Origin of the sequence: Pseudomonas sp. ABFPK, from assembly GCF_001586765.1 — a bacterium.
Taxonomy (GTDB): Bacteria; Pseudomonadota; Gammaproteobacteria; order Pseudomonadales; family Pseudomonadaceae; genus Aquipseudomonas; species Aquipseudomonas asiatica.
The window spans coordinates 115,027-210,808 of sequence record NZ_LQXW01000089.1; the positions used below are offsets into that span (position 1 = coordinate 115,027).

Sequence of the window (95,782 nt, forward strand, 5' to 3'; positions counted from 1 at the left end):
TCCTGACCCACTCTCGAATGGATATGCCCATGAAACACGTTCACGTCATCGACTCGCACACCGGCGGGGAACCAACCCGCCTGGTGATGAAAGGCTTCCCGCAACTGCATGGCCGCAGCATGGCCGAGCAGCGCGATGAACTGCGCGAGCTGCACGACCAGTGGCGCCGCGCCTGCCTGCTGGAGCCTCGCGGCAACGATGTGCTGGTCGGTGCACTTTACTGCCCACCGGTATCGGCCGACGCCACGTGCGGGGTGATCTTCTTCAACAACGCTGGCTACCTGAACATGTGCGGGCACGGCACCATCGGCCTGGTCGCCTCGCTGCAGCACCTGGGCCTGATCGCACCGGGCGTGCACAAGATCGATACCCCGGTCGGCCAGGTCAGCGCCACCTTGCATGAAGACGGCGCCATAACCGTCGGCAACGTGCCGTCCTACCGCTACCGCCAGCAGGTGCTGGTGGACGTGCCCGGCCATGGTCCGGTGCGCGGCGACATCGCCTGGGGTGGCAACTGGTTTTTCCTCGTCTCCGAACACGGCCAGCGCATCGAGCTGGGCAACCGCGAGGCGCTGACCGAATACACCTGGGCGATGCTCAAGGCCCTCGAAGCCCAGGGCATCACCGGTGAAAACGGTGCCCCCATCGACCACGTCGAACTGTTCGCCGACGACGCCAACGCCGACAGCCGCAACTTCGTGATGTGCCCCGGCAAGGCCTACGACCGCTCGCCCTGCGGCACGGGCACCAGCGCCAAGCTGGCCTGCCTGGCCGCCGACGGCAAGCTCGACGAAGGCCTGACCTGGGTACAGGCCAGTATCACCGGCAGCCAGTTCCAGGGCCGCTACGAGCGCGACGGCGAACGCATTCGCCCGTTCATCACCGGCCGCGCCTACATGACCGCCGACAGCACCCTGCTGATCGACGAACAGGACCCGTTCGCCTGGGGCATCTGACCCCGGCTTTTTCCAAAAAAACAAATATCGCGAGGAGTGACAACAATGACCAACAACATCTTCACCGGCACCATGCCCGCCCTGATGACCCCCTGCACCGCCGAGCGCAAGCCGGACTTCGACGCCCTGGTGCGCAAGGGCCGCGAGCTGATCGAGGCCGGCATGAGCGCCGTGGTGTACTGCGGCTCGATGGGCGACTGGCCGCTGCTGACCGAAGCAGAGCGCCAGGAAGGCGTGGCGCGCCTGGTGGCCGCCGGCATCCCGACCATCGTCGGCACCGGCGCGGTGAACACCCGTGAAGCAGTATCTCACGCCGCCCACGCGGCCAAGGTTGGTGCCGCCGGCCTCATGGTCATCCCCCGCGTGCTCAGCCGCGGCGCCTCGCTGATTGCCCAGAAGCACCACTTCTCGGCCATCCTGGCAGCCGCGCCGAAGCTGCCGGCGGTGATCTACAACAGCCCGTACTACGGCTTTGCCACCCGCGCCGACCTGTTCTTCGAACTGCGCAGCGAGTTCCCCAACCTGATCGGCTTCAAGGAGTTCGGCGGTGGCGCCGACCTGCGCTACGCCGCCGAGCACATCACCTCCAAGGATGACGACGTGACCCTGATGGTCGGCGTCGACACCCAGGTGGTACATGGTTTCGTCAACTGCAACGCAACCGGTGCCATCACCGGCATCGGCAACGCCCTGCCGCGTGAGGTGCTGCACCTTGTGAGCCTGAGCAAACAGGCGGCCAAAGGTGATGCCAAGGCCCGCCGACTGGCGCGTGAACTGGAGGCGGCGCTGGCGGTGCTGTCGTCGTTCGATGAAGGCTGCGACCTGGTGCTCTACTACAAGCACCTGATGGTGCTGAACGGTGACAGCGAATACAGCCTGCACTTCAACGAGACCGACGTGCTGACCGACGCCCAGCGCAACTATGCCGAGCAGCAGTACGCGCTGTTCCGCAGCTGGTACGCCAGCTGGTCGGCTGAGCAGAACCTGGCCTAATCACCTGATTCCAGGCCGAGCCGCAGCCCCTGTGGGAGCGGGTTCACCCGCGAACACCGGCGAAGCCGGTGCCAGGCACCGAGTCGCCTGCTTCGCGGGTAAACCCGCTCCTACAAAGGCCGCGCTCTCTCTTGATATTGATTCCAAAGGAGGCTCCATGACCCTCACAGGCAACCTGCTGATCGGCCAGACGCCGGTAACCGGCAGCCGCGAAGCCATCCGTGCCATCGACCCGGCCACCGGCCAGGCGCTGGAACCGGCCTACCTCGGCGGTACCGGCAAACACGTGGCCCAGGCCTGCGCCCTGGCCTGGGCGGCGTTAGATGCCTACCGCGAAACCTCGCTCGAGCAACGGGCACAATTCCTCGAAACCATCGCCACGCAGATCGAAGCGCTGGGTGATGCCCTGATCGATCGCGCCGTGGCCGAAAGCGGCCTGCCAAAGGCGCGCATCCAGGGCGAACGTGGCCGCACCTGCACCCAGTTGCGCACCTTCGCCCGTGTGGTGCGGGCTGGCGAATGGCTGGACGTGCGGGTCGACAATGCCCTGCCTGAGCGCCAGCCCCTGCCGCGTGCCGACCTGCGCCAGCGCCAGGTGGCCCTGGGGCCAGTTGCGGTATTCGGCGCCAGCAATTTCCCATTGGCCTTCTCGGTGGCCGGTGGCGACACCGCCTCGGCCCTGGCCGCCGGTTGCCCGGTGGTGGTCAAGGCCCACGGCGCCCACCCGGGCACCAGCGAGCTGGTCGGCCAGGCAGTGGCAAAGGCCGTGAAGCAGTGCGGCTTGCCGGCCGGTGTGTTTTCGCTGTTGTACGGCTCCGGTCGTGAAGTGGGCATTGCGCTGGTCAGCGACCCGCGCATCAAGGCCGTTGGCTTTACCGGCTCGCGCAGCGGTGGCATTGCGCTGTGCCGGGCGGCCCAGGCCCGCCCCGAGCCGATCCCGGTGTACGCCGAAATGAGCTCGATCAACCCGGTGTTCCTGTTCGACACCGCCCTGCAGACCCGCGCCGAGGCACTGGCACAAGGCTTCGTCGCCTCGCTGACCCAGGGTGCCGGCCAGTTCTGCACCAACCCCGGCCTGGTGATTGCCCGCCAGGGGCCGGCGTTGCAGCATTTCATCGACGCCGCCAGCGAACACGTGCGCCAGGCTGCGGCGCAGACCATGCTCACCCCGGGCATCTTCAGTGCCTACCAGGCCGGTGTCGGCGCCCTGGCCGCAAACGCCAATGCCCAGGCCGCCGCCAGTGGCCAGGCCGGGCAAGGCCCCAACCAGTGCCAGGCGCAGCTGTTCGTGACCCAGGCCGAAGCGTTCCTCGCCGACCCGGCGTTGCAGGCCGAAGTCTTCGGCGCGGCGTCGCTGGTGGTGGCCTGCGCCAACGATGAGCAAATGCGCCAGGTGGCCGAGCATCTGGAAGGCCAACTGACCGCCACCCTGCAACTGGACGATGCCGACATCGACAGCGCCCGCGCCCTGCTGCCGACCCTTGAGCGCAAGGCTGGTCGCATCCTGGTCAATGGCTGGCCGACCGGTGTAGAGGTATGCGACGCGATGGTCCACGGCGGGCCGTTCCCGGCCACCTCCGATGCCCGCACCACTTCGGTGGGCACGGCGGCGATCCTGCGCTTCCTGCGCCCGGTGTGCTACCAGGACTTCCCCGATGCCCTGCTGCCGCAGGCACTGAAACACGGCAACCCGCTGCAGCTTCGGCGCCTGCTCGACGGTAAACGGGAAGGCTGAGCATGGTCGACACCGCTGAAACCGATATCGCCGTGGTCGGCGCCGGCATTGTCGGCGTCGCCTGTGCCCTGCAACTGGCCCGCCAAGGCCGCCGGGTAACCCTGGTCGACCGCCAGGCACCCGGTCGAGGCGCGTCCTACGGCAACGCCGGGCACCTGGCCACCGAGCAGGTATTCCCGATTGCCGACCTGTCGATTCTCAAACGCCTGCCGCGCATGTTGCTGGACCCGATGGGCCCGTTGCGCCTGGACTGGAAGTACCTGCCCAAGGCCATGCCGTGGTTCACCCGCCTGCTGCTCAACCTGCGCCCTGGCCCGTTCCAGCGCAGCGTGGCCGGCATCCGCTCGTTGAACGAAGGCAGCCTGGGTGCCTGGCAGCGGCTGCTGGGCTCGATCGGGCGCGGCGAACTGTTTCAGGAAGATGGCTCGCTGCTGGTGTTCGAGCGGCCGGAGTCGCGCCAGGCCCTGGAGGCCTTGCGCGCGCGCATGCAACAGCAGGCGGTGGCGGTGGACTTCTGGTCGGCCGACACTGTGCGCGAGGCAGCGCCGCAACTGAGCCCGTCGTTGCTGGGTGGGCTGTTCTTCCCACGTACCGGGCACTTCATCGACCCCTACCGGGTGGTGTGCGAACTGTTCGAAGCGGCCAAGGCCAGTGGCGTGCGTTTTGTCCAGGCGCAGGTCGATGGCGGGCGGCTGCACAGCGGCGGGGTCAGGCTGGCCAGCGATCAGGGCACGCTCGATGCCCGCCAGGTGCTGATCAGTTGTGGTGCGCATTCCGCGCGGTTGACCGCCACACTGACAGGCAAGCAGGTGCCGCTGGACACCGAGCGCGGCTACCACCTGATGTTGCCTGGCGAGCATCAGCGTTTGCCGTTTGCAGTCACATCGCTGGAGCGCAAGTTCATCATGACGCCCATGGCCGAAGGCCTGCGCCTGGCCGGCACGGTGGAGTTCGCCGGGCTGGACGCGCCGCCGAGCATGCAGCGGGCTTGGCAGTTGCACCGGTTGAGCAAAGGGTTGTTCAGGAGGGACCTGAGTGTTGAGGGAGCGACGCCTTGGATGGGCTTCCGGCCTTCATTGCCAGATTCGTTACCGGTGATCGACCGTGTGTGTGATGGGCGGGTTTTGTTGGCGTTCGGGCATCAGCACCTGGGTTTGACCCAGGCGGCGGTGACAGCGGAATGGGTGGGGCGGTTGGCTGACAGGGAGAGTGGGGCTGATATGGCGGCTTACCGGTTGGACCGGTTTTAGCCTGTGCTGGCCTCTTCGCGGGTGAACCCGCTCCCACAGGGATCGCGCAGGCCTTGAGGGCAGTGGCGATCCTGTGGGAGCGGGTTTACCCGCGAATAGGCTGCAAAGCAGCCCCCTTCATGCCTCAGCGATAACGCTCGAGCCAGTGCGCATACGGTGCAGGCAAGGTCCAGGAGGCTTTCTCCACCCCCAACTCCTTGGCCGCAAAGTAAGCCCAGTGCGGGTCTGCCAGGTGCGCACGCCCTACCGATACCAGGTCCAGCTGATTGGCTTGCAGCGCTGCTTCCGCCAGTTTCGGCGTACCAAAACCCCACGCCGAGGTTACCGGCAGCTTCGCCTCACGACGCACGCGCTCGGCAATCGGGCCCATGAACGCCGGGCCCCACGGGATATTGGTGTCGGGAATGGTGAAGCCGACACTCACGCTCAGCAGGTCGAGGCCGCCAGCCTTGAAACGGCGCGCCAGTTCGATCGACTCTTCCAGCGTCTGCTCATCGCGGCCGTCGTACTCCAGCACACCAAAACGCGCGGTCAGGGGCAGGTTCTCTGGCCATACCTCACGCACCGCTGCCAAAGTTTCCAGCAGGAAGCGGCTGCGGTTGTCGAAGCTGCCACCGTAGGCGTCGGTACGCTTGTTGGAGTGCTCGGAGAAGAAACTCTGGCCCAGGTAACCATGGGCAAAGTGCAGCTCGATCCACTCGAAACCGGCATCGCGCGCACGGCGGGCGGCATCGACGAAGTCCTGCTTGACCCGGGCAATGTCGTCCAGGGTCATCTCGCGCGGCACTCGTGGCAGGTGCGCGCCGAAGGCGATGGCGGACGGGGCAATGGTTTCCCAGCCGCGAGCGTCGTCGGCGGCAATGTGGTCGTCACCCTCCCACGGGCGGTTGGCGCTGGCCTTGCGCCCGGCGTGGGCAATCTGGATACCCGGCACGGAACCGGCGGCCTTGATTGCCTGCACCACCGGCACGAAAGCCTGGGCGTGGGCATCGCTCCAGATGCCGGCGCAACCGGGGGTGATGCGCCCTTCCGGTGCCACGGCAGTGGCCTCGACCACCAGCAAGCCGGCACCGCCACGGGCCAGGCCGGCCAGGTGCACGTGGTGCCAGTCGTTGATCATGCCGTCCTCGGCCATGTATTGGCACATCGGTGGAATGGCAATGCGGTTGCGCAGGGTGACGTCCTTGAGGGTATACGGTTCGAACAAAGCGGACATGGGCAAGCTCCCGGGCTATCTGATTACGATTGTTCGATCATAATCGAACTATGGCAATTAATGATAGCCCCGTTATCATGACGACCATGCGAGCCTATCAACATCCCAATTCTGAAGACCTCACCCTGGAACGCCTGCTCTATGCCCTGAGCGACCCGGTGCGCCTGGGTATCGTGCGCCACCTGGCGGGCGTGGCCGAAGCCAGCTGTGGCGAGCTGGATGGCGGCCGGCCGAAGTCGAGCATGTCCCACCATTTTCGCGTGCTGCGTGATGCGGGGTTGGTGCATACCCGCAATGTGGGGACTACCCACATGAATTCGTTGCGTAGCGAGATGCTGGGGGAGCGGTTTCCCGGGCTGCTGGACTGCATTCTGCGGCAGCAGTGATTTTCCTGTGCCGGCCTCTTCGCGGGTAAACCCGCTCCTACAGGGTAATCACTGTCTTCAAGACCTGTGCGATCTCTGTGGGAGCGGGTTTACCCGCGAAAGGGCCAGAACAGGCAAAATCAATCTTCTTTCTTGCCCAGGGCAAACCGGCATACCTGCCCTCCCCTGAGCATGCACTCCTCATGGCTCACCTCGGCCCCACCCAAGGCCCCGATCAGCGCCAGGTCCAGCTCGCACACCACCGGGTGAGCCTTGGCCAGGTGATGGAACACGCAATTGTGCGCAACGATCTGCGGCTCGCCCCCAGAGCGGAAGAACACCTGTGCCTCGTACCCGGCATTGTTCATGTGCTCGACGATGCGTGCCTCATCCACCACCTGGTGCTCCAGGTCCGCCGCCAGCTTGCGCCCCAGCTGGCGCATCAGCGCCAGCAACGCCTCCTGCCCCAGCAAGCCGGCCACTTCCGCAATCAGCAGGTTGGCCAGCAACGGGTACTGCCGCGGGAACAGTTCGCGGGCCTGTTCGGTCAGCTCGTGCAGCTGCTCCGGGCGTCGCCCGGTGGGCCGGGTAGCGCCACGCTTGACCAGGCCGTCGCGCTCCAGCGCTGCCAGGTGCTGGCGCACCGCCGTGCGGGTGATTGCCAGGGCCTGCGCCAGGTCGTCGATGCTCATGCCGGCCGGCTGGAGCAGCAACGCATGGAGCAGGTCCTGTTGGGTACGGCCCAGGCCTTCGAGCATCAGAATTTGTCCGGGAACTGTTTGACCAACGCCGCAGCCAGAGCATCGGACAGGGTCAGGATATGCTCGCGCATCATCGCCCAGGTGCGCGCCTCGCCTACGTAGTCAGCGGCCGCCAACTGGTCGATCTGGGCCACGTGGTGCCCGCCGTGGGCGCTGAGCAGCGTCAGCAGGGTCGGCTCGGGCAGGTTCGGGTTGGCCTTGGCCAGAAACGCGGCGATGGCCTTGGCATTGCTGGTCAGCTCGTTGACCGCGGCTTGCTGGCCTTTTTTGTCCTTGGCCACGGTGGCGTCGCTGTAGTGCTTTATGGCGCCCCAGTGGCCGGCCAGCAGCTTCAGCAACTGATCGGCGGCAGGCTGGCCGTACAGCGGGGCAATACTGTTGGCGATCCTGGTGGCGTCGGTGACCACTTCCTTGGCAGCGACTTCAGCCTCCTTGGCGTTGCCGGCTTGATTGGCCACGGCATAGTTGCGCACCCAGAAGATGTGCTCGACCCAAAGGTCGCGCAGGGCCATGCGCGTGGTCATTGCAGCAGATTCGGCAGGTTTGGCGGCAGGGGTTTCGCTGGAGTAGGAGTAGCTTTGGCTCCATGCCGGCTGGGCGCACAGGGCGAGCAGCAGTAAGGCGGCAATCTTGATGTTCATGACGGCACCCTCCTGGAGGGGGATCGACTGACAAGATTAATTTAAGCATCAAAATATGTTTTTATTGGGGCTGAGCTGGGTTTCCGATCAGTGGTTTCCTGAGCTGGCCCCTTCGCAGCACAAGGCTGCTCCTACAGATACGGCGCCGTACCTGTAGGAGCAGCCTTGTGCTGCGAAGGGGCCGGACACAGGCAACAAAAAAGCCACGAGGTCTCCCCCGTGGCTTCTGTCACAACAATGGCCGCTTACAGCGCCATGTCGTTCTCAGGCTTGCTCTCGGCCGGCTGGCTCGGTGCAACAGTGGTGCCGACGCTTTCGTCGATCACCGGTGGTTTCTCGAGCTGCAGCACTTCAGCGGTGTAGTTCCACTCTTTCTGGGTGGCTGCCGCCGAGTCGTTCAGCTTGGTGCCGTAGCTTGGCACGATCTGCTTGATCTTGGCCTGCCACTCTGGGGTAGCGACCTTCTCCTTGAACACGGTTTCCAGCACGTTCAGCATGATCGGTGCCGCAGTCGAAGCACCTGGCGATGCACCCAGCAGGCCGGCGATGGTGCGGTCTTCGGAAGCGACCACTTCGGTGCCCAGCTTCAGCACGCCGCCCTTCTCGGCATCACGCTTGATGATCTGCACGCGCTGGCCGGCCTGCCACAGGCGCCAGTCTTCCTTCTTGGCGTTCGGGAAGTAGGTACGCAGGGCTTCGAAGCGGTCGTCGTCAGACAGCATCAACTGGCCAGCGAGGTATTCCACCAGCGGGTACTGATCGATGCCGACCTTGGTCATCGGCCACACGTTGTGGGTGGTGGTGCTGCTCAGCAGGTCCAGGTACGAGCCGTTCTTCAGGAACTTGGTCGAGAAGGTGGCGAATGGGCCGAACAGGATCACGCGCTTGCCATCCAGCACGCGGGTGTCCAGGTGCGGAACCGACATGGGTGGCGCACCGGTCGAGGCGATGCCGTAGGCCTTGGCCATGTGCTGCATGGCCACGGTCGGGTTCTCGGTCACCAGGAACGAGCCACCCACCGGGAAACCTGCGTATTCCTTGGCTTCAGGAATGCCCGACTTCTGCAGCAGCTTCAGCGCGCCGCCACCGGCACCGATGAACAGGAACTTGGCGTCGGTAGCCGATTCGCTACCGTCCTTCAGGTTCTTGTACTCAACGTGCCACGAGCCGTCCTTGTTGCGGGTGATGTCCTGCACTTCGCTGGACAGCTTCAGGTCGAAGTTTTCCTGGGTTTTCAGGTGGCCGACGAACTGGCGGGTGATCTCGCCGAAGTTGACGTCGGTGCCGATTGGCGTCCAGGTCACGGCCAGCTTCTGGTTCGGGTCGCGGCCTTCCATCATCAGCGGGACCCACTTGGCGATCTGCGCGTGGTCCTCGGAGTACTGCATCGGGCGGAACAGCGGGCTGGCCTGCAGCGCGTCGTAACGCTTCTTCAGGAACTTGATATTGTCATCGCCCCACACGAAGCTCATGTGCGGCGTGGTGTTGATGAACGAGTGCGGGTTCTTCAGCACGCCCTGGCGGACCTGCCACGACCAGAACTGGCGGGAGATCTGGAAGGCCTCGTTGATTTCGATGGCCTTGGCGATGTTGACGTTGCCGTCCTTGTCTTCCGGGGTGTAGTTCAGCTCGGCCAGTGCGGAGTGGCCGGTACCGGCGTTGTTCCAGCCGTTGGAGCTTTCTTCGGCCACGCCATCCAGGCGTTCGACCATTTCCATCGACCAGCTTGGCTCCAGCTCGTGCAGCCACACGGCCAGGGTCGAGCTCATGATGCCGCCGCCGACCAGCAGCACATCTACTTTCTTGGTTTCTGCGGCGTGCGCTTGCATGACGCTTGCAGCGACAGCCAGACCCAGCAAGGTCTTGCCAGCTTTCTTGAACATTGATCGATTCCAGTCAGGAGAACAGAGGGCGGGCCTGTGGCTGGCCCAGGTAAAGCGTGTTCTGCAGCGCAGGCTTGTTGTTGATCATTGTTCAGCAGCCAGAGAACCAGAAAACGACTCGGCCTTTTGTCGAATTGACCGACAAGGCTGAATCGTTTTTCCGATTGTAACTTAAATGCCAGCACAAACAAATTGCCGGCCCGGGAGTCAAGGTGGCGGGTTGTCTCAGGCCTGTGCGCCCGTGTGGGAGCGGGCTTGCCCGCGAAAGGGGCGGCACAGGCCTGCGCAAATGCCATTCAAAAAACCGGTCACCCGATCGGAATTATTCGACTTACAGGCCCGCCCTACCGCTTTATCCTGCGCCCCAGACCCCGCCTCAATCCGACCTGAACAGGGCCGCCCATATGTCATTCAAACGCACCATCCACGCCGTCGACACCCACGCCGGCATCCCCATGCGCGTCATCACAGGCGGCGTACCGCACATACCCGGTGACAGCGTACACGCCAAGATGAAATGGCTCGAAACCAACGACGACCAGTTGCGCAAGCTGATGCTGCGTGAACCGCGCGGCTATCCGGCGCACTGCTGCAACATCATCGTCCCGCCAAGCCACCCCGAGGCCGACGCCGGCTACATCATCATGGAGCAGATCGAGTACCCGGTGATGTCCGGCAGCAATACCATCTCGGTGGCCACCGTGCTTTTGGAGATGGGCATGCTGCCGATGCAGGAGCCGCTCACCGAGCTGGTGCTGGAGGCCCCGGCCGGGCTGATCCGCATCAAGGCCCGATGCGAGGGCGGCAAGGTCAAGGCCGTCACCTTCCAGAACGTACCAGCGTTCGCCGCACACTTGGATGCCGAAATCGACGTACCGCACCTGGGCAAAGTGCGCGTGGACGTGGGCTGGGGCGGCATGTTCTATGTGATCGCCGACGTGCGCCAGTTCAAAGGCCTGCAACTGATCCCGCAGCACGGCGCCGAAATCGCCCGGGTATCGTCGATGATCCGCCAGGCGGCTATCGAGCAACTGCCGGTGGCACACCCCGACTACCCGGGCATCGGCATTACCATCTCGCAGCTATCCGGCCCCAGCGAAGACCCCAACGCCGACTGGAAGAACGCGGTGACCATGACCTGCGGCGAGTTCTCGTGGGACGACCCGGCCACCTGGACCGGGGCGCTGGACCGCTCCCCGTGCGGTACCGGCACCTCGGCGAAGATGGCCACCCTGCACGCCAAGGGCGAGCTGCCATTGCACCAGGACTTCCGCCATCAGGGCCTGCTCGGCAACATCTACACCGGCCGCCTGATCGATAAAACCAGCATCGGCGGCAACGAGGCCGTGGTACCAACCATCACCGGCAAAAGCTGGATCTACGGCCTGAACACCTTCGTGCTCGACCACGACGACCCGTTCCCCGAAGGCTTTACCATCGGTGATATCTGGGCCTGAGCCCAGGCAGCGTTCAATGCACTGGTATCCGCGAGCCGGGCCTTCTGGCAAGACCTGCATCTGAAGTGCCCACAAACAAAAACCCCCGGCCATGTAGATGACCGGGGGCCTTGGATCACGCCGCAAGCGTCGCGATCAGGGTACCGCCAAGATTACTGCTGCTGAGGCAGTTTATCGATCGGGCCGCAGCCACCGATGATCTTGGAGATGGAAACCGAAGGGTGGAACAGGTAGTCGTAGGTGCAGTTTTTTGGCTGGTTGTAAACCTGACCAGTGCAACCCGACAGCAGGGCAACACCCGAAACGACAGCAACGGCTACAGTAGCCTTGAACAGCTTTTTCATACTAAGTCCTTTAAATGAATCATCTTCGGCCATCGTCTGATGGCGCCGGGATGATACAGAACCCTGGCATTGGATCCAAGCCGCAAGGTGCACTGGCTAGTTGCACCTGTGCAACAATCGAGTGGCTCTGTATGAACTGTCCTAAGACATTACGGCTTTTTTACTCGACATTGCTGTGCGGCAGGCAATACTGCCGGCATTGTCCGCACGAGCTCAACTAATGCCGCTTCCAGCGTTGCGCTTCATAGCCTTCATTATTGGTGTATTCCTGATCACCTTGGCCGTCAGCATGGTAATCCCGATGCTGACACTGCTGCTGTACGACCGCAGCGATGATCTCGGCGCTTTCGTCTGGTCAAGCCTTATCGTGCTCTGCGCAGGCCTGGTCATGGTCGCCCGAGGCGCTCCCGGCGCACCGCAACTGCGCGCCAGGGATATGTACCTGCTCACAACGGCAAGCTGGGTCATCGTTTGCGCATTTGCGGCCTTGCCGATGGTGTTCATCCGGCACATCAGTTACACGGACGCGTTCTTCGAAACCATGTCAGGGATCACCACCACCGGCTCGACGGTACTGACCGGGCTGGACAATGCATCGCCCGGGTTGCTTATCTGGCGGTCTTTGCTGCACTGGCTGGGCGGCATCGGCTTTATCGGCATGGCTGTCGCGATCCTGCCCCTGCTGCGCGTAGGTGGCATGCGCCTGTTCCAGACCGAATCTTCGGATTGGTCAGACAAAGTGACACCCCGCTCGCATGTTGCGGCCAAGATGATCCTGATCATCTATGTGGGCCTGACAGTCTTGGGAACATGGGCGTTGTGGGCTGCCGGCATGACCCCGTTCGAAGCCATCAATCATTCGATGGCACTGATTTCAACCGGTGGTTTCTCTACCTCCGATGCCTCGCTGGGCCACTGGGGGCAGCCTGCGGTGCATTGGGTAGCCGTTGTCATCATGATCCTCGGCAGCCTCCCCTTCACCCTGTATGTGGCCACGCTGCGTGGCCATCGGCGCATCCTGTTCGATGACCATCAAGTCCGCGGTTTCATTGGCTTTCTCGTCTTCATCTGGCTCACGGTCGGAACCTGGCTCTGCTTGCACAGCGATCTGTCATGGTGGGATGCGTTCCGTATCGTGGCGGTCAACGTCACCTCCGTGGTGACCACCACGGGCATTGCCGTGGGCGACTACACGCTCTGGGGCAGCTTCGCCATCATGCTGTTCTTTTACCTGACGTTCGTCGGTGGCTGCTCGGGGTCTACCGCTGGAGGCCTGAAGATATTCCGTTTCCAGGTGGCCGCGGCCTTGCTTGTCAGCAGCCTGAAACAGTTGATCCATCCAAGGGCAACGATCTCGAAAAAATACAATGGGCACCCGATCGATGAAGAGATCGTGCGCTCACTGCTGACGTTTTCGTTCTTCTTCTCAGTCACCATCGCGGTCATCGCCCTTGGCCTCTCGCTGCTAGGGCTCGACTGGACAACGGCATTGAGCGGGGCCGCTACCGCCGTGTGCAACGTCGGCCCGGGGCTGGGAACGCTTATCGGTCCTGCAGGTAATTTCGCCTCGTTATCGGACGCTGCCAAATGGCTGCTGACTGTCGGCATGCTGCTTGGACGGCTCGAAATCCTGACCGTACTGGTACTCGTCTCTCCAGCTTTCTGGCGATTCTAGGCCAGAGGTTACCCGCCCATCTTCGCGCTCATTCACGGTCACGTCATAGCCTTGAGTAGCGGTTGTTCGGTAGACTACCGCACGGGTGCCAGCTGCACGGTGCAGTGGGGCAGGTTAAAGAACAGCGCAGGTCGGGCCGCCATGCGGGAGTACTTGCGCCTATGCAAAAAAAGGAATTGTCTCGCGCCCAGGAATTGGCCGAGCGTGCCTTCGCCAACCTTGAACGCTTTCTGCACATTGAAGCGGTCAGCGGCATCGTTCTACTGGTTGCAGCTATTGCTGCGCTGATCTGGGCCAATTCCCCGGCTGCCGAAAGCTACGACGCCCTTTGGCATACACCGTTGACGATCGGCGTGGGTTCGCTGATCTATTCACAGTCGCTGCATTTCTGGATCAATGATGGCTTGATGACCATCTTCTTCCTTGTCGTGGGCATGGAGATCCGTCGCGAGATCCACGAGGGCGCACTGTCCAGCCTTCGGCAGGCCATGCTGCCCATGGCAGCCGCCATTGGCGGTGTAGCCGTACCCGCGCTCTTCTACCTGGGTTTTGGTCACGCTGCGGCGGAACAACAAGGCTGGGCCGTACCGACGGCTACGGATATCGCCTTTGCGGTAGGTGTCCTGGCGCTGCTCGGCAAGTCGATCCCGTCCAACGTCCGCGTGTTTCTGCTGGCCCTGGCCATCATCGATGACATCATCGCAGTGCTGATCATCGCGTTCTTCTATTCGGGCGGCCTCGATTACAGCGGTTTCGGGGTTGCGCTGATCGGCCTGCTGATGGTGATCGGGCTGCAGAAGATCGGAGTGGGTTCGGCCTACGCGTATATCATTCCCGGCTTTGTCACCTGGCTGGGCATCTTGTTGACCGGAGCCCACCCCACCCTCGCAGGCGTTGTGCTGGGCCTGATGACGCCAGTGGCCGCAATGCCGATGCGCGAGCGACCACTGGATGCAATCAGCCGATTCACCGGAGAGCTGCTGGGGCGCGCCAGGGCGCCCGAGCGCGATGCCAGCGACCTCATGGACCCGTTGAAGCGCCTGCGCCTGGCCCAGCGCGAACTGGTGCCACCAGTGGTGCGCATGCAAGGCACCCTGCACCCTTGGGTAGCCTTCGGCATCATGCCGGTGTTTGCCTTGGCCAATGCCGGGGTAAATCTTTCGGGTGTCGATTTGTCAGCCGAGGCCCCGCAGTGGGTGATGATCGCCGTCGCTGTCGCTCTGGTAGTTGGCAAACCCTTGGGCATCGTCAGCGTCAGTTGGCTGATGGTCCGCTTGGGCTGGTGCGCGCTTCCCGCCGAGGTGAGCTGGCGCAGCATCACCTTGGTCGGGCTGCTGGCCGGCATCGGTTTCACCATGTCGATCTTCATTGCCAATCTCGCCTTCGTCGATCCTGGCGCGCTGGGGGCGGCGAAACTTGGCGTGCTTTCGGCATCGGTGATTGCAGCATTGCTTGGCCTGGCCTGGGGTGCATACAGCATCCGTAAAGCATCTGCCATGACCAAAGCAAGTTCGATGACCTAGAAAACCTGACTGGCGACCCACTTCTATCACGCAAGTGGGGTTCGATACTTGCCGGGGGCGCAGTGGGCATTGCGGCGGCCTTAAACGCGCCTCTGGCCGGTATGGTGTTTGCCATTGAGTAACCGAGCCGCACGTTGGAGCAACGCCGGTGCTCTTAGCCGAAAGCTATGCCCGACACGGCCTCGCATGTTCAATTTCTGCCCTGAATTTGCCCTAACCCAATGGCCAGAAACGACGAAGCCCCCGAAAACTTTAACGTTTTCGGGGGCTTCGGCTACTTCGCGTATGGCGGAGAGATAGGGATTTGAACCCTAGGTACTGTTGCCAATACAACGGATTTCGAATCCGTCCCGTTCGACCACTCCGGCATCTCTCCAATGCCGCGCATCATACCAGCGTTCTTTTAAAACGCAAACCTTTTTTTAAAAAAAATCGCGTGGTATCAGGCGCTTGCGTGAACGCACCGCTTACAGCGGCACGCCCAGGCGCTTGGCAACTTCTTCGTAGGCTTCGATAACGTCGCCCAGACCCTGACGGAAGCGGTCCTTGTCCATCTTCTTGCGGGTCTCTTTGTCCCACAGGCGGCAGCCGTCCGGGCTGAACTCGTCGCCCAGCACGATCTGGCCATGGAATACGCCGAATTCCAGCTTGAAGTCGACCAGCAGCAGGCCGGCATCATCGAACAGCTTGCTCAGCACTTCGTTGACTTTCAGCGACAGCTTTTTCATTTCGGCCAGCTGCTCGGCAGTGCCCCAGCCGAACGCGACAACGTGGGATTCGTTGATGAAGGGGTCGCCCTTCTCGTCGTTCTTCAGGAACAGCTCGAAGGTGGACGGCTCCAGCTTGATGCCCTCCTCCACGCCCAGGCGCTTGACCAGGCTGCCGGCGGCGTAGTTGCGCACCACGCACTCGACCGGGATCATGTCCAGCTTCTTCACCAGGCACTCGTTGTCGCCCAGCAGTTTGTCGAACTGGGTCGGCACACCGGCTTCTTCCAGTTTCTGCATGATGAAGGCGTTGAACTTGTTGTTCACCATGCCTTTGCGGTCGAGCTGTTCGATGCGCTTGCCGTCGAACGCCGAAGTGTCGTTACGGAACAGCAGGATCAAGCGGTCGGCGTCGTCGGTCTTGTAAACCGATTTGGCCTTGCCGCGGTAGAGTTCGTCGCGTTTTTCCATGATTGGGCTCCGCTTGCTTGAGGTGTTGGGCTAGGCGATTTCGCGCCAGTCGAGCCCGTGTTCCTGATTCGCCACCTGGAGCCAGTCCGGGTCGCACCCAAGGGTGTCGACGAAGCACTGGCGAGCCAAGTGTGGCAGGTTGTTCTTGCTGCTGAGGTGGGCCAGCACCAGGTGTTGCAGGTTGCTCCAGCCCAACTCGTGCACCAGGCGCGCGGCCTGGTGATTGTTCAAATGTCCTTGCATGCCACCCACCCGCTGTTTCAGGAAGGCCGGGTAGTGACCGCGTGCCAGCAGGTCGCGGCAGTGGTTGGCCTCGATCAGCAGCGCATCGAGGCGCTGGTAACGCTCCAGCAGCAGCGCGTCGTATGAGCCCAGGTCGGTCAGCATGCCGAAGCGCCGCTGGCCGTCACTGACCACATACTGCAGCGGCTCGTAGGCGTCGTGCTCGACCCGCGCCGCGGTCACTTCCAGGCTGCCTATACGCAGGCTTTGGCCACAAGCGAGAAAACCGGCCACCTCCACCGGCTTGCGCATGCCGCGCAAGGTCCCCTGGCTGAGGTAGACCGGTACATTGTAGCGCCGTGACAGCAAGCCGACCCCATGCACGTGGTCGGCATGTTCGTGGGTGACCAGTACCGCACTGAGCTGGGCCGCCGACACGCCGAGCAGCGCCAGGCGCCGCTCGGTCTCACGCAGGGAGAACCCGCAATCGACCAGGATGAACGTGTCACCACTGGCGATCAGCGTGCCGTTTCCCTGGCTGCCGCTTCCGAGTACCGCGAAGCGCACTTAGCCCAGGTGGTCCTGAATGGCGCTCAGCACGCGGCGGGCGACATCGGCCGGGGCCACGGTGTTGATGTTCTTCTCGACCGTGACCTGCACGCTCTCACCCACCTTGCTCAGGCGAACCTGGTAGCGCTCGGCACGGGCTTCACGCTCTTCCTTGGTCGGTTCGCTGCCGAACATGCGGCCGAAGAAGCCAGGCTGGTTCTGCTTGTCTTCAGGCTTTTCAGACAGGTTGATGTAGTACAGGCCAAGGCTGCGGTTGATGTCCTCGACACGCCACTCGCCACCCTGCTCCAGGGCACGACCCACGCTGGACCAGGCGCGGTCCAGGTCGGCGCCCAGGTACAGCACCGGGTTGCCGCTGCCGTCTTCGCTCAGGCTGACGCGGCTTGGCGCGTCGAAATCGCGCGCGGCCAGCAGCGATACCGAACCGCCCTTCTCGGCGCTGCGGTTCATGCTGGCAAGCATTTCGTCGACCAGCAGGGCATCGGCACCGGTGTTGCTGGAGGTGGACGGGAAATCGTGCTCGGCAGTGCTGCCAGCCGGGCGCTCGACGCTGACCACATACACCTCGGAGGTGTTGCGCTGCACGCCAGGCTCCATGCGCACACGCACGCGCACTTCACTGTCAGCACTGCTGGCAGTGCTGGCCAGGCGCTGGCCGAGCGATGCCGACAGTTCGTCGAAACGCTGCCAGGCGGTGTTGAATTCGCCGGTCTGCGGACGCTCTTCGGCGATGCGGAAGCCGTTGTCCTCGAAGAACTGGCGAGCCACCGGCCATACCTCGGCCGGCGAATGCTGGGCCAGCACCCAACGGCTGCTGCCGCTGCGCTGCAGGCTGTAGTCGGTAACCTGGGCGGCGCCACCGGTCATCGGTTGCGGGCGAGGCACCTCGAATTCGCCGGTGGCGCTGTCGTCGGCGACGTTGCGCGGGATCGGCAGCAGCGGGTCAAGGCGCTTGACGTTGCTGGCGTCCGGCGGCAGCTGCATCGGCGCAGTCGGGCGCGCCTGCAGGTAATCGCTGCCGCGGTCGCGGAAATAGCCATCCTCGCCCCACAGCCAGCCACACCCACTGGTGCTGGAAATGATCAGGGCAAGGGCGGAAAGACCAGCCAGTCGCTTCATGCGGTGTACTTCCTCTTAAACCAGTACGCCGGACTGGCGCAAGGCAGTACGGACTTTTTCGTGGCAACCTTCGCTCAACCAGGTCAGCGGCAGGCGAATGCCTTTGTGCATCAGGCCCATTTCGACGAGCGCCCATTTCACCGGGATCGGGTTGGCTTCGCAGAACAGGTCCTTGTGCAGCGGCATGAGTTTTTCGTTGATTGCGCGGGCCTTCTCGGCATTGCCCGCAAGGGCGGCCTCGCACAGGTCGGCCATTTCGCGCGGGGCGACGTTGGCGGTGACGGAGATGTTGCCTTTGCCGCCCATCAGGATCAGCTCGACGGCGGTCGGGTCATCGCCGGACAGGACGATGAAGTCTTTGTCGACGCCATCAAGGATGGCCTTGGCGCGTACCAGGTCGCCGGTGGCTTCCTTGATGCCGATGATGTTCTTGACCTTCGACAGGCGGATCACGGTATCGGCCTGCATGTCGCAGGAGGTGCGGCCGGGTACGTTGTAGAGAATCTGCGGGATGTCGACGGCTTCGGCGATGTGCTTGAAGTGCTGGTACAGGCCTTCTTGCGTCGGCTTGTTGTAGTACGGTACCACCAGCAGGCAGGCGTCGGCACCGGCATTCTTGGCGTTCTGGGTCAGGTGCACGGCTTCGGCAGTGGAGTTGGCACCGGTGCCGGCGATGACCGGGATGCGGCGGCTGCTGCGCTTGACGCGCTCAACCACGTGCTTGATGACCAGGATGTGTTCTTCGACATCCAGCGTGGCGGACTCACCGGTGGTGCCGACAGCGACGATCGCATGGGTGCCGTTTTCCAGGTGGAAGTCTACAAGTTTGTCGAGGCTGTCCCAGTCAAGACGCCCTTGTGCATCCATGGGAGTGACCAATGCCACCATACTGCCCGCAATCATGTAACTGCTCCTGCCGGAAAAAGAGAGCGGTAATGGTACTGGGGGCATCGGCCTTGCACAAGCGAAGCAGGCGGGCGGAGCATTCCCCTCGGCGCCTTATTTCGCTACCCTTGATGCTTTGATCGGTGCAGCGCGGCCCGCCGGGCCGTCGACCTTGCTCCCCGCCAGCGTCCACGACCTCGCATGCGAGCCCCGGGCCCTGCCGACAGGAGGCTTTCGCCCGTCCTGTGCCGACCGCTCATCGCTTTAGGAATGCTGCATGTCCACCCCCACCGTCCGCGAACAATTCCTTGTCATCAGTGCCCTGGGCCCGAACCCCATGGAACTGGCCAACGTCCTCAGCCGCGCTGCGTTCGAGAACCGCTGCGCGGTGGTCACCTCTCGCCTGAGCCGCCACGGCGAGACCAGCGCCCTGGTACTGCAGGTTGGTGGCAGCTGGGACGCCCTGGCACGCCTCGAAGCCATGCTGCCGGGCCTGGGCAAGAAGCACGGCCTGACCCTGGACGTGGTGCGCAGCGCCGACCAGGAAGTGCGCCCGCAGGCCCTGCCCTACGTGGCCTACGTCAGCGCCGCCTACCGGCCGGACATCATCAACGAGCTGTGCCAGTTCTTCCTCGACCACCGCGTCGAGCTGGAAGCCATGACCTGCGATACCTACCTGGCACCGCAGACCGGCAGCAGCATGCTCAACGCCCAGTTCACCGTGATTCTGCCGGCCGGCACCCAGATCAGCTGGCTGCGTGACCAGTTCCTGGACTTTGCCGATGCCCTGAACCTCGATGCGCTGATCGAGCCATGGCGTCCACAGAACCCAATGTAAGGAAACCGACCATGGCTGTAGCACTCGACCAACCCGTTGCCGACTTCCAGGCCCAGGCCACCAGCGGGCAAACCGTCAGCCTGGCCGAGCTCAAGGGCCGGCAGGTGGTGGTGTACTTCTACCCGAAGGACAGCACCCCGGGCTGCACCACCGAGGGCCAGGGTTTCCGTGACCAGCACGATGCCTTTGCCGCAGCCAACACCGTGGTGTTCGGCGTGTCGCGCGATGGCATCAAGTCGCACGAGAACTTCAAGGCCAAGCAAGGCTTCCCGTTCGAGCTGATCAGCGACAAGGACGAAGCCCTGTGCCAGCTGTTCGACGTAATCAAGCTGAAGAAGCTGTATGGCAAGGAATACATGGGCGTTGACCGCAGCACCTTCCTGATCGACAAGGACGGTGTGCTGCGCCACGAATGGCGCGGAGTGAAGGTGCCCGGGCATGTGGATGCAGTACTGGCTGCTGCCCAGGCCCTGAACAAGGCTTGAGATCGTTGGGGGCGCTTTGCGCCCCTTTCGCGACACAAGGCCGCTCCTACAGGAAATCGCGTATCCCTGTAGGAGCGGCCTTGTGTCGCGATGGGCTGCAAAGCAGCCCCAAAATTACAGCATCGGTGACACACTAGGCTCCTGCCGCGGCCAGGCATCCAGCACGGCCTTGATCAAGGTCGCCAGCGGGATGGCAAAGAAGATCCCCCAGAACCCCCACAACCCGCCAAACAGCAACACCGCGCAAATGATCGCCACCGGGTGCAGGCTCACCGCCTCGGAGAACAGCAGCGGCACCAGCACGTTGCCGTCCAGCGCCTGGATGATCGCGTACACCGTCATCAGGTAGATGAACTGGTCACCCCAGCCCCACTGGAACAGTGCGATCAACGTCACCGGCACGGTCACCACAACCGCGCCCACGTAAGGCACCACAACCGACAGCCCCACCAGCAGCGCCAGCAACGCGGCGTAGTTGAGCCCCAGGCTGATGAAGGCGATGTAGGTGGCAATGCCGCAGATCAGGATCTCGATGCCCTTGCCGCGGATGTAGTTGGCGATCTGCCGGTTCATCTCGCTGCCCACCCGGTTCAGCAGGCTGCGCTGACGTGGCAGGTAGCCGCTGACCCAACGGCCGATCAGTTCGCGGTCCTTGAGAAAGAAAAACACCAGGATCGGCACCAGCACCAGATAGATCATGGCGTTGACCAGCAGCGGCAGGCTCGATAACGAGAAGGTCAGTGCCCACTGGCCGAATTTGCCGATTTCTCCCCGCACCGACTCGATGGCATGCAGCACCTGCTCGTCCGACACCAGGTGCGGATAGCGCTCGGGCAACAGCAACAGCAGCGACTGCCACTTGCCGAGCATGCCCGGCAGCTCGTTGAACAGGGTGATCAACTGGTGCCAAAGCAGTGGCACCAGCACCAGCATGAACACCGCCAGCGCGCCCATGAACAGGGCGAACACCAGCATCACCGCCAACCGGGTGGGTACCCGCAAGCGCTCCAGGGCATTGACCAGCCCCTGCATCAGAAACGCCAGCACCATGCCCGCCAGCACCGGCGCAAGCATGCCACCCAGGGTGAGTACCGCAGTAAAAGCCAGGAACAACAGGACCGCCAGCACCACCGCTTCCTCATCGGAGAAGTAGCGCTGCATCCAGTCGCGAAGCACTTTGAACATTGACGATCCTTGGAAAGACTCAGGCCTTGCGTAGCCAGTAAGTGTAGGTACCGGCCTCGGCCGTTTCCCGCAGCAGGGTATGACCGGCCAACTGGGCGAAAGTGCGGAAGTCGCGCTGGGAGCCGGCGTCGGTGGCGATTACCTTGAGCACCGCGCCGCTGGCCAGGCGGTTGAGCTCCATCTTGGCCTTCAGCAGCGGCAAAGGGCAATTCAGCCCGCTGGCGTCCAGTTCGGCGTCACAGGTCAGGGTTTCACTCATTGCGGAACTCTCCAAAGGCATTACCAGGCTGTATCTGGATTTGGCCGGCTAGGATAGCGCCACTGGTCGCCAACGTGTGAGCCCGCTACAGTAGGTATCTTTGACCGACGCGAGCTTCATGCATGAATCTACTGCGCCCTACCCTGCTGACGCTGGCCTGCCTGTTGGCCCTTCCCGGCCATGCTGACGACCTGCCATCACTGGGTGATGCCAGTTCCGCGATCGTCTCGCCGCAACAGGAGCACCAGCTCGGCCGTGCCTGGCTGAGCCTGCTGCGCGGCCAGGTCAACCAGCTCAACGACCCGCAGCTGAAGGACTACGTCGAGACCAGCGTGTACCGCCTGGCCGAAACCAGCCAGTTGCAGGACCGCCGCCTGGAATTCATCCTCATCGATAGCCGTGAGCTCAACGCCTTTGCCGCCCCCGGCGGCATCGTCGGGGTCAACGGCGGGCTCTTCCTCAACGCCCAGACCGAAGGCGAGTACGCCTCGGTACTGGCCCACGAACTGGCGCACTTGTCGCAGCGCCACTTCGCCCGCGGCGTCGAGGCCCAGCAGCGCATGCAACTGCCGATGATGGCGGCGCTGCTGGCCGGTATCGTGCTGGCGGCCGGTGGCGGCGGTGATGCCGGTATCGGTGTGATCGCCGGCACCCAGGCGGCGGCGATCCAGGAACAGCGGCGCTTCTCGCGGCAGAACGAACAGGAAGCCGACCGCATCGGCATCCAGAACCTGGAAAAGGCCGGCTACGACCCGCGCAACATGCCGACCATGTTCGAGCGCCTGGCCCGGCAGTACCGCTACGACGCCAAGCCGCCGGAATTCCTGCTGACCCACCCGGTAACCGAGTCGCGTATCGCCGACACCCGCAACCGTGCCGAGCAGGCACCTAAGGGCGGCATCGAGGACAGCATGCGCTACCAGCTGATCCGTGCCCGGGTGGCGCTTACCTACGAAGGCACCCCGGGGCTGGCGGCCAAACGCTTCCGCGCCCAACTGGACGAAGACCCCAAGCTGGACGCCGCGCGTTACGGCCTAGCCCTGGCGCAGATCAAAGGTGGCCAGCTGAACGAGGCGCGCGAGCTGCTCAAGCCGCTGCTGGCCAAGGCCCCCAACGACATTACCTACAACCTGGCGCAGATCGACCTGGACATCACCAACAACCGCCTGGCGGATGCGCAGCAGCGTGCTGAACGCATGCAGGGGCTGTACCCGGGCAACTACCCGCTGAAGCAGGTGCGTGCCGATCTGCTGGTGAAGCTGAACAAGCCCGCCGAGGCGGAAAAGGTGCTGAACGAACTGGTGAAGAGCCGGCCGGATGACCCGGACGTGTGGTACGACATGGCCGAAGTGCGGGGCCTTTCGGGCAATACCATTGGCTTGCACCGGGCGCGGGCCGAGTACTTCACCCTGGTGGGCGATTTCGACCAGGCCATCCAGCAGCTGGATTACGCCAAGCGCCGGTCGGGCGGGAACTTCCCGCTGGCAGCACAGATTGACCAGCGCCAGCGCGAGATCATGGAGCAGAAGCGCATGGTTCAGGAAATGATGGGGCGCTGAATATTGAGGGAGCGCTTCGCGCTCCATTCGCAGCACAAGGCTGCTCCTACAAGGGAATGTGATCTCTTGTAGGAGCAGCCTTGTGCTGCGAATGGGCCGCAGAGCGGCCCCAGTAATCTCAGGCGTTACCGGACAACTTCAGGCGCGCTGCCTGGGTAAAGTCCAGCATCCGGTTCAACGGCTTGATCGCCTTCGGCACCAGCGCCGGGTCGACAAAGATCTCGTTCGTGCCATTACGCAGGCAATCCAGCACACGCTCCAGGGTGTTCATCGCCATCCACGGGCAGTGCGCGCAGCTGCGGCACGCCGCGCCGTTACCGGCGGTGGGGGCTTCGACGAACTCCTTGTCCGGGCACAGCTGCTGCATCTTGTAGAAGATGCCGCGGTCGGTGGCAACGATGAAGGTCTTGTTCGGCAGGGTCTGGGCAGCCTTGATCAGCTGGCTGGTGGAGCCCACCGCATCGGCCAGCTCGATCACCGCTTCAGGCGACTCGGGGTGCACCAGAATCGCCGCATCCGGGTACAGCGCCTTCATGTCGGCCAACTGGCGTGACTTGAACTCTTCGTGAACGATGCAGGCACCGTCCCACAGCAGCATGTCGGCACCGGTTTGCTTCTGGATGTAGCGCCCCAGGTGCTGGTCCGGGCCCCAGATGATGGTTTCGCCGTTGTCCATCAGGCTTTCGACGATTTCCAGCGCGCAGCTCGAGGTCACCACCCAGTCGGCACGGGCCTTCACGGCTGCAGAAGTGTTGGCGTAGACCACCACGGTGCGCTCGGGGTGCTGGTCGCAGAAGGCTGAGAACTCTTCTACCGGGCAGCCCAGGTCGAGCGAGCAGGTGGCCTCCAGGGTAGGCATCAGCACGCGTTTTTCAGGAGTGAGGATTTTCGCCGTCTCGCCCATGAAGCGCACGCCGGCAACGATCACGGTTTCGGCCGGGTGGTTCTTGCCGAAGCGGGCCATTTCCAGCGAGTCGGACACGCAGCCGCCGGTTTCTTCGGCCAGCGCCTGGATGACCGGGTCGCAGTAATAGTGGGCGACCAGCACGGCGTTCTGGGCCTTGAGCTCGGCAGCGATGGCCGCACGGTATTCGGCCTCCTGCTCGGCTGTCAGCGGGTTTGGCTGCTTGGCGTCGAGGTGGGCCTGAACCAACAGGCGTTCGGAAATCTGGGTCATGATCGCTGGACCTGCAGGCGCGTGCGCGCGTCAAATCGAGTGTATCACCCGGCCCTGACAGATCGGCTAAGGGTGCCGGACGGCACAAAGGCCGCCACGGCCCTCTGCGGGCGCGGATTATTATCGGAGGCCGAAGGCTACAGACAATCCAGCGAATTCTAAAGTGGTTTTTGTGTTGCCTGCACTGGCCCTTTCGCGGGTGAACCCGCTCCCACAGCGTCTGCCAAACTCCTGTGGGAGCGGGTTTACCCGCGAAGAGGCCGGTACAGGCTTTCGATCAGCCCTGCGGCGACAGGGCCGCCAGGTGCGAGGCCATGAGCATCGCGAACTCTTCCACGGTCATCTTCTTGCCGTTGAAGTCGACCATGCCGTCGGCATAGTGCAGGCTGCTCACCACATCATTGCCCTGCACCGTGGCCATGCCGCTCTGCAGCGCCATCATGCCGACCATTTCCCCGGCCTGGCTCGATTGCATGGCAATGGCCTGGGCGTCGGTCTGGCCATCCAGCAGTGCCTGCAAGGTTGCCAGGTCACCGATCATCGGCTTGGACAACGACAGCTTGCTCTTCACCTCGGTGATCAGTTGCTTGCTCAACTGGTCAGGCGGCAGGTCGAAGCTGGCCGGGGCGGCGAAGCCCATCGACAGGTCGAAGCGGCTTTCACCATTGGCAGTCCTGAACGACAGGTTTTCCACCGCCACCCGGGGCTTGGCAGCCAGCAGTTTCTGCAGCTCGCCCTGGAACCTGGCCTTCTCCTCATCGTCCATCTGGATTTCCGGCACCGGCTGGCCAGCGGCAGCTGCGGCCTCGAATTCCGGCAGGTGCGCCTGGTACCACGTCGACAACGCCTGTAGCGCCGGCGCGTTGACCGACGTGATGCTCACCGCCATCTGCGCCTTGCCCACCGCACGGCCATCCCAGGTGATATCCCCGACCTTGTACTCCACCCGGCCACCCACGGTATCCGGGCCCTCAAGGGTTTGCAGGGCGTTCTGCTCCAGCCCCTTGACCACCAGCACCTGCTGTTTCGGCCCCAGGGTGACCTTGGTTTCGGCCAGCGCCAGGTCGACGTTGCCCACGTAGATGGCCTCGTGCGCGGTGGCCGCCAGCTGGCCGCCGACCTTCAGCCCATTGAGCTCGAAGGTGGCAGGCGGCTGGTCATCGCGTACCAGTTTCATCACGAACCGATCGGCCTGGCCGTGGAAGCTCGAGGCCTTGCCTTCCTGGTCACCACTGACTTGCAGTTGCATGCCCGAGAAGTCGAGGCTGTTGCCATCCGCTTCGTCGAGCTTGACCGGGGCCAGGTGCACCTGGCTGACCACATTGCCGTCGTAGCCCAGGCTGGTCTGTGCGCTGACCGGGGCCTGCTCGCCCGCTGCGGCGAACCATGCCGCGGTGGCGTCGTCCTTCTGCAGCGTGCTGTTGCTGACTGCCAGCACCGGCATCAGCTTCAGTGCCTTTACCCGCGACCAGGGGAACGGGCCGTGCTCGATCTGGTCGGTCACGCCAACGTCGAAACTCACCACTTCGCCTTCGCCCAGGTTGATATCGCGGGCCTTGAGCCGGTACTGGGCGGTACTGCTGAAGAAATGCTGCTCCAGCGATACCCGTTCGATGCTCATGCTGCCACCGGTACTCACCAGGGCCTTCTTGAGTTCCGCGTTGCTGCGGACCAGGGCGTTGTCCAGCTCCGCAGGCAGCTGCTTGCCGGTGTACCAGGCGCCAGCGGTGGTTGCGACGGCGATGGCGATAGCCAGGCCGGAAAGGATGCCAACTGATTTCTTCATGAATAGAACCGATTGCTGTCCATATGGGCTTCGTAGGCGGCCAAGGGCCACACAGGACGCCAAGAGTACCACTGCCGCCCAGCCCTGGCGCTGGCCAGGCTCGATAAATCCGGTTTTTGGGAAACGCCTGACAGACCTGCCAAGGGAGACCGGCATTCGTTAATTTTTGCGAACATCAAAATTGATCATAACCGCAAAAAAACGCGCAAAAACCGAACAAAACCCCACTTTAATCGATAAATATTTCAATCCAGCAACATCTTGTCATGTTTAACTTGACACCAAGCTACCCATCGTTTTTTATTTTCACCACTTTGCGCGCTCCCCCGCGCCCCCCCGCTGCTCCAACAATAAAGGTGAACAACATGGAGCCCACCCGCTCGCCCTTGCCGCATGCGCAGTACACCGTGCCCGCCGTTTACGCCCAGCCGCAGGAGCCATGCCAGCATGCAGCCTGACCACAGCGCTTCCGGCAACGGCCAACTCCGTAAAACCCTGCGTCTCTGGCACGTGATCATCATCGGTCTGGCCTACCTGACCCCGATGACCGTGTTCGACACCTTCGGCATCGTTTCCGGGATTACTGCCGGCCACGTACCCAGCGCCTACATCCTGGCACTGGCCGGTATCCTGTTCACCGCCGTGAGCTACGGCACCCTGGTAAGGCGCTTCCCGCAGTCGGGCTCGGCCTACACCTACACACAGCGCGCGATCAACCCGCACGTCGGCTTCCTGGTCGGCTGGTCGTCGTTGCTGGACTACCTGCTGCTGCCAATGGTCAACGCCTTGCTGGCCAAGCTGTACCTTTCGGCCATGTTCCCGGAAGTACCGGAGTGGATGTGGGTGGCTGGCTTCGTCACCCTGATCAGCCTGATCAACATGCGCAGCGTGAACCTGGTGGCGCACTTCAACCTGCTGTTCGTGGCCGTGCAGGTGGCGATCATCGCCGTGTTCATCTACCTGTGCGTGCGCGGCCTGGACCAGGGTGAAGGGCTAGGTACCGCCTGGAGCCTGCTGCCGTTCGCCGACAATCAGACCCAGCTCAGCGCCCTGGCCGCCGGTGCGACCATCCTGTGCTTCTCGTTCCTCGGCTTCGACGCGGTGACCTGCCTGTCCGAAGAAACCCGCGACCCGGGCAAGACCATCCCTCGCGCGATCTTCCTCACCGCCCTGATTGGCGGCCTGGTGTTCATCACCGTGTCGTACTTCATCCAGGCCTACTTCCCGACCATGTCCCGTTTCCACGACCAGGAAGCGGCACTGCCGGAAATCGCCCTGTACGTCGGCGGCAAGCTGTTCCAGTCGATCTTCATCGCCTGCACCGTGATCAACACCATCGCCTCGGGCCTGGCCTCGCAGACCAGCGTGTCGCGCCTGCTGTACGTGATGGGCCGCGACAACGTGATCCCGGCCAGCCTGTTCGCCCGCCTGCACTCACGCTACAAGACGCCAGTGCTGAATATTGCGGTGGTGGGGCTGATTTCGCTGTCGGCGATCTTCTTCGACCTGGTCACCGCCACCTCGATCATCAACTTCGGTGCACTGGTCGCGTTCAGCTTCGTCAACCTGTCGGTAATCAACCACTGCTACCTGCGTGAAGGCAGGCGCCAGGGCCTGGCCAACCAGCTGACATACCTGGTGGCACCCACCATCGGCTTCTGCATCATCGTCTCGCTGTGGCTGGACCTGAACGCACATTCGCTGCTGTTCGGTGGCGTCTGGGCACTGCTCGGCCTGCTGTACCTGGCCTGGCTGACCAAAGCCTTCAGGGACTCCCCACCCAACTACATCGCTGAATGACCCATGCTGCCGACAACGCCCGCGCCTGATCGCGGGCGTTGCATTTGCTCGAAAAGGAAAGCCCTCATGCCGCTGCGTCGCCTCTCCATCCAGTGGAAGATCACCCTGCTCACCGGCCTCTGCCTGCTGGCCATCGTCGCCCTGCTGGTAACCACATCGCTGGCCCAGGCGCGGCGCAGCGCGGCATTGGTCAACCAGGCCAATACCGAAATGCTCGACAGCAGCGCACGCCTGCGCCTGCAGGCCCATGCCGAAACCCAGGCCCTGCGCATCCAGCGCTATTTCATGGACGCCTACCAGTACGGCAATGGCTTTGCCCGCCTGGTGCAGGTGCTCAAGGCCCGTGGCGGCAACGACCTGCGCGCCGAACTGACGCGCCAGGCCCGCGCCAGCCTGGCGGGCAACCCGGATGTGATCGGCCTGTACCTGGTGTTCCAGCCCAACGCACTGGACCCGGACAGCCAGTACCTCGGCCAGGATGCAATGGGCAGCAATGAGAGCGGGCGCTTCTCGCTGTACTGGTCACAACCCAGCCCCGGCACCCTGGAGCTTGAAGCCATGCCGGAATCGATGCTCGGAGACGCCAGCATCGGCAGCAACGGGGTAGCGAAGAACCGCTGGCTGACCTGCCCGCAGGACACCGCCAGAACCTGCATGCTCGAGCCATATCTCGACGAGGTGAATGGCCGCCAGGTACTGATGACCAGCATCGCCCTGCCGCTGCTGGAGCACGGCAAGGTGGTCGGCGTGGTCGGTCTGGACATCGGCCTGGCCAACCTGCAGCAGTTGAGCGTGGACGGCCGCCGGGAGCTGTTCGACGGCCAGGGCCAGGTCAGTATCGCCAGCGCGGCCGGTTTGCTGGCCGGCAACAGCCGCGACGACAGCAAGCTCGGCGAGCCGATGGACAAGGCGGTAGCCGACGGCCTGCTGCGTGTTGCCCACCCGTTCACGCCAATCCCTGATGCAGCCCCTTGGCAGGTATTGCTGGAACTGCCGGAAAGTGTGCTGCAGGCGCCTGCCGTCGCCCTCAATCAGCGCCTGGATGCGCACAACCACAGCGCCAACCTAACCAGCCTGCTGGTTGGCCTGGGCGCTGCGGTAGTCGGTTTGCTGCTGGTGTGGCTGACTGCACGCGGGGTGACCCGGCCAATCCTGGCCGTGGCCGCGCGCCTGGAAGACATCGCCAGCGGCGAAGGCGACCTTACCCGCCGCCTGGAGTATGCCCGCCAGGACGAACTGGGCCAGCTTACCGGCTGGTTCAACCGCTTTCTCGACAAGCTGCAGCCAGTCATAGCCCAGGTCAAAGGCTCACTGCAGGAAGCCCGCGGAACCGCTGACCAGTCGGCAGCCATCGCCAGCCAGACCAGCAGCGGCATGCAGCAACAGCACCGCGAAATCGAACAGGTGGCCACCGCCGCCAATGAAATGAGCGCCACCGCCCTGGATGTCGCCCATAACGCCTCGCAGGCGGCCCAGGCCGCACGCGCTGCCGACCAAGCCAGCCGCGAGGGCCTGCAGCTGATCGACAGCACCCGGCAGGGCATCGACCGCCTGGCCGCTGGCATGAACACCGCCATGGACGAGGCGCGCGCGCTGGAAGGCCGCAGCGGGCAGATCGGATCGGTGCTGGAAGTGATCCGCACAATTGCCGAGCAAACCAACCTGCTGGCGCTCAACGCCGCCATCGAAGCCGCCCGTGCAGGCGAAGCCGGGCGTGGTTTTGCCGTGGTGGCAGATGAAGTGCGTGGTCTGGCCCAGCGTACCCAGTTGTCGGTGGAGGAAATTCGCCAGGTCATCGAAGGCTTGCAGCAAGGCACCCAGGATGTGGTGGGCGCGATGCAGCAAGGCCAGCGCCAGGCCCAGGACAGCGCCGCGCGGATGGAACAGGCGCTGCCGTCGCTACAACGTATTGGCGAGGCAGTGGCAGTGATCAGCGACATGAACCTGCAGATTGCCTCGGCGGCTGAAGAGCAGAGCGCCGTAGCCGAAGAGGTGAACCGCAATGTGGCCGGCATTCGCGATGTGACCGAATCGCTGGCAGGCCAGGCTGATGAGTCGGCGCGGATCAGCCAGGCCCTGAACCGGCTGGCCAACCAGCAGCAGGCGCTGATGGAGCAGTTCCGCGTCTAACCTGTCAGGGCCAGTGCGCCTTCTTCGCGGGCATGCCCGCTCCCACAGGAATTGCCCAGCCCTTCGGGGTGGCGCCATACCCTGTGGGAGCGGGCGAGCCCGCGAAGAGGCCCCAACAGGCAATACAGCATTATTGATTTTATCGAGCACAACCTATGCAAAACCCGACTCGCCCCACCTTCTTCGACATCAGCAGCGAACAGGGCCTGTTACGCACCTCGATCGCCGTCACCCTGTTCATCGCCGTCATCGGCATCGCCTTCGGCCTGGCCTCCGGCTCGTTCTCCATCGTGTTCGACGGCGTCTATTCGCTGGTCGATGCCAGCATGAGCGGGCTGTCGCTGGTGGTGGTCAGGCTGATTACCGCGCACACCACCAGCGTGCAGATGTCACGCAAGTTGCGTGAGCGCTTCACCATGGGCTTCTGGCACCTGGAGCCGATGGTGCTGGCGCTCAACGGCATCCTGCTCAGCGGCGTGGCCATCTATGCGCTGATCAACGCCGTCAGCAGCCTGCTGCAAGGCGGGCGCCACCTGGAGTTCGGCATCGCCATGGTCTACGCGGTGCTGACCGTGATCGCCTGCGTGACCATCGCTGCTGTCGAGGCCCGCGCCAACCGCAAGCTGGGCTCGGACTTCGTGCGCATGGACGTCAAGGGCTGGGTGATGTCGGCCAGCATCACCGCCGCGCTGCTGATCGCCTTCTGCTTTGGCTATGCGGTGCAAGGCACATCGCTGGAGTGGGTGTCGCCGTATATCGACCCGGCGGTGCTGGCGTTGGTCTGCCTGGTGATCGTGCCGTTGCCGATGTCGGTGGTGCGCCAGGCCCTGTCGGAAATTTTCCTGGTGACCCCTGGCGACCTCAAGCTGCACGTGGATGAAGTCGCCAAGGCCTTCGTCGCACGCCATGGGTTGCAGTCGTACCGCGCCTATGTGGCCAAGGTCGGGCGCTCGCGGGAGATCGAACTGTATTTCATCGTGCCGAAGGCCATGGCCGCGAAAACCATTGATGAATGGGATGCGTGGCGCAACGAGATCGGTGATGCCGTGGGTGGTGAAGGGCCGGACCGCTGGCTGACGGTGGTGTTTACCGGGGATCCGGAGTGGGCTGAGTAAGACATCTGGAGTCTGCACAGCCCCCTGTAGGAGCGGCCTTGCGTCGCGATCGGGCTGCGCAGCAGCCCCAGGGTTTCAGCAAAAACGCACAAATTGCTGGGGCTGCTACGCAGCCCGATCGCGACGCAAGGCCGCTCCTACAAGCGATCGCGCAAACCGAGCAATAAAACTCGGCCAACGGAAAACGAAAAAGCCCGCCACCGTTGCCGGTAGCGGGCTTTGACGTACTGCATATGGTGGGTCGTGTAGGATTCGAACCTACGACCAATTGGTTAAAAGACAATTGGAGATGGATAGCTAGGAAGGGAATCTAACCCTGTCCGGGCGCGCTCTAGGACCGCTGCTTCTAATGAAACCCACATTAGAGGCAAGGTAATGTCACACCCGAAGAAAGCAAAACGAGCAGGCGCGGTTTCCACCAAAGGCGGCACCGGCAAATCCACAACGTCGACAAACCTAGGAGCATTTACTGCTGACGCAGGTCTGCGCACACTCCTCATCGATCTGGACCCTGTCCAGCCCTCCACGTCCTCATACTACCCACTGGAATACACAGCACCGGGCGGCATTCTCGAGCTGCTCGCGTTCAACGAAAACAGCCGGGACAAGGTCGTCTCCCGGACGTCGATCAAAAACCTCGACGTCATCATTTCGAACGACGCCAACAATCAACTGAACAACCTCATACTGCAGGCCCCTGACGGCAGATTAAGGCTGGCAAACCTGATGGCGGCATTCGATGCCGACTACGACTTGATCATCGTAGATACCCAAGGCGCCCGCAGCGCCATGTTAGAAATGGTTGTACTCGCCTCCGATACCATCCTTTCCCCCCTCCCCCCCGAAATGCTGGCTGCACGGGAATTCAACCGCGGCACCATCCACATGATGGACGGACTGCGGAGTTACGCTCGTCTCGGCCTCAAAATCCCGCACATCAACATCGTCATCAACGGACTGAATGAAACCGTCGACGCCCGTGAGATTCACCACACGGTCCGCGAAATCTTCGACGGCAGCCCTGACGTCACCGTTTTACAAACCGTCATTCCAGACGCTAACAGCTTGAGAAAAGCTGCAAGCAAGGGCACTCCAGCGCACAGACTCGAATACCGCCAACCCTCCAACCGTAAGGCACCAGCGGCGCTAAGCATCATCCGTAGTTTGGCGATCGAGGTCTTCCCTGAGTGGACAGACCGCTTCGAAGCAATGACCGAAGAGCGTGTCGCCGAGATTGTGAAGGAGGCCCGCCGTGACTAAGCCCACCTCGGCCCATGCCATGGGCGTCACAGTGGACGAGGTAATTAGACTGGCTCGCCTGCACAGTTCGAAAGATCTGCGGGGCATTCAGACCAAACTCACCTCCACTGTCACGGAGCTGCGGAACCTTGCCAACGGCAGCCAGCGAGGAGGCGGCCTGGTCGCAAACCTCGGTGCGCTGCTGGCTCCTGAGGAATGCTATCAGCTCCTCAACGCAGCGAAGATCGTCGAATCGGTCGGTCACGCTGTAACCCATGCGAAAGAACGGCGCGTTCGATCCGAAAAAGAAACGAAACGCCGCCAGGATGCGCGGGACGCACTGTCGAAGCAGCTGGTTGCCCGCACATTCCCATTACCCACCGAAACCCCTGCAGAACTGCTGGAGACGCTCAAAGCTGCACTCATCCTGAATCGGGCGCGGCAGTTCCATATGTCATACAACCCTTCCGAGTTCAACCTCTACATCAGAGATGATCTGAAGATACCTGATCGACTGTATGGGATTTCTGCAGAGCAACACCGGGTCGGGAATGTCAGATCACTCCGGTACTTCATGATCAGCGACCTGACCAGCCACCTTGCTTATGACGATGGTTCATCGGTTGAGGAACGCCTGCGACTCCTGCAGGAGAAGGTGGCAGAAGCAGTTGCCCTGGCTGTCTTGACAGCAGACGAACGCGAGACACTGCGCCTCTGGGAAGAGGCCCTGGTGCCTGCAGCGAATAGGCAGGAGGGCCAGGCATGAGCACGATGGACAAGCAGAAGGTCCTCGACAAAGTCACCAAGCTGATGGCCCTGGCGAACAACCCCGGGGCGAATATCAATGAAGCTGCAATCGCGCTGCGCCAGGCCCGCGTCCTGATGGCGGAGTACAACATCGAGTCCGATGAGCTCCGAGCCAGCCAGGTCGAAGAAGCCAGCATGGCAACGCAAACTCGGCGCTCGCCCACAGATTGGCAGCACTCGCTCGCAGCCGTTTGCGCTGCTGCATTCGACTGCAGTCATCTTTCCTACTACCACCCTTCCAAAGGCTACTGCTTCAAGTTTTTGGGCAAGGGCATCGGTCCTGAGATGGCTGCTTATGCCTACAGCAGTCTCATCCTGCAGCTGCAGAAGGCACGTCGCGAACATGTAGCGCAGCAAAAGCGCTGCCAGCTGAAAACCAAACGTCGTCGTGGTCAGCTCTTTGCCGAAGGCTGGATCGGTGCAGTGGCATACAAAGTTCGGGAGTTTGCCGGTGACCTGGATCCTGAGACACAGGCTGACATCAATGCTTACTTGAGCTTACATCACCCACAGTTGAAGCGCTTCAACATCGCGCCAAGCGAAGCCAAAGGCCACGACCGTAGCTCGCTGCAAGCGGGCATTCAGCAAGGCCAGCGCGCTCAGCTTCACCGTGGGGTTGGCCGCAGTGCACAGCCAGCGATTTCCCATGGAGGTGCCAGATGACCGATCTGAACCTTTCCCCACCTCACTCAATCGAGGCCGAACAAGGAGTCCTGGGCGGACTGATGCTGGACAATGAAGCCTGGGATCTTGTCGGTGAACTACTGCAGGCTGACGACTTTTTCCGGTCGGAACACAGGCTGATCTTTACTGCCATCCAGGAACTGTCCGAGAGAAACAGCCCGTTCGACGTAGTGACGATTTTCGAGGCGATGGCCGTACCCGAGGAGGTTGGCGGGCTTTCCTACCTAGCAGAACTGGCCAAGAACACCCCGTCTGTAGCGAATATCCAGTCGTATGCCGAGATCGTGCGCAACCGGGCCCACCTACGCCGCATCATGTCCCTGTGCTTCCAGGGGACCAGGGATGCGGCTGAAATCGCCGCTGATGCGACAGAGGTCCAGGACACGCTCGAGCAAAAGCTTTTTAAGCTTGGCGAAGGTCGTGTGGTAAGTGAATTCGCCAACATGAACGAGGCACTGCTCTCTGTCGTCGACAAGATCGACGCCAATTTTAATGGCCATGTGACCGTAACAGGCGTGCCAACTGGTATTACTGATCTCGATGAGATGACGCGCGGCCTGCAGCCAGCGGATCTGATCATCGTCGGCGCGCGCCCCTCCATGGGCAAGACCTCTTTCTGCTTGAGCATCGTCGATGCCGCGCTGACTAATGCGCCTGATGAGATCGTGCTGGTTTTCAGTATGGAGATGCCTACCGAGGCCCTGATCTATCGAATGCTGGCCATTCTGGGCCATATCGACCTGAGCAGGCTCCTTTCCGGTCAGTTGCAGGACGAGGACTGGCCCAAGTTATCCGCCGCCGTCCATCGCATGAACACCTACGGCAACCGACTGGTCATCGACGACAGCGCGAACCTGACCCCTGCCGCTATGCGGGCCAAGGTTCGACGTGCTAGCCGGCGCTTCGGGAAGCCTTGCTTGATCATGGCGGATTACCTGCAGCTCATGCGGAGCCCAGGCCAGGAAAACAGGGTCAACGAAATCAGCGAAATCTCCCGATCACTCAAGGGGATCGCGAAGGAGTTCAACTGCCCCTTCATGGCCCTCTCCCAGCTCAATCGTGACCTCGAGCGCCGGCCCAATAAGCGCCCAGTGAATGCTGATCTACGGGATAGCGGGGCTATCGAGCAGGATGCGGACCTCATCGTCTTTGTCTATCGGGACGAGGTGTACAACGAGGACACCGAACTCAAAGGCATCGCCGAACTGATCATTGGCAAACACCGCAACGGCCCCGTGGGCTATGTCCGTGCAGCCTTCATCGCCAACCAAACCCGATTCGCAAACCTCACTGCCGATCATTGGCAAGGAGCTGCCGCATGACGCCCATGCAACCCTATCCGATTACCCATGGCTGCCGTAGCTGTGGCCGGCACTTCGCGCTGCATCAAGTACGGCAGGTGCATCCTGCCGAGCACACCCCTGAAGGTGAGGCAGAGGTCCTGGTATGCCCGGTCTGCGGCAGCTACGACCTCGATCCTCTTTCGGAGGTACCCAATGCAGGCTGAGCAGATCTACCCTTCGATCCCTGCGATCGCAAACACCGACCAATCGGCCTTGGCATTCGCGCACCAGTCTGGCGTAAACGCGGTTTGGCTGGATGCTCTCGGCCAGGTTGTCTCACGGCTCACCCAGTTCGGTGAAACCACGGTGCCTGTTGAGCTGAATGAGGCTCTGCAAGAGCTTGCACGGCTGCAGTACATCGAGCTGGAAAGCCTTGATGCTGGAACGCTGGCAGCGACCCTTCTTAGCCAACCAGCGCTGCTGACCAACTACTTCTGGTCCGTATGGGTACCAAGGCACCTCCTGAGCTGCGGTATGAAGGTGGCAGTAACCCCTCATCTGACAAGCTCCGAGGACGAGGCCCATCACTTCACCGTGGTCTTCCGCATTCCAGGACCGCGCGAAACCGCACGTGAATTCCTCACCGACCTGGCCACCCAATATCCCGGCGGCAGCCCGGAAATCGTGGCTATCCAGGCCGGTAATGCACTTTGCCAGAAGGAGGCCGGAGTCAATGCGTAACCTACTTCGCGGCGCGCACGACAGTGTTCGCCGGCTTGCCGAATTCGCCCTCTCCGAAGGCTGGACTCTCTCCCGCTCCAACAGCGGACATCTGAAGTTCAGCAAGTCCGGCTTCACACCAATCTTCACGTCCTGCACACCCAGCGACCGTCGAACCGAGCGTAATACTCGGGCGCTGCTCCGCCGTGCCGAGGCCCAAAACAGCATCTCCCGGGGGATTCAATAATGCCGATCCGACACGCAATTGTTCATTACCTCGACAAGCAGCCCGACGGCAGCCCCGCCGTCCTTCACGCGCGTGAAACTGAGCTGCCCCCCTCCGATGCCATCGAAAATCTCCAGGGTGACCTGAACGACAACTACAACGCCAAGCAAGGCAAAACGTGGGGTTTCTTCCATGGAGAATCGGGTGCCTACCCGTTCAGCGGCTGGTTGAAGCAGTACCTGGAGGAGCAGCAAGACTTCACCAGCTTCAGCCGTCTAGCGGTTGAGCATCTGCAGAAGCTGATGGAAGAAGTCAGACTGTCCATCGGTGGCCACGTTCTCTTCAGCCACTACCAGCAGGGTATGACGCAATACCTGATGATCGCCGTCCTCCAGCAGGTCGAGACTGTAAGCCTCGACGGAGATCTCAATGTTGTGGTCTCTCGCTACCTGGACACCAGCAACTTCTCCTGCGCTGCCCGGATCAACCTGAGCGAGTGGCGCAACAATCCAAACTCGAAGCAGTACATTTCTTTCGTCAAAGGCAAAAACGGCAGGAAGAGTTCGGACTACTTCCGCGACTTCATCGGGTGCCAGGAAGGCGTCGACGGGCCAGGTGAAACCCGCACGCTTCTCCAGGCATTCACCGAGTACGTCGAGAAAGAAGATCTCCCAGAAGAAAGCGCCCGGGAGAAAACCCACGCGCTGCTCGACTATGCCACCACCCAAACGAAGCTGGGGCAGCCCCTTTCTCTTCAAGAGCTGTCTCAGACTCTCGATGAAGACCGTCCTCAGGCGTTTTACGACCACATCCGCAATAGCGACTACGGCCTATCACCGGAGATCCCGGCCGATAAGCGCACGCTCAACCAGTTCCGCCGTTTCACCGGCCGCGCCGAAGGTCTGTCGATCAGTTTTGAGGCGCACCTCCTCGGTTCCAACGTCACCTACGACGCCGACACCGGCTCGCTGACGATCAAGAACCTGCCCACTCAGCTCACCGACCAACTCAAGCGCCGCCAGTAAGGAGCCCCCCAATGAACGCAACCAATTCCCGCACCTCTGACAAATTCGTGGTACGCCTGCCGAATGGCATGCGTGAGCAAGTCGCTGAAGTGGCCCGCAAGAACCACCGGTCCATGAACAGCGAGATTATCGATCGCCTCGAACAGTCACTACTGAACACCCAGTTCGAGCCGGCCCAGCAAATACTGGACGGTTCCATCAATGCCGAAGAGTTGAAAGCCGAGCTGACCCGCGCATACCGGGTCATCGATCGCCTGCTGCAAAACGCCGTTCCTACACAGGACGATATCCAGGAGGTGTTGCACCTGATCCGCATGCAAACTCCACTGGCGATGTCCCACACTGCTGCGGTAGGAGCTTGATATGGCTGCTACAGACCTTAAAGCCAAACTCCTCGCTCCAGGCTTCAGCCCCACAGGCTCCAGCGCTGCTATGAGCGACCCTATCGCTGATACGCCCATGGTGCTCAGCATCGACGTTGTTCTCCCTTGGGAGGACAACCCTCGGACCACACGCAATCCTCGGTACGACGAGCTCAAGGAATCGATTCGCAACCGGGGCCTCGACACCCCCCCGCCGATTACACGCCGTCCGGGTGAGGAGAAGTTCCGGATCCGCAACGGTGGCAACACTCGCCTCACGATTCTGAAGGAGTTGTTTCAGGAGACTGGTGATCCCAAGTTCCAGACGATCAATTTCTTGTTCCGCCCTTGGGACCAAGCCCGCGGCGAGATCATCATGCTCACCGGCCACTTGGCTGAGGATCTCAAGGGTGAACTCAAGTTCATCGAACGCGCCGTGGGTGTGGGGAACGCAAAAGCGCTGTATGAATCCGAGAGTGGGGAGGTGATTGGGATTCGAGAACTCTCTCGCCGTCTGACGAAGGACGGATACCCAATCTCTCCTTCTCATATCAGCAGGATGCTAGACACCGTTCAGCACTTGCTCCCTGCCGTACCTGCTCTCCTCTATAACGGTCTCGGCAAACCACAGATCGAGAAAATACTGTCGTTAAGGAAGTCCGCGCTGGCCTGCTGGGAAAAGCACTACAGCAATGAAGGCGTCGACTTCGAGATGTTGTTCCAGGACGTCCTTGCCCAGTTCGAAGGCGAGGCAGAAGAGTTCCTGTTCCAGCGTTTTCAAGACGAGCTCATTGGCACGATGAAAAAATCGCTGCCGTTGGGCTATGAGGACATTCTGCTGGAAATCACTCAACAGCAGGACAGGCTTCGTCGCTCAACGCCGGTAGTTGAATTGCCGATAACCAGTTCGACGTCTACTCCACCCGCGCCTGCGCCAGGCACTGGGGCAGGCTCCACCCTTCCGCCATCGCAACAACCATCGGAAGGTACTGGTCGCTCGCAGCAGCCTCCGCAGACACCACCACAGCCTGCTGCTCCAGCACCGGGAGCTTCACTCACACCAGAGGAACAGCAGGAACGAATTGCAGGACACATTGCGTCCCCTGCGAACCTCAGCCAGCGGGTGATCGAGACCAAAGCGAAGGTTGCCGCCCTCAGTGGGGAAACCCTGCCCGATTTCAACGCGAACTGTCTGGTCGCCATCCCCGTACAGGCCGGCGGACTGCACCCCATCACAGACCTTTGGTACATCGAGCGGCAGATTGACCAAGCTGCAGAATTGCGCAACCAGGTAGCCCAGCTGGCAGTGGAGATTCTCGAGTCCGTCAACGGCCCAGGCGATATCCAGGCAATCGATGGCGGGATTGGTTTCAAGTACAAACAGCCCAACACCGATGTCGAAGTCACTGCAACAGCTCAACATACCATGACACTGCTTCAGGCATTGAGCGGGGCCACGGCTATCGCCCTGAAGATGCTGAACGAGCAACCAGATCCTGCCAGCGCATTAGCTGAGTTTGAATTTGCCGCCGGCTTAGGCCAACTGCTGCTGGGCCAGCCCCTGAGTGCTGAACAGTCTCCAGGAGACGACGGCCGTTTGAGCGACGGCGCGCTGATCAAACTGTTCCGCATCATTCGACTGGCTCGCCGGTTGATCGACTTGGAAATCGAAGAGTTCAAACGGTCCCCGGAAGCCCAGGGCAACTGAACACCCGATGAGATGAATGGGAGGGAGTCTCAATGTCCAAGTCAACACTTAACGAAGCAGTTCTGTCGCTGCTTCTTGACCTGATGCGCAATGGTCAACTCCAGCGCTGTGTGGAGATGGGGGTTGAACCTGAGGTGCTGGGCCAGATCCAGCATCCAACTATTCTCAGCTTGCTCCGCAACACACCGGTCAGTTGGGTCAACGTGTCTATCAACAGCTCGATGATCCTCAAGCTTCTGACCGGGGCTGCGCGCTCAGAAGAGGAGACACGCCTTATTGAGCGGGCAATCCGCCTGGGGGCCACCACCAGCTTGCTCAACAAGTTCTTCGGGCTCACACCTCAAGAGATCGCCCTGCAGCGTACCGTCATTGGGGTTCGAGCCCCGCGCGGTCGGTGGCCCGAGCTTTCCGAGGATCAAGATCATCATATTTGGCACCGCTGGACCAAGTTGATGGATGAAAACCGAGTGGAGCTCGAGGACAGCCTGGCCATGCTCGACGTTGCCATGCTGGTTGCTGAAGAACTGAGCACAGATGGCTTAACGCTTGCGCAGATCTGGTCTCGTATCACTCAGTGGATCGAACAAGGTCTGTATCCCGGCAGCAAGGAAAAGTCCCGAGTATCTGAGCGTCGACAACTCATTCCGCTGGACGAGGGTGGCATACACCGTGCCGAAGAGAGCTGCCCCGCCTCTGCCCACTTTGGAGAAGGCGAACATAGAAAATGAAGCTCACACGGTTCCCGATTTCCACGCTCCTAGATTCGGCCTCGGGGCAACTCGAGGCCCATGTACAGAAGAAGAGAGCTGAGGACACCGCCCCTACTGCTGCACCAGCTACCCCTTACTCCGGGATCATATTCAGCGGTAATCCGCATGAAACGGTCCCGCGTAAGCTCCTGCTCGACAATCGGCTGACACCCTTGGAACGCAATTGCTGGCAAGTATTCCGATTGCTTGTCAACGAAGATGGCATCACTGCATTCCCCACCTATGACCAGCTACGGCCATACCTGGGTATGAACCCAGGGAAACATGCCTCTAGAGAAACCGTGGCAAAGGCCCTGACCGTGCTCCGTCTAACTCGTTGGCTGAGCTTGGGTAGGACCGTTCGCAATGAGATCAACGGACAGGTTCAGGGGAATGTCTATCTGCTCCACGACGAGCCAGTAACACCGGCGGAGGCCCTGGAGTTCGACAAGGACTACATGACCTTGCTGATGCAATCTATGGAGCATCAGAACAAAGCGATCAAGGACATCGCGGCGATCACCTGGCGCGAATTCACCAGCGATCCCGACGTGGGCCGACGCCTTCCCTCGCGCATTGACACGATTAGCGACCGGCTGAATGCCCAGACCTGGGCTGTAGAGACCAAGCAAAACGCGCTGCCCGCGCCTGAGTTCGGAATCCGAACTCAGCAAGATTTAGCCCCGGAAGGACTGAGTTCGGAATCCGAACTCAGTACGAACTCAGCGAAACAGGGGGATCTCCCCCTCAGTTCGGAATCCGAACTCAGCCTAAAACCACTGAGTACACCCTCAGTTCGGAATCCGAACTCAGATAGTACGTATACAAATACAGACAAGTCTGTATCTAAAAGCTTTGTACAACTGCGCGAGAGTGCAGGTGTGAATTGGTTGCTTGCCCTGGATCTCCTCAAGCCAGAGGACCGAGTGAAGGCACGAGAGATCATGGGACCTGTTCCGGAGCACGTCCGAGAGGCCGTGATCAACCAGTGGAAACATCGATGCACAACTGGGAGCGTGGCCAAGCCGCTTGCATACCTGACGACCCTTGCTGGCAAGGCCATCCGGGGCGACTTCAACGCCGAGTGGAACCCTTCAGCGCCCGCTCCAACTCCGACGCCAACGCCTCCAGCGGCACGGACGGTTGCACGCCCTGCCCAGCCCCCCGCCCAGAAGCCGACACCTACAGCGACCGCGATGCAGACAGCGAACTCCGCTCTGACTTCACTCCAAGCCCTGCTTGACCCACGTCGCCGTGCGGAGTCCACCAATGAGTGATTGGATGGGGCCTGAGATCACCCTGGGGCTTGGCTCCATCGTATTGGGTATGCTGGCCGGTCGCCTGAGTACTTGGGTCGCCTGCTGGCTGCCTGCACACCTCGAGCAACAATGGCAGCGGGATGCACGGGAACTACTCGGGCTGGATCTCGATAAGCCTTGCGACCTCCAAACGACCCGATCTCCGGTGCGTGGAACCTGGGCCGCGCAAATCGGCTGCGCTGTCTTGTCGTTAGTGGTGACGGTGCATTATGGGCCAACCATGCAGGGATTCTTTGCCCTGCTGTTCACCTGGTGTCTTCTGGCTTTGAGCTTGATCGACAGTAAGCACTATATGCTGCCGGATGCGCTGGTAATACCCATCCTCTGGATCGGGCTCGCACTCAACTCCTTCGGAGTATTCACGACACTGCACGAGGCACTTTGGGGTTGTGCCATAGGCTATCTGAGCCTTTGGTCGGTCTTCCACCTCGTCAAATTCATTACCGGCATAGAAAGCCTGGGCGCTGGCGACTTCAAGATGCTGGCCCTAATAGGGGCATGGACTGGCTGGCAGGCAGTTCCCTGGACAGTAGGTTGCACCTTAGTATTTGCAGCCCTGGCTTGTGGATACCTCAAGCTTCAAGAAACCCTGTCCAGCACCTCAAAAATTCCTTTGGGGCCGTTCCTGGCGATGGCTGGCTGGACAGGCCTGCTGCTGCCACATCAATGGTAGGGATCTCCCAGCGCCTGAAGTACTGCGTCAGACAAGTGGTTTTGACCGCCCTACCACATCTATCTGCTTCCAGCAGTTCCGTCGCGGCGAAGGTGGTGATCCGCTCGAGTTCTTCAGGGTGTTGCCACTGGCAACACCATCCACCGATGCCGACGATCTGAGCGGTGCCATCAACCCCGCCTCGCGGGAAAACGGCCCGCCATCCATCGGTGCGGACACCTTATCCACTGTTGCCACTGGCAACACGTCCACGCAGCCCCAACGCTCAAGCCAAGCAGGTGGTCACCAGTGGGAGCCATTCAAAGTGTTGCCAGTGGCAACACTACGCACAGCCAACCACCACACGGTCTTCACCGGGGGCGACGGTTACCGGCTGTTGCCACTGGCAACACCAAGCACTGCCGACTGCCAGGCGGTCTTCACCGGGGCCGACGGCTAGCCCACTGTTGCCACTGGCAACACTTCAAGGTGGTGCGGGCCACATCACCAAGGCACCATTAAACCAATGACAAATACAGCACCCCGGGTTCTTCATTTATTACTGCGCCACAAACGGCCCGACAGCAGCATGGACATCGTTCACCCACCTTATATAAGGAAACCATGTCCATGGCTGACAATTATCAGCTCAACATCGGCTCCCTCAGGAGCCAGGTCCAGCTGACTCTCCACACTCACCATGCCGCCCGAATCTGGCTGGGTCGCCAGAAGACCGACGACAAACACAGCATTCTTGGGCTGGCTGGCTTCTGCCTCAAGATCAACCAGATCGACCGTGGAGCGGCCCAGGACGACCCGTACTCGGACTGGTGGATGATCAGGATCGAGGAGAAGATCCAGGAAGTGGACGATGCCCTGAAGGCCATCGACAGCCGCCTGGATGGGGTGATGGCCCAACTCCCCAAAGCACTCGAAATCGGCGAGAACCTCTCCATCCAGCCGCTGAAGCTGCCGCTCTTTATCTCCAACCCACTGGGCTTCAAGGGCGTCCATCTGCTGACTCAGTACGACGAAGTCGTCCGCCGCATCCTGCTGGCTCAGCACGTCGCCATGATCGGTCGCCGCGATGGTGAGATCTGGATCGATGAAGGTGCTCACCTGCTGCGCAGTCTTTTTGGGCTGGCCCAGCTCCACCGTTTCTCCGGTGCATCGCGTGACGACTTCGCCGCCAACAATGCCCGGGCTGAAAACGCGCGCGAAATGTACAAGCGCTACGGCGATATCCCCCAGGACATCCTGGAAGGCACCCGCCGCTCGAACTTCGCCCCGCCCATCCGCCGTGGCTCCGCAGCCCCGGTCGAGGATATGGATGACGATCTCGAAGGCGAGGCATGACGCTCATGCGTTCGGACACCCGACCAACGGAGGCGCCGCAACAGGGTGCCTTCAAACCGCTGCAACAGAGTGCCTATCAGGGGCTGCAACAGAGTGCCTCACTAAAAGGCCTTTTAAAGCCCTTTAAAGGTAAGGGGGAGCTGGTCCAGTTGGCGGAGCATTGCGCATCGCTGGAGGCAGGGTTGCGCACCCTTACACAGGAAGTGCTGGTCCAGGTTCGCCAACATCCATTCGCTCTGCTGCCCGTCAGGCTCATCGAGCAAAACACAGCAGCTGGCACAACCTTTCTTCGCTGGCAAAGCGTGCAAGAGCGGCGCATGGGTGTCGGCGTATGGGCTCAGATGGTCCACGCCCCCAAAACACCAATCTACTTGCTGCAGGACCTGTTTGCCCTGGAGCAACACCGAATCACCCTGAACATGCAGATCAGCCTCATCCACTCCATCGGCAAACAGGCCGCCGAGTGCGCAGAAAAGATGGGGCAGGCCGAGGCCGAATATCAGGCTCGACTGCAGCAGGTCATGAACCCACCTCAACACTGAACGGAGATACACCATGGGTACACCAGTAGTTTGGGAAGGCAACGTCGGCAACGCTGCTGAGCACCGGTCGTTCGCCAACGGCAACAAAGATCCGCGGCACATGCTGCGACTCAATGTGATGTTCGACAACTCGATCCCTGACGGCCAGGGTGGCTACAAGGATCGGGGTGGTTTCTGGGCCAACGTCGAATGGTGGCATCAGGATGCCGAGCGGTTTGCCGCTCTGTTCCAAAAGGGCATGCGCGTAGTGGTGATTGGCCGCGCGATCATGGATAGCTGGACGGATAAGCAGAGTGGCCAGGAGGTGTCTGCGCTCAAGGTAGAAGCCAGCCGGGTCGCGATTCTTCCACATCGCATCGAGCACGTATCTCTGTCTGGCGGCGGCGGTCAGCGTCCAACTAATCAACCGCAGGGTCAGGCACGCGATCAAACCACCGGTGGCCAGGCTCAAAACGTTCCTCTGCCGCCCCCCGAGGACATGCGCCACTACAGCGACGGTTTTGACGACGACATTCCCCTGTAGCCCCCCCCTTAATTTGGCGCGCCACATCGCGAAGCTCCTGGTGACAAGGACGTCACTTCGAGTTTCCCTTCCCTTCGATGAGGCATCTCCACGACATTCTGACCACAGCTCGGCAGGCGCTTTTTTCAGGCGCCGCTCGTGAAGTCGCTGGTGACAAGAACGGACTCTCGCCACCTCATTCTGCTTCGAGGTAACGCCCCATGCACCACGACTACCCGGAATATCCATCCGTCAAAGCGACAGTAGACCCCTCGCGCTACATGGAGGCCGTTCAGGCACTCAATGGCGTCCGCCAGGTCTCTTTCAACGGGGAGTCGATCCTGTTGCCTGAGGCCGAAGTGGATGCTGTCGAGATGCTCCGCTCCCGGTTTAGTGCCACCCTTGAGTATGGACAGGCCGAGGAGTACGAGTTTGCCACTAAAGCACGGGATGCAGGCGTATCGTCTGCGCTTGTTCGACTTGGTCAGGCGGTTCACGAATGCACCGGCCAGGATGCTGCGATGATGGTGCGTGTCGCTGTAGAGGCCCCCAGCGCGACGCTGTTGTCCTGGTCAGCGCTATACCGTTCCAGGATGATTCCGCACTAGCTGTAGCACTCGGTCTCTGATCTACAGGCAATTTTCCCGGCGCCTCTCGTGAATTTTCGGGGAACAAGGACTGGTCATCGCAACCGGCCACTCCTGCCGTTGCTGTCTGATGTCGAGGCGCTCTGGTCGACAGTTACCTATTGCCGGTGAGGCGTACCTCGGGAAGCTCCAACAACCAGGTCGGGGAGTCGTTTCCGAAGGGGCGCTGCAAGCAGCGCTCGCCCTGGTCAGGGGCAAAGATGAAATCGTCGCATTGGCAAATTACCATTTCCTGACGGCATCTTCGCCTTACAACTGCTAACTTGTACCGAACTGAGCTACCACGGCGGTAAAAAGCGCCTCATCGTGGGATTACCGGAATCAAGATCGTTTGAGGCGTGACTTGCCCGGCAGGAACAGGGGCGCTGGTGAGGATAATTCGATGCAGAGCGAAATTGCCCAGGGGCGAAAAGCGGATAGGCGCCATTTCAACAACCCTCACCCTGCGGTGGAGGCAGCAGGGGTAGAGGCCGCCGAGAAAGGGCTTCCCGTGTACGCCTGCCCGTACAAGCACCCCGCCATGCTGGTCTCCTGGCTGAAAGGGTACAAGCGCGCGCAGCAGCTCACCCTCAATTTTTGACCCTTCCTCCGTAAGCCTGGCTTCCGAATTCCCTCCATTGCTGTTGACCATTTCGCGTTGTGCCGTCACCGGTCGGCGGCAAGAGTGCCCCCTGATTTAACTGTTCAGGGACACCCTATGAAACTCATGATCATCGAGGCACCGGGCAAGCTGAAGAAGCTTGGGCCCATGATGAAGAAGATCCGACCTGGCGAGCACTGGGTGGTAGTGGCTTCTGGCGGCCACATCCGTGACCTCCCCCAGTCGGGCCAGGATGCCACGATGATCACAACCGGCGTGTTGAAGACCCTTCGTCCGGTCTACGAGATCCTGCCCAAGAGCGCCCGCAACGTCAGCACCATACGCAAAGCACTCAAGGAAGCCACTGAGGTCTACATTGCCACCGACCCTGATCGGGAGGGGGAAAGCATCGCGTGGCATATCCAGCAAACACTGGGCATCCGCGAATACAAGCGGGTCACGTTCAACGAGATCACCCAGGCCAGGGTGCGTGAAGGCTTGGCTAATGCTCGGAGGATCAACGGGCAGCTCGTTGCCTCACAAGAGTGCCGCCGGGTGCTGGACCGCCTGGTGGGCTATCTGGTCACGCAGGAGCTTCGCCGAGTCCTTGGCCAACCAACCTCCGCTGGCCGAGTCCAATCGCCTGCCCTGTACCTAGTGGTACTGCGCGAGCGCGAGATCAGGAACTTCAAGGTGGTCCACCACTTCGGGGTAGAGTTGACCTTCAAGGACGACACCACTGGCATGGCCTGGACGGCTGTATGGCAGCCGATCCCCGACTTCGCCAGTAAAGAGAACCCCTACATCCAGGACGGTACGCTCGCGGCAAGGGTTGCCGCGACCCGTGCGGTAATTGTCGAGTCATGTGAAGACGGCAAAAAGCGACGCCCGCCCCCTCCACCCTTCATTTCGTCTACCTTGCAGCAGGCAGCCAGCGTGACGTTGAAATGGGATCCGGATAAAACCATGCAGGTAGCGCAGCGTCTGTACGAGCAGGGTGTCATCACCTATCACCGGACGGATAACCCCAACTTGGCCGATGAGGCCATGCCAGATATCCAGGCTGTGGCTCGCAGACAAGGCCTGGACGTGGTTGACGAGCGCCGGACGTTCAAGGCTGCGGAGAGCGCCCAGGAAGGTCACCCCGCGATTGCGCCAACAGCGTGGGAGGATGAAGTCGCAGGCGAGTCCGCTGATGAGCAAGCGCTGTACAAACTCATACGGATCAGGGCTCTGGCCAGCCAACTCGCGGACGCCATCTACGATGTGCGCACGGCCAAATTGCTGGCCAGAGGGCCGGATCAGCGGCCGTTACGCTTCGCCGCAACTGGCAGCACAGTAGCCTATCTCGGCTGGATGAAGCTTCTGCAGCAAGACGACACCGATGAAGAGTCCACCGACATTCCCAAGAACCCGGTACCGGTGCTCGAGCCCAAACAGATCCTTTGCGTCCTCCAGGGCGAGGTGCTGAACCAGAAGACGAAGGCGCCGCCACGGTTTACCAAAGCCAGCCTGATCAAAGAGCTAGAGCGGCTCGGGATCGGGCGCCCCAGCACGTTTTCATCGATCGTCAAGAACATCACCGGTAAAGGCCTTGTGGTGGAAGAGAAGCGCAAATTGGTCCCTGGTCCCTTAGGTGTGAGTACCATCAACCAGTTGGAGGGCCACTTCAGCTTCGTCAAGCTGGCGTTCACCAGCACGCTGGAGAAGGACCTGGACAGAATCGCCCGGGGAGAAGAACAGTACGGCTCAGTAGTCGCCAAGTTCTATCAACATCTGCAGACGGAGCTTGCAGGCCTCCGACAGTCGCCCACAGTAGCGATGAGACCTCGATCGCCGGACGCCACGTCAGGCACTGAAAGTGGACACTCCTGCGGGAAATGCGGGATGCCATTGGCGCGCCGGCAAAAGCGCGGTGAAGGGGGGTACGACTTCTGGGGATGCACCGGCTACAAGGTGAACAACTGCCGCGTGAGCTACCCCTCCGTGAATGGCAAACCGGATATGTCCAAGCCCAGGGGCATGTAGCCGAAATGCGTCAAGGGCGGTATTCCATTTCTCCTGTAGCCGCTCCCCTGCAACTGACAATCTGCTCGCTCCTAAGGGTGCGGGCAGGCGCACCTTGAATGATGACGTGTTGACTACTCATCCCCTTGGAGGTGCTTGTGGCCCGTTCCCCAAAAGTCATTGATCGGCTGAAGGCCGAGCAGGCAGAAAACCCGAAGATCCCCCACTATGAGTCACGCCCAGGCGATTCATGCTGGCCATTACAACCTGAGGACATCAAGACCGCCGGGTACTGGAAGCAGGAGCGCAGACGTGTGCCCAAGGGTACTCAGCCAGCGGCCTACGTAATCAGTGGCCAGGGCGGATCGCTTCACGGCTCCGTGCTCTTAACCCGATGGGTGCCGGCCTACCACCTCGACCAGACTGTGCCGATGAAGTCCAAGAGCGCAGGCACCAATTGAAACGACCGCGCCTCCTAAACAGCCAGCCAGTGCTGCTCGAAGCAGCCGTGTTTGACGGCTACGACATGGGCATCCTCATGCCCTACATCGAAGGCGCAAACAAGGTCATGTTGGCCCGCAGCGGATTCTTCATCCGCCGCGGCGACCACCCGCTCTGCCGCTACTGGCGCGTACCCAAGGCTAAGTTCATCGACGAGCTGGACCTGGTGTACCACCAGCTGATCGAACTGGCTGGTGACAAGGTGACGGAGTCATGGCAGGCATTCCGCCAGAAGATCGAGTCAGCGTTAAGTGCTCCTCACCGAAACGCCTTCACTTGGGGGATGCTGCTGCGCATCGCACCGCTGGCCGACGGCGGTGTCCTTCTGTCAGGTGACTACCATCCCGGCGTGGTCGCCGTCGCACGGCGGATGCGCGGCGTATTCCTGGGCCGATCAAGCTCCTGGCGCATCAATGCGACTGCAGAGATCCTGCGCAGCAACTTGATCCTGGAGCTTGGCCTGGTCGAGGAGCAGTTCGAGATCCTGGACGTCGTGCAGGAGCTCCTGGGCGACGGCTCTGTCGTGCCGGCAGCAGATATTCCCCGTATCAGCCTGGGCGGCGCCCCGCAAGAGCCCTCAGCAACCGCGAGTGGCGAGGAGACCTCCAACGACATCTACCTCGCTGCCGTCTCGCCGATCGAGCGCACCGAGTTCTCTGATGCCATGATCGCCCAGGCCCTGGCCGGATACTCCCTGCTCGATCACCAGCCAGCAGGCATAGCTCACCTGCTCCAGCGCACAAGCGCGCTGCTGGCTGACGATATGGGCCTCGGCAAGACACGCCAGGCCATCATCGCTGCCCATATCAGTGCGGCCGGCCGCCCTATCCTGGTCGTGACCCTCTCCTCATTGCTGATCAACTGGCAACGGGAAGTTTTAGCGGTCTACCCCGAGGCGACGATCGCCCTGCAGAAGCATGATCCGCAGGCGCAATGGATGCTGATCAACTACGAGCGCCTCGGCGACTACGTGTTACTGGCTGAGCATTACCACGTCCTCGTAGTGGACGAAGCGCACCAACTCAAGGAGCCGACCGCCGAGCGAACACGCCACGGCTTCGATATCGCTGCCAAAGTACCGAATCGCTATCTGCTGACTGGCACCCCTGTGCTCAACCGCGAGACGGAGCTACACACCCTGCTGCGCCTTTCTGGGCACCCTGTCGGCCAATTGCCCCTGAGCGACTTCTGCGAGCGCTTCACGGGCAGCCCAGAGTTCCGGCAAAACCTACGGGCAGAACTAGGCGACTGGATGCTCCGACGGGGGAAAGACGTCCTGCCCGGGCTGAAAGGGAAACACCGGCAGCTGCTGCCCGTGGCAATGGGTGTGGAAGAACGGCGCAAGTACGACACCATCCGCCTCGAGGACAGGCCAATCTTCGCGAGACTCGGCGCGCTTCGCCATTACCTTGAACAAGTGAAGGTGAGGGTCGCCATGGACTTGCTCGGCGAGCTGGACGTCGAAGACAAAGTCATCCTGTTCTGCGAGTTCAAGCCCACCGTGGCGCGCCTCAAGGATTTGTGCGAAGCAGCCGGTATAGGAAACGTCACCCTGATCGGCAGCGACTCGCTCCCCAAACGCCAGAAGGCGATCGACAAGTTCCAGGGCGACTGCGAGTGCAGGGTCTTCATCTGCACCACCCAAGCTGCCGGCACTGGAAACAACCTCACGGCTGCAAACTACGTGTTCTTCCTGGGCTTGCCTTGGACACCGGGGCAACAGGATCAGGCTGAAGACCGGGCGTACCGTAATGGCCAGCTCAGAACTGTAATCGTGAAGATCCCACTAGTAGAGGACAGTATCGACCTTCAGTTGTGGCAGATGCTGTTAGCCAAGCGTCAAGTCAGTCTGGAACTCATAGAGCCGGAGGAGCAGCAAGATGCCTTGGCCAAAGCGATGCTTGCAACAACGCTCACTGAGTAATTTGAGCAGGTGAGAGTGGTATAGCTCTCACCTAGCCTTGGCTCACCACCCAGATTGATTCACCAGGTTCGCAAGCTGCTGACAGAACAGCTCAGCCGTTAGTTTCTGCATTATGTGACCGTCGGAGCTGAGGGTGAAATCTGCCTCCATCCGGACATCCGTAGTACTCAATCCAACGATCGTGAACGCCACACTGGTTCCATGGATAAAGGGATTGAATTGAACGAATGTGTTCGCAAGCTGGATTTTCAAATGCTTTGCCTTGAAGACCGTAGCCAAGAAAGGTAGCTGACCTCCGTCAAGCTCGGAGACAGTTATATCCTGAATGCCCGATAACCAACCCTTAATTTCCTTGAATACAGCATCTTGCTGTGCCTGCAACTCCATAACCTGGAAGATGCTTTGTTGCACAATCCGCGCTCGTCTATCCGAGTAGCCTTGAAGTGCTGCGACAAGTTGTTCCTTGCTAGTCATCGTATGCCTCTGTGATTCGATATTAAATTGACATCATCCAGCAGGCCCATATTCATTCAAATTCGAACCGAGGTCCAGCGCCACAAACTAGTCAAACTGACCGCCTGACTCACCGCTGAGTAAGGCGAAGAAATAGAAGACAGCGGATTACTCATTTTCTGCTGCGAGTAATTCATCACCCTGTCACCTTCGCCCCATCATCACAGGGGGCCTTATGATCAGGCAGTTGACCACTCTCTCGCTCGCCGCGCTCGTTGCAGGTTGTGCGATTCAGAAGGCTGAGCAGCCGCCGAAGCCGGCATTCGACAGCAGTCGGAATCCCGAATGGCTGTATCCGGACCTTTATCCAAACGGCGCAAGTCCGGAGAAAGAGCCGGTAGTACGGTATGGTCGCTACACGATGGTGAGCACCCAGCCCGATGCAAGCCAGCGCGATCTGATGGCACAGATCATCGATGTGACCATCCCGTCAAGCATGAACCCGAGCGTGCGTGATGCCATGCTATACGTCGTGGACCGGTCCGGTTACGCCCTCTGCCCACCGAGCGCTCAGCAAGTCAACATCCTCTACACCCGCCCGTTGCCAGCTGCACAGTACAAGCTCGGCCCGATGACACTCCGCAACACCCTGCAGGTACTCGCCGGCCCGGCCTGGCAAGTCAAAGTGGATGAAGTGAGCCGTCAGGTGTGCTTCGTTCTCCGACAGGGCTACCAGCTACCTGCCCAACCGGCGCCGACAAGCCAGCTCTATGCTGAAAAGAGCCCTGGTCATGCTGACCCGCTCGCAACCGCTCGCCCCTCTACAACAGGCGTCGTCGTCGCGGCAGTGCCTACCCCGGCCGCAATATCCACATCTTCACCCGCTGTCGCAGCTCCTGCAGCAGCAACCCCCGTGCTCCCCCCAGTGGCACCTGCCAAGGATGGCTCTCTTCCGGCTGCAGCACCCAGTCCTGCAGCCAAACCGCTTCCGGCCCCTACGCCAAGCACCCCTGCTCAGCTCGACAAATCGAAGCCTCATACCCCGCCACCCGCCGCTCCAGCAGTGCCGGCACCGGCTGCCGAAGTCAAAGCCATCGCTGCACCGCGGCCGCTGCCCCAGGTATGGACGGCAGTAGTTGGATCAACGTTGCGCGAGACCGTTGAGGAATGGGCCAGAAAAGCCAACTGGCGAGTGATCTGGGCACAGGAGGACCTCAACTACCCGATAGAGGCCCCGTTGCGTTTCGAAGGGTCTTTCCAGGAAGCCATCAAGCAGCTGTTCCCACTTTACGACAACGCCCCTCGCCCCTTCGTGGTCGACGGCAGCGAGGGGGCGCAGAGCGTCCTGCACGTAGCTGAGAGGAAAAAGAAATGACCAAGTCCGCTTGGGCACGCTGGGCCCTGACGCCGATTGCCATGGCAATGTTGACCAGTTGCGCGCTGCAGCGCGTGAACGAGTCATTTGACCGCTCGGAATATGAAGGGCGAACTGCAGGGCAGTACAGCAAGTACCTCCAGAATCAGCAGCCTCAACAGGCGCGTGAAACCGTGGTGTTCAGCAACAAACCGTGGGTGTCGACGCAGCCGCTGGTGAGCAAGCGTGGGCTTCCATTCGCGCTCGATTCCGACATCGCGTATCGCCCGGCAGGGGCCGTTTCGATTTCGCAGCTGGCCCAGTACATCACCAAGGAAACAGGCCTGCCGGTAATCGTGGCACCTGATGCAATCAACCCGGCAATTCTGTCGTCTGGGAAGTCAGACAAAACGGCCCAGCCTAAGCCTCCTGTTGCAAACCCCGACAGCTTGGCCGGCCTCATGCCCAGCTCGGTGATGGGCGGCTATGGTGATACGAGCACCTTCGACCTCGGCATTAGCCCCAGCAGCTTGATATCGGGCCTCAAGTACTCAGGGAAAGTATCCGGCCTTCTCAACCAGGCGACCTCTCAGCTCGGCCTGTCTTGGCACTTTGATCAGGAACTACGAGGCGTGCGGATCACCTACTTCGACACGCGCACCTTCGATGTGTGGACCTTCGGCGATGTCCTGGAAATCGAGAGCACGGTGAAGTCCGGTCTGCTGACCTCGACAGGCAGCGGAGATACCGGCTCGTCCAGCTCCTCGGGCGCCACAGGGGAGTCTGGGAGCAACCAGAGCACCAAGTCGACCTACAAGACATCGTTGATGACCGACATCGAGAACGATGTGCGGGCAATGCTCAGCGTACAACCGCCCGGGCGACTGTCGCTTTCACGCTCCACCGGTTCGCTCACCGTTAGCGATCGCCCTGAAGTACTGAACCGTATCGCAGCCTACCTCAAGGACACCAACCGCAGCATCACGCGGCAGGTGCTCTTCAACGTCAAGGTCTATGAGGTGAACTTCACCGACAGCGATCAAACAGCCATCAACTGGAGCGCCGTCTACAAATCGATCTCAGGCAAATGGGGCTTTGGACTCAGCAACACCGTTGCCGGCATCAGCTCCGAGGCGATTTCTGCAACCGGCAGCATTCTGGACACGTCCAGCTCGCCGTGGGCTGGCTCGAAAGCCGTCCTCCAAGCGCTGTCGGAGCAAGGACGGGTGTCGGAGGTCCGTTCGCCTTCGGTCACTACACTCAACTTGCAACCCGCGCCCATCCAGATCGGTAACGTTCAGAGCTACGTCGCCTCGAGCTCAACCACCACCACTGCCTCGGTAGGTTCAAGCACTGCCCTGACGCCGGCAACCATCACCAGTGGCTTCAACATGATGCTGCTGCCGAAGCTCCTGGACAAAGAGAACATGCTGCTGATGATCACGCTGAGCATCAGCAGCAAGCCCACCTTCAAGGACTTCGAAAGCAATGAATCGAAGATCCAGACCACGGACTATGACACCAAGAACGTTGCCCCAAAAGTACGCTTGCGCAGCGGTGAAACACTCGTCCTCACTGGGTTCGATGAGAACAGTGAAAACGCCGACAAGAGTGGTGTAGGGAGTGCCAGCTTCTTTGGACTGGGCGGCGGCCGCAAGCGCGCTACCACCCATAGCTCCCTGGTCGTACTGGTAACACCGATCGTTCTGCCCGACAGCCTGTCCAGCAGCTGGAGTATTCCTTACCCCCTCAGCAGCCCTCAGTTCAGTTTGAACGGAACCGCTCCCGTCTCCCGCACCCACTGCAGGCCGCCAATCAGCGTCTGCCAGATTCTTTGAGGTGCCAACAATGAGCACTGAAACTCAGTCGCCACGCATCTCCCGGGTGCAGATCCTGCACCACCGGGGCCGAGCATTTGTCACCGGATTGCGCTGGCACCCACTGGGCAGCGTGACTGGCCACATGAAGGAAGCTCGCCAGTTCGGTAAGGACAACAAACTCGATATCGTCACGATTCGACGTAACCCGCGAATTATCCAGGCCGGCTTCGTTGCTCGTACCGATGGTGTGACCAAAGGGATGTACTCCTTGGCCTCGACTCTGGCAGGCCAGCTCGGTGAGTCCTGGATAGCCGCGTGGAGAGTGAGCCCGAACGAGGATCGATACGCGCTCGTCGCTGTATACAAGGGCGGCATCATCCCTGGCTGTGACGTCATTGGCTCGGAAGTCGAAATCCGCCGCCGAGTGGCGCAACAGCGCAGCCGCGGGATTGAGTTTGAAGAGTGGTATTTGCCCACCGAATTCGACATGGGGGGCAAACCACTCGATGTCGATGAACTGCTCCAGCCGTCGAAGCTCAAACGCGAGTATCGACTACGTCCACTGGTGTTCGGGCTATCCAGAGCAGAGCTGTCCCAACTAGCAATCGCAGGAATCGTTGTTACAGCAGGGCTTATCGGTTGGTCACAGTGGAGCGCCTACCAGGACCAGGTTGAGCTGGAGAAACGCTTGGCGGCCGAGCAGAAGCGGCTCGAAGAACTCGCCAGGCTGGAGCGGGAGAGTGGCAACACTCAGTCTGCCCAAGCATTGGAGCACCCTTGGGCAAAACGTCCCTCGGTCGGAGACTTTGTGGACGGTTGCAGCAAGGTCATCTACTGGCTGCCCCCTAGCATCGATGGCTGGTTTTATGCCGACGCTGTGTGCGACGGCTTCCAGGTTTTGACCACCTACAACCGCACAGGCAACAGTACTGCTGCTGATCTCATCTCCGCTACAAAGGGTGTCTTTTCGGGTCCGCCTGCATTCTTTAACCAGGGTAATTCCGCGACGCTGCCTTACGCGATATCTCTGCCTGCAGCAGGTGACGAGCCACTTCTGAACGTAGCCGAAGCAACTGCGAACTTGACGTCTTCGCTTCATCGTTTTTCTCAAGAGCCGACGCTCACTGAAGTACCCGTTGCCGTGCCCCAAGAGCCCGCCCTGCCAGGACAACCGGCTCCTCCCCCGCCTCCGCCCCCTGAGTGGAGGCAGTTTGAATTGAAGTACAGCACAGGTGTGCTACCGCACGACTCGCTCACGGACGTACCCGTCCAGGGGCTGAGGTTGCGCGAAATCAAGGCCGAATATCAGGCCAACCATTTGATGTGGACTGTGACAGGTGATCTGTATGCGAAATAACGCCGTGGGCCTCTTGATCGTCGCGGCGTTCGCTACGAATGCCTTCGCGACCCCTTCGGAATTGTCTGGCATCAGCATTGGCGAGCTAGGGAAGGTACAGAGCGAGACAATTATGTTTAAGGCCAAGGCCGAACGAGCCAAGGCCGAGCGAGAGATGAAGGGCGAAGCAACGCCATCGGCTCAATCAATGAGCAATGGGGTAAGCAATCCCTTTCCTGCGCCTCAGCCTACTCAATACCTGCCCACTGAAAGCAAAGCAGCTGCCACCTTAGACCTCCCTGTGATCAAGGCCGTCACGGGCTCAGCTCGCAAGATGCAGGCGACCCTGCTCTATAGCAGCGGTATCGAGATTGATGCCTTCATCGGCCATGGGGTGCCTGGAGGCTATCGCGTTGCTCAGATCACGCTGGACGGAGTGACGCTAGAGCGGCAGGGCAAGCGATTTCCCTTGGGGTTTTCTGCGCAGGCCCCATCGGTAGCCATCCAGCCCCCTGCCCTCACTCAGCCGGCAAATGTCATGCCTGGCATGTTTCAAACCAAGCCCTGAGGTAGCGCCCAGTGACCATACTTACAGCTCCTAGTCCCCTCGACAGCCTTTCGGCTGACGCCGCCCCAGCAGCTCTGTTCGCCCCTGCCTACGCCGTCTTGACGGCTCCTGGGGGCAGGTTCGAGGTCAAACCGGAACTACGCCTTTTCTGTGCACTGACCGAAGACGGCACACTTCATGTGTCAACCCAGCACCAGACTGATCCATGGGTGATGGCCTTTATGGATCAACTCGACCATGCAGAGTTCGACTATAGGATCTCGACGTGCTCGATGACGGACATCAAAGCGCTTTACCAAACCTCCGCCCAAACCGGCGATGGGCTAGCACAAGTCGACACCGACCGTCAGGCTCATGCCTTGCAGATACTCGGCGATGCCCATCGCCGTGGGGCCAGTGACGTTCACATTGTCGTCGGCCATGACATCTCGAAGATCTTCTACCGCCTACATGGACTGCTCTGGGAGGCGCGCCAGGAGTCAAGTCTCGTCGGTCTGGAGCTATGTTCAGCGCTCTACAACAGCATGTGTGACGTCACCAAAGATCACTACCAACCGCAGATCGCACAAGACGCGCGCGTTGGTCGGGAATTCGTGCAACAGCTTGGGCTATTCGGAGCCAGGGTAGCTACGCGTCCGCTCGTCGACGGTCCGCTGATGGTCATGCGTCTTCTTTACGACGATCAAAGGAAGATGACGCTCGAAGACTTGGGCTTCTTGCCTGCGCAAATCGACCAGTACGCGCGTCTTCGCAGTCTGCCATATGGGGTGAACCTGATCACCGGCCCGACTGGCTCCGGAAAGTCAAAATCCCTGCAGGTGAACTTGAACCTGCTCCACGACGAGACGCAAGGTACGAGGCATATTCTGACCCTCGAGGATCCACCCGAGTATCCGCTGAAAGCCAATCAATCACCCTTGAGTAGCGGTGAGACTTGGAACCACGGAATTAAAAACTCAGTCCGCCTGGACCCAGACATCCTAATGTACGGAGAACTGCGGGACGTTGAGTCTGCTCAGGCCGCGTACAGCGGGGGCATGACGGGGCACCAGGTTTGGTCGACGTTGCACACGAACAACGCTGTCGCCTCCCTTCAGCGTCTGATTGACATGGGGGTGCCCAAGTACCTGGTGACGGATCCTGCCCTCACCACCGGCATCATCAATCAGTCACTTCTTCCAGTTCTCTGTCCTTCATGCCGCGTTCCATTGTCTGAGAGCCTCAGCTTGATTAATCCTGGTCTACTTTCTCGCCTGGAACAACTGGGGATCGTCGACCAGGTCAATCTGCGCGGCGAAGGCTGCTCATGCTGTAGAAAACTCGGTGTCGTCGATCGAACCGTGGTAGGTGAGGTGTTGCTCACTGACCTGCAGTTCATGGGTGTCTTTTCGGAACGAGGTGCCAGCGCTGCGCGTAGGCATTGGGTAAAGGAGATGGGGGGCATTACCAAGATTGCTCATGCCATCACAAAGATCGAAACGGGAATCATCGATCCTCGGCACGCTGAGACCATTATTGGCCCGCTCGACTTTGACCGCCAGTTAGTCGAGCTCTCCCATGCTTGATGCCCTCCAAGACTTTCGCGCTGGCTTGAAAGAGGCGTCCCGAGGATGGGTCGAAACCTTCTATGCCAAGCAATTTGGTAAGAAGGAGCGCGTCCAGTTCTATGAGAGCCTCATGGGCGTGCTTGAGGATGGCATCCCGATCGAGGTCGCTCTGGAGACGGTTGAAAAAGCCTTTAGCAATAGCGGCAAGGAGCTGCATCCGGTATCGATCATCTGCGGCGAGATCGCGATGACGGTGCGTGGTGGTAAGTCCCTCGCGCACTCCTGCAGGGTTCACGTCCCTTACGATGAAGCGTCACTGATCGAAACCGGAGAAGAAACCGGGAACTTGGTGCGGGCGTTTCGTGATTGCGTGCGGATCATTGAAATTCGCCAGCGAATTAGCCGGCTGGTCCGATCGGTAGTTGCACTCCCATCGTTGACCTGGAGCCTGATGTGGGCGCTCTTGTATGTCATTGCCCTGTGGATGGTCCCTTCCATGACAAGGCGATCAGATCCAGAGACCTGGACGGGTGTCCCAGCGCTGCTTTTCCACCTGTCGAACCTCGTCACTCAATACGGTTTGGTACTCCTGATCAGCCTGCTGGCGGTAATCGTCATGGCTGTAGCAACACTCCCCGTCTTTTGCGGGCTCAAGATCAAACCTAATAGCCCAACCTGGCAAGTCCAAGTGAGTAGGACTCTGCAAGTCGCGCGCCTGCGCGTTGAGTCATTCCCTCCCTGGTCTCTGTACAAGGTTCTGCACGGCTCGATTTTCCTGCTGAACATGTCGGTCATGCTGCGTTCCGGCATCAATCAGCTGGATGCCTTGGCAATTCTAAACAGGAGCGCTCCACCCTGGCTCCGTGAAAGGCTAGACGCCATTCACTACGGCGTCAGCTCAGGCAAAAACTTCGGTGAAGCTCTCAAGCTCGCTGGACACCAATTTCCCGATGCGATGGCCATCCATTATTTGGAAGTTCTGGCGACACGTAAGGGATTTGCCGAATCCATGGAGCGTTTTGCCAATCGCTGGCTGGAGCAAACCCTCGTTCGCGTTGATGCAACTTCCAAATTCCTGATCGCCATGTCCTCCGTGTGCATGGGCGTCCTGATGATTCTCGTGGTCGTCGGGATCTTCCAGATGGCAGGTAGTGTGATGGATTCAACCAGTTTTTAAACAGTAACCAAGGAGTATCAAGCATGGTAATTCGTGCCAAACGTACACAGGCCGGCTTTCTGTCGATTGATGGTGTTTTCTGGATGATGCTGATCGCGGTTGCGCTCGGCTTCATCGTGTGGATGAGCTGGAGAATGATCGGCAATTCCGATGTCGCCATTGAACAAAGCAACATCAGCACCCTGATTGCAAACACCAAAAAGCTGAAAGGCTCAACTGGCTACGGAACCTCTGGACAGAGCCTGGTGACCTCTCTCATCAATATCGAGGGTACCGGTTCGATGGCTGTTTCCGGCACAACCTTGTCAAACCAATGGAATGGAGCTGTGACAGTCGTCAGCAACGGCATGACCTTCACCATCTCCGAAGCCAACGTTCCGAAAAGCGCATGCATCACCTTGGCAACCAAAGTGGCGAAAGACAAACAAACCACAACCACGATCAATGGCGGCACTGCTACCAAGGGTGAAGTAATGGCGGCTGCAGCAACCACCAGTTGCTCAAGCGATGCGAACACCATGACCTGGACCACTTACTGAAGGAGCTTAGGGTGAGTACCCTCTCCGAAGCCAACTTCGTCGACCTTTACCTCGGCGACGGTTTCGCAGACGTGAAGGGGCTGCCTGGGCAGCCCACTCGTGTTCCCGCCCCTCACGAATGGGGAGGCGAAATTGATCAACTGCGCGATCGCTGCCAAGAGCACTTCAACAAAACGCAAGAGCCCGAGTTCTCGCTGATTTTTGATGGTGCAGTTTACCGAGTCACTCAGCTTCAGGATCTCCACGCTCAGTCGCTCTTTGTACTGAGCAGGTCTGTGGTTCAGATTCTCCCGCTGGACGATCTCGGGCTACCTGATGAACTTCATATAAGTCTGTTCAACCCTGGCATCCGAGGGCTGATATTCATCTGCGGTGAAATGGGCTCCGGCAAGACCTCAAGTGCCGCCTCGATGGTCGCAGCAAGGCTCCAGGAGCTCGGGGGGATGGGGTTAACCGTCGAGGATCCTCCCGAACCTCTGCTGCATGGTGAGCATGGGCTTGGGCGCTGCATCCAGATTCCTGTATCCCGTCGCCAAGGTGGATACGAGGAAGCGTTGATACGTGCGCTAAGAACGCGCGCGGAGATTCTAATGGTGGGCGAAGTGCGCGATACACCAACAGCCGCGCAAGTTGTCCAGGCTTCGATCAATGGTCATTTCATCATCTGCACCGGGCATGCCGGCAGCGCCACTAAAGGCATTGAGCGACTGGCCTCGCTGGCACAGCCACTGATCCCCAACGCGAAAGACCTACTGGCTCAAGGACTCATTGCCGTAATCCACCAGGTCCTGATCCCCGACGCATCTGGCTTCAAGCGACTGAAACTTGAATGCCTGTCTCTGGTTGGACCGGACGCACCCGGTATTCGCGAAAAGATCCGTGCTGGCCAACTGCAGATGCTCGAGCAAGACATCGCCAACCAATCCTCCAGGAGCCTCTGGAATGATCAATAAACGCAATCAGGCAGGGATGCTCGCCGTCGACGCCGTCATGGCATTGCTCGTGCTCTCTGTGCTCATCACCCTGGGCTCCGTGTGGATCATCAAGCAGATGGACGCCCAGGACTTCAGGATAGCTGCAGACAAGCAGAGGGCGGTCGCTGACGCGGTCAGCAAGTATCTCAAAGACAACTTCAGTACTGTCCTGGCGAGCGCCACCGCTACGAATCCGGTGCAGATCACAGTACCCATGCTTCGCAACACAAACTTCCTGCCGGCCGGGTTCACTGACACCAATGGGTTTGGGCAGACGATCGTTGGGCTGGCTCGCAAGCCGAATGCCAACCAGTTGGAAGCAATCGTTCTCACCACTGGTGGCCAGGCCATATCGGAGCTTGGCATTCGAACAATTGCAGAGAACCTGGGCGGCCCGGGCGGCTTCATTTCTTCAAGCAATACCAATGTAATTCAGGGGGTGCGCGGTGGCTGGCAAGTGACCCTGAGCAACTACGCCATCAACCCCGGCGCCGGCCATACCGCAAGCGCCCTGTTCCTAATGGATGGCCAGCTCGCCAATGACTATCTGTATCGCAATGCGGTGCCGGGCCACCCCGAGCTGAACAGCATGAACACCGACCTCAGCATCGGAGGCCACAACATCGACAACGCAGCTGCCATCACTGCATCTGGAAATGTGACAACCAGTGCCGACGTTAATGCTCGGAACTTGACGGCGACAAATACCGTGACGGCAACCACCGCGAACATCACTGGGGAAACCTATACGGGTGGCTGGTTCAGATCACGTGGTGACACTGGCTGGTACAACGAAAAGTGGGGCGGAGGCATCTACCAGTCGGATCCTGACTGGGTGCGTATCTACAACAACAAGGGCCTAGCTACGGGTGGAGCGGTCGTCGCGGGACAGCTCCAATCCTACGGCAGCATCAGCGCGTCAGGCCGACTCACGACAGGGGAGTATCTCTCGATCGGTGGCCAGGCTGCTGAGGGCGCCGCCTGCAGCGACAACAGCTTGATCGCTAAGAACGCTGCCGGCCAAACCCTATCCTGCCAATCAGGGGTATGGCGCTCCGCCACCAGTACAGCGCCTAAGTGCACGGCATACACCATCCCCGGATACGCCGCCAACGACGTGACCACGTACGCTTGCCCTGCGGGCTACACCAAGATCGGGTGGGACACCCACGGTCAGAATTGGCGCTCCAGCACGACTCCCGGAATCATCATTGGCTCCAATGATTATTCGACAATCTTCTGCTGTCAGTTCTGACAAATCGGCCCCCCGCGGAAGCAGAAACAATTCAACAGAAACGATGGCTTTATGCCACTCACGGTAAAGGTTATCATTGCTTCCCCCCTTACAGAGAACCAAAGCAGCGCGTACAAGGATTTAGTCGTGAGCAGCATACATTTTGATGTAGATGCAGTTTATTGCATCTCGCTAGACACTCGGAACGATCGACGTCAGCTCTTCAGAGAAAGCGTCGGAAATGTGATCAATAACCAAGTTATTTTTCATGTCGTTCAAAAACATCAAGACCCCAAACAGGGTTGTTATGAGTCACATCAACAGTTAGCTCAGCTAGCCCTTGAGCAAGGGCTCGAGCGTATCCTGATATTTGAGGATGATGTCAAACCCTATGACCTGAAACCTTTTCGAATTAAATGGATCAACCGGTTCATGCGTCGGCACCGATTCGAGGCATTGCACTTGGGATACTCCATGGGCCGAACCTGGCTCACATGGTTCCCATTTATCGCTCGCGGTCGGGTCGTAGCACTGCATGCATATGTGCTATCTCGTGAGGGCTGCGAGATCCTTGCAGCGACTCCTTATGATGGAACACCTGTCGACGTTGTATTCAAAAATCACATTCGCCAACATTGTGCCTTTCCTATGATGTTCCGGCAACACGCCGCATGTGTAACAGGGAGTGATCTGGAGCAAGTGGTAAAAAATGAGGATGAATGGTGGGAACGCAATTGGCGTAAACACTGGCGTTCCCCACTCAAGAATATGTGGAAAACACTGCTGCGTTTGAATTTTTGACGATCCTTCATCGAAGTAGAATTCAATGAGAGAAAATTCAGGCGCAGCCTTGACTTTTCTGATTATCCCCATGAATGAGTCATGTAGAACTGACCATACCCCTCAGCAATATGAGGCAATACAATGTCATTCAACTGGATCGTCATAACCATTCTTCTGATAGCCGTAGGAATCGCCGCTACGCAAGAGGAGCAATCACTGCAACTATCGGACTACGCCACGATTGATTCAGTCAGTCGAAGCTTTCTTGTATACCGGTCAGCGGCAGCTCAGTATGCCGTGGCTCATCCTTCATATACGGGCACACCTGCGGACACAGCGCTAACACTTCCATCCTGGTTCGCTAAGCCCTCAGGTGTATCCGCGTACCTGGTGGCAGGACAGAGCTATACCTACTTTACCGGCACCGTGCCATCAGGACTACCGGCAGTACTTGCCGAAAGAACCCAATCGATCTCCGTCGGTGTTAAGCTTTCTGGGGTGCTGTACTCGCCGATTGCAGGTGCGACCACAATCACGATCCCGTCCCCCATTCCAGAAGGCGCGATCGTAGCGCTTAACTGAAGAAATCTGGCTGCTTGGGCGTATCGGCTTGCATCTGTGCGTAGCTGACAACATAATGCCATTAGTGACGGTTCAACCCCGCTGGCTACTGACGGTCATCAGTAGCGCCCAGGTGTTGCGGTTCGCCTCAACACCAACCGTAAGCACGCTATAGCTCCGGGAAGGGCGTGCGGATCTGGTTGAAAACTCTCCCTGCGTCTCCCTGCTCTCCCTAGTCGCGCAGCCGTCTAACTCGTGATGATCGAGTTCAAAGGCACATAGAGTTTCAAGAGATTCGGTGCTTCTTTGCTCTAAGGGTCACTCTGGTGATGTGACCCCTCCTCTTTTCTCCCATTGGGTAGCCTGATGGACTTGGCGACAGGTCAATCAGGCTACCCAATGGGTAAGCTTCCCCCTGCCGGTGGCCCGCCGGCGATAAGCAGGGCTCCTTTTGTGCGCGGATGCGTGCCTCACGTTTACTGGCCAAAGCCACGAGAATGGCCAGGTGCTGCGAATCGAAGCGATCAATGCCCAGGGATCGACGGTTCCCTCACAGGTGGCTCCTTACACAATTTTTCTCAGCACGGCTGGAGTCACCCTCCAGCCGGTGTAGTCTCCCCCTTCCCTACTGATTTGCGCTCACATGCCTATCCGCCGCAGCGGGATACCGTGGCACTTGCATTGTCACAACTGACAAGAGATACAGCGTAAACAAGCGTACAAACCCTACGTCACCGAGGATTTTCACATTCAGGGGATCAGGTGTACTTGAGACATACCAGAATAAAATGCATAGGCAATATGCAAGGCCAGAGCCTCCTATGAACACCCCCATATTGGCGTAATCTCCCTCAGGGAGACTGAGATTAAAACGCCCGATCGTAATCAGCCAGCCAATCACAAGAAGATATGACATCAGCATTGCACTTGGGATAGAAAGAGCGGCAATTGAGAAAGGATCATCCAGCGGCGAAAACTCAGGGAATGCCGTAAGCAGCGTCAATGCCACAAACACGATCAACAATGATCGACTATTAATTTTTGTAAACCAGTCCAGAACGTCCTTCATTCACCACTCCCATCTCGTCACAATGCACGGCATCACGGTGCAGCTTCACTGAACCGCCCACCTAACTCCGCCCCGAATATACCCTTATTTAACATCGCGTCAACGCCAGCAGATCAGCCACCATCAAGAAAGTTGTTCCAGAAATCTAAACCCTGAGGTATATTGAATATACGAGATCAATTCATCTCGGCATCTCGCCAACATCAACTCAACCAAAAGAGCAGTGCAACTGCCTTTGATTATAAGGATCACCTCATGGAATCGCTGGAAAAATTGCGTCTTCGCGACGAAGTTGCCCCTTTCGACTTTACCCGAATTGAAGGGGAAATTCCGACCTACATTCTTATCGATGGCGAAATCTCATCCCTTGCCAAAGAAGAAATGAAAAACAACCAAGGTTTTTTTGAGAAGCTCGGCCGTGACATTGGCCTGCTGAAGTCCCAGCCCAGCTGGGAGGGATGGGATGGCTGGGGAGCCGGATTCAAACTCAAGTGCGCAGCACTGCACCAGGCAGGCTGGACCTTCAAAGATAACCATGAGCCTTATGCTGAAGCCGCGCGTGCATATGAGAAGGTGCGCCAAGCACTGCTTTCACCTGACTGCAAATCCCCTGCCGACCTGCTGCGACTGCTTGGGTAACGGCGTATCCTGCGTGAGTCGTCGAGCGTTGCCGGCTTGACACAACCCTCTACGGCTCCGATGATTAGGTCGTGATCTGCTGACGTCGTCAGCAACATGCCCCATGCAGTTCGGATCTGGAATACTGCAGCACATATCATGTGCGATCCTCCCAAAGGTCGTTTCGCTTCTGGTAGCACGACCGATCGGCTCAAACCGATAGAAGCCCCTTCCGCAAACCTAGCGGGGAATTCACTTCCCCGTCAGGGCCAGTGTTTCTCCGCATTTCTAAACCGCAGGAGAAACACCATGGCTCCAATGTCCGCACCTACGACAAGCTTCCGTTTTGGCTATGCGCTTGGCACCCTCACTCGAGAGTTCCTGCGTTCGATCAAACGGCCAGCTCGGCTTGCCCCTGTTCAAACTCAGCCCGCTCCGATTCTTGCGAGTGCTTTTCAAGCCCGTAACGACTGGGATGAATTGTCCAAAACCCCGACCATTGCTCGCCGGGGCATAGACTTGAACCGCTGGTATGAGGAAAACACCACACAGGCCAAACCGATGAAGCCGAAGCGTAAGCGCAGCAATGCGCGCAAGGCCCCAGCTCCCGCAGCTCTGTTTGTCGGTCCGCTACCAAAATTCGGCTCCCTGAATGAACTCATAGCCTGATCTCAAATCCCCCACCCCATCGGGAACCTTCCCGATGGGAAGGCTTTCCGATTTTGTAAGGAAAGCTATGGCATCCACAAAACGCGCCGCAATAGCGGACGACCTTCGCAAGATCGGCACCACTGCAGTTGCCGCCGCCCTCGTGGGCATCTTCCTCAGCACCAACCGGCTGCTTACTGCTTTCGCCCTGGTTGTAGGTGTTGTAATCTGGGTACTAGGTATTTACCTGACGCCGGAGGACTGAGCATGAGCCAAACTACATTCGGTATCGTCCTGCTGACAGCCCTGCTTGTATTCTGCTTGGGCCTGGCCGCTTGGGCGGATTGGCCAAACGTCAAACGTCATTGCCAGAAGATGCTGCGTGTGCACTGAACGTTGTTCCCCTTCAAACCCTCCCTCTGGAGGGTTTTTTCATTTCAGGGCTTGACAAAAAATCCACCCGTTTCCATCCTTTGAGTCGTGAGCTGCTGACGTTGTCAGTGACCCAAGCCCGAGCAGTCAAGATCTGAAAGACTGCCACACCCTCTGAGGTGCTGATCCCCCAAAAATCGCCCAGCTTCCGGTAGCGCGATTGATCAATCTCACGATTGATGGAAGCCCACCAAACTGCTACGCAACTCAACCCATGCGGGGAATACTTTCCCCCCCTGGGCGAAGTGTTTCTCCGCTTTCACTATTGAAACTGGAGAATCACCATGAGCAACCAATCCAACGACGCAAAATTCTTCGACCTGCACACCACTGGCATCGGTTACCTCAACCGTATCCGCGAAGTTAAGCCTCGCGGTAAAGGCAAGCCATTTTGGGCCGCCACTGTTGCAGCCCTCCGCGGTTCGACAGAAAACGCTGAGTACACCTATATCGACTGCAACGCTGTCGGCGCCGAAGCAGAAACCCTGATCAAACGCTGCCAACAGGCCGTTGATGCCGGAAAGAAGGTGCTTGTCTCCTTCCGTATCGGAGATATCTGGGCGGATGCGTTTACCTATGAAAAAGGCGAGAAGAAAGGCCAAGCCGGCGCAAGCCTCAAAGGTCGGCTTCTCTATATCGGCTGGATCAAAGTTGATGGCAACCTCGTTTATGAGGCAAAGCCGAAAAACGCCACCCCGTCCGCTGACAATCAGGGACAACGTGAGCAATCCGTGAATCAAGGACAGCCAGTCGCCGACCAGTTCGGTGAACAGCTCGAGTCTGACCTCGGTAATGATCCTTCCCAGCAAGCCAACCAGGCTGCATAACCCCTATCAAGGCGCTGATCTCAGCGCCTTCACTTTCTGCCACCGTAAACGAATTCTGTTTTGGTTCACTGTCGTTGACAGTGCCTCCCGGAGCCAGGGTTTAAGGCTCCAGCGCGTTGCGTCAACCCACCCAAGATCGCCTAGCACTCGACAGCGCGATCGCATCACCTAGTGATGGAGTGCCTTGTACTTTACCGACCCGCGGGGATCTCATCCTCGCGGGCTGAGGCCTCGCTCATTTTGGAGACCTCTAATGTCTATACCCTCCGCCTCAACCGAGGCATACCTCACCCTTCCAGTTGTCCTGGATAACGCAGCGTGGATGCGTGCGGTCTATCTCGAAAACCCTGACCGGGTAGCCGAAATGAGCCAACGCCTCGCCACCGTCGTACAAACGGCGTGGCAAGAACTCAAGCAGCAACCCCTGGCCAAGGCATTCACCTTCGGCGTGTACACAAAGCGCCATACTGGCCGCCAACGTGACTGGGTTGCCCTCGCTTTGCGAGTCGTCACCCCCGAGAACGAGCCTGCCTACATCCAGATCCAGCTGCCGCCCACAGCAGACCCCGCCTGACACAGCCAGTTAATCACCCAGAGGGGGCACCCTCTGGGGTGGCTTCCTCTCAACCAGGAGCACGCCACATGGCACAATCATCCAACCCATTCAACACCGCTGCCAGCGATAACGCTATGACCCATCCCTGCTGCAGCCGAGCGTTCGAAATCGCCTCTGCACACTTGCCCGAGGAAGACTGGGCGGACCTACAGGCACTCGCTGAAAGTGCTGATACAGCTCTGCTTCAATTCGAGTGCTTCACCCTGCCCGACAGTGACGCCATCGGCTTCAAGATTCTCAGCACGCCCTGGACAGACCAACATCTGGGACGGTACTGGGGGTACGACCTGTCGACACTTCAAGCTCTGCAAGCCGCCGAGGGCTTTAGTGAAGATACCGTCCAAGTACTCACTCTCGCCGCTCAGGCTGAGGTGAGGTTCCTGGTCATAGACCCCAACAGCAACGTTCTCAACGGTCTGCCTCTGTTCGACTGCTGATCACCTTCCACCTCCCGGGGAACGCCCGCTGGGAGTTCCCCATGCTTTACGGGGAGCGCAAATGATCTCCATCACTGGCCAGCTGGCCATCCGCACAATCTCCGGCCGACTTGGACTCTTCAACGTCGGCCGCCTAAGCACCTCGATCGGCGAGTTCACGATCAAGGATGCTCTCTTGGACCAGTACCAGGAGGGCAAATACCGAGGTGACTTCGCGATCAAGCAAATTCGGCCCTCGTATTACTCACACGGAGGTCGACTTGTTGTCGAGATCAGGGCTGAACTCGAGGGCATGAACCTGGAGGATGTCACTGGCCTCAGTCGAGAAGACGAAGAACACCTGCCGACAAACGTCCCTGATCCCCTTGAGGAAGATAGGGCGCAAACTGCACCACCACAGCGTCGGAGTCCTAGTGCTCCCCCGCCACAGCCGCCAATCAGCAACTCCGCCTCGGATCAGCCCTTCGGGATGGATCCGCCGGCGCCACCGATCGCTGACGACACCGATGCCGAGCTGTTCGGCACGGTATGGCCATTGAACGAGACCGTTAGGCTCGATACCACCGTAGACCGGCAACGTCTGCGCGCTCAATGCACGCGGCTGGACCAGCTCGGCTACACCATGGACTTCAAGACCCAAACCTGGACCAGGACTTCACCTTGAGTCGACCATCCAGGCCAACGTCGTAATCACATCCACTACACCCTGAGGGGCCTCCTCAGGGGGCTCCGTTTTCCTACCTGGAGCACCACTATGAACGCCATTTTCAAAAGCCTGAGCAAGCAAGCCCTCGCCAATATTGAAGACCAACTGTCCAACAACGAGGTGTCGACCGACGGCGAGCTCATCGACTTCTTCATTGAAGCGCTGGAGCTCACACTGGAGCAAGCCGAGGCCGCTGTACGCCTTCGCGACCAGTACCGTATGCAGATATTCCTCGAAGGTCACGGCCCACTGCATCAGCAACAAGCCCAGGTTTTCGATCCAGTCACCCAGTCTTTCAACTGATAGTCCAACCACCCCAGGGGGCGTTCACGCCCTCTGGGGCGTACGCCTTCACTCCGGAGGCGATCATGCATTCAACACACCTGTTCCAGATCGAGGAATGCCCTGACCTGTACGTCGACGCTTGTGTGTGCGACGAGCAGCGAAACCTCGTGTTCCTTTCAGCCTGGGGCCGCGACACCGCCCTCCAGGAGTTCCTCGCCAGGCTCACGCTTGGCCGAGAAGAAAATGGTCTGGACCAATTCCACATCCTCGTAGACGGTCGAAGCATCCCCGTTTTCCCCAACCAAGACCTGCTGGAGAAGCGCACGACGCGCCAGTTCCGCGGCACGCTGTTCGGCAGCATGTTGCACCTCTGGCTGTTCGATCGGCGAGCCTCTGCCCCCGACCTGGCCAATCACTTCGCTTTCGCGCTCCTGGAGCGCAATGAAGCCCTACACCACCGGCTCTGGCCACTGGTGATGGACACTTGCCCACTCCCCCTTCTCCCCCACTGGCGCGAGCCCGTGATGGACGTCCTAACCCAGCAACAGATGCTCGTCTCCCTCCCCGGGGCGATCGGCAATGTCTGTGCCTGGCGACTCGCCATGAAGCTCGACGTGCTCGAGCCTGCTCTCGGCGCGCTGATTCGCCAGGGCGCACTGACCACTGAAGCTCAGGCCTAGGCCTGAGCACACCTACTCACTCAAGGAACCCTTATGGCTCTAATGTTTCCGCGCCTGGCGCGTAACTTCGCTCGCAACGGCTACTACCCCACGGATGAGGTCACCCTCGAACGCACGCTGCAGGCCCTCACACCTTCCCTCTCGGGCAGGATGAGGATCTGCGACCCATGTGCTGGAGAGGGTGTGGCCTTGGCTGAAGCAGCCCACATCTTGGGCCGTGACCAGGTCCAAGCGTTTGCCGTCGAGTTTGATCGCGAACGGGCAGAGCACGCGCGCGGCCTGCTCGACCGGGTGCTGCACAGCGACCTCTTCGACACCTTGATCAGCCGCCAGTCATTCGGCTTGCTCTGGCTTAATCCACCCTACGGTGACCTGGTCGCTGACCACTCCGGTGCCTCCCAGTACCAGGGGAGCGGTCGCCGGCGTCTGGAGAAGGCCTTCTACCAACGCTGCCTACCGCTTCTGCAGTACGGCGGCACAATGGTCCTGATCATCCCGCACTACGTGCTGGACGACGAACTGACGGGATGGCTGAGCAATCACTTCGCCGAGCTACGCATCTACAGCGCAGCGGATCCCACCTTCAAGCAGGTGGTGATCCTCGGCATCCGTGTCCGCCGGCAAGATCTGGCCCGAGCCGAGATCAACCAGGTGAGAACTCACCTGCAGGCGATCGGCGCTGGACAACAGGCCGAGGAGATCCCGGCCACCTGGCCATGGGAACCGTACCTCGTCCCGTCGGCAACCAGCGAGCTGGAGCACTTCTACCGCATCACACTGGAGCCAGAACAATTCTCCACCGAGATCCTGCAGTTGCGGGGCCTATGGCCAGATTTCAACCTGCACTTCGGGCAAGTCGGCCTACAACCCCGAGCCCCGGTCCGCGAGCTATCTCGATGGCATCTCGCACTGGCCTTGGCTGCCGGCGCAATCTCCGGCGTTGTACGTTCAAAGTCGGGACGGATCCTGGTCGTGAAGGGTGACACCTACAAGGACAAGGTACGCAAGACCGAATTCACCGAGGACGAAGAAGGGAACGTCTCAGAAGTCAGGATCCTCACAGATCGGTTCATCCCAATCATCCGCGCCTGGGAAATGACCCCAGCGTCATTGAATCTCGGCCAAGTGCTGATCATCAGCTCATCACCAGCCCACATCGACAACGCACCTGCAACTGAGGGACCAGCTGCAACGCCATTATTTAATCCGGGGCAGATCGTGATGACCGCCGCTGTCAGCAACCTGGTGGAAACCGGACAACTCAACCCAACCCCCGCGCTGAAACGCCACCTGGCGGGTGACTGGGGGGACCTGTGCGATGAAGATCGAGCCTCCAACCAGCTTGCACTGACACACGGAGACCGCTTGCTCTCAAGCTATGACATCGACGCCGGCGATGAATCCAGGCTCTGGATCATTACCGAGGCCGACCGCAGCTCCACCACCTTGCTGCTTCCCAACGACTACTGATTTTCGCCATAACGGCGCCCCCTTCACCCCCAACCCCCAGGGTATGCCTATACCCGTCGGGTTATGTGCATGCCCTGGATTCGACTACAGGAAATGCACATGAACGCAATCAGCCACCCGGCCGCTTCGGTCGGATCTCCCCTGAACATCAACCTCACCGACTTCATCGACGAGTTCGGCGACGAACTCCTAGAGTCACTCAACCGTTCCAATCCTCCGGTCTACACCGGCAGCATCAACGAACAGCGCCAGGCCGTGATGGCGAATCTCAAGCGCACGCCATTCGTGGCGCAAGCTGAGGTTGTCCAAGCCATCACGGCGCTGCTGCTTGATCGCAACGAGCAAGCTGCGATTATCAACGCCGAGATGGGTACCGGGAAGACCATGATGGCCATCGCAGTTGCATCCGTGATGCATGCGGCCGGCTACCGTAGGACGCTCGTCATCTCACCACCACATCTGGTTTACAAGTGGCGCCGCGAGATCCTGGAGACCACACCGGAAGCCCGCGTCTGGGTGCTCAATGGCCCAGATACCCTGGTCAAGCTGCTCAAGCTGCGCGACCAGTCGGGGCAAATTTACGATGGCCGCCCGGAGTTCTTTATCCTCGGCCGCGTGCGAATGCGTATGGGATTCCACTGGCGGCTCGCCTGCGGGAAGAAGCGCGGCGCCGGCGGCCAACTGCTGGCGATCTGTCCAGATTGCGGCCAAGTCCTCGAGGACCTGGAAGGCAACCTGGTCACCGTGGCTGAATTCGAACGTGGTGATCGCCGGCGTAATTGCACCGCCTGCAATGCTGCCCTCTGGACGCTTATGCGCCCAGGGAAAGCTGATGCAGGCGACCGCCACTCGACAATCCTGAAGTCGATGTGTCGGATACCCACGATCGGCCCGGTCCGGGCGGAGCGACTACTCAATGACTTTGGCGAAGACTTCCTGGCCTCCATGCTGGTAGATAACGTGTCCGAGTTCATCAACCTGATGGACCCCAAGGGCAACTTCATCTTCAGTGACCGCCAGGCCAAGCGCATGGAGCGTGCAATGGCCAACATCGAGTTCGGCTTCGGTGAGGGCGGCTACCAACCGACGGAATTCATCAAGCGCGTGCGACGTGAAGTCGCCTGAGTAATTGTTCCAACGGGGGCAACCCCGACGAGGAACCTGATGTTCCGTCATCAGTAGCCTACCGGCACATGCAGGACTGGTAACGGTCTTGTGTGAAGCTGCCGGGACAATGTAGCTGGGCCTTCGGGCCGCGCCGCTGCCGTGAGGCAAGGCGTTACCTGCGAGCATCAATGCGGGTACGGCGCTAGGCTGGGTGGTATGACCAACGCAAGTGAACTGCTGTTAAACACCGTTATGAATGACAAGCCAAAGATGCTGACAGGCTTGAACCAAAAGGTATGCGGTCGGTTGCTCTTTATCCGTTTTGGGGGCACACGGACATCATGACCGCCGGTGGAAAGGCAGGGTCTAACCCATCTCGTTACTCAAGCGAAACACGGTAAGCCCGTATCGCTGCCCTTCGGGGCAGGCAGACCGTAAGGAATGCTGTTGGTGGTGCGGGTAAAGGAATGTGGAGAAAGCGAATGCCGTCCTGTAATGGGACGGATAGGGGTTGAGCCGTAAGGCGACATCATCCCACGCGAAAGCGGGCAGACTTCCACTTGGTCTTTCTCTACGAGAAAACTTGTCCAACCTTCTACAAGAGGGAATTGCAGATGACTACGCAAGAAATTGCTTGCGCGGGTGCGCCCTCACACGAATCGGTCACATGGCACAGCATCGACTGGGCTGCGTGTCACCGTGAAGTGCGAAGGCTCCAGGCGCGTATCGTAAAGGCGACTCGGGAAGGAAAACACGGCAAGGTGAAAGCCCTGCAGTGGATTCTGACCCACTCGTTCAGCGGCAAAGCATTGGCCGTCAGACGAGTCACCGAGAACCAAGGTAAGAAGACGCCGGGCGTGGATGGCATCACATGGTCCACCCCGGAAGCCAAGTCTCAAGCCATGTTGTCAATCAAGCGGCGCGGGTATCGTCCCCAACCGCTGAAGCGTGTCTATATTCCTAAAGCCAATGGGAAGATGCGGCCGCTGGGTATCCCGACCATGAGAGACAGGGCGATGCAGGCGCTATACCTGCTGGCTCTTGAACCCGTGGCCGAGACCACAGCGGACGGACGCTCGTTTGGGTTCCGACCGGAGAGGTCCACGGCGGACGCCATCGAACAGTGCTTCACGGCACTGTCCAAGAAGGTGGCACCGCAGTGGGTTCTCGAAGGCGACATCAAGGGCTGCTTCGACAACATCAGCCATGACTGGCTCATGGGTCATGTACCGACGGATCGCGAGATTCTGAGGAAGTGGCTCAAGGCCGGATACATGGAAGATCGGCAACTTTTTCCAACAGAAGCTGGTACCCCGCAAGGGGGCATCATCTCGCCAACTCTGGCGAATCTCGTCCTCGACGGGCTGGAAGCCAAACTGGATGCTGCGTTCGGAAGAAAGCGGTACGCCAACGGTGTACAGACCCGTTTGATGGTCAACTATGTGCGGTATGCGGACGACTTCATCGTGACAGGACGCTCGAAAGAGCTACTGGAACAGGAGGTCATGCCGATCATCGAGGACTTCATGCGGGAACGGGGGCTCACGCTCTCACCCGAGAAGACCAAGATCACGCACATCGACGAGGGCTTCGATTTCCTCGGGCAAAACGTGCGCAAGTACAACGGCAAGCTGTTGATCAAGCCGTCGAAAGCGAACGTGGCGACCTTTTTGGAGAAAGTGCGCTCGGCGGTCAAAGGCAATAAGGCGCTGGATCAGCCTCGGCTGATTCGGATGCTCAACCCAATGATCCAAGGCTGGGCGAATTATCACCAGCACGTCGTGTCCAAAGCGACGTTCGCGCGTGTCGATCATGAGATTTGGCGTGTGTTGTGGCAGTGGGCCGTTCGTCGGCATCCGCAGAAAAGCAGCGTCTGGATCAAGCAGCGCTACTTCCACTCCGTAGGCACCCGTAACTGGGTGTTTGCGGCGGCGACGGGTGAAAGGTTCCCTGATGGGAACCCCATCCTGTCGTCACTGCGGAAGGCAACGGATACGCCCATTCGGCGACACCGGCCAATCAAGTTGGAAGCCAATCCATTCGACCCGACGTGGGAGACGTACTTTGAGGAGCGTGTAAGCCTCAAGATGCAGAACTCACTGCGGGGCAGGAAGAAGCTCATCAACCTCTGGTTGGCACAGGATCGTCGTTGTCCGATCTGCCAAGAGTTGATCACGCAGGAGACGGGGTGGCATGTCCACCACATCATTCGGCGGGTCGATGGCGGAAAGGATGGGAACACCAATCTCATCATGGTGCATCCAAACTGTCATAACCAGATTCACGTCAATGGTCTCAAGGTGGTGAAGCCGGTCCGCGAAAGCGGGCTTTGAAAGGCTTGAGCCGTATGAGGGGAAACTCTCACGTACGGTTCTTAGGGGGGGATGGGCCAGCAATGGCCTGTCCCTACCCGACTACCTACCCGATGGTTTCTTCGATCTGCTCGTGGTCGACGAGGGGCATGAGTACAAGAACAGTGGTTCGGCCCAAGGCCAGGCCATGGGCGTTCTGGCAGCCAAGGCGCGTAAAACCTTGCTGCTGACTGGGACACTGATGGGCGGCTACGCTGACGACCTGTTCTACCTTCTGTTCCGCGTACTTACCCAGCGCATGATCGAGGACGGCTACCGGCCCAGCGCGCGTGGCAGCATGGCTCCTGCAGCTATGTCGTTCATGCGCGATCACGGTGTGCTCAAGGACATCTACACCGAGCGCGACGGCGATTCGCACAAGACGGCCAAGGGCAAAAAGCTCTCGGTACGAACCGTGAAGGCCCCAGGCTTTGGCCCGAAAGGCATACATCGGTTCGTGTTGCCTTTCACCGTGTTCCTGAAGCTCAAGGACATCGGTGGCAACGTGCTGCCCAGCTACCAGGAAGAGTTCGTCGACGTGGAGATGTCGCCGGAGCAGACCTCGGCCTACCAGCGCTTGGCTGGGACACTGACAACGGCACTCCGCCAAGCCCTGGCACGCCGCGACACTACCCTACTGGGTGTGGTGCTTAACGTGCTGCTGGCATGGCCGGATTGCTGCTTCCGATCAGAGATTGTCAAACATCCACGCAGTCGGGACACACTGGCGTACGTGCCGGCGCTGTTCAGTGACGATGAGCTGATGCCAAAGGAGCAGGCGCTGTTGAACCTGTGCCTCGATGAAAAAGCGAAGTGCCGCAAGGTCCTCGCCTACACAGTGTACAGCGGGACACGCGATACAACGTCCAGGTTGAAGAACGTCCTCGAGCAGGCAGGCCTGAGGGTTGCGGTACTGCGAGCCACGGTTGAAACGGCTCGGCGCGAGGACTGGATCCTCGACCAGGTCGACCGCGGCGTCGACGTGTTACTCACTAACCCGGAGCTGGTTAAGACCGGGCTGGACCTGCTGGATTTTCCGACCATCGCGTTCCTGCAGACGGGGTACAACGTGTACACCCTGCAGCAGGCCGCACGGCGTTCGTGGAGGATCGGGCAGAAGCACCCAGTGCGGGTGATTTTCTTCGGCTACGCCGACAGTTCGCAGATCACCTGCCTGCAGTTGATGGCGAAGAAGATTGCTGTGGCGCAAAGCACTTCAGGTGATGTTCCTGAATCTGGTTTAGACTCACTGAACTCGGATACGGAATCCGTCGATATTGCGCTAGCACGAAAACTGCTAGAGCGTTAGTACAAGGCCACCCTAAGGTGGCCTTTTTTAATCATTTAAAAGCATTATACGAGAGTATGAACCAAGGCCACCTGCTCATTAGATAAGAGATTATGATTTATAGCCCTGGTTGCAAAGTACCGCAACGCTGGCATTCTAGAATCTCGAAAAATCCCCTCAAAGCCTTTCAAGTTAACGTATCGACACAGCCTTTTTAGATACATCAATTCAGTCTGCACCTTCCCAGTAAGGCGTTGCAAAGTTGAGCTATGCCTAAAAAGTTTGAACAAACCCTCTACTTGCTCCTCTTTTTCCAAGAGCTCCCACAATGCTGCATGGCTTTGCATAAACATTTGACGCTGTCTTTGACTGCAAGAATATGTATAAGCATCAAGAAGATCTTGAATTCTTTTAGGATTTATATCCACCTCAAGCTCTATAGCCAGTTCAAACCACCATATTCTAGCTCGCATCATATTGAAATGATCACCATCTTTAGCTGCAAGCTCAGCGAGCTTGTAGTACTCATCCAACTGCACTCGAGGGTCATTAATTTCTGCTATAATATCTAGCCTGATTGTATTGGAAGCAAGTTTCGCACCTTTAGCCCGCGCCTTATCAGCCAACTCAACCAGCCGCTTATACTTATGCTCATCATCAGAAAGTCCAACAAGGATGCTTTCAGCATGAAACCGCGATGATACAGCACGCTTAATCTTCATTACGGAATTAGCGAACTCCTTCGCTCGATCAACGTCCTCGAGATTTTCATAGGCATAGGCCATGTTTATATATAGCGAAGCTCTAACCTCAGCTGGGTTCTCTTCTTTAAGAAGTCGTTCACACTCAGCAATTGCCTCCTCATACTCCCCGAGCATTCTGAGTGACCGTGCAAACTGAAGCCGTATATTCTTAACAAAATGATGCTCATCATACTCCGAGAGCTTAGGAAGCAAAGCACGACACAAGCGCACGACGAATAGATATTTACCCGCCTCAGCCAATCGCTGTAAATAATCGTGCAAAACCTTTATTCGATCAACTACTCTTTTTGACTTTGACTCTTCATTCTCCGATGCAAGTGCATCTGAGATCAAGCGCGCCAATATCAAAGTTGCATTTTGCTCTACCACTGAGCTCAGCCTATATACTGAAAAACCAAAAGAGCGATGGATTTTTAACGACTCTCCAATTTTCCAGCCTTTACCAAAATATACATCTGCAGCATCTTCAAAGCCCTCGACAAGCCGTTCCTCGCCCAATGTTTTGTGAATAAATCTTTGTACAGAAGGCTTAACCGCTACAAACTTATCACTATCCGCTTGCGTGCCGTTCAACTCATTTGTTTCAGAAAGCTCGGCCAGACCAACACTTACTAAATGGCTAGCCATCCCAGGCCTAAGCCTTCTACAACCACCAAAATACTTTATAGTGGACACGTTTTCGCCGTTCTTGAAGAACGTTAATGCAACTAATAAATTGTAGATATTAACCTCATGATCACTCCCCCCCTTAAGCCTTTCGATTTCTTGCCGGAGAGAGGTAGGAATTGTAGCTTCCTCATCTATTGACTCATCAGATGAACCCAAGGCGATGCTGTCGAAGCTACTAAACCTAAGCTCACTTAGAAGATCATCGATGCGCCCTGGCAATCCTGCAGTAAAAGCGTACACGGCTCCTGAATTTAACTCATTAACTCCAACGTTTTCAGCATAGGGATGTAGCTCAACATATACTTTACTCTCTGGCTCATCCAAGGCTTGTAAAACAACCGGCTTAACACCTGGCACCGAGAATCCTACAGAGCTTCTCACAATAATTTTCAGACTTTTGCAAAAATCTAAGAAGATCTTCGTAATTGTTTCTACACCCAACACCAAATTTCTTTTTTCATCAGGAGTGCCAATAACACAAACCTCATCCAGCAGTAGATAAGCATCTTCAGCTTCTAGTTGCTCACAGAAAGAGTTAATATTGCCGCCAATGATTACACCCTGCAGCGAATCAAGGTCATCACTGATTCCAGTGAATGATTGAAGATCCAGACGATAAACTGCTTTACCGTCCTCCCCTCTAGCATGCAGGAGGCTTGCAAGAAACTCATCCCCCGCCATGTCTTGTTCGGCAACTATCCAGACCATGCTGCACTTATCTAAGCTACTAATCGCCTCTCTCGCCTCCAGGCGACGACAGTCCATGTGCCTAGCAAATTCCGGCAGCGTATACTTGTACCGCCCCAGATTATTAGTAAAATGCCTTTTCCTTAGGCCCCGTTCGCTATGAACTTTCTCACCGAACGAGGCTATGGCTTTTTTAACTGAAAACCGTCAACCTCTCTCACTTTCCAATCTTGCTGAAAGAATTTTTCATCTCGACTGAGTATCTCCCCATCCCTAGAAACCTGCCAAATTGATCCTACTTTTTGCTCAAACTTCCTAGGCCAATACATACATTTTTCTGTGCTGGCATCTAAAGCGGCAAAGTAATATCCATGTCTCCGGCCTTCTTCCTTGCCCTCCACCTTCTCAAGCCCAAAAAGCGACGAGGCCTGAATTGTCCGCCTATTGTGGGCGCCTACGCTCACCAATTCGGGACGATTATCATGCATATGGCCGAAAAGATGGGCGTCAAAATATTCCGGATTGAAGATTTCACCCGTAAACTCTTCTTTCGCCGCCTTACAAAACCAAGTCATCGGATGGTGAGTAACAAGCAAATTCACGTGATTTGATCTTGACCATTTTGGCAGATCACCCTCGACCACTGAGTTTAATTGTCGCACTGAAATATCAAGTTTTTCCTGCAGATTACCTGCAGCCAGATGGGTCCATGCAGAGTTCAATCCCACCAACCCCACATTTAACCCATTGACTTTCAATTTAACTGAGCAATCGCCAGGTAGCAGACCCTTTACATCCAACGCTAGAGGTATAGGGCTATCAGAAATCCCTTCAACGAAATTTGTGTAATTTTCAAAAGCGGTTAAAACTTCATCCCTATAACTTGAAGGCTCACCACTTAAAATTTCGTCCCTAACAGCCGTTTTTTGCCTGAGAATGTCTGAAAAATTAAGGAGAGCAGAGCTTTTCCCAGGTCGAACAAGATCATGATTCCCTGGAACCAGAAACAGCTTTGGACAACACCCTACCTTATCGAAAACCTCCCAAAGCCTTACAAGCTCATCCTTAACACTCGAAAATTCTTCAGAGTCACCTTTGAAAGCCATATCACCCGAAAATATCACTAAGTCTAACGGGCCGCTTTCTCCAACTTGCCTTATGATGTCATTATGAATCTCATCCCGAACTACAGCCCAGACCTCGGAGGTACGATCCTGTCCACGATGAAGGTCACTAATATGCATCCAATGAAGTTTGAGATTTTCCATATTCTTATACAGCCTTAATCTAATTTATGTACCTTTACTTATCCGCAATCGCCCAACTTATCAAGCGCACTAATACTTTCACTTTAATCTATATCACAAAACATCTTACCGCAAGGCACAATGACATCATCCTGACCAATGCCATACAATGGTCCAAATCTATCAACATGTGGTTGCGCTTGAGACACGCTTCGGATATCGGCCTCTGCCCCGGTTAACAATTCAAACTCACTCAGAACAACTGCTTATAAAAAGGACCAAAGTCACGATTGGGCATCCGCCCGGCCCACCCGTTGGCCGGTGCCAAGGCTCGTCCACACGGCCATAGCGATGTGAGGAACTTTCTGGTCATCACTGTCTCGGTGAGCACATTGATCAGATCAGGCCCTTCGTCCAGTATTGCCACCATCCCTACCTCATCCAATCGGTACTCAGCCCTCCAGGCGCAGGCCTTGTCACTTCCCCGCGGGTAGAGGGCGCGACGTCGTACAAGTTGATCCGCTCGTGGTCGTACCATTGATCCCCACCAGATCAAGCGCCACCGTCGCAGGTAGTTGTCGTAGATTGAGTATTGCCCGAAGCTAGGCCTCCTCGCTCGTTTGTCGGCTGCATCGCATCCGCGCATTGACGTGACAACAGTCAAACAGTTTACTGTATAAATATACAGCCAATCATTTGGATTGACCCGTCATGACCCTCACTTTCCTTGGCACGCCGACTGGCGGCCCTACATTGCTGCCGGTGTATTCGTTTCGTGTGCCGGCAGGCTTCCCTTCACCAGCGGCGGATCACATGGAACGCCGCATCTCGCTTGACGAGCTGTTCGATCTGCGCGCTCCGCACGTGTACCTGGTGCAGGTAGAGGGCGACAGCATGCAGGGCGCCGGTATTTTCTCGGGCGACCTTCTCATCGTAGACCGCAGCAACGAAGCCGAGCACGGCGATATCGTGATTGCCGCGATCAACGCCGAGCCAGTCTGCAAGCGCCTGTACCGACGCAATGGCGTGCTGATTCTCCAGTCGGAGAATCCTGCCTACCCACCTCGGCACGTCATGGAAGGCGACGATCTGATCATCTGGGGTGTAGTTCGCTACAGCGTGCGCGACCATGCCCAGTGACCAGGTGTTCGCGCTGATTGACTGCAACTCTTCTGGACCCTAATTAACCGTTAGCTTTGATTTTATCAATGTAATTCAATGCTTTAACCTTAGTAACTATTTTTAGGTTTTTCGAGCGTGTTCTACTGAACCCCGCAAATGGAATAATCTGGGCGCCACTGCGTTCAGCGCGATGGTCATGACATGTACCGATCTAGAGGTGATGGAGCACCCAGACACATACCCCCAAAATTTCTGCTTGAGCCAAAGGCAAAACCCGTTGCGCTCCCAATAGAGGATTTTCAACTCGACTGTGGTGGCGATGCGGATTACTACTCGGTGCCGTACCAGCTGGTGAAGCACCAGCTCGAAGTGCGCCTGACGGCGCAAACGGTGGAGTGCTTCCACGCCAACCAACGAGTGGCCAGCCATCTGCGCTCGCTGTACAAAGGCCGCCACACTACCCAAACCGAGCACATGCCCAAGAGCCACCGCGAACACGCCGAATGGACACCGCAACGGCTGATCGGCTGGGCGGAGCAAACCGGGCCGAACACTGCTGGTGTCATCGCCTACATCCTCGAACGCCGGATCCATCCGCGGGACGGCTTCCGTGCCTGTCTGGGCATCCTGCGCCTAGGAAAACACCATGGCGAAGATCGGCTGGAAGCTGCTTGCCAGCGCGCCCTGGCGCTGGGTGCGTGCAGTTACAAAAGCCTCGAATCGATCCTTCGCCAAGGTCTGGAGCGGCTGCCACTGGCCCAACAAAACCTGCCGCTGTTACCCGAAGAGCACATCAACCTGCGCGGCCCCGGCTACTACCACTGACCTGAAGGAGCACCAAAATGCTACCCAATCCAACCCTCGACAAACTACAAACCCTGCGACTGCACGGCATGATCAAAGCGTTGAGCGAGCAACACAGCACGCCGGATATCGCCAGCCTCGGCTTCGAGGAACGCCTGGGCCTGATGGTTGATCGCGAGCTGACCGAGCGTGAAAACACGCGCCTGAGCAGCCGCCTAAAAGCGGCCCGACTGCGTCATAACGCTTGCCTGGAAGACATCGATTACCGCAGCCCCCGTGGTCTGGACAAGTCACTGATCCTGCAACTGGGCAGCGGCCAGTGGTTACGGGACGGCCTGAACTTGATCATCGGCGGCCCCACTGGCGTAGGCAAAACCTGGCTCGCTTGCGCGCTGGCACACAAGGGGTTAAGCCGAGATAAAGGAAAATCAGGACATTTATTCCGTAAGCTGTTGATCTATAATGGTTTCACTGAAGGATAGGCGCAGACCTCGACCTATCCTCGCACGCCTGTCGCCTGGTCTCTGGAATTTTCAATTCCGACAAGTAGTTGCAGACCAAATGAGTTTTCCCTTATCTCGGCTTGACCCCATGTAGGCGAGCTTCAGTCTTATGCAAGACCATGTTGCGCTCTACGGCAAAGTCTGTGCACCAGGTAACGCATCAACCATTCGTTGGCCTGCCCATGTCTTTCTCCTGGTTCGACGGAATTACTTAAACGCGACCGGTTCGCCGTTGACGGCCCAGCTCACGCCGAAGCGGTCGGTCAGCATGCCGAAGGTCTTGGCCCAGAACGCGGGTGCCAGCGGCATCGTCACCTGGCCACCTTGCGACAGCACGTGGAAGGTGCTGTGGGCCTTGTCGATCGTGTCGTACTGAAGCGCGAGCATCACGCCCTTGACGCCTTCGTATGGCATGCCGGGCGGGGTGTCGCCGGCAAACAGCATCGCGCCACCGGGCAGCGCCAGGCAGCCGTGCATGATGCCATCCCCACTGGGTGCGCTGCCGCTATCACAGCCTTCGCCGGGGTTGGCGGACGCAGGCATGTCGGCGTAGCTCATCATGGTTTCGATCTTCGCGCCGAGCGCCTTTTCGTAGAATGCAAAGGCCTCGCGAGTGTTGCCGTTGAAGCTGAGGTAGGGAGTAAGGGTGGTGCTCATGGTGGGCTCCTGTTGCCAACGTGGATGGACTCGATGTGTCGGCATCATTTAGTCGAACGGCTTCGACGCCTTTCGACAGTCGCAACAAAAAATTTCTCAATCTCCAGACACCCACCAAGGACAATCAGGGCCAGTTGCTTCTGGCGGCAGATGAGTATCGAGAGCAATGGATAGTCGCACAGGCCTCTTTGGCGGCCTCCGTGAAGAGGGCTGTGAGCGATCGCACTCCATCGACAACCTATGATCGTCGACTCGAGGTGGAGAGAATCATAGAAGGAATTCCGGTAAAGCTTGCATTGCAGCAACGGACCAGTGCATCAGTCGATCATTCCTGGTGGACATTGAGTTGGCGGACAAAATATTCGTCGGATGGCTCGAATCGCCGTTTCTACCTGACAAAGAATGGTTGCTGGACAATTCCCGCGATGGTCGCTCTGAACATGATGGAAGAGATGGACGCCCTAGGGGGGATGAATGAGCAATACTTCGATCATCGCGGGAGGCCATATTTTGAAACCCTAGTTTCCAGCGAGATGCTTCCCGAGCAAAAAACAGAAGCTCTATCGAAGGTGACTGGACCAGACGAGGACTGGGGGGAAAATCCCTTTGTTGTGATCACTTACGATCCGAACAAAAACTGGAAGAAAGTCATGATCGTGAATACCGACATCGCTACCTGCTGACCTTCGCGGAGGTGCTTAACCCGCGGACCCTGGCCCTGCGCCTGACCGCGCTGACTCAATGGCACCGCTATCAGGGCTTTCCCGACCCAGCAGCCAGCGCCACCGTGCGTAAGACCTTGCGCGGTATTGAGCGAGTGAACGGGCGCCCTCGACAAAAAGCCAAGGCCCTGCTGCTGGAGGATCTCGAACTCATCGTGTCGCACTTGGACACGCTCGAAGGGCTCGCCGCGCTGCGTGACAGCGCGCTGCTACAGCTGGGGTACTTCGGCGCCTTCCGCCGCAGTGAGCTGGTCACGCTGGAGGTCCGCGATCTGCAGTGGGAACGGGAAGGTCTACGGATCACGCTCCCGCGCTCCAAAACCGATCAAGAGGGCGAGGGACTGGAGCGCGTGATCCCCTATGGCGACGGCCTCTGCTGTCCAACGAAGGTGTTACGGGGCTGGTTGGAAGCCGCTCAGATTGAGCAAGGACCATTGTTTCGACGCGTCAGTCGTTGGGGCGTGATCGGCGAGGTGGCGCTGCACGAGGGTAGCGTCAATACCATCCTGGCGACACGTGCCGAAGCCGCGGGACTGTTGTATGTGCCACAGATGAGCAGCCACAGCCTGCGCCGAGGCTTGGCCACCAGCGCTTACCGTGCCGGGGCGGACTTTCTGGAAATCAAGCGCCAGGGTGGGTGGCGGCACGATGACACCGTACATGGCTATATCGAGGAGGCTAGAGCCTTCGAAGACAATGCCGCCGGCTCGTTGTTACGGCGAAAACCATTAATGTAGTCCTCGGTTACGTGGTTTACATGCATCCACGAAACCTAGCAGAAGGGGCCGAATATTGTGTTTTATTTGCATGAAATAAAGCTATAAAATCATAACCTTGTGACTCAAATGTCCTAATTTTCCTTTATCTCGGCATGACCTCCGCAACGCGCCATGCCTGGCGCACCAAAAAAAGGCATCACCAAAAATTGGCGATGCCCGCATGCTCAAATGAGCGAGTCGTGATAAGCCGCATTACCTCAACGATAGGAGACCAATCAAATCGTCTGTACGGCGATGCACTGATGGCACCTGTAAGCCAATCAGACGGTAAGAAGCGACTTGCCATCCATCTCTGACGGAATAGGCAAACTCAGCATCTGCAACAAAGTTGGAGCGATATCGCACAGCCGGCCGTTTTTCAGTCCCAAACGATCAGGCTGCTCACTGACCAGAATCAGGGGAACAGGATTCAAGGTGTGAGCCGTGTGTGCCTGACCAGACTTGACGTCGAGCATTTGTTCGACGTTGCCGTGGTCGGCAGTAATCAGACATTCGCCTCCTGCTGCGAGCGTCGCTTCGACCACTCGGCGCAGACAGTCATCCAGTACTTCTACGGCCTTTACTGCGGCGTCAAAAGAGCCGGTGTGGCCCACCATGTCACCATTGGCGTAGTTGCAAACGATAAGGTCGAATGTGCCGCCGGCGATGGCGTTGACCAGATGATCCGTCAGCAGCGGTGCACTCATCTCAGGCTGGAGATCGTAGGAAGCCACATCAGGCGAAGGAATCAGGATTCGCTCTTCACCGGCAAAAGGCTGCTCTCGGCCACCGTTGAAGAAGAACGTGACGTGGGCATACTTCTCGGTTTCGGCAATACGTAATTGCTTCTTCCCAAGATTCGCCAGGTGTTCGCCCAAGCTGTTGCTGATCGCCTCTGGAGCGAACGCACAGGGGCAGTCCAGCTCTTCGGAATACCGGGTCAACGTCAGCAGTCGATCCTTGGGCAACACAAAAGGCCGCTCAAACGCGTCGAAGTCAGGTTTGATCAATGCCTGGGTCAATTCTCGCGCCCGATCGGGGCGGAAGTTCATGAAGATCATCGCGTCATCAGGGCCGACACTGACAGGTTGCCCAATCGTTGTCGGCTTGACGAACTCGTCCGACTCCCCGCGCTCGTAAGCTGCTGACAAAGCCTCAGAAGCGGTTGCCGCTTGATGTTCAGCATCCCCTGAAACAATCAGGCGGTACGCCGATTCAATCCGAGGCCAGCGGTTATCGCGGTCCATTGCATAGTAACGACCGACCAACGAGACGATCCGTCCAGCGCCCAGGCGAGCGAACTCAATCTCCAAGGCATCAAGCGATGCCTGCGCACTCTTGGGCGGAGTATCCCGACCATCCAGGAAGCCATGCACATAGATTTTTTCGACACCCTGCTCAACCAGGCAACCGCATGCCGCGACAATCTGATCGATGTGGCCATGAACACCGCCAGGAGAAAGCAGACCCATGACGTGCACAGCACCCTCGCGCGTCTTTATTCCCTGGATCAATTCCAGCAACGCGGGGTTGCGGGAGAACTCGCCATCGGCGAGCGCTTTATCAACCCGGGTCAGGCTTTGATAAACCACCCGGCCCGCTCCCAGGTTCATATGCCCAACTTCGGAGTTCCCCATCTGGCCTTGAGGAAGCCCAACCGCCAAACCTGATGTTTCGATTTGGCTGTTCGCAAAACGCGCAAGCAACGCATCGAATGTAGGTGTCCTGGCCGCTGCAAAAGCGTTCGACTCAGTCGCCTGACGAATGCCGACACCGTCGAGAATAATCAAAGAGCGCGTAGTCATCGTGCCCCCTAAAAGATGTAGTCGGTGGTCAAGAAGCTCGACTCACGATGACGGATGATGTCGCTGACCAGATCCTTGTTGCTCTCCTGGAACTTGGTGGCGACCAGTGTCCGGATGGAAAACACCCGCAACGCGTCATCGACCGAGAGCGTGCCTTCGGCAGAGTTTTTGCGGCCGTTGAAGGGAAAGCTGTCCGGACCACGCTGGCATTGCGCGTTGATGTTGATGCGCCCTACCTGGTTGGCGAACGCATCGACCAGACGCCCCACTTCTGCGGAGTTCGTGCCGAAAATGCTCAGTTGTTGGCCGAAATCGGAGTCGAGGACGTAGTTGATGACTGTTTCCAGATCGCGGTAAACCACCACTGGTACGACGGGTCCGAATTGCTCTTCGTGGTACACCCGCATTTCGCTAGTCACCGGGTACAGCAACGCCGGGTAGAAGAAGGTTTCGCAGACTTCCCCGCCTCCGGCATTGACCACTTGGGCGCCTTTGCTGACAGCATCGGCCACAAGTCCGGTAAGGAAATCAGTCTTGCCAGGCTCCGGCAGCGGAGTTAAGGCCACTCCCGCTTCCCAAGGCATGCCCGGTTTCAGCTGGGCAAGCTTCGACTGAAACTTATCCAGAAAGGCGTCAACTACGTTTTCATGAACAAAGAGAATTTTCAGCGCCGTGCAACGTTGCCCATTAAACGACAGAGAACCGGTCACGGCCTCTGAAACGGCGTTATCCAGATCAACATCAGGCAGGACGATGCCGGGATTCTTGGCATCCAGACCGAGGGCTGCACGCAGGCGATGTGGCTTGGGGTGCAGCTTTTTCAGATCACTGGCCGCCTTGTTGGTGCCGATGAATGCGAAGACATCGATCTTGCCACTGGCCATCAAAGCGCTGACGGTTTCCCGGCCGCTGCCGTAGATGATGTTGATAACCCCTGCCGGGAAGCTGTCGCGGAACGCTTCCAGCAATGGCCTGATCAGCAACACACCGAACTTGGCGGGTTTGAACACCACGGTGTTGCCCATGATCAACGCCGGGATCAACGTGGTGAACGTCTCGTTTAGCGGGTAGTTGTAAGGCCCCATGCACAGGGTCACGCCCAGAGGCACGCGGCGGATTTGTCCCAGCGTGTCCTGCTCCAGCTCGAAACGGCTGGAACGACGATCCAGTTCCTTGAGGGCATTGATGGTGTCGACAATGTAGTCGCAGGTGCGATCGAACTCTTTCTCTGAGTCCTTGAGGTTCTTGCCGATCTCCCACATCAACAACTTCACCACGGCTTCCCGTTGTTCGCGCATACGCTTGAGGAAAACCTCGACGTGGCGAATACGTTCGACCACACGCAGGGTGGGCCAGGTGCCCTGACCACGGTCATAGGCCTGCACCGCCGCATCCAATGCCGTCATCGCGGTTTGCGCATCCAGTAGCGGAGTACTGCCCAGAATCACGGCCTCGTGTCCCGATTCTTTTTTCAGGCACACAGGGCTACGGACCGGCGCTAATGGGCCGTCCCACAACCGCAGTTCCCCATTGACCAGATACTCTCGCTGCTCAATGGCCGGTCCTGGACGGAAAGCCGCAGGGATTTCGTCAGCGCTTGGGAACAGTGCTTCAAGTCGATTATTCAAAGTCATTTTTCATCCCTCTGTGCAGGTGCTCGCGCGGCCCGAAAGAAACGATCGGACACGCAGCGCCTGCACATTCAAAAGAATTCAGATCGCGATAGAGTCGGTGATCGGCCCGGTTTGAGCCGCCCAGCAAATGGCAGCGAAAGACATCGCATCCAGAGACGCTCCGCCGATCAAGCCGCCATCGATATCGGGTTGATTGAACAATTGTTCTGCGTTGTCGGCCTTCACACTGCCACCGTACAAAATCCGGCAATCGGCGGCCGCTGCGCGATCTTGGTCAGCCAAATATTGGCGGATGTGTCGATGCACCGCTTGCGCCTGCTCGGGCGTCGCCGTTTCGCCAGTACCAATGGCCCAGACCGGCTCGTAGGCAATCACGCCTTTAACCAGATCCTGAATGCCAACAGCCTTCAGTACCGCATTCAGCTGATTGGTGACGACCACTTCCGTTTCGCCGCTCTGACGCTGAGCGAGTGTTTCGCCCACACACAACACCGGAATGAGCCCGGCACGCAGCGCCGTAGCAAATTTCTTTGCCACGAGATCATCGTCCTCGGCATAAAGTGCACGGCGCTCCGAATGCCCGACCAACACAAAGCGACAGCCGATATCGTGGAGCATCGAAGCGCTGACCTCACCGGTATGAGCGCCTGAGAGCTGGGCGCTGAGATTCTGCGCACCCAGTGCAACATCTGAATCATCAAGCAAATCGGCTACGGTCGTCAGGTAGGGATACGGCGGGCAAAGCGCAACTTCAACGCTTTCAAAGCGTGAAATCACCGGCAGCAAACTAAGCAGCAACGACGCGTTTTCAGCACTGCTGCCATTCATTTTCCAGTTGCCGATCACCAGTTGTTTTTTGTTCGAAGAGGTCTGCATGATTCAGGCTTTCCTGTTCACAAGCGCGGCCGTGTTGTAAGGCGCCCGCTCCTGCAAGGCCTCTTCGATGCGCAACAAGCGGTTGTATTTACCGACGCGATCCGACCGGCTGAGGGAGCCTGTCTTGATCTGTCCCGCGCAAGTGGCGACGGCGAGGTCGGCGATGGTGGTGTCCTCGGTCTCACCCGAACGATGGGAGATGACGGCGGTGTAACCGGCATCTTGCGCCATGCGAATGGCGTCCAGCGTTTCGCTGAGCGTGCCGATCTGGTTGAACTTGATCAGGATCGAATTACCGATCCCTTTCTGAATGCCCTCACGCAGTATCTTGGTGTTGGTCACGAACAAGTCGTCACCCACCAATTGCACGTGACCCAGCTTTTGGGTCAGGCCTGCCCAGCCGTCCCAGTCACTTTCGTCCATCCCGTCTTCAATGGAGATAATCGGGTACTTGTCGCACAGCATCGCCAGGTAATCGGCAAAGCCTGCCGAATTGAACGACTGGCCTTCACCGGCGAGCACATATTGACCGCCCTCGTAGAACTCGGATGCCGCGCAATCGAGTGCCAGGGTAATGTCCTTGCCCAGCTCATAACCCGCTCGACTCACCGCTTCCTTGATAACAACCAGTGCTTCTTCGTTGGAGGCCAGCGAAGGCGCGAACCCACCCTCATCCCCCACCGCCGTGCTCAAGCCACGCTCCGACAAAACCTTCTTCAAGGAATGGAACACCTCGGCGCCCATGCGCAGGCCTTCACGGAACGACGATGCGCCGACGGGCTGGATCATGAATTCCTGGATGTCGATGTTGTTATCGGCATGCTCACCCCCGTTGATGATGTTCATCATGGGAACCGGCATGCTGAACTGGCCAGGCGAGCCGTACAGCGCCGCCAAGTGTTCATACAAAGGAATGTTCTGAACCTTGGCCGCCGCTTTGGCGGTCGCCAGTGACACGGCGAGAATCGCATTGGCCCCCAGGATGCTCTTACTCTCGGTGCCATCCAGCGCAATCATGACGTTGTCGATTTCGCGCTGGTTCAAAGCATCCAGTCCGATCAGGCACTCGCGGATCGGGTTGTTCACGCTCTCGACCGCTCGCATAACGCCTTTGCCCATGTAGCGCGCTGCGTTGTCCCGCAATTCAAGCGCTTCGCGTGACCCCGTCGAAGCACCAGAGGGCACGCTGGCGGTAGCACTGACGCCATTGGCGAGTGTCACCACGGCTTCAACCGTCGGGTTGCCTCGCGAGTCGAGGATTTCCCGAGCGCTGATGTGTTGAATCTGGCTGGTCTTGTTAAGCATGGTTTTCCCCCTTCGGATGGTTCGGAGCTTGCGTGCCGTCGCTCGGCGACTTCAGTAATTCCTGCTGCTCCGCGTACTGCTCACGAAAATCGAAATCTCTTGGCCACGATTCACGATCATGGTTATTCGTTGCGTCGTGATCTGCTGAATGGGTCTTACTCATCAGTCCTTCCTCACTCAGCGAATGGCTTCACCGACGCACACGACTCGAAGGGAGTTCGTGCCACCTTGGGCGTTGGCGTAGTCGCCTTTGGTAATCAGCACGTGATCGCCAGCCTTGACGACGCCACGCCGGGTCAGCTCCGCAACGGCCTTCTCGTTCACCAACTCAGGGTCGAAATCATCGCTGTCGAACGGAATGGTGGTGACACCACGGAACAGCGTGACCCGGTTCTGAGTAGCCAGATTGCGAGAGAATGCAAAAATGGGCAGGTGCGAGCGAATGCGCGACATCAAACGAGGGGTATCGCCGCTCTCCGTCATGCAGATGATGGCTTTGACGCCATGCAGATGGTTGGCTGCATACATCGCTGACATCGCGATGGATTCGTCGATCTTGTGGAACACTTGATCGACACGGTGCTTGGAGCGATGGGATTGAGGGTGTTTTTCCGCACCGATAATGATCCGGTGCATGGCCTCAACCGTCTCGATCGGATAGGCACCGGCCGCGGTTTCAGCGGAGAGCATCACCGCATCGGTACCATCCAGCACCGCATTGGCCACGTCGAACACTTCAGCACGGGTCGGCATAGATTGAGTGATCATCGACTCCATCATCTGCGTCGCCGTGATTACCACGCGATTCAGTGTGCGAGCACGGTCAATAATCAGCTTTTGCACGGCCACCAATTCTGCATCGCCAATCTCAACGCCCAGATCGCCACGAGCGACCATTACACCTTCCGATGCTTCAATGATCGCGTCCAGAATACGTAGATCGTTGACGGTTTCTGCGCGCTCGATCTTCGCGATCAAGCCTGCCTGCCCTCCAGCTTCATGCAGCAACCGACGCGCCAATTCCATATCCGAAGCATCGCGTGGGAACGACACAGCCAGGTAGTCCACCTGCATTTCTGCGGCAGTCTTGATATCGGCGAAGTCCTTCTCGGTCAGTGCCGACGCAGACAATCCCCCACCTTTGCGGTTGATCCCTTTGTTGTTCGAAAGCGGCCCGCTGACCAGGACTTCGCAGATCAATCGCGTCGCCTCGACCTTCAGGACCCTAAGCTCGATTCGCCCATCATCAAGCAGCAAAATGTCGTACGGACGGCTATCGGTGATCAGCGCTTCGTAGTCAATACCGACTCGCTGCTGGTCCCCTGCATTCTTGTCCAGGGAAGCGTCGAGAACGAACTGCTGACCCTTTTCCAGGATCACCTTTCCTTGCGCGAATCGCGCAATTCGAATTTTCGGACCTTGCAAATCAGCCAACACCGCCACGAAGCGGCCATGCTTGGCAGCCAGCTCACGGACCAACCTCGCCCGGGCAATGTGATCCTCCGCCTTGCCGTGAGAAAAATTCAGACGCACGACATCCACGCCTGCTTTGACCAACCCCTCGATGGCTTCGAATGATTCGGTTGCTGGCCCCAATGTAGCCACAATTTTTGTTCTGCGTTGCATGACAGTCACCACTTCAAATACGTTCGTATGAATAGCGCCCCGTATAAATCCGAAGCCCTGCTTCGCTAACCCATGCGCGAATTGTTCGAGCCCGGCACGCCGAAGCCGGCCGGGATGCTCGAAGGTCGGTCATGATTCGCGGTAGAAAGCCCCTGAATCGTAGAGTTCAGGGGCTTTGCTTTAACCGGACTCCCGATCAGGCCGTTTCGATCTTGCTGCGGTTCTGCTCGACCTTATTCAGGTAGTCCTTGAGGTTTTCCTGTTCCGCCGGTGTGATAAACAAACCGAGCTTGCTGCGGCGCCACAGAATGTCGTGCGCGGTGGTGGCCCACTCTTCACTGCACAGGTAATCGACTTCACGGGTGTAGAGCCCGCCGCCGATGTGTTCGCCCAGATCGCTCAGGTTCTGCACGCCTTCCAGCATGCGCCAGGTGCGGCTGCCATAAGTGGTGGCCCAACGGCTTGCGATTTCGCTTGGCATCCAGTCGAACTTGTCGCAAATCAGCGAGCTCAATGCCTGCGGGGTGGTCATGTCTTCGCCGCCGGGCAGAGTCGATTGCGCGGTCCAGCTCGGCTTGATGCCTTTAAAGAACGGCGCCAGTTGCGCCAGGGCCGATTCGGCCAGTTTGCGATAAGTCGTCAGCTTGCCCCCGAACACCGACAACAATGGCGCCTCTGCCGCACTGCCGGACAGGGCCAGGGTGTAGTCGCGAGTCACGGCCGAAGGGTTGTCGGATTCGTCATTGCACAGTGGGCGAACGCCAGAGTAGCTGTGCAGGATGTCCTCGCGGCTCAGTCGCTTCTTGAAGTGCGCGTTGACCACCTTGAGCAGGTAATCGGTTTCGCCTTCGGTGATCGTCACTTTGGCCGGGTCGCCGGTGTATTCGCGGTCGGTGGTACCGATCAGGGTGAAGTGGTTCAGATACGGAATAGCGAACACGATGCGCTGGTCTTCGTTCTGCAGAATGAAAGCATTCGGCGCGTCGTAGAGTTTCGGCACGATCAGGTGGCTGCCCTGGATCAGGCGGATGCCATACGGTGATTCCAACATCAGGTCATCGCGAATGAACTTGGCGACCCAGGGGCCGGCCGCATTCACTAGCGCCTTGGCGCGAATCGAAAACAGGTTGCCGTCAGCGCGTTCCAGGTGCAGGTGCCACAAACCGTTGCTGCGCCGGGCGCTGACGCAGCGGGTTTGGGTGTGAACATGAGCGCCTTTCTCGCGGGCGGCCATGGCATTCAATACGACGAGGCGAGCGTCATCGACCCAGCAATCGGAATATTCGAAGCCTTTGGTGATTTCGCTTTTCAGCGGGCTGTCCGGACCGAACTTCAGGCTTTTCGAACCTTCAAGTTTTTCCCGTTTGCCCAGGTGGTCATAAAGGAACAGACCGGCGCGGATCATCCATGCAGGTCGCAGGTGCGGGCGGTGTGGCAACACGAAGCGCATCTGCTTGACGATGTGCGGCGCCTTGGCCAGCAGCACCTCGCGCTCGGCCAGGGCTTCTCGAACCAGGCGGAATTCGTAATGTTCGAGGTAGCGCAGGCCGCCGTGGATCAGTTTGCTGCTGGCCGACGACGTGTGGCTGGCCAGGTCGTCCTTTTCGCAAAGGAACACCGAAAGACCGCGACCGGCGGCATCCGCTGCGATCCCCACGCCATTGATCCCACCACCGATGACGGCGATATCGTAGACCTCAGCGAGAGGGGGCGTAGGCAAGGTAGAAGTGAGCATCGGCAGGCCTCAGGGCTTTGTTGTGCATTTGAATTCGAACATTAATGTTCATTTTCGAAAATTGCAACCGAAATTGACGCCCGCGACCACTTAACTTCGATTGAAAATACTCATCGAAGGGCCGCTAAAGGAACATTTTCGAACATTTAGATGTGCGGGGGGGGGATTTGTAGTGCGGGCTTAACCGCCCTTGGGGTTAAACAACCTCGAGGCGAATCTTGTGTTGACTCAGTAGCTGCGCCAGCGCCGGCACTGGCGGCTGATCGGTGACCAGGCAATCGATCAGGCTGATCGGTCCCAGTCGAACCATGGCGTTACGACCAAATTTACTGGAGTCGGCCGCCAGTATTACTTGTCGGGCATTGGCGATGATTGCCTGGGATACCCGCACTTCCTGATAGTCGAAATCCAGCAGGCTGCCGTCTTCGTCGATCCCGCTGATACCGACCAGGGCGAAGTCGACCTTGAACTGGTTGATGAAATCGACGCTGGCCTGGCCGACGACACCGCTGTCGCGGCGCACATTGCCGCCAGCGAGCAGGACTTCGAAATCATCCTTGGCGCTGAGGATCGAGGCGACGTGCAGGTTGTTGGTGATCACCTTGAGCTGGGTGTGATTGAGCAGCGCCCGGGCGATGGATTCGGTGGTGGTGCCGATGTTGATGAACAGCGAGGCGTGATCGGGAATCTGGGCGGCGATAGCTTCGGCGATGCGTTGTTTCTCATCGCGCATTTGATCGGCACGCATGGCGTAGGCAGTGTTTTCTACGCTTGAATCGTAAGCAGCGCCGCCGTGATAGCGACGCAACAAATTTACTTCCGCCAATTGATTGATATCGCGGCGGATGGTCTGCGGTGTAACGACGAACAGCTGAGCCATTTCCTCGATGCTGACGTAACCGCGTTCGCGGACCAGCTCGAGGATTTGCTGCTGACGGGGAGGCAGATTCATGGGGCTTCCTTTGGGCTGCCGTGCAAAATTTGCCCATGATGCCGCAGGAATCCACTCCCTGCCAGTTACATACGGATACGAGTCAGTGCTCTGGCTTACTTAGCCTCTTCGTGCGGTTCCCAATCGCGGGTGCGGCTCACGGCTTTTAGCCAGCCGGCGTAGAGTTTTTCCTTCTCTGCTTCGGCCAAGTGAGGTTCGAATTCGCGCTCGATCACGGCTTTGCCACGCAGTTCGTCCAGGCTGCCCCAGAAGCCACAGGCCAGACCTGCCAGATAGGCAGCGCCCAGGGCAGTGGTTTCACGCATTTGTGGGCGTTCGACGTGAGTGCCGAGAATGTCCGCCTGGAATTGCATCAAGAAGTTGTTCGCGACTGCACCGCCGTCGACGCGCAGGGCTTTGAGGCGTTCGCCCGAATCCTGTTGCATGGCGTCGAGCACGTCGCGGGTCTGGTAGGCAATCGATTCCAGGGCCGCGCGAATGATGTGATCCACGCGTACGCCACGGGTCAGGCCGAACAGCGCACCACGGGCATACGGGTCCCAGTACGGTGCGCCTAGACCGGTGAAGGCCGGGACCAGGTACACGCCGTTGCTGTCTTTGACCTTGCCGGCAAAGTATTCGGTGTCGTGAGCGTCGTTGATGATTTTCAGCTCGTCACGCAGCCACTGCACGGTGGAACCGCCGTTGAACACCGCGCCTTCCAGCGCGTAAGCGACTTCGCCGCGTGGGCCACACGCGATGGTGGTGAGCATGCCGTGCTTGGATTTCACGGCCTTGTCGCCGGTGTTCATCAGCAAGAAGCAGCCGGTGCCGTAGGTGTTTTTCGCCTGGCCTGGCTCGACGCACATCTGACCGAACAGAGCAGCCTGTTGGTCGCCGGCAATGCCGCCGATGGCGATACCGCTTTTGGTATGGCCGTAGATTTCCGAGGACGACTTTACCTCTGGCAGCATTTCCCGCGGGATATCCAGTATCTCAAGCATCTTCGCATCCCACTCCAGGGTGTGGATGTTGAAGAGCATGGTCCGCGAAGCGTTGGTGTAGTCGGTAACGTGGATCTTGCCGCCGGTAAATTTCCAGATCAGCCAGCTGTCGATGGTGCCGAACAGCAACTCGCCGTTGCGGGCGCGTTCGCGGCTACCTTCGACGTTGTCGAGAATCCACTTCAGCTTGGTGCCGGAGAAGTACGGGTCGGTAACCAGGCCCGTGGTTTCGCGGATGTACTGTTCATGGCCATCGCGTTTGAGCTGCTGGCAGATCTCGGTGCTACGTCGGCACTGCCAGACGATTGCGTTGTAGATCGGGCGGCCGGTGGTCTTGTCCCAGACTACGGTGGTTTCGCGTTGGTTGGTGATGCCGATGGCGGCAACCTGATCGTGATGCAGGCCGGCTTGAGCCAGGGCCTCGACCATCACCGCACTTTGGGTGGCGAAGATTTCCATCGGGTCGTGTTCGACCCAACCGGCTTGCGGGTAATGCTGGGCGAATTCGCGCTGAGCGGTACAGACCACATTGGCGTCGCGGTCGAAAATGATCGCCCGGGAGCTGGTCGTACCCTGATCGAGGGCAATGATGTAGTTCTTATTCTGAATGTCGGTCATGTCGATTGCCTTGGACGAAATAAGGGGGGGTGGGGGCGCGAGATCAGGGTTGGGCAGGATTTCGCGCCGCCGCTTTCAAGAAACTTTTACTTTGCCGTCAATGGCGTGTTCTGCAGGCGTGTTCTGCATCCTTTGTAGCAGGTATGACGCTGGGTAGATGGCGGGCAATCAGCCCGCGATAGGCGGCAGCGCCGAGGCAGGCACCGATGATCGGTGCAAAAATCGGAATCAGGAAGTACGGAATATCGCGCCCGCCGGTAAAAGATATTTCACCCCAGCCGGCGAAGAAGGTCATCAATTTAGGACCGAAATCGCGCGCCGGGTTCATCGCAAAACCGGTCAGCGGGCCCATCGAGCTGCCGATCACGGCAATCAGCAGACCGATCAGCAACGGCGCCAGTGGGCCCTTTGGTAGACCATTGTTGTCGTCGGTCAGGGACATGATCACGCCCATTAGAATGGCGGTGATGATCACTTCAACCAGAAATGCTTGGCCCGTCGACAAGGCAGGGTTCGGGAAGGTCGAGAACACCGAGGCCAGTTCCAGGCTGGCTTGTGTGCCGCGAACCATATGGTGCGTTTGTTCGAAATCGAAGAACAGGTTGCTGTAAAGCGTGTAAACCAACAACGCTGCGCAGAAGGCGCCAGCGACCTGGGAGAAGATGTAGAACGGTAGTTTGCGCTTTTCAAAGTCGGCAAAAATGCACAGCGCAATACTGACTGCCGGATTGAGGTGGGCGCCGGAAACACCGGCGGTCAGGTAGATCGCCATGCTCACGCCGATCCCCCAGATGATGCTGATTTCCCAAAGGCCAAAGCTGGCACCCGCGACCTTGAGCGCGGCAACACAGCCCGTACCAAAGAAGATCAGTAAAGCAGTACCCAGGAACTCGGCCATGCATTGGCTCGAGAGCGAAGGTTGTTGTAATGCAGTCGTCATTGAAAACCTCGTTTTTTGTTGTTGTCGGGCGCTTTTTCATCAGGGTCAAAGCGCGATTTTCACTGAAGCAAGATCCCCTTCGATCTCGAGCTTGCTGCCGAGTGTTGCAGTGGAACATTCGCAAAATGTTCACATTCGAAAAATACAGACATTGAACACTGGTGTCAAAGGTCGAAAGTGAATAAAAACCCAATTCAACTATTAGTCATTAGTCACATGAATCATCGTTCTTGCTTAATCAGCGCCTCTCTCTGACGAGCGGCAACAAGCGCTGGTAGCCCTTTGGAAATTGGCCAAATAGAGCCTTGTGTCGATCAATGACCTAGAATCCAGCACACCATTTTTCTTCAGCCGCCAAGCCAAGAGCTACCATTACACCCGCATTGGATTTGTTGAAAAAAGTTCGTTACGAACATCGTGCGCGCAGTTTGCGGATTCCACGGTCATCTGGCCACCCATTCCATAAGCATCTGACCACCGATTCCACGGTGATCCGGCCACCCATTCCACGCGTATCCGACCACTGATTCCACGGTCATCCGGCCACTCAACCGG

At 58.9% G+C, this 95,782-nt stretch carries 89 protein-coding genes, 1 tRNA gene and 5 pseudogenes (1 of these 95 cut by a window edge); 66 read left to right on the forward strand and 29 right to left on the reverse strand.

Annotated elements, in window-relative coordinates; all coding sequences use genetic code 11:
* The 5 genes from WM94_RS28130 to WM94_RS28150 all read left to right on the forward strand — a co-directional run.
* A protein-coding gene (locus tag WM94_RS28130; RefSeq protein ID WP_061552675.1) for an APC family permease crosses the window boundary here: on the forward strand, positions 1 to 6 show its 3' portion. The gene continues 1,611 nt to the left of window position 1, outside the view; 6 of the gene's 1,617 nt are visible here — the last part of the coding sequence; the start codon falls outside the window, past its left edge; the stop codon is at positions 4 to 6.
* Positions 7 to 29: 23 nt separating this feature from the next.
* A complete protein-coding gene (locus WM94_RS28135) occupies positions 30 to 956 on the forward strand; it encodes a 4-hydroxyproline epimerase (protein WP_061552676.1) in 927 nt (308 codons plus the stop codon).
* A gap of 45 nt (positions 957 to 1,001) precedes the next feature.
* Positions 1,002 to 1,949, forward strand: a complete 948-nt coding sequence (locus tag WM94_RS28140) for a dihydrodipicolinate synthase family protein (RefSeq protein ID WP_013973780.1) — start codon at positions 1,002 to 1,004, stop codon at positions 1,947 to 1,949.
* Between the two features lie 157 nt (positions 1,950 to 2,106).
* On the forward strand, positions 2,107 to 3,684 hold the full coding sequence (locus WM94_RS28145; protein WP_061552677.1) for an aldehyde dehydrogenase (NADP(+)): 1,578 nt from the start codon (positions 2,107 to 2,109) through the stop codon (positions 3,682 to 3,684).
* A 2-nt stretch (positions 3,685 to 3,686) separates the two neighbouring features.
* A complete protein-coding gene (locus WM94_RS28150; protein WP_061552678.1) occupies positions 3,687 to 4,934 on the forward strand; it encodes an FAD-binding oxidoreductase in 1,248 nt (415 codons plus the stop codon).
* 124 nt (positions 4,935 to 5,058) lie between these two features.
* Here WM94_RS28150 and xenA read toward each other — a convergent pair whose 3' ends face one another.
* Complete coding sequence (gene xenA, locus WM94_RS28155; RefSeq protein ID WP_024087583.1) at positions 5,059 to 6,150, reverse strand: xenobiotic reductase XenA; 1,092 nt, start codon at positions 6,148 to 6,150, stop codon at positions 5,059 to 5,061.
* 50 nt (positions 6,151 to 6,200) lie between these two features.
* On the opposite strand from xenA, the gene WM94_RS28160 reads away from it, so the two are divergent.
* The gene (locus WM94_RS28160) at positions 6,201 to 6,536 is read left to right on the forward strand and encodes a helix-turn-helix transcriptional regulator (protein ID WP_003259528.1); all 336 of its coding nucleotides are present in this window, start codon (positions 6,201 to 6,203) and stop codon (positions 6,534 to 6,536) included.
* 119 nt (positions 6,537 to 6,655) lie between these two features.
* Here WM94_RS28160 and WM94_RS28165 read toward each other — a convergent pair whose 3' ends face one another.
* From WM94_RS28165 to mqo, 3 genes are all read right to left on the reverse strand, one after another.
* Complete coding sequence (locus WM94_RS28165; protein ID WP_013973785.1) at positions 6,656 to 7,273, reverse strand: metalloregulator ArsR/SmtB family transcription factor; 618 nt, start codon at positions 7,271 to 7,273, stop codon at positions 6,656 to 6,658.
* On the reverse strand, positions 7,273 to 7,917 hold the full coding sequence (locus tag WM94_RS28170) for a hypothetical protein (protein ID WP_013973786.1): 645 nt from the start codon (positions 7,915 to 7,917) through the stop codon (positions 7,273 to 7,275). The genes WM94_RS28165 and WM94_RS28170 overlap by 1 nt, the downstream gene beginning before the upstream one ends.
* 245 nt (positions 7,918 to 8,162) lie before the next feature.
* Complete coding sequence (gene mqo, locus WM94_RS28175) at positions 8,163 to 9,800, reverse strand: malate dehydrogenase (quinone) (RefSeq protein WP_061552679.1); 1,638 nt, start codon at positions 9,798 to 9,800, stop codon at positions 8,163 to 8,165.
* A 404-nt stretch (positions 9,801 to 10,204) separates the two neighbouring features.
* On the opposite strand from mqo, the gene WM94_RS28180 reads away from it, so the two are divergent.
* Complete coding sequence (locus WM94_RS28180) at positions 10,205 to 11,257, forward strand: proline racemase family protein (RefSeq protein WP_061552680.1); 1,053 nt, start codon at positions 10,205 to 10,207, stop codon at positions 11,255 to 11,257.
* 152 nt (positions 11,258 to 11,409) lie between these two features.
* Here WM94_RS28180 and WM94_RS28185 read toward each other — a convergent pair whose 3' ends face one another.
* A complete protein-coding gene (locus WM94_RS28185; RefSeq protein ID WP_003254720.1) occupies positions 11,410 to 11,601 on the reverse strand; it encodes a YhfL family protein in 192 nt (63 codons plus the stop codon).
* 220 nt (positions 11,602 to 11,821) lie between these two features.
* Between WM94_RS28185 and WM94_RS28190 the strand changes: the two genes are divergently transcribed.
* From WM94_RS28190 to WM94_RS30355, 3 genes and pseudogenes are all read left to right on the forward strand, one after another.
* Positions 11,822 to 13,276: a TrkH family potassium uptake protein gene (locus WM94_RS28190; RefSeq protein ID WP_023660685.1), complete on the forward strand. Its 1,455-nt coding sequence runs from the start codon at positions 11,822 to 11,824 to the stop codon at positions 13,274 to 13,276.
* A 161-nt stretch (positions 13,277 to 13,437) separates the two neighbouring features.
* On the forward strand, positions 13,438 to 14,799 hold the full coding sequence (nhaA, locus tag WM94_RS28195; protein WP_013973790.1) for a Na+/H+ antiporter NhaA: 1,362 nt from the start codon (positions 13,438 to 13,440) through the stop codon (positions 14,797 to 14,799).
* A gap of 38 nt (positions 14,800 to 14,837) precedes the next feature.
* Positions 14,838 to 14,918: pseudogene (locus WM94_RS30355) on the forward strand (chloride channel protein); the annotation flags it as partial.
* 167 nt (positions 14,919 to 15,085) lie between these two features.
* Here the strand turns inward: WM94_RS30355 and WM94_RS28200 are convergent.
* The 5 genes from WM94_RS28200 to dapA all read right to left on the reverse strand — a co-directional run bounded on the left by WM94_RS28200 (position 15,086) and on the right by dapA (position 18,791).
* Positions 15,086 to 15,175, reverse strand: a tRNA-Ser gene (locus tag WM94_RS28200).
* 91 nt (positions 15,176 to 15,266) lie between these two features.
* Positions 15,267 to 15,977: a phosphoribosylaminoimidazolesuccinocarboxamide synthase gene (gene purC / locus WM94_RS28205; RefSeq protein WP_004375217.1), complete on the reverse strand. Its 711-nt coding sequence runs from the start codon at positions 15,975 to 15,977 to the stop codon at positions 15,267 to 15,269.
* Between the two features lie 30 nt (positions 15,978 to 16,007).
* On the reverse strand, positions 16,008 to 16,766 hold the full coding sequence (locus tag WM94_RS28210) for an MBL fold metallo-hydrolase (protein WP_039613970.1): 759 nt from the start codon (positions 16,764 to 16,766) through the stop codon (positions 16,008 to 16,010).
* A complete protein-coding gene (bamC, locus tag WM94_RS28215; protein WP_061552681.1) occupies positions 16,767 to 17,888 on the reverse strand; it encodes an outer membrane protein assembly factor BamC in 1,122 nt (373 codons plus the stop codon).
* 15 nt (positions 17,889 to 17,903) lie between these two features.
* Entirely contained in the window at positions 17,904 to 18,791 is an 888-nt protein-coding gene (dapA, locus tag WM94_RS28220) for a 4-hydroxy-tetrahydrodipicolinate synthase (RefSeq protein WP_061552682.1), read from the reverse strand.
* Positions 18,792 to 19,050: 259 nt separating this feature from the next.
* Between dapA and WM94_RS28225 the strand changes: the two genes are divergently transcribed.
* Positions 19,051 to 19,611 (forward strand): glycine cleavage system protein R, encoded by a 561-nt coding sequence (locus WM94_RS28225; RefSeq protein ID WP_013973793.1) that lies wholly within the window; start codon positions 19,051 to 19,053, stop codon positions 19,609 to 19,611.
* A gap of 11 nt (positions 19,612 to 19,622) precedes the next feature.
* A complete protein-coding gene (locus tag WM94_RS28230) occupies positions 19,623 to 20,096 on the forward strand; it encodes a peroxiredoxin (protein ID WP_004375231.1) in 474 nt (157 codons plus the stop codon).
* 114 nt (positions 20,097 to 20,210) lie between these two features.
* Here WM94_RS28230 and WM94_RS28235 read toward each other — a convergent pair whose 3' ends face one another.
* Both WM94_RS28235 and WM94_RS28240 read right to left on the reverse strand, forming a co-directional pair.
* On the reverse strand, positions 20,211 to 21,281 hold the full coding sequence (locus WM94_RS28235) for an AI-2E family transporter (RefSeq protein ID WP_015271461.1): 1,071 nt from the start codon (positions 21,279 to 21,281) through the stop codon (positions 20,211 to 20,213).
* A gap of 19 nt (positions 21,282 to 21,300) precedes the next feature.
* Positions 21,301 to 21,540 carry a sulfurtransferase TusA family protein gene (locus WM94_RS28240; RefSeq protein WP_004375233.1) on the reverse strand — a complete coding sequence of 80 codons (240 nt, stop codon included), beginning with the start codon at positions 21,538 to 21,540 and terminating at the stop codon, positions 21,301 to 21,303.
* A 122-nt stretch (positions 21,541 to 21,662) separates the two neighbouring features.
* Between WM94_RS28240 and WM94_RS28245 the strand changes: the two genes are divergently transcribed.
* The gene (locus WM94_RS28245) at positions 21,663 to 23,099 is read left to right on the forward strand and encodes a M48 family metalloprotease (RefSeq protein WP_061552683.1); all 1,437 of its coding nucleotides are present in this window, start codon (positions 21,663 to 21,665) and stop codon (positions 23,097 to 23,099) included.
* 118 nt (positions 23,100 to 23,217) lie between these two features.
* Here the strand turns inward: WM94_RS28245 and nadA are convergent, their stop codons facing one another.
* Both nadA and WM94_RS28255 read right to left on the reverse strand, forming a co-directional pair.
* The gene (gene nadA / locus WM94_RS28250) at positions 23,218 to 24,276 is read right to left on the reverse strand and encodes a quinolinate synthase NadA (protein ID WP_003254747.1); all 1,059 of its coding nucleotides are present in this window, start codon (positions 24,274 to 24,276) and stop codon (positions 23,218 to 23,220) included.
* Positions 24,277 to 24,553: 277 nt separating this feature from the next.
* A complete protein-coding gene (locus WM94_RS28255; RefSeq protein ID WP_061552684.1) occupies positions 24,554 to 26,062 on the reverse strand; it encodes a YdgA family protein in 1,509 nt (502 codons plus the stop codon).
* Positions 26,063 to 26,509: 447 nt separating this feature from the next.
* Between WM94_RS28255 and WM94_RS28260 the strand changes: the two genes are divergently transcribed.
* From WM94_RS28260 to WM94_RS28370, 23 genes are all read left to right on the forward strand, one after another.
* Complete coding sequence (locus WM94_RS28260) at positions 26,510 to 27,862, forward strand: APC family permease (protein WP_013973798.1); 1,353 nt, start codon at positions 26,510 to 26,512, stop codon at positions 27,860 to 27,862.
* 66 nt (positions 27,863 to 27,928) lie between these two features.
* Positions 27,929 to 29,992 carry a methyl-accepting chemotaxis protein McpU gene (mcpU, locus tag WM94_RS28265; protein WP_061552685.1) on the forward strand — a complete coding sequence of 688 codons (2,064 nt, stop codon included), beginning with the start codon at positions 27,929 to 27,931 and terminating at the stop codon, positions 29,990 to 29,992.
* A gap of 155 nt (positions 29,993 to 30,147) precedes the next feature.
* Positions 30,148 to 31,107, forward strand: a complete 960-nt coding sequence (locus WM94_RS28270) for a cation diffusion facilitator family transporter (protein WP_061552686.1) — start codon at positions 30,148 to 30,150, stop codon at positions 31,105 to 31,107.
* Between the two features lie 375 nt (positions 31,108 to 31,482).
* On the forward strand, positions 31,483 to 32,367 hold the full coding sequence (locus WM94_RS28275) for a ParA family protein (protein WP_061552687.1): 885 nt from the start codon (positions 31,483 to 31,485) through the stop codon (positions 32,365 to 32,367).
* Positions 32,360 to 33,112, forward strand: coding sequence for a hypothetical protein (locus WM94_RS28280; RefSeq protein WP_061552688.1), 753 nt, complete (start codon positions 32,360 to 32,362; stop codon positions 33,110 to 33,112). Before WM94_RS28275 ends, WM94_RS28280 begins: the two co-directional genes overlap by 8 nt.
* 5 nt (positions 33,113 to 33,117) lie before the next feature.
* Positions 33,118 to 33,816, forward strand: coding sequence for a DUF2786 domain-containing protein (locus WM94_RS28285; RefSeq protein WP_061552732.1), 699 nt, complete (start codon positions 33,118 to 33,120; stop codon positions 33,814 to 33,816).
* A complete protein-coding gene (gene dnaB / locus WM94_RS28290; protein WP_061552689.1) occupies positions 33,813 to 35,159 on the forward strand; it encodes a replicative DNA helicase in 1,347 nt (448 codons plus the stop codon). The genes WM94_RS28285 and dnaB overlap by 4 nt, the downstream gene beginning before the upstream one ends.
* Positions 35,156 to 35,344 (forward strand): hypothetical protein, encoded by a 189-nt coding sequence (locus WM94_RS30000; RefSeq protein WP_082810667.1) that lies wholly within the window; start codon positions 35,156 to 35,158, stop codon positions 35,342 to 35,344. The genes dnaB and WM94_RS30000 overlap by 4 nt, the downstream gene beginning before the upstream one ends.
* Positions 35,334 to 35,861, forward strand: coding sequence for a hypothetical protein (locus WM94_RS28295; protein ID WP_061552733.1), 528 nt, complete (start codon positions 35,334 to 35,336; stop codon positions 35,859 to 35,861). The genes WM94_RS30000 and WM94_RS28295 overlap by 11 nt, the downstream gene beginning before the upstream one ends.
* On the forward strand, positions 35,854 to 36,087 hold the full coding sequence (locus WM94_RS28300; RefSeq protein WP_061552690.1) for a hypothetical protein: 234 nt from the start codon (positions 35,854 to 35,856) through the stop codon (positions 36,085 to 36,087). Before WM94_RS28295 ends, WM94_RS28300 begins: the two co-directional genes overlap by 8 nt.
* Positions 36,087 to 37,091 (forward strand): nucleoid-associated protein YejK, encoded by a 1,005-nt coding sequence (gene yejK, locus WM94_RS28305; RefSeq protein WP_061552691.1) that lies wholly within the window; start codon positions 36,087 to 36,089, stop codon positions 37,089 to 37,091. The genes WM94_RS28300 and yejK overlap by 1 nt, the downstream gene beginning before the upstream one ends.
* An 11-nt stretch (positions 37,092 to 37,102) precedes the next feature.
* Positions 37,103 to 37,453 carry an Arc family DNA-binding protein gene (locus WM94_RS28310; RefSeq protein ID WP_061552692.1) on the forward strand — a complete coding sequence of 117 codons (351 nt, stop codon included), beginning with the start codon at positions 37,103 to 37,105 and terminating at the stop codon, positions 37,451 to 37,453.
* Between the two features lies 1 nt (position 37,454).
* On the forward strand, positions 37,455 to 39,161 hold the full coding sequence (locus WM94_RS28315; RefSeq protein WP_061552693.1) for a ParB family protein: 1,707 nt from the start codon (positions 37,455 to 37,457) through the stop codon (positions 39,159 to 39,161).
* A 32-nt stretch (positions 39,162 to 39,193) separates the two neighbouring features.
* Entirely contained in the window at positions 39,194 to 39,889 is a 696-nt protein-coding gene (locus WM94_RS28320; RefSeq protein ID WP_061552694.1) for a DUF2857 domain-containing protein, read from the forward strand.
* Positions 39,886 to 41,187, forward strand: a complete 1,302-nt coding sequence (locus WM94_RS28325) for an STY4528 family pathogenicity island replication protein (protein WP_061552695.1) — start codon at positions 39,886 to 39,888, stop codon at positions 41,185 to 41,187. The genes WM94_RS28320 and WM94_RS28325 overlap by 4 nt, the downstream gene beginning before the upstream one ends.
* Complete coding sequence (locus tag WM94_RS28330) at positions 41,180 to 41,902, forward strand: A24 family peptidase (protein WP_082810668.1); 723 nt, start codon at positions 41,180 to 41,182, stop codon at positions 41,900 to 41,902. Before WM94_RS28325 ends, WM94_RS28330 begins: the two co-directional genes overlap by 8 nt.
* 609 nt (positions 41,903 to 42,511) lie before the next feature.
* Entirely contained in the window at positions 42,512 to 43,237 is a 726-nt protein-coding gene (locus tag WM94_RS28335) for a PFL_4669 family integrating conjugative element protein (protein ID WP_061552697.1), read from the forward strand.
* Positions 43,234 to 43,779 (forward strand): DUF3158 family protein, encoded by a 546-nt coding sequence (locus tag WM94_RS28340; RefSeq protein WP_061552698.1) that lies wholly within the window; start codon positions 43,234 to 43,236, stop codon positions 43,777 to 43,779. Before WM94_RS28335 ends, WM94_RS28340 begins: the two co-directional genes overlap by 4 nt.
* A 13-nt stretch (positions 43,780 to 43,792) precedes the next feature.
* Positions 43,793 to 44,302, forward strand: coding sequence for a single-stranded DNA-binding protein (locus WM94_RS28345; RefSeq protein ID WP_061552699.1), 510 nt, complete (start codon positions 43,793 to 43,795; stop codon positions 44,300 to 44,302).
* Positions 44,303 to 44,502: 200 nt separating this feature from the next.
* Positions 44,503 to 44,889: a hypothetical protein gene (locus tag WM94_RS28350; RefSeq protein ID WP_061552700.1), complete on the forward strand. Its 387-nt coding sequence runs from the start codon at positions 44,503 to 44,505 to the stop codon at positions 44,887 to 44,889.
* A gap of 421 nt (positions 44,890 to 45,310) precedes the next feature.
* Positions 45,311 to 45,508 (forward strand): CrpP family ICE-associated protein, encoded by a 198-nt coding sequence (locus WM94_RS28355; RefSeq protein WP_061552701.1) that lies wholly within the window; start codon positions 45,311 to 45,313, stop codon positions 45,506 to 45,508.
* Between the two features lie 117 nt (positions 45,509 to 45,625).
* On the forward strand, positions 45,626 to 47,536 hold the full coding sequence (locus tag WM94_RS28360; RefSeq protein ID WP_061552702.1) for a DNA topoisomerase: 1,911 nt from the start codon (positions 45,626 to 45,628) through the stop codon (positions 47,534 to 47,536).
* 436 nt (positions 47,537 to 47,972) lie between these two features.
* A complete protein-coding gene (locus WM94_RS28370) occupies positions 47,973 to 49,940 on the forward strand; it encodes a DEAD/DEAH box helicase (protein ID WP_061552704.1) in 1,968 nt (655 codons plus the stop codon).
* A 42-nt stretch (positions 49,941 to 49,982) separates the two neighbouring features.
* Here WM94_RS28370 and WM94_RS28375 read toward each other — a convergent pair whose 3' ends face one another.
* The gene (locus WM94_RS28375; RefSeq protein WP_061552705.1) at positions 49,983 to 50,414 is read right to left on the reverse strand and encodes a hypothetical protein; all 432 of its coding nucleotides are present in this window, start codon (positions 50,412 to 50,414) and stop codon (positions 49,983 to 49,985) included.
* A gap of 214 nt (positions 50,415 to 50,628) precedes the next feature.
* Here WM94_RS28375 and WM94_RS28380 point away from each other — a divergent pair, with 214 nt between their 5' ends.
* The 11 genes from WM94_RS28380 to pilM all read left to right on the forward strand — a co-directional run bounded on the left by WM94_RS28380 (position 50,629) and on the right by pilM (position 62,307).
* Entirely contained in the window at positions 50,629 to 51,768 is a 1,140-nt protein-coding gene (locus WM94_RS28380; protein ID WP_061552706.1) for a TcpQ domain-containing protein, read from the forward strand.
* The gene (locus WM94_RS28385) at positions 51,765 to 53,585 is read left to right on the forward strand and encodes a PilN family type IVB pilus formation outer membrane protein (RefSeq protein WP_061552707.1); all 1,821 of its coding nucleotides are present in this window, start codon (positions 51,765 to 51,767) and stop codon (positions 53,583 to 53,585) included. The genes WM94_RS28380 and WM94_RS28385 overlap by 4 nt, the downstream gene beginning before the upstream one ends.
* A 10-nt stretch (positions 53,586 to 53,595) precedes the next feature.
* The gene (gene pilO2 / locus WM94_RS28390; RefSeq protein ID WP_061552708.1) at positions 53,596 to 54,924 is read left to right on the forward strand and encodes a type 4b pilus protein PilO2; all 1,329 of its coding nucleotides are present in this window, start codon (positions 53,596 to 53,598) and stop codon (positions 54,922 to 54,924) included.
* Positions 54,914 to 55,471, forward strand: a complete 558-nt coding sequence (gene pilP, locus WM94_RS28395) for a type IV pilus biogenesis protein PilP (RefSeq protein ID WP_061552709.1) — start codon at positions 54,914 to 54,916, stop codon at positions 55,469 to 55,471. Before pilO2 ends, pilP begins: the two co-directional genes overlap by 11 nt.
* A gap of 221 nt (positions 55,472 to 55,692) precedes the next feature.
* Complete coding sequence (locus tag WM94_RS28400) at positions 55,693 to 57,036, forward strand: GspE/PulE family protein (protein WP_256207071.1); 1,344 nt, start codon at positions 55,693 to 55,695, stop codon at positions 57,034 to 57,036.
* Positions 57,029 to 58,195 (forward strand): type II secretion system F family protein, encoded by a 1,167-nt coding sequence (locus tag WM94_RS28405; RefSeq protein ID WP_061552710.1) that lies wholly within the window; start codon positions 57,029 to 57,031, stop codon positions 58,193 to 58,195. The genes WM94_RS28400 and WM94_RS28405 overlap by 8 nt, the downstream gene beginning before the upstream one ends.
* A 23-nt stretch (positions 58,196 to 58,218) precedes the next feature.
* The gene (locus WM94_RS28410; protein ID WP_061552711.1) at positions 58,219 to 58,734 is read left to right on the forward strand and encodes a type 4 pilus major pilin; all 516 of its coding nucleotides are present in this window, start codon (positions 58,219 to 58,221) and stop codon (positions 58,732 to 58,734) included.
* An 11-nt stretch (positions 58,735 to 58,745) separates the two neighbouring features.
* Positions 58,746 to 59,687, forward strand: coding sequence for an ATPase, T2SS/T4P/T4SS family (locus tag WM94_RS28415; protein WP_061552712.1), 942 nt, complete (start codon positions 58,746 to 58,748; stop codon positions 59,685 to 59,687).
* Entirely contained in the window at positions 59,677 to 60,963 is a 1,287-nt protein-coding gene (gene pilV, locus WM94_RS28420) for a shufflon system plasmid conjugative transfer pilus tip adhesin PilV (RefSeq protein WP_061552713.1), read from the forward strand. The genes WM94_RS28415 and pilV overlap by 11 nt, the downstream gene beginning before the upstream one ends.
* A 126-nt stretch (positions 60,964 to 61,089) precedes the next feature.
* Positions 61,090 to 61,743 (forward strand): glycosyltransferase family 25 protein, encoded by a 654-nt coding sequence (locus WM94_RS30005; RefSeq protein WP_082810675.1) that lies wholly within the window; start codon positions 61,090 to 61,092, stop codon positions 61,741 to 61,743.
* 123 nt (positions 61,744 to 61,866) lie between these two features.
* Complete coding sequence (gene pilM / locus WM94_RS30010; RefSeq protein WP_082810670.1) at positions 61,867 to 62,307, forward strand: type IV pilus biogenesis protein PilM; 441 nt, start codon at positions 61,867 to 61,869, stop codon at positions 62,305 to 62,307.
* A gap of 604 nt (positions 62,308 to 62,911) precedes the next feature.
* On the opposite strand, the gene WM94_RS28430 is transcribed toward pilM, so the two are convergent.
* A complete protein-coding gene (locus WM94_RS28430) occupies positions 62,912 to 63,355 on the reverse strand; it encodes a hypothetical protein (RefSeq protein WP_061552715.1) in 444 nt (147 codons plus the stop codon).
* 255 nt (positions 63,356 to 63,610) lie between these two features.
* Between WM94_RS28430 and WM94_RS28435 the strand changes: the two genes are divergently transcribed.
* The 14 genes and pseudogenes from WM94_RS28435 to WM94_RS28490 all read left to right on the forward strand — a co-directional run.
* Positions 63,611 to 63,994 (forward strand): hypothetical protein, encoded by a 384-nt coding sequence (locus WM94_RS28435; RefSeq protein WP_061552716.1) that lies wholly within the window; start codon positions 63,611 to 63,613, stop codon positions 63,992 to 63,994.
* A 288-nt stretch (positions 63,995 to 64,282) separates the two neighbouring features.
* Positions 64,283 to 64,642, forward strand: a complete 360-nt coding sequence (locus WM94_RS28440) for a hypothetical protein (RefSeq protein ID WP_061552717.1) — start codon at positions 64,283 to 64,285, stop codon at positions 64,640 to 64,642.
* A 67-nt stretch (positions 64,643 to 64,709) separates the two neighbouring features.
* On the forward strand, positions 64,710 to 64,886 hold the full coding sequence (locus WM94_RS30585; protein WP_177342441.1) for a hypothetical protein: 177 nt from the start codon (positions 64,710 to 64,712) through the stop codon (positions 64,884 to 64,886).
* A gap of 2 nt (positions 64,887 to 64,888) precedes the next feature.
* A complete protein-coding gene (locus tag WM94_RS31005) occupies positions 64,889 to 65,014 on the forward strand; it encodes a hypothetical protein (protein WP_256207072.1) in 126 nt (41 codons plus the stop codon).
* Positions 65,015 to 65,337: 323 nt separating this feature from the next.
* Entirely contained in the window at positions 65,338 to 65,880 is a 543-nt protein-coding gene (locus tag WM94_RS28445) for an STY4534 family ICE replication protein (RefSeq protein ID WP_061552718.1), read from the forward strand.
* A gap of 364 nt (positions 65,881 to 66,244) precedes the next feature.
* Entirely contained in the window at positions 66,245 to 66,454 is a 210-nt protein-coding gene (locus WM94_RS28450) for a hypothetical protein (protein WP_256207073.1), read from the forward strand.
* Between the two features lie 68 nt (positions 66,455 to 66,522).
* The gene (locus WM94_RS28455; protein ID WP_061552720.1) at positions 66,523 to 66,933 is read left to right on the forward strand and encodes a hypothetical protein; all 411 of its coding nucleotides are present in this window, start codon (positions 66,523 to 66,525) and stop codon (positions 66,931 to 66,933) included.
* Positions 66,934 to 66,994: 61 nt separating this feature from the next.
* Positions 66,995 to 67,597 carry a DUF3275 family protein gene (locus WM94_RS28460; RefSeq protein ID WP_061552721.1) on the forward strand — a complete coding sequence of 201 codons (603 nt, stop codon included), beginning with the start codon at positions 66,995 to 66,997 and terminating at the stop codon, positions 67,595 to 67,597.
* Positions 67,598 to 67,687: 90 nt separating this feature from the next.
* Positions 67,688 to 67,942 (forward strand): hypothetical protein, encoded by a 255-nt coding sequence (locus tag WM94_RS28465; protein ID WP_061552722.1) that lies wholly within the window; start codon positions 67,688 to 67,690, stop codon positions 67,940 to 67,942.
* A gap of 65 nt (positions 67,943 to 68,007) precedes the next feature.
* Positions 68,008 to 68,604, forward strand: coding sequence for a hypothetical protein (locus WM94_RS28470; protein WP_082810671.1), 597 nt, complete (start codon positions 68,008 to 68,010; stop codon positions 68,602 to 68,604).
* Positions 68,605 to 68,637: 33 nt separating this feature from the next.
* Positions 68,638 to 70,074 (forward strand): DUF6094 domain-containing protein, encoded by a 1,437-nt coding sequence (locus tag WM94_RS28475; protein ID WP_061552724.1) that lies wholly within the window; start codon positions 68,638 to 68,640, stop codon positions 70,072 to 70,074.
* 99 nt (positions 70,075 to 70,173) lie between these two features.
* Positions 70,174 to 71,178, forward strand: a pseudogene (locus WM94_RS28480) (SNF2-related protein); the annotation flags it as partial.
* Positions 71,179 to 71,795: 617 nt separating this feature from the next.
* Entirely contained in the window at positions 71,796 to 73,514 is a 1,719-nt protein-coding gene (ltrA, locus tag WM94_RS28485) for a group II intron reverse transcriptase/maturase (RefSeq protein ID WP_033955702.1), read from the forward strand.
* Positions 73,515 to 73,596: 82 nt separating this feature from the next.
* Positions 73,597 to 74,841, forward strand: a pseudogene (locus tag WM94_RS28490) (helicase-related protein); the annotation flags it as partial.
* Between the two features lie 44 nt (positions 74,842 to 74,885).
* On the opposite strand, the gene WM94_RS28495 reads toward WM94_RS28490, so the two are convergent.
* Positions 74,886 to 77,018 carry a hypothetical protein gene (locus tag WM94_RS28495; RefSeq protein WP_061552725.1) on the reverse strand — a complete coding sequence of 711 codons (2,133 nt, stop codon included), beginning with the start codon at positions 77,016 to 77,018 and terminating at the stop codon, positions 74,886 to 74,888.
* 104 nt (positions 77,019 to 77,122) lie between these two features.
* A complete protein-coding gene (locus WM94_RS30015) occupies positions 77,123 to 78,208 on the reverse strand; it encodes a metallophosphoesterase (protein WP_082810673.1) in 1,086 nt (361 codons plus the stop codon).
* Between the two features lie 690 nt (positions 78,209 to 78,898).
* On the opposite strand from WM94_RS30015, the gene WM94_RS28505 reads away from it, so the two are divergent.
* The 3 genes and pseudogenes from WM94_RS28505 to WM94_RS28515 all read left to right on the forward strand — a co-directional run.
* Positions 78,899 to 79,327, forward strand: coding sequence for a LexA family transcriptional regulator (locus tag WM94_RS28505; protein ID WP_061552727.1), 429 nt, complete (start codon positions 78,899 to 78,901; stop codon positions 79,325 to 79,327).
* A 300-nt stretch (positions 79,328 to 79,627) separates the two neighbouring features.
* Positions 79,628 to 80,134: pseudogene (locus tag WM94_RS28510) on the forward strand (IS21 family transposase); the annotation flags it as partial.
* A gap of 17 nt (positions 80,135 to 80,151) precedes the next feature.
* Positions 80,152 to 80,517, forward strand: a pseudogene (locus WM94_RS28515) (ATP-binding protein); the annotation flags it as partial.
* Positions 80,518 to 80,823: 306 nt separating this feature from the next.
* On the opposite strand, the gene WM94_RS28520 reads toward WM94_RS28515, so the two are convergent.
* Positions 80,824 to 81,273, reverse strand: a complete 450-nt coding sequence (locus tag WM94_RS28520; RefSeq protein ID WP_041506109.1) for a VOC family protein — start codon at positions 81,271 to 81,273, stop codon at positions 80,824 to 80,826.
* 20 nt (positions 81,274 to 81,293) lie between these two features.
* On the opposite strand from WM94_RS28520, the gene WM94_RS31010 reads away from it, so the two are divergent.
* A complete protein-coding gene (locus tag WM94_RS31010; RefSeq protein WP_168928524.1) occupies positions 81,294 to 81,956 on the forward strand; it encodes a hypothetical protein in 663 nt (220 codons plus the stop codon).
* 11 nt (positions 81,957 to 81,967) lie between these two features.
* Positions 81,968 to 82,732, forward strand: a complete 765-nt coding sequence (locus WM94_RS28530; protein ID WP_235575256.1) for a site-specific integrase — start codon at positions 81,968 to 81,970, stop codon at positions 82,730 to 82,732.
* 302 nt (positions 82,733 to 83,034) lie between these two features.
* Here WM94_RS28530 and gpmI read toward each other — a convergent pair whose 3' ends face one another.
* From gpmI to WM94_RS28575, 10 genes are all read right to left on the reverse strand, one after another.
* Entirely contained in the window at positions 83,035 to 84,558 is a 1,524-nt protein-coding gene (gene gpmI, locus WM94_RS28535; RefSeq protein WP_057978689.1) for a 2,3-bisphosphoglycerate-independent phosphoglycerate mutase, read from the reverse strand.
* Between the two features lie 8 nt (positions 84,559 to 84,566).
* Complete coding sequence (locus WM94_RS28540; protein ID WP_057978691.1) at positions 84,567 to 86,192, reverse strand: NADP-dependent glyceraldehyde-3-phosphate dehydrogenase; 1,626 nt, start codon at positions 86,190 to 86,192, stop codon at positions 84,567 to 84,569.
* 78 nt (positions 86,193 to 86,270) lie between these two features.
* Positions 86,271 to 87,068, reverse strand: coding sequence for a triose-phosphate isomerase (gene tpiA / locus WM94_RS28545; protein ID WP_057978693.1), 798 nt, complete (start codon positions 87,066 to 87,068; stop codon positions 86,271 to 86,273).
* 3 nt (positions 87,069 to 87,071) lie between these two features.
* The gene (eno, locus tag WM94_RS28550; protein ID WP_057978694.1) at positions 87,072 to 88,373 is read right to left on the reverse strand and encodes a phosphopyruvate hydratase; all 1,302 of its coding nucleotides are present in this window, start codon (positions 88,371 to 88,373) and stop codon (positions 87,072 to 87,074) included.
* Positions 88,366 to 88,536, reverse strand: a complete 171-nt coding sequence (locus tag WM94_RS30590; protein ID WP_166729440.1) for a hypothetical protein — start codon at positions 88,534 to 88,536, stop codon at positions 88,366 to 88,368. The genes eno and WM94_RS30590 overlap by 8 nt, the downstream gene beginning before the upstream one ends.
* Positions 88,537 to 88,550: 14 nt before the next feature.
* Positions 88,551 to 89,999: a pyruvate kinase gene (gene pyk, locus WM94_RS28555; protein ID WP_057978697.1), complete on the reverse strand. Its 1,449-nt coding sequence runs from the start codon at positions 89,997 to 89,999 to the stop codon at positions 88,551 to 88,553.
* 196 nt (positions 90,000 to 90,195) lie between these two features.
* Positions 90,196 to 91,734 (reverse strand): glycerol-3-phosphate dehydrogenase, encoded by a 1,539-nt coding sequence (glpD, locus tag WM94_RS28560; protein ID WP_057978699.1) that lies wholly within the window; start codon positions 91,732 to 91,734, stop codon positions 90,196 to 90,198.
* A 196-nt stretch (positions 91,735 to 91,930) separates the two neighbouring features.
* Positions 91,931 to 92,686: a DeoR/GlpR family transcriptional regulator gene (locus WM94_RS28565; protein WP_057978701.1), complete on the reverse strand. Its 756-nt coding sequence runs from the start codon at positions 92,684 to 92,686 to the stop codon at positions 91,931 to 91,933.
* 95 nt (positions 92,687 to 92,781) lie between these two features.
* Positions 92,782 to 94,287 (reverse strand): glycerol kinase GlpK, encoded by a 1,506-nt coding sequence (glpK, locus tag WM94_RS28570; protein ID WP_057978703.1) that lies wholly within the window; start codon positions 94,285 to 94,287, stop codon positions 92,782 to 92,784.
* 97 nt (positions 94,288 to 94,384) lie between these two features.
* Positions 94,385 to 95,227 carry an MIP/aquaporin family protein gene (locus WM94_RS28575; protein ID WP_057978705.1) on the reverse strand — a complete coding sequence of 281 codons (843 nt, stop codon included), beginning with the start codon at positions 95,225 to 95,227 and terminating at the stop codon, positions 94,385 to 94,387.
* Between the last annotated feature and the right edge of the window lie 555 nt (positions 95,228 to 95,782).

What these genes read in the sequence shown, in the direction of transcription:
- WM94_RS28375 (WP_061552705.1), bottom strand. Translation starts at nt 50,414, where the DNA reads ATGACTAGCAAGGAACAACTTGTCGCAGCACTTCAAGGCTACTCGGAT.
- WM94_RS28185 (WP_003254720.1), bottom strand. Translation starts at nt 11,601, where the DNA reads ATGAAAAAGCTGTTCAAGGCTACTGTAGCCGTTGCTGTCGTTTCGGGT.
- purC (WP_004375217.1), bottom strand. Translation starts at nt 15,977, where the DNA reads ATGGAAAAACGCGACGAACTCTACCGCGGCAAGGCCAAATCGGTTTAC.
- WM94_RS28385 (WP_061552707.1), top strand. Translation starts at nt 51,765, where the DNA reads ATGACCAAGTCCGCTTGGGCACGCTGGGCCCTGACGCCGATTGCCATG.
- WM94_RS28150 (WP_061552678.1), top strand. Translation starts at nt 3,687, where the DNA reads ATGGTCGACACCGCTGAAACCGATATCGCCGTGGTCGGCGCCGGCATT.
- WM94_RS28240 (WP_004375233.1), bottom strand. Translation starts at nt 21,540, where the DNA reads ATGAGTGAAACCCTGACCTGTGACGCCGAACTGGACGCCAGCGGGCTG.
- dapA (WP_061552682.1), bottom strand. Translation starts at nt 18,791, where the DNA reads ATGATTGCGGGCAGTATGGTGGCATTGGTCACTCCCATGGATGCACAA.
- WM94_RS28225 (WP_013973793.1), top strand. Translation starts at nt 19,051, where the DNA reads ATGTCCACCCCCACCGTCCGCGAACAATTCCTTGTCATCAGTGCCCTG.
- pilO2 (WP_061552708.1), top strand. Translation starts at nt 53,596, where the DNA reads ATGAGCACTGAAACTCAGTCGCCACGCATCTCCCGGGTGCAGATCCTG.
- bamC (WP_061552681.1), bottom strand. Translation starts at nt 17,888, where the DNA reads ATGAAGCGACTGGCTGGTCTTTCCGCCCTTGCCCTGATCATTTCCAGC.
- WM94_RS28380 (WP_061552706.1), top strand. Translation starts at nt 50,629, where the DNA reads ATGATCAGGCAGTTGACCACTCTCTCGCTCGCCGCGCTCGTTGCAGGT.
- WM94_RS28450 (WP_256207073.1), top strand. Translation starts at nt 66,245, where the DNA reads ATGAGCCAACGCCTCGCCACCGTCGTACAAACGGCGTGGCAAGAACTC.
- WM94_RS28435 (WP_061552716.1), top strand. Translation starts at nt 63,611, where the DNA reads ATGGAATCGCTGGAAAAATTGCGTCTTCGCGACGAAGTTGCCCCTTTC.
- nhaA (WP_013973790.1), top strand. Translation starts at nt 13,438, where the DNA reads ATGCAAAAAAAGGAATTGTCTCGCGCCCAGGAATTGGCCGAGCGTGCC.
- gpmI (WP_057978689.1), bottom strand. Translation starts at nt 84,558, where the DNA reads ATGACTACGCGCTCTTTGATTATTCTCGACGGTGTCGGCATTCGTCAG.
- WM94_RS28455 (WP_061552720.1), top strand. Translation starts at nt 66,523, where the DNA reads ATGGCACAATCATCCAACCCATTCAACACCGCTGCCAGCGATAACGCT.
- WM94_RS28180 (WP_061552680.1), top strand. Translation starts at nt 10,205, where the DNA reads ATGTCATTCAAACGCACCATCCACGCCGTCGACACCCACGCCGGCATC.
- tpiA (WP_057978693.1), bottom strand. Translation starts at nt 87,068, where the DNA reads ATGCAGACCTCTTCGAACAAAAAACAACTGGTGATCGGCAACTGGAAA.
- xenA (WP_024087583.1), bottom strand. Translation starts at nt 6,150, where the DNA reads ATGTCCGCTTTGTTCGAACCGTATACCCTCAAGGACGTCACCCTGCGC.
- pilV (WP_061552713.1), top strand. Translation starts at nt 59,677, where the DNA reads ATGATCAATAAACGCAATCAGGCAGGGATGCTCGCCGTCGACGCCGTC.
- WM94_RS28275 (WP_061552687.1), top strand. Translation starts at nt 31,483, where the DNA reads ATGTCACACCCGAAGAAAGCAAAACGAGCAGGCGCGGTTTCCACCAAA.
- WM94_RS30015 (WP_082810673.1), bottom strand. Translation starts at nt 78,208, where the DNA reads ATGGAAAATCTCAAACTTCATTGGATGCATATTAGTGACCTTCATCGT.
- WM94_RS28330 (WP_082810668.1), top strand. Translation starts at nt 41,180, where the DNA reads ATGAGTGATTGGATGGGGCCTGAGATCACCCTGGGGCTTGGCTCCATC.
- WM94_RS28440 (WP_061552717.1), top strand. Translation starts at nt 64,283, where the DNA reads ATGGCTCCAATGTCCGCACCTACGACAAGCTTCCGTTTTGGCTATGCG.
- WM94_RS28320 (WP_061552694.1), top strand. Translation starts at nt 39,194, where the DNA reads ATGTCCAAGTCAACACTTAACGAAGCAGTTCTGTCGCTGCTTCTTGAC.
- WM94_RS28460 (WP_061552721.1), top strand. Translation starts at nt 66,995, where the DNA reads ATGATCTCCATCACTGGCCAGCTGGCCATCCGCACAATCTCCGGCCGA.
- WM94_RS28165 (WP_013973785.1), bottom strand. Translation starts at nt 7,273, where the DNA reads ATGCTCGAAGGCCTGGGCCGTACCCAACAGGACCTGCTCCATGCGTTG.
- mqo (WP_061552679.1), bottom strand. Translation starts at nt 9,800, where the DNA reads ATGTTCAAGAAAGCTGGCAAGACCTTGCTGGGTCTGGCTGTCGCTGCA.
- WM94_RS28360 (WP_061552702.1), top strand. Translation starts at nt 45,626, where the DNA reads ATGAAACTCATGATCATCGAGGCACCGGGCAAGCTGAAGAAGCTTGGG.
- WM94_RS28355 (WP_061552701.1), top strand. Translation starts at nt 45,311, where the DNA reads ATGCAGAGCGAAATTGCCCAGGGGCGAAAAGCGGATAGGCGCCATTTC.
- WM94_RS28430 (WP_061552715.1), bottom strand. Translation starts at nt 63,355, where the DNA reads ATGAAGGACGTTCTGGACTGGTTTACAAAAATTAATAGTCGATCATTG.
- dnaB (WP_061552689.1), top strand. Translation starts at nt 33,813, where the DNA reads ATGACCGATCTGAACCTTTCCCCACCTCACTCAATCGAGGCCGAACAA.
- WM94_RS28170 (WP_013973786.1), bottom strand. Translation starts at nt 7,917, where the DNA reads ATGAACATCAAGATTGCCGCCTTACTGCTGCTCGCCCTGTGCGCCCAG.
- ltrA (WP_033955702.1), top strand. Translation starts at nt 71,796, where the DNA reads ATGACTACGCAAGAAATTGCTTGCGCGGGTGCGCCCTCACACGAATCG.
- WM94_RS28520 (WP_041506109.1), bottom strand. Translation starts at nt 81,273, where the DNA reads ATGAGCACCACCCTTACTCCCTACCTCAGCTTCAACGGCAACACTCGC.
- WM94_RS28475 (WP_061552724.1), top strand. Translation starts at nt 68,638, where the DNA reads ATGGCTCTAATGTTTCCGCGCCTGGCGCGTAACTTCGCTCGCAACGGC.
- WM94_RS28310 (WP_061552692.1), top strand. Translation starts at nt 37,103, where the DNA reads ATGAACGCAACCAATTCCCGCACCTCTGACAAATTCGTGGTACGCCTG.
- WM94_RS28235 (WP_015271461.1), bottom strand. Translation starts at nt 21,281, where the DNA reads ATGTTCAAAGTGCTTCGCGACTGGATGCAGCGCTACTTCTCCGATGAG.
- WM94_RS28565 (WP_057978701.1), bottom strand. Translation starts at nt 92,686, where the DNA reads ATGAATCTGCCTCCCCGTCAGCAGCAAATCCTCGAGCTGGTCCGCGAA.
- WM94_RS28350 (WP_061552700.1), top strand. Translation starts at nt 44,503, where the DNA reads ATGCACCACGACTACCCGGAATATCCATCCGTCAAAGCGACAGTAGAC.
- WM94_RS28270 (WP_061552686.1), top strand. Translation starts at nt 30,148, where the DNA reads ATGCAAAACCCGACTCGCCCCACCTTCTTCGACATCAGCAGCGAACAG.
- WM94_RS28405 (WP_061552710.1), top strand. Translation starts at nt 57,029, where the DNA reads ATGCTTGATGCCCTCCAAGACTTTCGCGCTGGCTTGAAAGAGGCGTCC.
- pyk (WP_057978697.1), bottom strand. Translation starts at nt 89,999, where the DNA reads ATGCAACGCAGAACAAAAATTGTGGCTACATTGGGGCCAGCAACCGAA.
- WM94_RS28325 (WP_061552695.1), top strand. Translation starts at nt 39,886, where the DNA reads ATGAAGCTCACACGGTTCCCGATTTCCACGCTCCTAGATTCGGCCTCG.
- pilM (WP_082810670.1), top strand. Translation starts at nt 61,867, where the DNA reads ATGTCATTCAACTGGATCGTCATAACCATTCTTCTGATAGCCGTAGGA.
- WM94_RS28255 (WP_061552684.1), bottom strand. Translation starts at nt 26,062, where the DNA reads ATGAAGAAATCAGTTGGCATCCTTTCCGGCCTGGCTATCGCCATCGCC.
- WM94_RS28470 (WP_082810671.1), top strand. Translation starts at nt 68,008, where the DNA reads ATGCATTCAACACACCTGTTCCAGATCGAGGAATGCCCTGACCTGTAC.
- nadA (WP_003254747.1), bottom strand. Translation starts at nt 24,276, where the DNA reads ATGACCCAGATTTCCGAACGCCTGTTGGTTCAGGCCCACCTCGACGCC.
- WM94_RS28340 (WP_061552698.1), top strand. Translation starts at nt 43,234, where the DNA reads ATGACGCTCATGCGTTCGGACACCCGACCAACGGAGGCGCCGCAACAG.
- WM94_RS28230 (WP_004375231.1), top strand. Translation starts at nt 19,623, where the DNA reads ATGGCTGTAGCACTCGACCAACCCGTTGCCGACTTCCAGGCCCAGGCC.
- WM94_RS28410 (WP_061552711.1), top strand. Translation starts at nt 58,219, where the DNA reads ATGGTAATTCGTGCCAAACGTACACAGGCCGGCTTTCTGTCGATTGAT.
- glpD (WP_057978699.1), bottom strand. Translation starts at nt 91,734, where the DNA reads ATGCTCACTTCTACCTTGCCTACGCCCCCTCTCGCTGAGGTCTACGAT.
- WM94_RS28335 (WP_061552697.1), top strand. Translation starts at nt 42,512, where the DNA reads ATGGCTGACAATTATCAGCTCAACATCGGCTCCCTCAGGAGCCAGGTC.
- WM94_RS28260 (WP_013973798.1), top strand. Translation starts at nt 26,510, where the DNA reads ATGCAGCCTGACCACAGCGCTTCCGGCAACGGCCAACTCCGTAAAACC.
- eno (WP_057978694.1), bottom strand. Translation starts at nt 88,373, where the DNA reads ATGCTTAACAAGACCAGCCAGATTCAACACATCAGCGCTCGGGAAATC.
- WM94_RS28465 (WP_061552722.1), top strand. Translation starts at nt 67,688, where the DNA reads ATGAACGCCATTTTCAAAAGCCTGAGCAAGCAAGCCCTCGCCAATATT.
- WM94_RS28445 (WP_061552718.1), top strand. Translation starts at nt 65,338, where the DNA reads ATGAGCAACCAATCCAACGACGCAAAATTCTTCGACCTGCACACCACT.
- WM94_RS30585 (WP_177342441.1), top strand. Translation starts at nt 64,710, where the DNA reads ATGGCATCCACAAAACGCGCCGCAATAGCGGACGACCTTCGCAAGATC.
- WM94_RS28295 (WP_061552733.1), top strand. Translation starts at nt 35,334, where the DNA reads ATGCAGGCTGAGCAGATCTACCCTTCGATCCCTGCGATCGCAAACACC.
- WM94_RS31005 (WP_256207072.1), top strand. Translation starts at nt 64,889, where the DNA reads ATGAGCCAAACTACATTCGGTATCGTCCTGCTGACAGCCCTGCTTGTA.
- WM94_RS28400 (WP_256207071.1), top strand. Translation starts at nt 55,693, where the DNA reads ATGGATCAACTCGACCATGCAGAGTTCGACTATAGGATCTCGACGTGC.
- WM94_RS28495 (WP_061552725.1), bottom strand. Translation starts at nt 77,018, where the DNA reads ATGGACTGTCGTCGCCTGGAGGCGAGAGAGGCGATTAGTAGCTTAGAT.
- yejK (WP_061552691.1), top strand. Translation starts at nt 36,087, where the DNA reads ATGCCGATCCGACACGCAATTGTTCATTACCTCGACAAGCAGCCCGAC.
- glpK (WP_057978703.1), bottom strand. Translation starts at nt 94,287, where the DNA reads ATGACCGACATTCAGAATAAGAACTACATCATTGCCCTCGATCAGGGT.
- WM94_RS30590 (WP_166729440.1), bottom strand. Translation starts at nt 88,536, where the DNA reads ATGAGTAAGACCCATTCAGCAGATCACGACGCAACGAATAACCATGAT.
- WM94_RS28575 (WP_057978705.1), bottom strand. Translation starts at nt 95,227, where the DNA reads ATGACGACTGCATTACAACAACCTTCGCTCTCGAGCCAATGCATGGCC.
- WM94_RS28160 (WP_003259528.1), top strand. Translation starts at nt 6,201, where the DNA reads ATGGCAATTAATGATAGCCCCGTTATCATGACGACCATGCGAGCCTAT.
- WM94_RS28300 (WP_061552690.1), top strand. Translation starts at nt 35,854, where the DNA reads ATGCGTAACCTACTTCGCGGCGCGCACGACAGTGTTCGCCGGCTTGCC.
- WM94_RS28145 (WP_061552677.1), top strand. Translation starts at nt 2,107, where the DNA reads ATGACCCTCACAGGCAACCTGCTGATCGGCCAGACGCCGGTAACCGGC.
- WM94_RS28245 (WP_061552683.1), top strand. Translation starts at nt 21,663, where the DNA reads ATGAATCTACTGCGCCCTACCCTGCTGACGCTGGCCTGCCTGTTGGCC.
- WM94_RS28315 (WP_061552693.1), top strand. Translation starts at nt 37,455, where the DNA reads ATGGCTGCTACAGACCTTAAAGCCAAACTCCTCGCTCCAGGCTTCAGC.
- WM94_RS28345 (WP_061552699.1), top strand. Translation starts at nt 43,793, where the DNA reads ATGGGTACACCAGTAGTTTGGGAAGGCAACGTCGGCAACGCTGCTGAG.
- WM94_RS28540 (WP_057978691.1), bottom strand. Translation starts at nt 86,192, where the DNA reads ATGACTTTGAATAATCGACTTGAAGCACTGTTCCCAAGCGCTGACGAA.
- WM94_RS28140 (WP_013973780.1), top strand. Translation starts at nt 1,002, where the DNA reads ATGACCAACAACATCTTCACCGGCACCATGCCCGCCCTGATGACCCCC.
- WM94_RS30000 (WP_082810667.1), top strand. Translation starts at nt 35,156, where the DNA reads ATGACGCCCATGCAACCCTATCCGATTACCCATGGCTGCCGTAGCTGT.
- mcpU (WP_061552685.1), top strand. Translation starts at nt 27,929, where the DNA reads ATGCCGCTGCGTCGCCTCTCCATCCAGTGGAAGATCACCCTGCTCACC.
- WM94_RS28190 (WP_023660685.1), top strand. Translation starts at nt 11,822, where the DNA reads ATGCCGCTTCCAGCGTTGCGCTTCATAGCCTTCATTATTGGTGTATTC.
- WM94_RS28135 (WP_061552676.1), top strand. Translation starts at nt 30, where the DNA reads ATGAAACACGTTCACGTCATCGACTCGCACACCGGCGGGGAACCAACC.
- pilP (WP_061552709.1), top strand. Translation starts at nt 54,914, where the DNA reads ATGCGAAATAACGCCGTGGGCCTCTTGATCGTCGCGGCGTTCGCTACG.
- WM94_RS28505 (WP_061552727.1), top strand. Translation starts at nt 78,899, where the DNA reads ATGACCCTCACTTTCCTTGGCACGCCGACTGGCGGCCCTACATTGCTG.
- WM94_RS28285 (WP_061552732.1), top strand. Translation starts at nt 33,118, where the DNA reads ATGGACAAGCAGAAGGTCCTCGACAAAGTCACCAAGCTGATGGCCCTG.